Origin of the sequence: Dyadobacter sp. CY327 (assembly GCF_021390415.1) — a bacterium.
GTDB classification, from domain to species: Bacteria; Bacteroidota; Bacteroidia; order Cytophagales; family Spirosomataceae; genus Dyadobacter; species Dyadobacter chenhuakuii.
Genome location: NZ_JAJUXJ010000006.1, coordinates 1 through 115,343 on the forward strand (window position 1 = coordinate 1; position 115,343 = coordinate 115,343).

At 46.1% G+C, this 115,343-nt stretch carries 91 protein-coding genes and 1 pseudogene (1 of these 92 running past the window's edge); 41 read left to right on the forward strand and 51 right to left on the reverse strand.

The window, feature by feature from the left end:
• The 5 genes and pseudogenes from LZG74_RS15155 to LZG74_RS15175 form a co-directional block, all read left to right on the forward strand.
• Window positions 1-480: pseudogene (locus LZG74_RS15155) on the forward strand (hypothetical protein); the annotation flags it as partial.
• Window positions 481-778: 298 nt separating this feature from the next.
• Entirely contained in the window at window positions 779-2,335 is a 1,557-nt protein-coding gene (locus LZG74_RS15160; RefSeq protein ID WP_233797390.1) for a sialate O-acetylesterase, read from the forward strand.
• 129 nt (window positions 2,336-2,464) lie between these two features.
• Entirely contained in the window at window positions 2,465-4,045 is a 1,581-nt protein-coding gene (locus LZG74_RS15165; protein WP_233797391.1) for a glycoside hydrolase family 43 protein, read from the forward strand.
• Window positions 4,046-4,124: 79 nt separating this feature from the next.
• A complete protein-coding gene (locus LZG74_RS15170; protein ID WP_233797392.1) occupies window positions 4,125-4,583 on the forward strand; it encodes a hypothetical protein in 459 nt (152 codons plus the stop codon).
• A 3-nt stretch (window positions 4,584-4,586) separates the two neighbouring features.
• Window positions 4,587-5,198 (forward strand): TetR/AcrR family transcriptional regulator, encoded by a 612-nt coding sequence (locus tag LZG74_RS15175; protein WP_233797393.1) that lies wholly within the window; start codon window positions 4,587-4,589, stop codon window positions 5,196-5,198.
• Here the strand turns inward: LZG74_RS15175 and LZG74_RS15180 are convergent, their stop codons facing one another.
• The 16 genes from LZG74_RS15180 to LZG74_RS15255 form a co-directional block, all read right to left on the reverse strand.
• Entirely contained in the window at window positions 5,199-6,239 is a 1,041-nt protein-coding gene (locus LZG74_RS15180) for an SDR family oxidoreductase (protein ID WP_233797394.1), read from the reverse strand.
• Window positions 6,240-6,287: 48 nt separating this feature from the next.
• Window positions 6,288-7,460, reverse strand: coding sequence for an alpha/beta hydrolase (locus LZG74_RS15185; protein ID WP_233797395.1), 1,173 nt, complete (start codon window positions 7,458-7,460; stop codon window positions 6,288-6,290).
• A 68-nt stretch (window positions 7,461-7,528) separates the two neighbouring features.
• On the reverse strand, window positions 7,529-7,945 hold the full coding sequence (locus LZG74_RS15190) for a pyridoxamine 5'-phosphate oxidase family protein (protein ID WP_233797396.1): 417 nt from the start codon (window positions 7,943-7,945) through the stop codon (window positions 7,529-7,531).
• 65 nt (window positions 7,946-8,010) lie between these two features.
• Entirely contained in the window at window positions 8,011-10,227 is a 2,217-nt protein-coding gene (locus tag LZG74_RS15195) for a TonB-dependent receptor domain-containing protein (protein WP_233797397.1), read from the reverse strand.
• Window positions 10,228-10,250: 23 nt separating this feature from the next.
• Entirely contained in the window at window positions 10,251-11,393 is a 1,143-nt protein-coding gene (locus LZG74_RS15200) for a DUF3179 domain-containing (seleno)protein (protein ID WP_233797398.1), read from the reverse strand.
• 115 nt (window positions 11,394-11,508) lie between these two features.
• Window positions 11,509-12,741 carry an MFS transporter gene (locus tag LZG74_RS15205; RefSeq protein ID WP_233797399.1) on the reverse strand — a complete coding sequence of 411 codons (1,233 nt, stop codon included), beginning with the start codon at window positions 12,739-12,741 and terminating at the stop codon, window positions 11,509-11,511.
• Between the two features lie 2 nt (window positions 12,742-12,743).
• A complete protein-coding gene (locus LZG74_RS15210; protein ID WP_233797400.1) occupies window positions 12,744-15,515 on the reverse strand; it encodes a TonB-dependent receptor in 2,772 nt (923 codons plus the stop codon).
• Window positions 15,516-15,528: 13 nt separating this feature from the next.
• Complete coding sequence (locus LZG74_RS15215; protein ID WP_233797401.1) at window positions 15,529-16,101, reverse strand: carboxymuconolactone decarboxylase family protein; 573 nt, start codon at window positions 16,099-16,101, stop codon at window positions 15,529-15,531.
• A gap of 29 nt (window positions 16,102-16,130) precedes the next feature.
• Complete coding sequence (locus LZG74_RS15220) at window positions 16,131-16,688, reverse strand: carboxymuconolactone decarboxylase family protein (RefSeq protein ID WP_233797402.1); 558 nt, start codon at window positions 16,686-16,688, stop codon at window positions 16,131-16,133.
• A gap of 144 nt (window positions 16,689-16,832) precedes the next feature.
• The gene (locus LZG74_RS15225) at window positions 16,833-17,387 is read right to left on the reverse strand and encodes a hypothetical protein (protein WP_233797403.1); all 555 of its coding nucleotides are present in this window, start codon (window positions 17,385-17,387) and stop codon (window positions 16,833-16,835) included.
• A 74-nt stretch (window positions 17,388-17,461) separates the two neighbouring features.
• On the reverse strand, window positions 17,462-18,208 hold the full coding sequence (locus tag LZG74_RS15230) for an SDR family NAD(P)-dependent oxidoreductase (protein ID WP_233797404.1): 747 nt from the start codon (window positions 18,206-18,208) through the stop codon (window positions 17,462-17,464).
• A gap of 284 nt (window positions 18,209-18,492) precedes the next feature.
• Window positions 18,493-18,825, reverse strand: a complete 333-nt coding sequence (locus LZG74_RS15235) for a hypothetical protein (protein WP_233797405.1) — start codon at window positions 18,823-18,825, stop codon at window positions 18,493-18,495.
• A gap of 138 nt (window positions 18,826-18,963) precedes the next feature.
• The gene (locus tag LZG74_RS15240; protein ID WP_233797406.1) at window positions 18,964-20,136 is read right to left on the reverse strand and encodes a glutathionylspermidine synthase family protein; all 1,173 of its coding nucleotides are present in this window, start codon (window positions 20,134-20,136) and stop codon (window positions 18,964-18,966) included.
• A gap of 12 nt (window positions 20,137-20,148) precedes the next feature.
• Entirely contained in the window at window positions 20,149-20,760 is a 612-nt protein-coding gene (locus LZG74_RS15245) for a hypothetical protein (RefSeq protein ID WP_233797407.1), read from the reverse strand.
• A gap of 53 nt (window positions 20,761-20,813) precedes the next feature.
• Window positions 20,814-22,100, reverse strand: coding sequence for an aminotransferase class V-fold PLP-dependent enzyme (locus LZG74_RS15250; RefSeq protein ID WP_233797408.1), 1,287 nt, complete (start codon window positions 22,098-22,100; stop codon window positions 20,814-20,816).
• 67 nt (window positions 22,101-22,167) lie between these two features.
• Window positions 22,168-22,932: a M23 family metallopeptidase gene (locus LZG74_RS15255; protein WP_233797409.1), complete on the reverse strand. Its 765-nt coding sequence runs from the start codon at window positions 22,930-22,932 to the stop codon at window positions 22,168-22,170.
• 161 nt (window positions 22,933-23,093) lie between these two features.
• Here LZG74_RS15255 and LZG74_RS15260 point away from each other — a divergent pair, with 161 nt between their 5' ends.
• On the forward strand, window positions 23,094-24,065 hold the full coding sequence (locus LZG74_RS15260; RefSeq protein ID WP_233797410.1) for an aldo/keto reductase: 972 nt from the start codon (window positions 23,094-23,096) through the stop codon (window positions 24,063-24,065).
• Window positions 24,066-24,105: 40 nt separating this feature from the next.
• Here LZG74_RS15260 and LZG74_RS15265 read toward each other — a convergent pair whose 3' ends face one another.
• Window positions 24,106-24,516, reverse strand: a complete 411-nt coding sequence (locus LZG74_RS15265) for a DoxX family protein (protein WP_233797411.1) — start codon at window positions 24,514-24,516, stop codon at window positions 24,106-24,108.
• Window positions 24,517-24,710: 194 nt separating this feature from the next.
• Here LZG74_RS15265 and LZG74_RS15270 point away from each other — a divergent pair, with 194 nt between their 5' ends.
• Together LZG74_RS15270 and LZG74_RS15275 are read left to right on the forward strand one after the other, a co-directional pair.
• The gene (locus LZG74_RS15270) at window positions 24,711-26,972 is read left to right on the forward strand and encodes a TonB-dependent receptor (RefSeq protein ID WP_233797412.1); all 2,262 of its coding nucleotides are present in this window, start codon (window positions 24,711-24,713) and stop codon (window positions 26,970-26,972) included.
• A gap of 149 nt (window positions 26,973-27,121) precedes the next feature.
• A complete protein-coding gene (locus LZG74_RS15275) occupies window positions 27,122-27,433 on the forward strand; it encodes an isoamylase early set domain-containing protein (protein WP_026628582.1) in 312 nt (103 codons plus the stop codon).
• A gap of 99 nt (window positions 27,434-27,532) precedes the next feature.
• Here LZG74_RS15275 and LZG74_RS15280 read toward each other — a convergent pair whose 3' ends face one another.
• Both LZG74_RS15280 and LZG74_RS15285 read right to left on the reverse strand, forming a co-directional pair.
• Window positions 27,533-28,453 carry a hydroxypyruvate isomerase family protein gene (locus tag LZG74_RS15280; protein WP_233797413.1) on the reverse strand — a complete coding sequence of 307 codons (921 nt, stop codon included), beginning with the start codon at window positions 28,451-28,453 and terminating at the stop codon, window positions 27,533-27,535.
• Between the two features lie 80 nt (window positions 28,454-28,533).
• Window positions 28,534-31,227, reverse strand: coding sequence for a PVC-type heme-binding CxxCH protein (locus tag LZG74_RS15285; protein ID WP_233797414.1), 2,694 nt, complete (start codon window positions 31,225-31,227; stop codon window positions 28,534-28,536).
• Between the two features lie 369 nt (window positions 31,228-31,596).
• Here LZG74_RS15285 and LZG74_RS15290 point away from each other — a divergent pair, with 369 nt between their 5' ends.
• Window positions 31,597-32,013, forward strand: a complete 417-nt coding sequence (locus tag LZG74_RS15290) for a hypothetical protein (RefSeq protein WP_233797415.1) — start codon at window positions 31,597-31,599, stop codon at window positions 32,011-32,013.
• A gap of 54 nt (window positions 32,014-32,067) precedes the next feature.
• Here the strand turns inward: LZG74_RS15290 and LZG74_RS15295 are convergent, their stop codons facing one another.
• Window positions 32,068-35,151 (reverse strand): PVC-type heme-binding CxxCH protein, encoded by a 3,084-nt coding sequence (locus LZG74_RS15295; RefSeq protein WP_233797416.1) that lies wholly within the window; start codon window positions 35,149-35,151, stop codon window positions 32,068-32,070.
• A gap of 107 nt (window positions 35,152-35,258) precedes the next feature.
• Here LZG74_RS15295 and LZG74_RS15300 point away from each other — a divergent pair, with 107 nt between their 5' ends.
• The 3 genes from LZG74_RS15300 (at window position 35,259) to LZG74_RS15310 (ending at window position 38,105) form a co-directional block, all read left to right on the forward strand.
• Window positions 35,259-35,849, forward strand: a complete 591-nt coding sequence (locus tag LZG74_RS15300) for a hypothetical protein (protein ID WP_026628588.1) — start codon at window positions 35,259-35,261, stop codon at window positions 35,847-35,849.
• Window positions 35,850-35,919: 70 nt separating this feature from the next.
• Window positions 35,920-36,849: an alpha/beta hydrolase gene (locus tag LZG74_RS15305; RefSeq protein ID WP_233797417.1), complete on the forward strand. Its 930-nt coding sequence runs from the start codon at window positions 35,920-35,922 to the stop codon at window positions 36,847-36,849.
• 68 nt (window positions 36,850-36,917) lie between these two features.
• Complete coding sequence (locus LZG74_RS15310) at window positions 36,918-38,105, forward strand: glycosyltransferase family 87 protein (protein WP_233797418.1); 1,188 nt, start codon at window positions 36,918-36,920, stop codon at window positions 38,103-38,105.
• A gap of 54 nt (window positions 38,106-38,159) precedes the next feature.
• Here LZG74_RS15310 and LZG74_RS15315 read toward each other — a convergent pair whose 3' ends face one another.
• The 6 genes from LZG74_RS15315 to glp form a co-directional block, all read right to left on the reverse strand.
• Window positions 38,160-38,573 (reverse strand): hypothetical protein, encoded by a 414-nt coding sequence (locus LZG74_RS15315; protein ID WP_233797419.1) that lies wholly within the window; start codon window positions 38,571-38,573, stop codon window positions 38,160-38,162.
• A 149-nt stretch (window positions 38,574-38,722) separates the two neighbouring features.
• On the reverse strand, window positions 38,723-39,715 hold the full coding sequence (gene moaA / locus LZG74_RS15320) for a GTP 3',8-cyclase MoaA (protein ID WP_233797420.1): 993 nt from the start codon (window positions 39,713-39,715) through the stop codon (window positions 38,723-38,725).
• 9 nt (window positions 39,716-39,724) lie between these two features.
• Window positions 39,725-40,633 (reverse strand): bifunctional molybdenum cofactor biosynthesis protein MoaC/MoaB, encoded by a 909-nt coding sequence (gene moaCB, locus LZG74_RS15325; RefSeq protein WP_233797421.1) that lies wholly within the window; start codon window positions 40,631-40,633, stop codon window positions 39,725-39,727.
• A gap of 102 nt (window positions 40,634-40,735) precedes the next feature.
• Window positions 40,736-41,185 (reverse strand): molybdenum cofactor biosynthesis protein MoaE, encoded by a 450-nt coding sequence (locus LZG74_RS15330; RefSeq protein WP_233797422.1) that lies wholly within the window; start codon window positions 41,183-41,185, stop codon window positions 40,736-40,738.
• A 35-nt stretch (window positions 41,186-41,220) separates the two neighbouring features.
• The gene (locus LZG74_RS15335; RefSeq protein ID WP_233797423.1) at window positions 41,221-41,460 is read right to left on the reverse strand and encodes a MoaD/ThiS family protein; all 240 of its coding nucleotides are present in this window, start codon (window positions 41,458-41,460) and stop codon (window positions 41,221-41,223) included.
• A 49-nt stretch (window positions 41,461-41,509) separates the two neighbouring features.
• The gene (glp, locus tag LZG74_RS15340) at window positions 41,510-42,700 is read right to left on the reverse strand and encodes a gephyrin-like molybdotransferase Glp (RefSeq protein ID WP_233797424.1); all 1,191 of its coding nucleotides are present in this window, start codon (window positions 42,698-42,700) and stop codon (window positions 41,510-41,512) included.
• A 478-nt stretch (window positions 42,701-43,178) separates the two neighbouring features.
• Between glp and LZG74_RS15345 the strand changes: the two genes are divergently transcribed.
• Together LZG74_RS15345 and LZG74_RS15350 are read left to right on the forward strand one after the other, a co-directional pair.
• Entirely contained in the window at window positions 43,179-43,943 is a 765-nt protein-coding gene (locus LZG74_RS15345) for a lytic transglycosylase domain-containing protein (RefSeq protein WP_233797425.1), read from the forward strand.
• A gap of 129 nt (window positions 43,944-44,072) precedes the next feature.
• Window positions 44,073-44,516: a peptidylprolyl isomerase gene (locus LZG74_RS15350; RefSeq protein ID WP_026628598.1), complete on the forward strand. Its 444-nt coding sequence runs from the start codon at window positions 44,073-44,075 to the stop codon at window positions 44,514-44,516.
• A 72-nt stretch (window positions 44,517-44,588) separates the two neighbouring features.
• On the opposite strand, the gene LZG74_RS15355 is transcribed toward LZG74_RS15350, so the two are convergent.
• From LZG74_RS15355 to purH, 3 genes are all read right to left on the reverse strand, one after another.
• Window positions 44,589-46,208: a sodium:solute symporter family transporter gene (locus tag LZG74_RS15355; protein WP_233797426.1), complete on the reverse strand. Its 1,620-nt coding sequence runs from the start codon at window positions 46,206-46,208 to the stop codon at window positions 44,589-44,591.
• 160 nt (window positions 46,209-46,368) lie between these two features.
• Window positions 46,369-47,244 (reverse strand): hypothetical protein, encoded by an 876-nt coding sequence (locus LZG74_RS15360; RefSeq protein ID WP_233797427.1) that lies wholly within the window; start codon window positions 47,242-47,244, stop codon window positions 46,369-46,371.
• Window positions 47,245-47,488: 244 nt separating this feature from the next.
• Entirely contained in the window at window positions 47,489-49,024 is a 1,536-nt protein-coding gene (purH, locus tag LZG74_RS15365; protein ID WP_233797428.1) for a bifunctional phosphoribosylaminoimidazolecarboxamide formyltransferase/IMP cyclohydrolase, read from the reverse strand.
• A gap of 137 nt (window positions 49,025-49,161) precedes the next feature.
• On the opposite strand from purH, the gene LZG74_RS15370 reads away from it, so the two are divergent.
• From LZG74_RS15370 to LZG74_RS15390, 5 genes are all read left to right on the forward strand, one after another.
• Window positions 49,162-49,950 carry an SDR family oxidoreductase gene (locus tag LZG74_RS15370; RefSeq protein WP_233797429.1) on the forward strand — a complete coding sequence of 263 codons (789 nt, stop codon included), beginning with the start codon at window positions 49,162-49,164 and terminating at the stop codon, window positions 49,948-49,950.
• Between the two features lie 218 nt (window positions 49,951-50,168).
• Window positions 50,169-51,326, forward strand: a complete 1,158-nt coding sequence (locus LZG74_RS15375; RefSeq protein ID WP_233797430.1) for an outer membrane beta-barrel protein — start codon at window positions 50,169-50,171, stop codon at window positions 51,324-51,326.
• A 203-nt stretch (window positions 51,327-51,529) separates the two neighbouring features.
• Window positions 51,530-54,271 carry a TIM-barrel domain-containing protein gene (locus LZG74_RS15380; RefSeq protein ID WP_233797431.1) on the forward strand — a complete coding sequence of 914 codons (2,742 nt, stop codon included), beginning with the start codon at window positions 51,530-51,532 and terminating at the stop codon, window positions 54,269-54,271.
• Window positions 54,272-54,273: 2 nt separating this feature from the next.
• Window positions 54,274-55,485, forward strand: coding sequence for a DUF4249 domain-containing protein (locus LZG74_RS15385; protein ID WP_233797432.1), 1,212 nt, complete (start codon window positions 54,274-54,276; stop codon window positions 55,483-55,485).
• Between the two features lie 11 nt (window positions 55,486-55,496).
• On the forward strand, window positions 55,497-57,887 hold the full coding sequence (locus LZG74_RS15390; RefSeq protein WP_233797433.1) for a TonB-dependent receptor: 2,391 nt from the start codon (window positions 55,497-55,499) through the stop codon (window positions 57,885-57,887).
• A 30-nt stretch (window positions 57,888-57,917) separates the two neighbouring features.
• On the opposite strand, the gene LZG74_RS15395 is transcribed toward LZG74_RS15390, so the two are convergent.
• The 5 genes from LZG74_RS15395 to LZG74_RS15415 form a co-directional block, all read right to left on the reverse strand.
• Window positions 57,918-61,253, reverse strand: a complete 3,336-nt coding sequence (locus LZG74_RS15395; protein WP_233797434.1) for a VCBS repeat-containing protein — start codon at window positions 61,251-61,253, stop codon at window positions 57,918-57,920.
• A 3-nt stretch (window positions 61,254-61,256) separates the two neighbouring features.
• Window positions 61,257-64,613, reverse strand: a complete 3,357-nt coding sequence (locus tag LZG74_RS15400) for a VCBS repeat-containing protein (protein ID WP_233797435.1) — start codon at window positions 64,611-64,613, stop codon at window positions 61,257-61,259.
• Complete coding sequence (locus tag LZG74_RS15405; protein ID WP_233797436.1) at window positions 64,614-65,192, reverse strand: hypothetical protein; 579 nt, start codon at window positions 65,190-65,192, stop codon at window positions 64,614-64,616.
• 87 nt (window positions 65,193-65,279) lie between these two features.
• Window positions 65,280-66,770 carry a RagB/SusD family nutrient uptake outer membrane protein gene (locus LZG74_RS15410; protein ID WP_233797437.1) on the reverse strand — a complete coding sequence of 497 codons (1,491 nt, stop codon included), beginning with the start codon at window positions 66,768-66,770 and terminating at the stop codon, window positions 65,280-65,282.
• A 17-nt stretch (window positions 66,771-66,787) separates the two neighbouring features.
• Window positions 66,788-69,868: a TonB-dependent receptor gene (locus LZG74_RS15415; protein ID WP_233797438.1), complete on the reverse strand. Its 3,081-nt coding sequence runs from the start codon at window positions 69,866-69,868 to the stop codon at window positions 66,788-66,790.
• 423 nt (window positions 69,869-70,291) lie between these two features.
• Here LZG74_RS15415 and LZG74_RS15420 point away from each other — a divergent pair, with 423 nt between their 5' ends.
• Together LZG74_RS15420 and LZG74_RS15425 are read left to right on the forward strand one after the other, a co-directional pair.
• Complete coding sequence (locus LZG74_RS15420; protein WP_233797439.1) at window positions 70,292-73,273, forward strand: FAD-binding and (Fe-S)-binding domain-containing protein; 2,982 nt, start codon at window positions 70,292-70,294, stop codon at window positions 73,271-73,273.
• Between the two features lie 171 nt (window positions 73,274-73,444).
• Window positions 73,445-74,551 carry an ATP-binding protein gene (locus LZG74_RS15425; RefSeq protein WP_310589330.1) on the forward strand — a complete coding sequence of 369 codons (1,107 nt, stop codon included), beginning with the start codon at window positions 73,445-73,447 and terminating at the stop codon, window positions 74,549-74,551.
• Between the two features lie 6 nt (window positions 74,552-74,557).
• On the opposite strand, the gene LZG74_RS15430 is transcribed toward LZG74_RS15425, so the two are convergent.
• The 5 genes from LZG74_RS15430 to LZG74_RS15450 all read right to left on the reverse strand — a co-directional run bounded on the left by LZG74_RS15430 (window position 74,558) and on the right by LZG74_RS15450 (window position 81,202).
• Window positions 74,558-77,350 carry a DUF5686 and carboxypeptidase regulatory-like domain-containing protein gene (locus LZG74_RS15430; RefSeq protein WP_233797441.1) on the reverse strand — a complete coding sequence of 931 codons (2,793 nt, stop codon included), beginning with the start codon at window positions 77,348-77,350 and terminating at the stop codon, window positions 74,558-74,560.
• Between the two features lie 102 nt (window positions 77,351-77,452).
• Window positions 77,453-79,366 carry an AAA domain-containing protein gene (locus LZG74_RS15435; protein WP_233797442.1) on the reverse strand — a complete coding sequence of 638 codons (1,914 nt, stop codon included), beginning with the start codon at window positions 79,364-79,366 and terminating at the stop codon, window positions 77,453-77,455.
• Window positions 79,367-79,393: 27 nt separating this feature from the next.
• On the reverse strand, window positions 79,394-80,623 hold the full coding sequence (locus LZG74_RS15440) for a multidrug effflux MFS transporter (protein WP_233797443.1): 1,230 nt from the start codon (window positions 80,621-80,623) through the stop codon (window positions 79,394-79,396).
• Window positions 80,624-80,770: 147 nt separating this feature from the next.
• A complete protein-coding gene (locus LZG74_RS15445; RefSeq protein ID WP_026628617.1) occupies window positions 80,771-80,965 on the reverse strand; it encodes a hypothetical protein in 195 nt (64 codons plus the stop codon).
• A 24-nt stretch (window positions 80,966-80,989) separates the two neighbouring features.
• Window positions 80,990-81,202 carry a hypothetical protein gene (locus LZG74_RS15450; RefSeq protein ID WP_026628618.1) on the reverse strand — a complete coding sequence of 71 codons (213 nt, stop codon included), beginning with the start codon at window positions 81,200-81,202 and terminating at the stop codon, window positions 80,990-80,992.
• Window positions 81,203-81,584: 382 nt separating this feature from the next.
• Between LZG74_RS15450 and LZG74_RS15455 the strand changes: the two genes are divergently transcribed.
• The 7 genes from LZG74_RS15455 to LZG74_RS15485 all read left to right on the forward strand — a co-directional run bounded on the left by LZG74_RS15455 (window position 81,585) and on the right by LZG74_RS15485 (window position 89,334).
• Window positions 81,585-83,750 carry a TonB-dependent receptor gene (locus LZG74_RS15455; protein WP_233797444.1) on the forward strand — a complete coding sequence of 722 codons (2,166 nt, stop codon included), beginning with the start codon at window positions 81,585-81,587 and terminating at the stop codon, window positions 83,748-83,750.
• 85 nt (window positions 83,751-83,835) lie between these two features.
• Window positions 83,836-84,489 (forward strand): hypothetical protein, encoded by a 654-nt coding sequence (locus LZG74_RS15460; RefSeq protein WP_233797445.1) that lies wholly within the window; start codon window positions 83,836-83,838, stop codon window positions 84,487-84,489.
• Window positions 84,490-84,533: 44 nt separating this feature from the next.
• On the forward strand, window positions 84,534-85,592 hold the full coding sequence (locus LZG74_RS15465) for a sensor histidine kinase (protein WP_233797446.1): 1,059 nt from the start codon (window positions 84,534-84,536) through the stop codon (window positions 85,590-85,592).
• Window positions 85,589-86,341, forward strand: a complete 753-nt coding sequence (locus LZG74_RS15470) for a LytTR family DNA-binding domain-containing protein (RefSeq protein WP_233797447.1) — start codon at window positions 85,589-85,591, stop codon at window positions 86,339-86,341. Before LZG74_RS15465 ends, LZG74_RS15470 begins: the two co-directional genes overlap by 4 nt.
• A 60-nt stretch (window positions 86,342-86,401) precedes the next feature.
• Window positions 86,402-87,175: a Ku protein gene (locus tag LZG74_RS15475; RefSeq protein WP_233797448.1), complete on the forward strand. Its 774-nt coding sequence runs from the start codon at window positions 86,402-86,404 to the stop codon at window positions 87,173-87,175.
• A 1-nt stretch (window position 87,176) separates the two neighbouring features.
• Window positions 87,177-88,076 carry a non-homologous end-joining DNA ligase gene (gene ligD, locus LZG74_RS15480; protein WP_233797449.1) on the forward strand — a complete coding sequence of 300 codons (900 nt, stop codon included), beginning with the start codon at window positions 87,177-87,179 and terminating at the stop codon, window positions 88,074-88,076.
• A 79-nt stretch (window positions 88,077-88,155) separates the two neighbouring features.
• Window positions 88,156-89,334 (forward strand): glycoside hydrolase family 18 protein, encoded by a 1,179-nt coding sequence (locus LZG74_RS15485; RefSeq protein ID WP_233797450.1) that lies wholly within the window; start codon window positions 88,156-88,158, stop codon window positions 89,332-89,334.
• On the opposite strand, the gene LZG74_RS15490 is transcribed toward LZG74_RS15485, so the two are convergent.
• Window positions 89,331-90,059, reverse strand: coding sequence for an endonuclease V (locus LZG74_RS15490; RefSeq protein WP_233797451.1), 729 nt, complete (start codon window positions 90,057-90,059; stop codon window positions 89,331-89,333). The genes LZG74_RS15485 and LZG74_RS15490 overlap by 4 nt on opposite strands.
• Before the next feature lie 71 nt (window positions 90,060-90,130).
• Between LZG74_RS15490 and LZG74_RS15495 the strand changes: the two genes are divergently transcribed.
• A complete protein-coding gene (locus LZG74_RS15495) occupies window positions 90,131-90,637 on the forward strand; it encodes a hypothetical protein (protein ID WP_233797452.1) in 507 nt (168 codons plus the stop codon).
• Window positions 90,638-90,707: 70 nt separating this feature from the next.
• On the opposite strand, the gene LZG74_RS15500 is transcribed toward LZG74_RS15495, so the two are convergent.
• The 3 genes from LZG74_RS15500 to LZG74_RS15510 form a co-directional block, all read right to left on the reverse strand.
• Window positions 90,708-91,514 (reverse strand): isocitrate lyase/phosphoenolpyruvate mutase family protein, encoded by an 807-nt coding sequence (locus LZG74_RS15500; RefSeq protein WP_233797453.1) that lies wholly within the window; start codon window positions 91,512-91,514, stop codon window positions 90,708-90,710.
• Between the two features lie 10 nt (window positions 91,515-91,524).
• Window positions 91,525-91,962 (reverse strand): carboxymuconolactone decarboxylase family protein, encoded by a 438-nt coding sequence (locus LZG74_RS15505; protein WP_233797454.1) that lies wholly within the window; start codon window positions 91,960-91,962, stop codon window positions 91,525-91,527.
• 386 nt (window positions 91,963-92,348) lie between these two features.
• On the reverse strand, window positions 92,349-92,720 hold the full coding sequence (locus tag LZG74_RS15510; protein WP_233797455.1) for a hypothetical protein: 372 nt from the start codon (window positions 92,718-92,720) through the stop codon (window positions 92,349-92,351).
• 172 nt (window positions 92,721-92,892) lie between these two features.
• Here LZG74_RS15510 and LZG74_RS15515 point away from each other — a divergent pair, with 172 nt between their 5' ends.
• Window positions 92,893-93,393: a hypothetical protein gene (locus LZG74_RS15515; RefSeq protein ID WP_233797456.1), complete on the forward strand. Its 501-nt coding sequence runs from the start codon at window positions 92,893-92,895 to the stop codon at window positions 93,391-93,393.
• 8 nt (window positions 93,394-93,401) lie between these two features.
• Here the strand turns inward: LZG74_RS15515 and LZG74_RS15520 are convergent, their stop codons facing one another.
• From LZG74_RS15520 to LZG74_RS15535, 4 genes are all read right to left on the reverse strand, one after another.
• Entirely contained in the window at window positions 93,402-95,612 is a 2,211-nt protein-coding gene (locus LZG74_RS15520) for a DUF2357 domain-containing protein (protein WP_233797457.1), read from the reverse strand.
• Window positions 95,613-95,620: 8 nt separating this feature from the next.
• On the reverse strand, window positions 95,621-97,216 hold the full coding sequence (locus LZG74_RS15525) for an McrB family protein (protein ID WP_233797458.1): 1,596 nt from the start codon (window positions 97,214-97,216) through the stop codon (window positions 95,621-95,623).
• Window positions 97,217-97,324: 108 nt separating this feature from the next.
• The gene (locus LZG74_RS15530; RefSeq protein ID WP_233797459.1) at window positions 97,325-97,852 is read right to left on the reverse strand and encodes a DinB family protein; all 528 of its coding nucleotides are present in this window, start codon (window positions 97,850-97,852) and stop codon (window positions 97,325-97,327) included.
• 2 nt (window positions 97,853-97,854) lie between these two features.
• Entirely contained in the window at window positions 97,855-100,359 is a 2,505-nt protein-coding gene (locus LZG74_RS15535) for a YfhO family protein (protein ID WP_233797460.1), read from the reverse strand.
• Between the two features lie 216 nt (window positions 100,360-100,575).
• Between LZG74_RS15535 and pfkA the strand changes: the two genes are divergently transcribed.
• A complete protein-coding gene (gene pfkA / locus LZG74_RS15540; protein ID WP_026628635.1) occupies window positions 100,576-101,550 on the forward strand; it encodes a 6-phosphofructokinase in 975 nt (324 codons plus the stop codon).
• A gap of 13 nt (window positions 101,551-101,563) precedes the next feature.
• Here the strand turns inward: pfkA and LZG74_RS15545 are convergent, their stop codons facing one another.
• Window positions 101,564-102,337, reverse strand: coding sequence for a YdcF family protein (locus tag LZG74_RS15545; RefSeq protein ID WP_233797461.1), 774 nt, complete (start codon window positions 102,335-102,337; stop codon window positions 101,564-101,566).
• A 107-nt stretch (window positions 102,338-102,444) separates the two neighbouring features.
• Between LZG74_RS15545 and LZG74_RS15550 the strand changes: the two genes are divergently transcribed.
• On the forward strand, window positions 102,445-103,848 hold the full coding sequence (locus LZG74_RS15550) for a TlpA family protein disulfide reductase (RefSeq protein WP_233797462.1): 1,404 nt from the start codon (window positions 102,445-102,447) through the stop codon (window positions 103,846-103,848).
• Here LZG74_RS15550 and LZG74_RS15555 read toward each other — a convergent pair.
• A complete protein-coding gene (locus tag LZG74_RS15555; protein WP_233797463.1) occupies window positions 103,843-104,943 on the reverse strand; it encodes a lactonase family protein in 1,101 nt (366 codons plus the stop codon). The two genes, LZG74_RS15550 and LZG74_RS15555, sit on opposite strands and share 6 nt — an antisense overlap.
• A 528-nt stretch (window positions 104,944-105,471) precedes the next feature.
• On the opposite strand from LZG74_RS15555, the gene LZG74_RS15560 reads away from it, so the two are divergent.
• From LZG74_RS15560 to LZG74_RS15600, 9 genes are all read left to right on the forward strand, one after another.
• On the forward strand, window positions 105,472-106,344 hold the full coding sequence (locus tag LZG74_RS15560) for a hypothetical protein (RefSeq protein WP_233797464.1): 873 nt from the start codon (window positions 105,472-105,474) through the stop codon (window positions 106,342-106,344).
• A gap of 84 nt (window positions 106,345-106,428) precedes the next feature.
• Window positions 106,429-106,641 carry a heavy-metal-associated domain-containing protein gene (locus LZG74_RS15565; RefSeq protein WP_409013421.1) on the forward strand — a complete coding sequence of 71 codons (213 nt, stop codon included), beginning with the start codon at window positions 106,429-106,431 and terminating at the stop codon, window positions 106,639-106,641.
• 21 nt (window positions 106,642-106,662) lie between these two features.
• Window positions 106,663-107,127: an HYC_CC_PP family protein gene (locus tag LZG74_RS15570; RefSeq protein ID WP_233797465.1), complete on the forward strand. Its 465-nt coding sequence runs from the start codon at window positions 106,663-106,665 to the stop codon at window positions 107,125-107,127.
• Window positions 107,128-107,215: 88 nt separating this feature from the next.
• Entirely contained in the window at window positions 107,216-109,441 is a 2,226-nt protein-coding gene (locus LZG74_RS15575) for a TonB-dependent receptor domain-containing protein (RefSeq protein ID WP_233797466.1), read from the forward strand.
• Window positions 109,442-109,452: 11 nt separating this feature from the next.
• The gene (locus LZG74_RS15580) at window positions 109,453-110,022 is read left to right on the forward strand and encodes a helix-turn-helix transcriptional regulator (RefSeq protein WP_233797467.1); all 570 of its coding nucleotides are present in this window, start codon (window positions 109,453-109,455) and stop codon (window positions 110,020-110,022) included.
• Window positions 110,023-110,051: 29 nt separating this feature from the next.
• Window positions 110,052-110,288: a heavy metal-binding domain-containing protein gene (locus tag LZG74_RS15585; RefSeq protein WP_233797468.1), complete on the forward strand. Its 237-nt coding sequence runs from the start codon at window positions 110,052-110,054 to the stop codon at window positions 110,286-110,288.
• A gap of 20 nt (window positions 110,289-110,308) precedes the next feature.
• Window positions 110,309-110,650 carry a heavy-metal-associated domain-containing protein gene (locus LZG74_RS15590; RefSeq protein WP_233797469.1) on the forward strand — a complete coding sequence of 114 codons (342 nt, stop codon included), beginning with the start codon at window positions 110,309-110,311 and terminating at the stop codon, window positions 110,648-110,650.
• A 16-nt stretch (window positions 110,651-110,666) separates the two neighbouring features.
• On the forward strand, window positions 110,667-112,103 hold the full coding sequence (locus LZG74_RS15595; RefSeq protein ID WP_233797470.1) for a hypothetical protein: 1,437 nt from the start codon (window positions 110,667-110,669) through the stop codon (window positions 112,101-112,103).
• Window positions 112,104-112,191: 88 nt separating this feature from the next.
• Window positions 112,192-112,935: a class I SAM-dependent methyltransferase gene (locus LZG74_RS15600; protein WP_233797471.1), complete on the forward strand. Its 744-nt coding sequence runs from the start codon at window positions 112,192-112,194 to the stop codon at window positions 112,933-112,935.
• Between the two features lie 26 nt (window positions 112,936-112,961).
• Here LZG74_RS15600 and LZG74_RS15605 read toward each other — a convergent pair whose 3' ends face one another.
• Complete coding sequence (locus tag LZG74_RS15605) at window positions 112,962-114,353, reverse strand: MBL fold metallo-hydrolase (RefSeq protein ID WP_233797472.1); 1,392 nt, start codon at window positions 114,351-114,353, stop codon at window positions 112,962-112,964.
• 95 nt (window positions 114,354-114,448) lie between these two features.
• Window positions 114,449-115,343, reverse strand: the 3' portion of a protein-coding gene (locus LZG74_RS15610) for an MATE family efflux transporter (protein ID WP_233797473.1). It continues 491 nt past the right edge of the window; 895 of the gene's 1,386 nt are visible here — the last part of the coding sequence; its start codon lies off the right edge, out of view — the gene reads right to left on this strand; its stop codon occupies window positions 114,449-114,451.

Here is a 115,343-nt window from a genome sequence, read left to right on the forward strand (position 1 = left end):
TATATCACCTTTAATAAAAATAATGTGGGTGACGGGTTGGTAGATAGCGCAAAGCCGTTTTCCCTAATTCCAACAGCAAAACTTCATACTCTTTTTGAAAATTTTAAAGATGATGAGACTTTTAGGGTGAATCTTGAAGACAAAGAAGTTCTCGATTTCGATGAGTTATATATGGCTGACCCAGAACTGTACTACAATCAAAAAATCAGAGAGTATGCAGCAAAAAAAGACTTGGCTGTTGTCGATCTTTTTGACCTTTATCAACGAATTCATCAGGGCGGCTATAAGACTGAAGACGGTGTATTAGTCGACGGTTCACCTTCCGGAAATTTTTTCTCCTCTGACGGAATTTACCCGAGCCCACTTGGGCAAGCGATCATTGCAAATGAGGTCATCAAAGCTGTTAATCAACATTACGGTGCTAAAATTCCACTTATCAACATGTCGAATTTTGCAATGTCGGTCGACGTTAAAAGATAAAATTTATTGGTATCATCTATCATAATTCCTGACCATGAACATTTTTTCGAAATGCATATTTTTATGCACTTACTTAATATCCCAAATTTGCTGCGCGCAAACCGTATCGCTGTCATATCCGATCAACAATTCTGTGCTTCAGCGCAACATACAAAACAAGGCAACGGCAACAGTTTCAGGTCAACTTATTTCCAATAACCTTGCAGTTTCGCTGAGTTATAGGATTCGAACGGTAAGTGCAACAGGAATTCTTGGGGCGGCCGGGCCCTCTACCAACCTAAGTTTGGCAACAAACGGCATGTTTTACACTACACTCGTCGTCGATAAGGGTTGGTATTTAACTGAAATTCTTTTGAATGGTGTCGTGTATGCTTCGGCCAAATTTGGGATTGGCGATGTATTTATCATTGCTGGCCAGTCCAATGCGCAAGGAACAGGAAACGACAAAGATGCACTTCCATCAAATACAAATATTCCGGAGTGGGTGGTTGGCACCTTCGAGGATAAAACTTGCACAAAAAACTTTCCTGCATCTTTTACAAGCATGTTTTCATTGAATACCAGCGATCAAGCCAAACAATATGGACGATTAGGTCCATCGGGAAATAGCGTTTGGGCTTATGCTACGCTAGGCAAGCTTATCTCTGATGTAAATGGCGGAATGCCCGTTGCATTCTTCAATGCGGCCTCGGGAGGAACTACCATCACACAGTGGAAACAGGGCAGTGCGGGTGTTGAAGCCAAGCACCCCTACACGGGAGTACAGATATGTGTGGGACATAAGCAAGGTTCAATGATTCCTTCCGATTATTACGGCCAGCCTTACACAACGTTAAAAAATGCCCTGAATTATTATGGGTCTTTGTTTGGCGTACGGGCAGTGCTCTGGCACCAGGGAGAAGCTGACGCGGATTTGTCGATCAATGCCAGTTACAAAGCAACCAGTTCCGCAGATTATCAAACCAAACTGCAAGCCGTTATTGCCAAATCCCGCGCTGATTTCGGAGCACCAAATCTTACGTGGTATGTATCGAAAGCATCCATCAGCAAATTTGGACCTCTCAATTCTATGATTAGAACCGGGCAGGGCAACGTCGCAACAGGATTACCCAATCTAAACGGCTCCGAAACAGATTATGTAAGCGGAAGTTCCGGCACTACTACCGCAAGTGATGGCGGTGATGAATACCGAAGCGATAGCACCCACTTTTACGAAGGCGCTGGATCAATCAAAGGCCTTACCTGGCTTGCTAATAAATGGTTTTCGACCATTGGCGCGTTAGTTAATCCGGTTGCGCCGGGCTGGGTGCCGCAACTGACCTACTCAAAAAATGCTGACTGGCGCACACTTACTGCACAAGGAGGGGCGGTTCAGTATATGTGGAGTAAGGTGGGTATCAATGGCCCGGCCGTGCCCGGTGGCAATGCGAGTGTGTATACGACGGATGAGAAATTTTTGGGGATCCGCTGTTACATGAAGGATGCGAACGGCAACTGGCATGCATCGTCTGCGATCAATGTGGGAAAGTATGATAATCAGCGCGTAGCGGCTTACGTTGAAGAGGAGACACCAGAAAGTGAAGAACCCGGATTCGATCTGAATACATACCCGAATCCATTTACCGCACATTTCACGATTGCATTTGAAGTTCCTGAGAACAATAGCCAGGTCAGGTTAGAGATTGTAAACATGCAAGGCGAAATAGTAAAAACAGTCGTAGACAATCCCCACGCAAAAGGAAAATGGCGTTATGAAGTGCAAAACTTGCCTGACCAATCGACTGAAATTTTGTTTTGCAGACTGAAAATCAATGAGCATTCTACAATCAAAAAGTTGTTACAACTCACGAAATGATTGAAAAGAAGAAACATTAAACCTCATTTAAGCCCAAGGCACATAGATTTCACGCAGACAGAATATCGATTTGGTTTCCTAAGTTGAAATAAAATCATTTCCTTAGCCGGAACAACCGATAACTGCAAAATGAAGCCTATATCCTTTCTTTTCTTTCTGATCCTGATTTCAATACCCCAAGCGTTCGCACAAAAACCCAAGCCTAAACCAGCCCCTGGCCTCGTTGTCACTTACAGAAATCCGGTCATTGCGGGCGACTTTGCGGATCCTTCGGTGATCCGGGTGGGCGATATGTATTATGCTGTGGGGACTTCTTCGGAATGGGGACCGGCTTATCCTATATACAGCTCGAAAAATCTGGTCGACTGGGAGTATGTCGGGCCGGTATTTAACGACTTGCCGGAATGGACGATGGGCAGTTACTGGGCACCGGAATTGTTTTTCCGGGATGAGACTTTTTATTGCTATTACACTGCCCGACGAAAATCAGATAAGCAATCTTTCATCGGCGTAGCAAGCACGAAGGATCTTAAACAAGGCTTCAAGGACCATGGCGTTATCATTGAATGGACAAAAGAGGCGATTGACGCTTTTATAGTGGAGGATAATGGCAAGCTTTTCATCACATGGAAGGCATATGGACTGGATAAGGACCGCGGGATCGAAATCCTGGGTGCGGAACTGGCTCCCGACGGATTAAAAGTGGCGGGCAAAGAATTTACCCTTATCAAAGCTGACCAAACTGGCTGGGAAGCCGGCGGTGCGGAAGGGCAATCGATCTTCAAACGGGGTAAATACTGGTATATGCTTTATTCAGGCAATGCTTGCTGCGGAGCCAATTGCGACTATCAGGTAGGCTTTGCAAGGGCGGAAAATTTGCAAGGACCCTGGACAAAATATGCCGGCAACCCGGCTCTTTTCGGCGATGAAACCTGGAAATGCCCGGGCCATGGAACCGTTGTTGTGACGCCCGACAACCGCTATTTTTATTTACATCACGCCTACAACGGCGTTGACTTTACATTTGCAGGCAGACAAGGCGTTTTGAGCGAGCTGGTGTGGGACGAAACCACCAAATGGCCGGCTTTCCGATATGGAAAAACTACTCCCGCGCAGGCAGAAGCGCCCATCGCAATAGGTGCGCTGATCAACCACAACTTTTCGATCAATTACAATAAGGATACCCTCAAAGCACCCTGGGTTTATGATGTAAGCTTTTCAAAACCGAATTACGCAGTCCAAAACGGTGCATTGCAAATCGAAAATGAGAACCGGACCAATACGGGGAATTTTCTGGGATTAACGATCAAAAATGGCAGCTATACATTTACAGCTGAAGTAACAGCCAAGAAAGACCTGACGCAGAACATTATGGTATACGGTGATGCCAAGAATGCGATCGGGTATGGCGTGCGGGACAATCACGTTACATTGTGGCAGGTGAAGGATGGCGTGCAGGAAGTGATCAAAACGCAGGAGATTCCTGATAAATACAAAGACATTAAACTCAGCTTGCAGAGTCGTTATGGCCGTTTCTATGAATTTCGCTGGGATGTAAAAGGACAAAAGATCGACTCGCTGACGAGTGCGACGCAGATTGAAACACCCTGGCTGCCACGCTGGGACCGGGCGCCAAGGGTGGGCGTAAATGTTGCAGGCAACGGCTCAAGCAAAAGTGAGATCAGGGCCGTGCAGATGAAGTATGATTGATATATTTTGTCCGCGAAAAATAACCGCTACATTTGCAAAACATACTGGTTAGTATGTTTTGCAAAATTGCTTTGCTGTCATGTATGCTATCCTTCTTTTCCTGCACGGAATTTTCCGGTGGCTTGTAGTCACGAGTCTTATTTACACGATTGTTATGGCCGTTAAAGGCTATTTCGAAAACACACCATTCACTAAAAAAACTGACTTGATAAGGCATTCAACTGCCACGATAGCGCATTTGCAACTCACGATCGGTTTTACGCTTTACACGCAAAGCCCTTTGGTAAAATACTTTTTCACTAATCCCAAGACATTCGATCTTTCTGAAATCACATTTTTCAGCATCATTCATGGAACGGCCATGCTCATTGCCATCATTGTTATCACAATCGGATCGGCGTTAGCAAAGCGAAAAGTGAATGACCGCGACAAATTCAAAACGATCCTCATTTATTACAGCATTGCTTTGCTGATCATTTTCCTGGCTATTCCTTGGCCGTTCTCACCACTTTCCCAGCGGCCGTACATCCGGTTTTAAGACATGAATAAATCTGCCGGAACACGTCTGGACATTTTGCAAAAGGCTTTTGAACTGATCTATAAGAATGGTTTTCAGCCAACGAGCATTGATACGATCATTGCCTCCACGAATGTGACGAAAGGTGCATTCTTTTATCATTTTAAAAACAAAGAAGAAATGGGTCTGGCATTGATCGCAGAAGTTCTATCGCCTGGCATGCACGAGGCTATGATCGAGCCATTACATCATGCTAATGATCCGCTTAAAGCACTTTATAAAATGATGCAGGGGCTGCTGATGGAAAATTCATTTTTCCGCATTGAATATGGCTGCCCGGCGGTGAACCTGATCGAGGAAATGGGGCCGCTTAATGAGCAATTTGGAAATGCATTGAGGCAGCTGCTGGTAACCTGGCAAAGCGCCATTCAGCTCGTGATTGAACAAGGGAAAAAATCAGGAGAAATTAAGGAAAGCGCTGATCCTGTGTACATTGCGATTTTTATCACCGCAGGTTACGCCGGAATTCGGAATATGGGAAAAATAATGGGAAAGGACTGCTATACCGGCTTTTTAGCACAATTCAGCGCTTTTCTGGATTCGTTGCGTCCGCACAGTCCCTTACCCGAACATTAATTACGTTTCATTATTTTGCAGTGCGGCCCGGTCGCTGATTGACGCTACTTTTCCTTTCGATTTATCTGATTCACTCTCATAACCTTTACGGATCACAGCGCCTTCCGGGCCGGACTTGGGCAAAAATCTGTTTGCGATGGAAGCTGCCAGCGATACGAGGCTAGGGCTTGCACCCTGCAAGGCAACGGCCATTTTTGCCGTATTCGTCAGGACGATTTCCGTTTCCTGGTAAGCGATAGCATCGACAATGTCTGCCGCCGCCTGGGCTGCATCCTGGGAAAGCAGCGGTGAAGAGCCCGCAATCTTGAACCACGCATATTCTGCCTCATGGTCGCCTTTTAGGGAAACATTTCTTGGACTTCCAGTCCGCATCAGGTTTGGAATCACCGTTGTGACGTGAATGTTGTCTTTTTTCAGCTCTGCATGAAGCCCTTCTGATAAACCAACCATTGCAAATTTACTAACGCTGTAAGGCAGCAAATGCGGAACCGCAACCTTTCCCCCTATCGAGCAGATATTGGCAATCCGGCCTTCTTTCTGCTCGTGAAAATGAGGCAATGCGGCTTTGATCATGTACAAAGCAGCCCAGAAATTAGTATCCATAGCCGTTTTGTAATCTTCCACATCCATCACATTTTCCGGACCCACCAACATTACGCCCGCATTATTGATCAACAAATCAATCCGACCGAACTGAGAAATGGTGGCTTCGATGACGCGCGAAGCGTCACGCTGGTCACTGACATCCGCTTTCAAACCCAGCACAATGGAGCCCATTTGCCGGAGTTCCTGCTCAGCCACTTCAATCTGCTCTCCATTTCTCGAACATATCACCAGGTTCGCCCCTTTTGCAGCCAGCTCTCTCGCCAGCAACAGGCCCAGCCCACGCGCTCCACCTGTGATTACCACCACTTTATCCTGAAAATCAAACTTGATCATCTCTTTATAGAAATGTCTGGCCGCGGCATATAAGCCCAGCCCTGCGGCTGCCCACAAGGCCGTTTTCCCTGAAAAGAGTCCTTGATTGCTGTTATTTTCCATAATCAGTAGGTTCTAATGTGATTATGAAAGGCTAAAAATCTTATGCCTTTACGGGCGGGATTTCATAAGCCGGATGAAATTACCCCAGTCGTAAGCGGTCATATCGTGCTCGCCTTCGCGGTTATGATAAGCCAACGGCGGCTGTGGAAGAGGCACATTAATAGCGGGAGGGTTTGCCGGCAACTTAGACCTGCGGCCATAAAGCGCATATGTTTTTTCCGCATTTTTCAGCGCGAGGAATGTGCCCGTCGGATCAGCCCAAAGGTCCTTGGAGGCATTTGTGGCATATAAAGGCCTCGGAGCAATCAGTGCAATGAGCATATGCTGGTCTACGGGCAGCTCGTTTTCGTTGTCGTTAAACTTTTTATAATTATTATTAAACCAATGCGGAAAAGTGGCATTAATGCGGGCAATTCTCTCACCAAACTGCCGCCGGGCCAATGCCGCGCCTGTGTTTCCCGAACAATTTGTGACACAAACTGCAAACCGCCGGTCCTGCGCCGCTGCCCATAAGGAGGCTTTTCCACCCCGCGAATGCCCGACAACGGCTACATTTTTTGCATCAATATCTTTGTCATTTTCAAAATAATCCATCACCCGCGAAGCGCCCCAGGCCCATGCGCCAATGGCCCGCATGCCATTATCTGCTTCCAGTTGTTCCGGATATAGCTGCAAAACGCCGTTCATAAATGTATCCTTATTGTCCGGTGCAAGGTCGCTTACGTGGAAAGCGGCGATCGCATAACCGCTGTCAATCACCATTTCAGCGGGCCAGAACCCGCTTTTCACCTTCCTAGTCGGATCCGTGTTGTCTTTTCCGCGGTTGTTGATCAAAACAAAAACCGGCGACGGCTTTGCAGCATTACCCGGGATAAACATGACTAAATGGATCTGAACCGATTTTTTGTTCCTGAAAACCTGTACAATCACTTCTTTTAACCGGGCTTTACCGTTCATAGCAGCCTTATCCTCATTTTTCAATGTATAGCGAATGCTGTCATAGTCTTTCGGCATCTGCCCGTAAATGTTGTCTTCAAAAAGCCTGAGGATCTCAGGCCGCCGCACTTCTTCCCACATTTTCTTGCTTGTTACTTCTTTCCCAGCCGCCGTTTTCAACACCTCGGGAAGCGTATAAGCCGGGACTTTGGCCTCGTCGTAATTCTGCGCCACGGAATTCGTGAGGCATGTAAGCAAGAGCAATGCAGTCAAAAGTTTTTTCATATCATATCAAAAAAGAGGATCACGCCGGTTATCAGCGTGATCCACAAATTAAAGCATTTATATAAAAATTATAACTTTACTTCTCCCTCTTCCTCACCCTGCCAGTATTTTATTCTTTTGGCTTTCACGGTAATCATTGCAATGCCGGGTGTGTCCAGCCCCTCTTCAAACCACTGGTTCAACTCCTCTACCCAATGCTCTTCCATATCCTCACGCTCGCGGCTCACCTCCGCTTTTCCTGCAACCGAGATCCAAATGTCTTTTTGTCCCTGGAACGTTAAGTTCACTTTGCTGTCCAGCTCAATGTCACTGACCATCCGCGAGCCCTCCCATGTAAAAAAATAGGAATTACCGTCGTATTCCACTTCCCCGTTGTTGCTCATCGGCCTCGAAGCCAGCATGCCATCGGTTGTGGTGGTGGTAAGCATACAAAGATCAATATCTTTCATTACTTCACTTACGTCTTTCAGCGTTTTATCTGCCATGATAGTTTGTCGTTTTTGTAATAGCAGATATTAAAATAATGCCAGGCAAAATTTTGCAAAAGAACCTAAATCTTCACCCCAAACGAAAGTCCAAAGCTGCGGCCATAGGAACTCCATATCCCTGCGCCGGGATACATGGTGGGCCTTTTGGTGAAATATTGCTTGTTGTTAACATTGTTTACGCCAGCCCGCAATGTGTAATTGCCGCCCAAATGCCATGTGGCATTGAGGTCGAGGAGCCCGTAGCCAGGGACTTTTCCAACTGTGCCGTTCGCAGAGGGCTCGATCGTGTTCAGCGGATTCGCAAAATTGGCGCTTACGTAGCTATACTGGCAGGTTACCGATAGTTTTTTATACAAAAGCTGCACGCCGTTCCGGGAAATCCAGGTGGGCACGCCTTCTACTTTATTGCCGGCGACACTGGTGTTTTCGTTGTTTACAACTGCATTGCCTTTGATATACTTTGCATCAAAATAAGAGGTTGAAGTGAAAACAGAAAGCTCCGTGGGTGTAGATGATGTATTGATGCGAAGCGGCACATATTCGATGTATGCTTCCGCGCCCCTCGTGCGCGTATCGCCTGTGACGGTGCGCAGAATGTATGCGTTAGCACCCTCGCGCATGGAAACGGTTCCCATCCTGTTGTTGATCAAAACCTGGAACACACCAATGTCATAGCGCAGGTTTTTGGTGCTTCCGTTAATGCCCGCTTCAACATTATGACCATAGGCGTCTTTCAGATTTTTATCCACTTTTTCCAAAATAGATCCAGGGATAATGTCCTTAAAAACCACCGGCCGGTAAGCCTGCGAAATGCCTGCATAAATGCGGTTCTGCGCATCGAGCCTGTATTGCGAACTGATCCCAAACAGTGGAAAACGATGTTTAATTTTGTTAGGAAGGTCTCCCGGATCGTAATAACTGATATTTCCGGTCATATCCGTCGCGCCGTTTTCGTAGCGGAAGCCCGGCGAAACGGTCCATTGCGGCGTCAGGTAAATCATGTTTTCCAAAAAGACAGCCACATTATTGGTTTTCATATAAAGGTCCCTGCCAAAAACCGGGTCGGTTAATGTCAGGTTAAAATCACTGCCCGTTGTGCCTTTGCCAAGTTGCCTTCTGCGCAGGTTGTTGTGCATGAGCTGCACACCGCCCGAAAGCACATTTTTGAAACCGGCCACATTGTAATGATGCAGCATCCGCAGCTCGGAAGTGAAGCTTTTGAAATTATCAATGTCCACCTGCCGCGCTTTGTAAGATTTCGTAGCCGCATTGATCGTGTCGGGAACATTGGCAAATGCATCAAACATGACACTATTACGCGCTCCATAAACACCGGAATTGGTCAATTTCATCTGCGTCGCCGGGCTGATCTGCCAGTCAAGGACAATGGAGGGAATGTAAATGTCGGGGTTAAAATAATTTCTCGAACGCGTCGATTGCCGCGGATCGGCAGCGAACATGGCGTCGGTGAGCGGGCCGGGGATTTGGTAAACATAAGAAGAGCGTCCCAGTTCTGCCTTGATGCGCAAAGATTTATTGAATTCATAAGCAAGACTTATAAACTGCGATTCCGCATCTGATTTGGCATTTTTTCTATATCCATTGGAATGTCGTTTCTGGTAATAAGCCGAGTAAACCAACTTACCGACCTTACCGCCGATAGCATTATAGGAGCTGAAAAGCCCGAACGAACCTACCGAATTGATGCTTTCGAAAGAAAATGCTCGGGTCGTATCCGGTCCTTTGGTCACATAATTGATCATCCCACCGAACTGCGCACCATATTGCAGCGACCCGGTGCCCCTTACCAGCTCAATGCGCTCAATGGATTCCATAGCCGGGCTGTAATGGCTGGCAGGATAACCGTACATATCAGAGTTGGTAATGACGCCGTTTTGGCGAATGTTGTATTCCCAGGAACGGTGCGGATCGAGGCCGCGTGTGGAAATATTGATCTGGTTGCCGCTGCCGTCCATGTCATAGACAAACACACCCGGGATTCTGGCGAAAATCTGCCTGCCCGTTTTCTCAGCGATATTGCCATTCACCCCGCCCAACTGGATCACTTCACTCTTTTTCCCCGCATGAATGTAAGTGTTCTGCACATCTGGCAGGCGCTCGGTATGGATGATATTTTTTCGTTCTTCAATGGTAACCTCTTTCAGGTCCAGGACTTTGTCGGCATCCTGTTTTTCGTTTTGCTTTTCCTGCGCAAATGCGGCTCCTTTAAAAATTCCCGACAGCACAACCAGCGTAATCAGCGTAGATTTAATGTTCATTATTTAAATTATTAATTCAAACTTCAATATTGCTGTGTATCAGGGTGAAAGGTGCGCCAGCTATGCCAGAATTCCTGGTAAGCATTGATCCGTTTCAAGTCCTCACCTTCTCCCGAAACGCGTTTTCCCAACAGGTTGTAAGCATTATTCTGAGCGTACAAAGTGTCATTTCTAATCTCGAATTCCTGTCCCAATTCCTTTTCAAAAGCGAAAAAGCTTTTGTTATCCTCCGCAATCACAACCGCCACAGGCGTAACTCCCACACGGTCGTTGATGACCCGGTGTTTTAACAATTTATGCCAGTCGTAAGCTTTGCTGTTCTTGCCCGCCTGCACGCCTACTACCCACGACTTATCCTTCCAGGCCGTTGTATCCGTTTTGGTCAGCGCCGATCTTCCCTTCCCAGATTCGTAACGGCTCATGGAATCGTATTTGGCCTGGTAAGCTGGGTCGGGCTGCATGATCTGGCTGTTGGGATGCATTTTGAGCCATTGCGAAACGGTTGTTTGCGTGGTAGGAAGTTCGGGCAGCATCTGGCCTTTCAGTGGTCCGGCAATGGCTTCACCGTTTGCCTGCCGCCACCAGCTTCCCGTGCGCTCGTCCTCAAACATAGCATTGAAATGATCCATTCCTACCAGCCTGAACGCATCCGGCTTGCCTTCTATAATGGGCTCGAAAACCCTTCCTGTGCGGCAAACCGTGCAATAGGTGACAATCACAGGTTTTCCGCCCAGCACGTCCCGCACCTGATGATGGTAACCGATGAATTGAATCGGATATGCCTTGGCCTCGCCATTAATTTCCACGCCGATAACCAGGCGGTCGTCCTGCACCTTGTTCTGCGAAGCATTGTGTAAAATCACCTGCGAAGGCTGGTAGAACATGGTGTCGGCGGCCATTTCGTAGTTGGTGCCATAAGTCACCGCCCCCGCCGCCATGAGCAGGATAACGGTGATCCATTTCCTTTTTCCCATTAATGCCGTGGTGCAGCCCGCAATGATCATCAGCCAGAACACTATCCGGAACGCCCAGCGCCAGGTGTGAAGAAAATAGGCGATGTCGATGCTGTTCATCTGCTGGCTTCCGGGCATAGGCATGATGAAATACACCTTTGCAATCTCATAGAGGATAATGCCGGTAATGCCCAGGTAGAGTAATTTTTTCATTGATATAAAATGCTGTTTATCAAAAGATTGAAACAAAAAAAAAGAAAAAAAAAGAAACGGATTCGCCATATGGCAAATCCGTTTGCCTAATTATTAACCTATGATAATATTTTTATTACTTACTTCTGGCAGTAACAAGGAACGCAACCAGGAAAGGGACCGTGAACACAAGCAATGCATTCCCGAAACCACCCAGGACCGCCACCAGCGAGCCGATAAAAAACACCGCCGTGGCCGTAAAAAACCGCCCTACATTAAAGCAAAAGCCCGTTGCCGTTCCCCGGATCGAAACTGGGAACAGCTCAGGAATATAACTTGACAACGCGCCCTGGCTGATCCCGAAACAGAAAGCCAGCACGGCCGTTTCTACATATATAATGTTTGAAAATGTGCTGTTGGTAAGGAACAAAATGCAGCATATGAGCAGGCAGGTGCCGAAAGTGAACATTAATGTGGCCTTTTTACCAAATTTATTGATCAGCATTCCGGAAAAAACACCACCTGTGATGCCGCCCGCACCCAGCAAAATCATCACCAGCCCCCGCTCCTTCTGGCCATCCTGACCGGCCGTGAGCAATGTCTGAACCCAGGTGGGCAGCCAGGAAAAGATCCCCCAAAGCCCGATGAGCACGGAACCGAAAATTAGTGAGCCTGAAAGCAGGTTAGCCCGGTTGTTTTTGTTGAAAAGCCCTTCCGGTTGATCGACATGCGTCCGGGTTGAACGCCATTTATCTGATTCGGGGAGTAAAAAAAGAACGAGCACGGATACGATAACAGGGATAAAACCTACGCCAAAAGCGCTCCTCCAATCGGAAAAAATGAGATTGAGACTGCCCGTTGTCACAATGCCAACCGGGAAGAAAACGGCCAGGATCCCGAGCATGACCGCCCTGTTCTTATCCTGCCAGATCTCCGAAATATAAACCGTTGTGAGCAGCAAAACCCCGCCTATGCCCATGCCCGCAAAGAACCGCAAGGCCAGCAAACTATACCAATCCGGAACAATGGTAACGAGGCAAGTGGAAATTCCGTAAAGGCCGATGACCAATGTCAATGATCTGACACGACCGATGCGGTCGCTCACGAAACCAAACAGCAGACCGCCAACCATCCAGCCATAAAGGAATATGGCATTCACATAAGCACCGATCTCACCCAGCTCGGCTTGCGAAACGGCCTGCCCTTTCAGCTCGGGAATCGCCACGGGCAGGTAAACCGACATTAATGTGGAAACTGTCCCGCTCAGCATGTAACTCACTCCGCACAAGCCAAATGCAAGCCATTTTGAGCCTGTTTCCTTTTCTTCCAGATTGGTCAATTCCAATGTTTCCATGTTCGTAGCAGCCATTATTATCTGAAAAGCTGATCAAAATTGAGACTTACATAATACAGTCCGCCTACCGCCGGAGAGCCGTATGCTTGCACAATGTATTGGTTTGTCAGATTCGCCGCGCCCAGCTTCACGATCGTTTTCAAGTTCGGAATGCGATAGCTTATCTGCGCGTCCAGGAGGTTGTAGCTTTTCACTTTTCCAGGCGCATTTTCTGTGAATGTGCCATACCAGTCAAAGCTGCTCTGCCAGTGCCACGCCACATTGAAGCCGATTTTCTCGGTCAGTTTTGAATTACCGAAAATGAGGTTGGTTTTCCATTCAGGCGTGTTGAAAGCCGGAATGTTGTTTTGGTCCGCATCGCCAATGTTGAAATCGATCCAGGTTGTGTTTGCGCTGATCTTGTAGTTCTTGGGCAGTGAATAAGTCAGTCCGGCACTTACGCCTTGGATGGAAACTTTGTCAGCCGCATTGGTGTAAAGTTGGAAAAGCTGTCTGTCCGCTCCGAGCAATTCGCCAGCAGCCGCAGGGTTTACCTTCCCATCCGGCAAAAGGATCTCCGATTTCGCTCTCGCCACCACCGTATTGATCATAAAATCAGTGTACTGGCTGTAATAGTAATTGACGTCAAACAAAAGCTTTTTGGCAATAATCCCCTTATAACCAATCTCATAGCTTCTCACTTTTTCGGATTTAATGTAAGGAACATTGGATTTCACCAGTTTGTCTTTGTTGTTGGCAACCGCCTGTGGAAATGGTGTTCCTTTCGCCATATCCGCTCCGAATGCACTTGCAAATGCACCAAAAGAAGCGATGGTTACCGAGTTTTCGTAGGCATTGAGCCCGGCAGAGTTCACCGGCGCACCACCCAGAATGATGATCGGGCCTACATTGAGCTTAATGTATTGATCGCCAATGGTTGGATTGCGAAAGCCGGTTTGGTAAGAAGCCCGGAAATGGTGGTTTTCATTTGGAGAAATCACCGCCGAAGCGCGCGGTGTAAAACGACCTTCGAAGTTTTCATTCTTGTCGTAACGGCCAGAAACGGTCAGCTTTAAAACATCTTTCCAGAACGACTTCGAAGCTTGCGCAAAAACGCCGTATTCCTCATTGGTGAGGTTTTTGTCTTTATCGTCGAAAAGCGTCCCACCTGTATTCAGGTAATATTTACGGTAATTGCCGCCTACCTGGAAGTTGATAAATTTTAATGCTGAACTGAAATCATACATGCCTTCCACATGACGCAGGCTGCATTCACTGAGAATTCCGGCTCCTGCCAGTCCGCGTGTCTGGATCAGACGGTCTTTGGCCGATTCATATTCACTGGATCCCGGCAGAATGCGGCCCTGATCCGCAAAAGCACGGGCTAGTGAATGATCTTTGCTTCCTACCGAGGCAATGGCGCCGTTGTAAGCAGCCGTATATCTTTCAAACCAGGTTGCATCCGCTTTGTCGGGCGAAACTGTATTTCCAGCCAGATCCTTCACCCAGGTCCTGTTGATGTGCTGACCCAGCGCGCGGGTGTTGTAAGAGTTTGTCGAGCGTTCCTGATTGGAGTAAGCGCGCACGTAAAAGTTGCTGCCTCTTAACTCTAACCGATGTTGAATGAATTTGAAATCGTTGATCACGAAGCGGTTACTACCCGTATATTGAGCCGTTCCCTGATTGAAGTTTCCCTGATAAATGGCTTCCAGCTTGTCAGTAATGCGGTAATGCAATGCACCGAGCAGTTTCAGGCTATAAACGCCGTAAGTCGCAAGATCTTTTTCTTCATAACCTGTGCGCGAAACGCGGCCGATGCTCGGAATGGTTTGTGCGACTTCGTCACCGTAAATGTTCAGTGCGTTTCTACCAGGATTATTCGGGCCTCGGTTTGCTGCGGGTGTGTTGGGGTCAATGTCGGTGTAGTCATTTGCATACCAGTCCGTTCCTTTCAGGTAGGAAGCAGCAGCTTTGAAGGCAAACTTGTTGTTAAATGCTTTGGCATAACGAACGGCCAGGTCATACATGGGTTTCGCCCCCATGCCCGTTCCGTCGCCAATGTGGTTGACGCCGAATTTTGTCTGTGCGCTCAGTCCCTGGTATTCATATGGATTTTTGGTGCGTGTATTGAGCATGCCGTTAAAAGCAATCGGGCCATACAACGCGGATGCCGCGCCTGGAATCAGCTCTGCGCTTTCCACATCGATGTCATGCGGGCCAAAAAGATTTCCCATCGCAAAACCAAGTCCGGAAGGCTGGTTATCAACGCCATCCACCAGTTGCAGGAAACGGCTGTTACCCGTTGAGTTGAATCCACGTGTATTAATCTGCTTGTAAGTAAGGCTGCTGGTAACCATATCCAGCGATTTCATAATGACCAGCCCGTCAAAATAATTGGCGGAAGGTGTTTGCTGCACCGCCCGGGAGTCCATTTTTTCAATGCTCACCGGCGAACGTAAAATGCTCTCTTCCACCCGTGAGGCCGAAACCACAACCTGGTTAAGCTCTTCCGCAGCCGGAACAAGATTCACATTAATAGCCTGCGCAGAAGCAACTTCCACTTCTTGACGCGCATAACCGATCAGCGAAATCACCAGCGTGGCAGGCACACTGGTTTTTAATTCAAACAGGCCGTCACCGTTCGTGATAGCACCTGTATTTTTTCCCTTAACCGACACAGAAACGCCTGAAAGCGGCTTTTGGGTGTCGTTATCCGTAATGTGCCCCGAAAGCTGCGTGGATTGTGCCTTTGCATTTTGCATGAACAAAACGCAGAGGATTGAAAACATCAAAAGTAAAGTTCTTTTCATAGAGGAGTCAGATTTAAGAGGGTTGTTGTTGTTTCAAATGATCGTATCCATTGGCCAGCCGGTTATAGCCATGGTCGACCAGCCGCTGGCCGAGGCCTTGGTAAAAATCAGGATTGGATGGCGCAATCGTGGCCATTCCGTCTACATAGCGGTTGTACAGGCAAAACAAGGCGGCAATGAGCACGGTGTCGTGGATTTCGAGATCCGTAGCACCGTTGTCTTTCGCAGCTGCAATGGCTTCGGGCGTTACGGCCTTCCCGCTTATCTGCACTTGTCTGGCGATTTTTAATAGTGTTTTCATTTTGACGCTTACCGGCGCAGCGTCAATGTCCTGCTTCATGATTTCGCAGGTTTCGGTGTTGCCGATCAGCAGATCAGCGGCGGCAGTGTGTGCAGCAGTGCAAAACTTGCATGCATTGTTGTGCGAGACGATGGTCGCGATCAGCTCCCTTTCTCCGGGTGTTAATGTGGATTCACCGCGCAAAAGGAATTGCGTTAGCGCACGGATCGGCGCGGCGGTTTCCTTATTGTATTCGAGCAGACCTGTTATTCCCGGCAAATGTTCCGGCAATGGTATATGTGGCATTGCTATTGAGTGAAAATGGTTTAGATAAATTATTCAGCTGTTTGCTCAACCGAAGGAATGTAACCCTTGAAGGCCATACGTTGTCCCATTGCGCGGTAATCTTCGTTTTCCCGAGGCGCCCATGTGCCCAATCCGTCTACGTAGCGGTTGAACATGCAGAATGACGCTGCGATCAAAACCGTGTCATGAATCTCGCGGTCAATGGCCCCTTCGGCTCGTGCCGCAGCTACGTCTTCTTCGGAAACTTCCTTACCGCTTTGCTGCACTTTGGCAGCGATTTGGAGTAGCGCTCGCAGTTTAGGCGTGACCGGAATTTCCTGAAAACCATTGCGGATATCTGCGATCTGGTCGAGATCACACGACAAATGCGCCATCGCAGCCGAAGCGTGCGACATGTGGCAGAACCGGCAGTTGTTCAGATGGGAAACGTAAGCGGCAATAAGTTCGCGTTCGCCGCTGGTAAGTGGGGATTCGCCCCGTAACAAGGTGTCTGCCAGCCAGCGAAGGGAAGAAGCCGTTTCGGGACGGAAATTGAACAGGCCAACGATCCCCGGAAGCGATTCATCGGGCAATGTGATATGCGCCATTTTTAAGAAAATCTGTCGTTAGTAAAAGATTTCTTCTCCTGGTTCAATGGACCCAAAACAGCATACAGGCGCTGATTTCGGTTCAAAGCCGACATTTGCATTTCTGATGAAATGAGGTCAAAAAGGAGATAATGAAATGATATACTAAGCCAGATCGGGTGGCGGCGAGGGAATTGTAAATTGTCTTTCTGAAAAATGAAGCTGCATCGAAGAAACGGCAACTTCGCGGGCGGGTGCCCATTCAAGCAAATAAAACACATGTTTCCTGTCTTGGGACATGTATTCTTTTACAAAATTTTTGAGGATGGTCGAATGTGAATCCTTCTGTGGATTAGATGCATTGCCTGTTACCTGATCATTGATTTTGGTAGCCAGGTCACTGAAACGCTCACGCGCTCCCTGGTCGTACTCGCAATGCACATACATGGTGTCATTGATCAGCTGTCGGCTTTTCATCTGATAATATTGCCCTTCATGCAAAATCTGGCCTTCCACTTGTTCCGGAGCGTCCCAGTTGGTTTGGTACGGAACCGCCACAGGCACTTTAATAACAATGTCCTGTGAATGATCCGACTGCTGAATCAGGTCTTTTCCGCGCTCGCTAATGGTATGCGTCTCCTCCGACAGGTAAACTATCGAATAGCCTACCATGTTATAAAGCAGCAGCCCCAAGAGCAATACGGATAAAATCCTGCGCAATGTTGTAATATTAAAATTCAGTGGGAATATGCAAATGTATAAAAAGCAATACGAATAGCAAAAAATACTGAAAATCAGTAAGTGGCCCTTCCTCCCGAGAGATCGAATGTGAAGCCGGTGGTGAAACTGTTTTCTGCTGAAACAATGAATGCGGCCATATTAGCGGCTTCTTCGAGCGTTCCGCAGCGGCGCATGGGAATTTTGTCGGTCATGTATTGCACTTGCGTGTCGGGCATAGCCTCCACGAGCGGCGTTCTTATTACTGCCGGGGCTAATGCATTGATGGTGATCCCGGTTTCCGCATATTCTTTCCCCTGCACTTTGGTCATGCCTATGACTGCTGCCTTGGAGGCTGAGTAAGCAAGCATTCCTGCATTTCCCTCTTTTCCTGCAATGGATGCAATGTGTAAAATGCGGCCATAACCATTGGCGAGCATGTGGGGCAAAACTGCTCTTGAAGTATTAAAACTGCCCATGAAATTGATTTCAAAAACCTTTCTCATGTTCTCCGGATCCACCTCATGGCTTTTTATGTTTGTAGCACCTGTAATGCCCGCGCAGTTGATCAGTATATCAATCTTGCCAAAGCGGGCAACAACCTGCTCCACACCATTTTCAACCATTGCCGGATCGGTCACATCCACGCTCACAAATTCTTCCTTGTCCGGATTGCCAATAAATTCCTCGCGGAGGGCTTCTATATTCACATCAAAAAGACCAACATAGGCCCCTTCATTCAATAATTTGTGAGCGATTACAAGTCCAAGGCCGGAGGCGGCGCCTGTAATGATTGCGACTTGTGCATTAAAACCGGTTTGCATGATTTTTATTAACGTTACGTAATGGTCGTTGAGCTTATCTTAAAAGCAATTCTTATATGCTTTTTAACCTAATATATTAACGTTACAGCACAATTAATGAGGTAGGTTTTAAAAGATGGGAAACGTGGCGATTATCTTAAGCCGGAACGACTTAACAATATAAAAGCGGACAAAATAACTTCATTTAAATGAAAGTTATCTGCCCGCTTTGTAAGTGAAAATCCGATGTGAAATTGATTTGTTTAAACTATGTTGTTTTACAAATCCGGCAATGCAATTGAGTTTTAAACTAGTTCCCTTTCAAACTGTAAGCCTATCTGCGCCGCAGGGAAACTTAATACGGTATTAAATTCTGCAACTGCCTGATTGACTTGCCGCTGGGAGATCCCGCTATATTCTAAAACAAGTAATTTCGCTTGTTGCACCGACAATCTTTTGAGTTTCCAAAACTGCGGATGATTAATCCCGATCGGTGCACGGAAATATTTTTCTTTCGGCTCCCGGATCAATATCTCATATTCTGTGCTGCGTTGCGGATTGTCGTGCAGAAAGTAACCTTTTACTATGACCTTGACTTCCCGTCCACTTTTAAGTTTAAAAATTTTCTCGTGTATCATGACTGGTTTTGTTTAAGAATTGTCGGAATGCGCTGATGCTGCCCTAACGATCTCACAAACTTTGTCAGACAAAACGATATTTACACATAATGATTAGCAAACGGTCGATCCGTTTAGTCTGCGGTCATATTCAATGGTTTAACTTACCAAATGGCCCACAAATTGTGCCTTGTTATCCAGGATCCTGCCGCCCCGTCGAAAGCCCAGCGCACAAGCTTCACCTGCATAAAAGACGCCGGCCTGATAAGAATTTCCAGCGCCATCGGTGGGGAAATCAAGATATTCCTGATAGATCTTTGGCTGGTCATCATACTCACCCTCAACCGTTTCCAGCACTTCTCCGCCTTTTTCCAAAATAGAAACATTAGCCCCTTCCCGGCCGAAGAGCACTTTACGCACCGACTTTTTATGAGGCAATGCATAGCGCTCGGTTTGGAGCAACAGCGGATGATAGGGATAAAGATCCCACAAGACTTTCAGTATATATTTTGACTGAAATAACAATGTATATGCAGGATTGAGAATAACTGCTTTCCGGTTTTTGACAATCTCTGTCAGCATTCCAGCGAGTTCCGGCTCATCATTTCCGATATATTCCCAGGGGACAAGCTTGAACCAGAAATCGAACCGCAGAAAATCGTTGGAATCAGGCACCATTTTAAAAATGCCTTCTCCATTTGAAAACTCAACTTCCTCGACATAAGCGAAATCCGTGTCAAATCCTGCTTCCCGCGCAGCCTCGGTCAGTAAGGCAACATTGGTGTCATCTTCGGGATAACCGCGCATTGTGGAAAACAAAATAGAAGCGTCCAGGTCATTATTTGCCTCTTTGAGATAGCGGAACTGATTAACCAGCGTTTCGTAAAGGGTGTTAAACTGCTGCGATTCATCAAGCCCGTTCATCCGCAGATGCGCCCATTGCACAACAGCGGTCTCGGGAATGCAGGTTGCGGTGTCCGCATTAAATTCAATGAGCTTAACTGGTTCACCATCGATTCCGCCAGCGAGGTCAAAGCGGCCGTAAAGATGGATATGGCGGTCATCCTGCCACGAAAGCTGAATAAGCTCTACCAGATTTTCAGGAATGCCCATTTCCTTAAAAAGCTGGTTATCAATAGCATATTGCCCAGCCTCAATGAGCATTTCATATAATGTCCCCGCCGCTTCGTAATATTGGATTGCCTGCTCTTCGCTGACAACTACAACGTCACTGACCACATAAGGAGCCGTGTCGGTGCCAAGCATCCAGTCCCAGCCTACGTTTTGCAGCGCTTTTTCCGGATGATTGGCTAGCGATTTTAATTGAATCATGTTTTTTTAAATTTAACCTCCGCTTCTGCCTGCGGAACGTCCGAAGAAACCGTTTCTGCCGCCTTTGGGACGGGACGTCACCATGCGCGTGCTGCGGGAAGCATTTGCTTGCTGAACAGCGCTTTGCGATTTGTTATAAACATTCGGATCGCTGTAAAAGCCTCTGGCCGCACTGCCGTTTCCACGGTAATTGTTCATGTATGCATTGTTGGAGCTTCTGCCGAGCATATAACCCATTCCTCCGTATAACAGCATGGTGGACAAGCCACTATGGTGCCCCACAGATGATTGGTTATTGCGGATCTCGTCATCGATCAATGCCTTAGCGGCAGTTGTGCTGAGCGAGTCGGTGTGGCCGTCGAGGTAAGTGACAATGGCAACGGACTTGTCCGCATCTACGCTTTCTTCGTCGGTAATCTTAAATTCTCCGGGTTTAACCTCCTTAATGTGCGAGCGGATGCCTTTGGAATAGGTGGTTTCTTCATAACTATAAGCTTCTTCATCTTCGCTGGAACCGCATCCCGTCATCCCGATTCCGGATGATAAAATGGTGATTGCCAAGGCGCTGCTAATGCTTATATCTTTGGCCCTTTTGAGGAAAGAGCCCTTTCGTAATTGGGTCATGTGATTGGGTTTTTAAGCTGATGATCTTTAAAGATAACGCAAAAATCCTTTCATCAGGCTTTTTTAGCGATCTTTTCCAAAGCTCCCACAAGCTTGTCCAGGTCACTGATTTTGGTATAAACATGAGGCGTAACCCGCACACAATGAATGTTTTCCCAGTTGATTCCGACAGTGTGTATCTGGTAATCTTTCATGAGCTTGCTGTCCAGCTCTTCTGGTTTCATTCCGTCGATGCTCACACCGGCAATGGCGCAGGAATATTCAGGTTTTAGTGATGTATGGATTTTCACGCCAGGAATCTGCAGTGCTTTTTCAGCCCAGTATTTTTTCAAATAATGCACCCTTTCCTGCTTTCTTTTGGAACCGATGCCTTCCTGGAAATTGATGGCTTCACCAATGGCTTGCTCTATGCAAAAACTGCGTGTCCCCAATGTTTCAAATTTGCGGATGTCTTTGCTCTTAGGCTGGCTGTTGCATAACAATGGCCATATTTTTTCGATTTTATCCTTCTTTACCCACATCATACCGCTTCCCACCGGCGCGCTCAAAAACTTGTGCAAACTCGTTCCGAAATAATCGCAATCCAGGTCAGGGATTTTATAATCCAGCAAACCAAATGTATGCGCACCGTCCACAACCACCTCAATGCCTTTGCTATGCGCCATATCACAAATCTTTTTCACCGGCATAATCTGCCCTACCCAGTTGATAATGTGGGTTACGTGAATGATCCTGGTCCTGGGTGTAACAGCGTCGGCAAAAGCTTTCACAATCTGCTCGTCATTTTCTATTGGAAAATCAAATGATAATTGTTTATAAACCAGTCCATCGCGCATTTCCCTTTGTTTCCAGGCCTGGATCATGTTGGGATAATCCTGAATGGTGCCAATGATCTCGTCACCTTTTTCGAGTGGTAAGCCAAAAATAATGGTGTTGAGTGCTTCCGTAGCATTCCGGTTAATGGCAATTTCCTCTGCGTCGCAACCGGCCAGTTTGGCCAGACGCTGCCGAAGCGGCTCGCGGCCTTTATCCATAATCCGCCACATGTAGTAAGAAGGTCCCTGCGCTGCCGCTTTGTTGTATTTTTCCAAAGCTTCCTGCACGGCAATGGGCGAAGGCGAGACGCCGCCGTTGTTGAGGATAATAATGTCGCTTTTACTCGCCGTGTAAGCATCCTGGATTACCGACCAGTAATCTTCATTATCTGCACTGTTGTCGTTCCAAAGCTTCTCGGCTTCACTGAAACTTTCTGCGTGCAATTCGTTATAAAGACTGTTCAGGCCGAAGGCACCAAAGCCGATGGCCGCGCTCTTTCGGAAAAAGGACCGGCGGTTGTTCATAAAAAATGGTTTATAGGAATAGTAATCGAGTGAGCTACAATTTATTAATTAATAGCATCAATCCCAATCATTCCGTGACGTAACCATCCTTTACGGTTGACATCAGCAACCATTCATAAGTGTTCACAGGAAGCGGCATGGCGTATTCGTCCAGTTGCAGATACATCAGGTGCAGGTGCGTTGGCGAACGTTTTTGATAAGCATTATAGCCGGAGCGGCCCATTTCGGCAATTTTATCACCGGCATTCACCCATTGTCCGGGCTGGACTTCGATCATATTGTTGTGCGCGTAGTAGAAAAGGCCGTCCAGGCACGGATCGTAAATCCAGATCCAGTTACCGCCCCGGAATTCACTGTTGTATTTCCAGCCTGTTTCCGTCGCCAGAACGATCCCGGAAGTAAATGCCATCACGTCAACGGGCTGCCAGGTCCTGTCATCCAGATTGTCCTGATCCTTATCCTTTACAAAAAGGTCGTGTGCAGGATGGCTTCCGCGCACATTGTTATCGAAAAGGTCGAAACCTTCACCTCTGTAACCTCTTCCCCGGCCTCCTATGGATTCGCGGGGCGTATAGCCTTTAATCGGATAAGCAAAATAAGACGAGTCAATGACGCGGCAGGTGTCCCTTTTGAACTCACTTCTGATCTGCTGCATGATCGTGCGGAAAGCAAGCCGCCCGGAGTCGGGGGAAATTACATTGTCACGGATATCCAGCTGGAGCTGGTTGAATGTGGCGCAATATTCGTTTAATTTTTCCGAAGATTTATCCTCATTGACCCAGCCGCAAATGCTGAGGATCAGGACCATTCCGGCGATTCTTTTTATCGTCATCAACAATGCATTTACCATCAACCCTTTATCTCTCACCTATCCGTTTAATTGAAGAACGTTCCACGAGTTTTTCTGAACTTAATATCCTACAAATGTATTTCTAATACATTAAAAAGACACAATCCCAGGCTTTAATCCACGAACACTAAATTTACTTAACAATGCAAAACCGTCGTTTTGGGCGTAGTGGCTGGCAGATCAGCGAAATAGGTTACGGAATGTGGGGACTTGCAGGCTGGACGGGCTCCGACCGTAAGGAAACAGATGACTCTCTCAATCTGGCAGTTGAATCAGGCGTTAACTTCTTTGACACGGCCTGGGGCTATGGTGAAGGCCTCAGCGAGCGCATTCTCGGCGACCTGATCCGCCGTTACCCGGACCGCAAATTATATGCGGCCACCAAAATTCCACCTAAAAACCGCCAGTGGCCATCCAAAGCGGACTCTTCGTTACAGGAAGTTTTCCCTGCCGATTACATTATCGAATACACAGAGAAAAGCCTTAAAAACCTGGGCACGGAGCGCATTGACCTGCTTCAATTCCATGTTTGGGAAGACAGCTGGGCGCAGGAAGATGAGTGGAAAGAAGCGATTCACAAATTGACGCAGGAAGGAAAAGTGGAACGTTGGGGCATCAGCGTTAACCGCTGGGAGCCGGATAATGTCTTAAAAACCCTTGAAACGGGATTAATAGACGCTGTTCAGGTGATATACAATGTTTTTGACCAGGCGCCGGAGGACAACCTCTTTCCGCTTTGCAAAAAGCTCGATATCGGCGTCATTGCACGTGTTCCGTTTGACGAAGGAACATTAACAGGCACATTTACTAAAGAAACAACTTTCCCGGCCGACGACTGGCGGTCGACTTACTTTGTGCCGGAAAACCTGAATTCCAGTGTAGACCACGCTGAGGCGCTAAAAGCTGACATTCCGGAGGGAATGACAATGCCGGAGCTTGCATTACGGTTCATATTGAACAATCCGGATGTGCATACCACTATTCCGGGCATGCGCAAACTGCCGCACGTAAGGTCCAATGTTTCAGCCAGTGATGGTAAGCTGCTGGATCCGAAGCTCGCAGAGAAATTGAAAGTACACCGCTGGGACCGCTCTCCAACCCAATGGTCGCAATAGCATTAAAAAGGCGTTTCCAGATTGGAAACGCCTTTTTTTATTATTTATAAAGACCGTTATCCACGGACATTTTGCCCGGGCCGGTCAGAAACAATGTGACATATACAATCAGGAACGTCAATGCATGTTCCTTGTCAGCGAGCGGATCAGGGCCGTGTACAATAAAGAAAACCACGGTCATGGTGATGATCAACGGAATGAGTGCCGCCCTGGTGAACAAACCAAGAATCACTAGAATTGAGCAAACAAACTCTGCGCCAATCGTCAGATAAAGTGATAACTCCTCTCCAATCCCGATCGGATCAGCAAATGAATGGTCACCTTTTAACAGGTTTTGCAGCTTTGCATAGCCATGCGTGAGCATGAGTAACGAAATTCCGACCCGTAAAATCAGCACGCCCCAGTCGGCGGACGCCGGAAGCTTGATTGGTTTCAAAAATTTTTTCAGCATAATCATTTTTATAGGTTATCCATAGCCGGTGAAAATCACTTCATCCGGTGTAATCTCCCTAACCCTAAAAAACGTATAGTTAGTTTCAATAATTTTTTCAGGCGATCAAATTAATAGTTGTCGTTTATCAAGTTTAATTTTTAGATTTGTCTAAATTAATATTGAGGATTAGTTAAATATAAGATTAAGTATATATGAAGTTACTCATACTAATGCTGTTATATACACTCAGCTTGCCAGCACTGGCGCAGCATTCGCTTTCCGGGAAAATAATCCTGGAAGAAGGAAATAGTCCGGCGTTTGGTGCATCGGTCTATATTAACGAATTAAAGATCGGAGCGACTGCTGATTCGATCGGACATTATAAGATCTCGGGCATTCCAAATGGAAGTTATTCTCTTCGGGTCAGCTTCATCTCTATGCCCAACATTACCGAAAAAAACGTGCGGATTGAGAAGGACGTCGTGCGTGATTTCGTGCTAAAATCCGGTGCTAATGCTTTGGATGAAGTGGTAGTTACAGGCACAATGAAAGAGGTTTCAAAGCTGGACAGCCCCGTTCCCGTTGACATTATCACGGCCAAATTCATTTACAAAAACCCTGTTCCAAGCATTTTTGAAGGCCTTAGCTATGTTAATGGCGTGCGCCCGCAGCTTAATTGCAATGTATGCAGCACCGGCGACATCCATATCAACGGCCTCGAAGGACCGTACACCATGGTGCTTATCGACGGCATGCCCATGGTAAGCGGACTTTCCACTGTTTACGGCCTGTCCGGAATCCCAAACAGCCTGATTGATCGGGTCGAAATTGTAAAAGGCCCTGCTTCAACCCTTTACGGATCGGAAGCCGTGGGTGGATTGATCAACATTATCACAAAAAACCCTTCAAAAGCACCCATATTCTCCGCGGATGCATTCAGCACATCGTGGCTGGATTATAATATCGACCTGGGCGTGAAATTTACCGCAGGTTCCAAAGCAAGCTCGCTCCTGGGTGTGAGTTATTTTAATTACCAAAACCCGATTGACAACAATAAGGATGGTTTCACAGACCTGACATTGCAGAACCGCATTTCTGTTTTTAATAAATGGTCGTTTAACCGGAAAAATAATCGCCAGGCGAACATTGCGGCGCGTTACTATTATGAGGACCGCTGGGGCGGGCAAATGAACTGGAACAAAACATATCGCGGCGGAACGGAGGTTTACGGGGAAAGCATTTATACCAAACGCTTCGAAGTTTTAGGCAACTATCAGCTTCCTATGGCCGAAAAAGTGACATTGCAATATTCTTTCAGCTCACACAACCAGAACTCGACCTATGGCCATGTAATGTTCAATGCAGATCAGAAAATAGCGTTTGCGCAGCTGTTATGGGATAAAGAAGTCGGCAGGCATAACCTGCTTTTCGGAACCCCATTCCGCTATACTTTTTACAATGACAACACCACCGCAACCCGCTTCCTCGACGGCAAAGACCATCCCGACAAAATTTTGCTACCTGGTATTTTTGTCCAGGATGAGATCAAAGCCGGGCCGCATTCCCTGCTGCTGGGAGCCCGGTATGACTATAACAGCCGTCATGGAAGCATTTTCACGCCCAGGCTTGCCTATAAATACAAGTTCAACCAAACGGATGTGGCCCGACTGAACATTGGTCGCGGCTTCCGCATTGTAAACCTCTTCACGGAGGACCACGCTGCGCTTACGGGTTCGCGGCAAGTGATTGTGAAAGAAGCGCTTAATCCTGAGCAAAGCTGGAATGTGAATGTGAATTATGTGAAAAAGATTGTGACGGGAAGTTCTTTCATTGGCCTGGACGCCTCCGTTTTCTACACTCATTTTACAAACCGCATCCTGCCTGACTACGACACGAATCCAAATGAGATTATTTATGATAATCTGGATGGTTATGCTGTTTCAAAAGGCGTTAACCTGAATCTGGATTTCAACTTTCCTTTTCCTTTGAAGATCATTGCTGGGGCGACTTACATGGAAAATTTTCAGAAGGAAAACGGAGTCCGGTTCAGGCCTGTGCTGACAGAAAAATATACAGGTGTCTGGTCTGTTTCTTATGAGTTTCAAAAGTCGGGCATATCGTTTGATTATACGGGCAATATTTACGGTCCTATGCGGCTGCCGGTGCTGAGTGAAGAAGATCCGCGCGCAAAGATTTCACCGGTTTGGTCATTACAAAATATACAGGTCACCAAGAAGTTTGACAATGGCCTGGAAATCTACGGCGGAGTAAAAAACCTGCTCAATTTTACTCCTCCCGCCAATTCCATTGCAAGATCGAATGATCCTTTTGACAAAAATGTAAAGTTTGATGACAGCGGCCAGGTGATCGCAACGCCTGACAATCCTTACCGGCTGACATTCGATCCATCTTATGTTTTTGCGCCTAATCAGGGCATCAGAGGCTTTCTCGGCATGCGCTATACGTTGCGGTAAATATGGTTGAAATGGAAAATAAACACACGTATTACTACGTTTAATTATGATTATTCAAAGATGAAATTCCTTTATAATATTGATATTCATTGATTTGAATAATTTTTGATTGTATATTTGTTCCATCAACTATTTAACACTACATAATCATGGCATTAACAAAGCAATTTGTAAAGAGTAAATCACTTTATAAAGTAACATTTACAGTTCCCGCAGAAGCAGCAGTTGAAGTAAAAAAAGTTGCGTTGGTTGGCGAGTTTAACGGATGGAATCCTGAGGAAGCAATCGCATTGAAAAAGCAAAAAGACGGCTCATTCAAAACAAGTCTTGAACTTGCATCAGGTGAGTATCAGTTCCGTTATATCCTTGACGACGAAAAGTGGGAAAATGACTGGGAAGCAGACAAATACGTAGCTGCCGGCGTTGACGCAACTGCTGAAAATTCAGTTGTTGTATTGTAATTTACTATTTGCTCCAGGGCACAAAAAACACCGTAAAGTAATCGCTACTCTACGGTGTTTTTCTTTTTATATTATATCAAAAACGGCTTGCGAAGAACATTAGATCGTAAAGCTGTCGCTTTCCACATAAGCCCTTATCAACGCTTCCTCTCCCTCCTTACCCGGTGAGAAATTGCCGTGTTCCATGCCCATGATGAAGGATTTATTTTCCTTTTTGCTGCGGTCGTAAATGTATTTGAAAATGTTTTTGTAGTTAATTTCGCCCGTTGTCGGCTCCTTGCGGCCAGGCTCGTCCCCTATCTGAAAATAATCGATTTCGCTCCAAGTCCGGTCAATGTTGTAAAGCAGGCGTCCTTCGTTTTTTTGCATGTGGTAAATGTCGTACAGGATCTTGCAGGACTTGCTGTTAACGCCCCGGCAGATTTCGTAAGTCTGATCGGAAGTTCTCAGAAAAAGATTTGGCGAATCGCTTAGCGGCTCTAAAACCATCACCAATCCGTGCGGTTCCAGGATTTCAGCACCTCGGCGCAATGCATCAATCACATGGCCTGTTTGCACGCCTATTGGTAAATTTCTCTCAAAATCACCCGGCACAACCGTCATCCATTTCGCATTTACACGCTTGGCAACTTCTACCGCTTTTTTGCAGCCATTCAAAAAAATATCAATGTATTCCTGCTTACCTGCTGCTAATGTATTGGCACCGTTTCCTCCCTTATCCACCACAAAAACGCCCATTTGCATGCCCAGGCGCGTCATTTCTTTGGCAATAGCTTCCTGCTGCTCCACCGGCCTGCCCATCATGCCATTATCTTCAATTGCCATGAAACCCTGGTCAGCCATAAATTTCAGCTGATCAATCACATCTTTTCCGGCGCTGTTCTGAAACATGCCAAAGTGGGAAGCGTATTTAAGCTTGAATTTATTTTTAGCCATTGGCGCCGTTGCGAAAGCATCTCCTGCTGCAATTGCTGCACCAGCCAGACCAAGGGAAGATTTTACAAAATTTCTGCGGAGCATATTTTTTTAATGTTTTGTTTAGGAATGTAAAGTTGTAGCGTTGTCAAATATACCGCAAACGGCCTTGGAAACTTGCGTTCCTAGCCTCTCCTGCGTTTTCTCTTCCTTTCTTTCTTGCTGTCTGACTTCGAGGGCTCGGCCAGTTTATCATCGGTCAGCTGAGGGAAATAGGGAGCCAGCTGCACCTTGATTTCTTCTCTGAACGCATTTCTCACACCTTCCAATGCGGCCTCTTTCACATCGCCAGCCATTTGATCATCCCGAAGCATTTTCACCACTGCTTCTTCTCCCGGCCAGCTCGCCCCCAGATATTTGGCCGCGTTTTTACGCACAGACATAGGCTCATTGGAATTCAAAGCTGTGTTCCTTAATAAATAAACCGACTCGGGACTTCCTACTGTTTGTATCGAAGCCAGAAGCGAAGACTTTTTCTCTTCATTTAAACCCGCGAGTTTTTGCGTCACGTAAGAAATGCCAGCCTGTTCCAGCAATAATGCCCCGGCATCCCGTCCCACAACTTCATCCGATTTATCCAAAGCCATTTTAAACAACCGGTCCATCTCGGAATCCAGCTCATAGCGGGTCATTAAATCAATGTAATGTTCCGTTCCATAAGTTTCGTCGAGAAGCTTGTTCAATGCGGTGAGCCCTTGCTGGGAGTTCGTAACAAATGATTTATCCAAATGCAGCAATGCAAGCTTGCTTACTTCAATTCGGTCCGAAGAATTGACATTCATTACATTCAGCAGCGCCTGCGATTTTTCATAACCTGCATGGAAGAAGTCGAATGCGCGGAAGTAGCGAAGCCTGCTTTTGAAATTCACACTGGTATCCGAAGCAGCCGTGGTCAGATACGGAATCGCCTGCCGTGTTCTTGCCAGCCATACAATGTCTTTTCCTGCACTCGTGGCCACAGGATTAGCGCCTGCCTGCGCCAGCCACGCCGGGAAAATCCGTTCCCATTGGTCAAAGGCACCTATGCTCAATGCTTCCACCGACCAGCGATCGTTTCCTTTGTATTGTCTTGCCAACTGCAACCAAACGTCCAATGCTTCGTAAGTATGGTTATGATTGATCGCCAAAGCGCATTCTCTTCTCACCTGCGGGTCGGGATCAGCGGTAAGGCGCTTGATATATTCCGTAGGATCGCTGTTGCGCTGCCGCACGGCGCGCAATGCGGTAATCCGCAAATTCGGGTTCATTTCCCTGAATGCAATATCGAGGCTTCTGTAATTGAAACCTTCGATCCGGTTCAAAACCCACAATGCCCGCGCTCTGATCCGCGGATTGACAACTATTGACCGAAAGAGCTCTTCGAGATAAGGTTCAGCCTGCCAGCCATGCTTTACACAAGCATTCCAGGCCATATAACGCATGGATAAGTTGGGACTTTGCAGCGCTTTTACTGCCTGCTCGGGAATGGAGAGGTCAAAAACAGGGATTTTATACAGTGAGTCCTTGGGCGCAACGCGGAAAATCCGGCCACGGCTCCTGTCCTTCATTTTATGCGAACCAATTACGGGATCATACCAGTCGGAAATGATCAGCGAACCGTCAGGCGCTACGCATACATCCGTTGGTCTGAACCATTTATCGCGTGTTCCTTCGACGATAGGAAGAATGCCGGTGGATTTGTATCCTGCACCATCATTCACAACCGGGAATCCGCTCACGCTTTGCTGGCCTGCATCGGCGAGTAGAATTTGATTCTGATAACGCCGGGGCAGTAAATCACCTTCATAGATGGTCATACCCATCGGAAAACCTGAGCCCGTTTCAATGAGGTTGGGAACAACGCCCGGATCATTCTGATGCCAGTGCCTGCGCGGGATTTCGTCTTCCAGATTGGTGCGGTTCAGACGCCAGCTTGCACCCGTCATTTCGTCAATGTATCCAAAATTCCCGTTTTCCATCACATACGAAACCCGGTCGCCGCCATTGCCAGGCTCTTCCTGATCCGATTGCCACATAGTCCCGAAGCTATCGACGGCAACTTCAAAGCCGATCCGGAAATTTTGTGCTAATATTTCAACTTTGGTAAAATCCTGATCACATCTGAAAACGACGCCTTGCTTGAACTGCCTGAAATCGATCGGCCTTTCATATTTATCAAGCAATGGCCTGTCCTGACCATCAACAAGCTGCCTTCCTGCATTGCCGAAATTGAAATAAAATTTCCCGTCCGGCCCAAAAACGAATGCATGAATACCGGCGTCATTCTGCGAGCCGCCGATTCCCTTGAATAAAATTTCTTTTTTATCGGCCTTATCATCACCATTTGTATCGGTAAAAAGCCATACATACGGACTCTGCGAAACAACAGCCTTGTTACCCATCACCCAAATTCCCAAAGGCGAATTCAGCTCCGGCCCCTGGTAAAAGACCTTGGTTACATCCGACTTTCCATCGCCATTCTTGTCCTCCATGATCACAATGCGATCCCCCTGCCCCAGCTCCGACTTACCATTCACAGCGGGACGATAATTATAGGCTTCGCAAGCCCAAACCCTTCCCCGATGGTCCACATCAATGTTTATAGGGTTGATCACGTCCGGTTCCGAAGCAAAAAGCGTTGCTTGCAGGCCATCGGCCACTTTCAGCCCAAGCACCGCATTCCGGGAAAATCGCTTTTCAGGCTCCGAAAACGTAGCATACAAGCTATCAGGATCAGTAACGACTAGTGAATCAGAAAGTTGACAAAAACCGAAGAAGTTGAGAAGAGTTGTAAAACCTGCAATTAATAATGCAGATTTAGTAGAATTAAATTGTTTCAAAACAAAAATTTGATGATGCAGATATCCTAATAACGTATAAAAATACCTGATGTTTCCGGGATTAGGAAATGAAGTTTGAAAGAATAAAAGATATTACTAACTTTGTTTTGTGATATTACAAAACACACAAGATTGCTTTTTTCACATACTATACACTCATAAATAGTGAAGCATATACTTAAACAGCTTATAGCTGAGCATTTAATCCGTAGAGGCGAATTAAAAATCAGACTCAAAAACTTGAGCACTATGACAAGTCCTTCAGATGAGTTACAAAATATTGTTCTAGATGAACTATTGGACGTTAATCAGAAGATCCAACAACTGGAGGACATCTACAAGTCACTTTAAAATCAACGAATACTCGATATGGAACATATATTTAAACGAATGAGAGAAGCGGGCAGTCTAGCTGAATATGAAGCAGCAAGTAATGAGTGCCTGGACTATTTTCAAACCGCAACAGAGGCCGAACGGGAGGTGATTGGAAAGTTCATGGTTCAAGAGGCAGAAGAATTGCTTGCACAATCTAGAGAGACCCGCAAAAAAGCAGATGCTATAATCGCAGAATACCATAAATCCAAAGACGTCAACATTGAAATAAACGGTCAGAAATATCCGCTTAGTGAGTGGGTTACGATGAAGGAATATTGCAGACGGTTTGGATTGAAGAATACCATGATCATTAATAACTGGATTAGCAGAAACATTATCCCGGAAGAAAATATTCTCAATATCAGCCAGTTGAACAATCTTCGGCTTATTAAGGCTGTTCCCTACAAATGATAAAAAAAGGAGCATATGCGCTTGCATATGCTCCTTACAATCCTTTAAGCTGATCTATTTCTTCTTCAACCCGCTCAAATAATCAACCAGACTAACCAGCTCCTCGGTGCTCATGGCATCCTGCAAGCCAGCGGGCATCATGGAATCGTTGAGTTGTTTGATGGACTTTACTTGTGACATTTTGTATTCCTGGGTCGAGCCGCCAGGGAATTTCAGGATCAGGTCGGTTTCGGTTTTGCTGGCGACGATGCCTGAGACGGTTGATCCGTCTTTTAATGTTACCTCAAAACCCTCATAACCAAAGCCAATGCCCGCGCTGGGCTCGAAAATGGCTGTATACTGTGCCTCCTTTGGCAGTTTGCTTCCGATTTCAGAAAGTTTTGGACCAAAATCCATTCCCTCCCCATTCACCTGATGGCAAACCGAGCAATAGGACGTAAAAACCTGTTTTCCCTTCGACAAATCGCCTTTCATACCGATCAGATCTTTCACTTGCGGATGCTTTGAAACTGCTACGGTTCCGCCAACTGTGTATTTCGCCGCTTCCATCTTGACTGATTTCCTCCAAGCGCCGCTTAATCCTTTCACAGCTGCGGCTTTCTGTTCACCGCTTAGTTTTCCGTCTTTTAATAATGCTATAACCTGATCTTCACCGTTCATCGTCCCGCCCAATGACCTGGCGGCAATCGTGCGCAGGCTAGCAGGATATTTATCGTCTAATGCAACGGTTTGCAGGATTTCCAATGATTCTTTGCTTCCTACGCCTCTCAATGCTGAAACAATCCCTTCACTTTTAGAGGCATCGGATCCTTTGATAACATCCCAGACCATTTTTCCACCACCCTGTTTCATCAACTGCATCGCAGCCGCCGGCCCTGTCCGGGTTGACGCCTGGCTGATGGCCATATCCAGTAACCTTGGATTTTCTGACTCCAATTCGTATTTACTTACCAATTCAAGATAGGCAGGGGTTCCGAATGAGGAATCGAGCAACTTTTTGAGCGCTGCCATTGCTTCTGCATTTTGTTTGACAAATGCGGGATCCAAATGTCTTAATGCCAGCTCATTTACTTTTGTCTGCTCGGGAGAATTCCCTTTCATGATCTGCAAGAGCGCCATTGATTTTTCATTGGCAGCAGTATTAAAATCAAAAGCGCGGAAGTAACGCAACCTGCTTTTCAAATCGGTTTTGGAATCACCAGCGAGTGAAGCCAGCAACGGAACCGATTCCTTACCGCGTGAACGCCAGACAATGTCTTTGCCAGCCTGCGTTGCAATGGCATTGGAACCAACTTTGGCTTGCCATGCTTTGAAAAACGAATCCCACTGCTCGTCTGCGCCAATGCCCAATGCTTCCAGATACCAGCGATCTTTGCCATCGTATTGCATTGCCAGTTCCGCCCATAGTGCAGGAGCCTTCGGCGATTTGTTATGGTGCAGGATCAATGCGCATTCTCTTCTCACCTGAGGCTCAGCATCTTTTACCAATAGACTAATATAACTGGTAATGTCTACATCTTTCAGCTCACTGGCCGCGCGTAATGCTGCTATCCGCATGTCAGGATTTGCGTCCTTGATGGCGATATCAATGTTTTTCTTGCCAGAAGTCGGCCATTTGCTCAAAACCCACAATGCCCTTGCACGCATGCGGTCGTTTGCCTTCTTATCCTTAAATAGCTTTTCCAATGATGGAATCGCTTTTTCACCCATTGCTGTCAAAGCCATCCAAGCCTGGTAACGAACTGAAAGATTTGGGCTTTGCAATGCCTCCACTGCGCCGGTTGCCGTTGTCAGGTCTGTTTTTGGAATGCGATAAGGCGTGTTTGCAGGTGCTATTCGGTATAAGCGGCCCCGGTTCTGATCACCGGCCTGGTGGCCGCCGACGCCCGGATCATACCAGTCGGAAACGATGAGTGAACCATCGGGTGCAACGCAGACATCTGACGGGCGGAACCATTGATCCCGTTTACCATCGACCAAGTTCACAATCTTGGCTGTATAACCTGCGCCGGATTTCTGAACCGGATACGAACGCACCACATTATGCCCCGGCTCGCAATGGATCATTTGATTTTGAAATTCTTTCGGCAACATTGAGCCTTCATACAAGACCATTCCCGTGGGCGATCCCGAGCCTGTCTGCAACAAATTCGGAACCACGCCCGGGTCATTCAAATGCCAGTGACGGAATGGAATGGAATCTTCCATATTCGTGCGGTTTGCACGCCAGCCTGCACCGGTAACCTCATCGGTATAGCCGTAGTTGCCATATTGCATCACGTAATTGATCCGCACGCCTTTGTTTCCGTCGTCATCATTGTCGGACTGCCACATTGTTCCGTAACTATCCACCGCGACTTCATAGTTGTTCCTGAAATTATTTCCCAAAACCTCAATGTTCTTAAAATCAGGATCGCAGCGGAACACCATTCCCTGTTTTAACTTTTTGAAATCAATAGGCTGACCATCTTTTCCAGTCACCGGATTTCCTTTGCCGTCCAGTAAATGTCCTCCCTCGTTACCAAAATTGAAATACAACTTTCCATCCGGTCCGAAAATGAATGCGTGCATGCCGTGGTCGTGCTGCTCACCGCCTACGCCCTCGAAAATAACTTCCTTTTTATCTGCTTTTCCATCATTGTTTTCATCCGTAAAAAGCCAGACATAAGGACTTTGAGAAACCACCACACGATTGCCCATCACCCAAATCCCAAGCGGAGAATTAATCTCTTTCCCCTGATAAAAAACAGTGGTTTTGTCTGACTTTCCATCGCCATTCGTATCCTCCATGATCAGGATGCGGTCGCCTTCGTCTTTGGTAGGGTTACCATTGATCGCAGGGCGGTAATTATATGCTTCGCAAACCCAAACCCGGCCCAAATGGTCTACATCAATGTTGGTGGGGTTGGTAATGGTGGGTTCCGAGGCGAACAATGTTGCTTCCAGTCCGTTGGTTACGGATAATCCTGCAACCGCATATTTAGGCGAGCGCTTCTGGGCGTCGGTGAGGTCTTTATAAAGGCTGTCGAGTTTCGAACTTTGGAAAGTGCTTGGGTTAACGTGCTGGTAAGAAGCGACCATCAGGGTTGCCAACAAACATCCTGCGGGAAACAGTGCCAGCGTTTTTTTTAAGTTCATGGGGATTGTTAATTACAGTCGGTAATGCGGAAAAGATTTGTACAAATCTTTAATAAAGATTACTAATTTTAAGCATATAAGAGACAAACCACCTGTCATTTACTACCATGAACAAGACTTTTTTTTCCGCAATCGCACTTTGTCTGGCTGCTGAGGCAATGGGCCAAACTGCCGTTTTATCCCCTGAAATTCAAATCAAAACAGCTGTTTTGGCCGCGCCGGCAGACAAGCGTGAAGGCGCCAAGGTTTACGGTTACGCGCCCGACGGTTCTTTTAAAGTCCTTCGCGCCGGGAACAATGATATGGTTTGCATTGCTGACGATCCAAAAAAGGAAGATGTAAGCGTTTCCTGCTATTTTGCCGGACTGGATGCATTTATGGAAAGAGGCCGCGTGCTGGCTAAGGAAGGAAAGAACCCGAAGGAGATTTTTGACATTCGGGAGAAGGAAGTGAAGGATGGCAAATTGATGATGCCGAAGCAATCCTCTACGCTTTTCGCATTGTCGGGAACGAAGGATAATTATGATATGGCCAGCGGCGAGCTGAAAAACGGTTATCTCCGCTATGTCGTTTACATTCCCTTTGCGACGGCAGAAAGCACCGGGCTACCGCTTAAACCAGATGTTGCCGGCATGCCGTGGATCATGGACCCGGGAACCCACAGAGCGCACATTATGATCAATCCTGCAAAGCCTTAGTAACATTTTCCGGCATAAACGCATGGTATATTAGCTTGGAGACCGACTTATTGGATTAAAAAATAATGTGATGAAGAAAATAACCGGTCTCCTGCTTGCATTGGCATTATACGCTGCACCTGATAAATCCATGGCTCAAAACGAAGTAATTAATCTGTGGCCGGAAGGCAAGGTTCCCAATTTTAAAGCGAATACCGTTGAGGAAAAGTCTGTAACCGGCGATGACAACATTCTCAGGATCAGCGGTGTTTCCGTTCCGACGATGACGGCTTACATTGTTCCCAAAGACAAAGCGACCGGCGCAGGGGTGGTGATTTGCCCTGGCGGAGGTTATGGGATTCTGGCGGCGTCGCACGAGGGAAGTGATTTTGCAAAATGGTTTAATGATCGCGGAATTTCGGCTTTTGTGTTGAAATACAGATTACCAAGCGAAAAAACGATGACTACGCAGCATGAAGTGCCGTTGATGGACGCCATGCAGGCCATGAAGCTGGTCCGCCAGAGCGCTGGCAAATGGAATATTGATGTGAACAAAATCGGTGTGATGGGTTTCTCGGCGGGCGGTCACCTGGCAGCCACATTGTCCACGCATTTCAATATGGGTAAAGCAGCTTCTCCGGACGGAAAGCCCAATTTCTCGATCCTGATTTACCCTGTAATTTCCCTGACGCCCGAACTTGCCCACGGCGGTTCGCGCGACAACTTACTAGGTGCTGCAAAATCCGACGAACTGATTAAATATTACTCCAACGAACTCCAAGTAAGCCCCGAAACGCCTCCCGCATTTCTTGTACATGCGATGGACGACACCGGCGTCCCCCCCGAAAACAGCATTGCCTATTACCTGGCACTCAAAGCAAAAAAAATCCCTGCTGAAATGCATTTGTATCCCAAAGGCGGGCATGGCTACGGCATGCGCACAGAAGGAAAAGGCTCTCTGGCAGGCTGGCCGGCTGCTATGGACGGATGGTTGAAATCGATGGGTTATGCAAAGAATTGAATCATAAAAACGCTGATTTATCCCTAGTTTTGGTTTTCAATCAAGATAATGGATAATTCTGACCTCCAATGCGTGCTGTAAATCGTTTTTTAGTAAATCAAAAATACCTGCTGATCCTGTTTCTGGGCGTGGCGATCTTCGCCAGCTTGCAGTCCTACTTTGGCGGAATGAAAAGCTTTGTGGAAGGCGGCAGGCTTTATACGACTTACAACAACTACATTATATTCAAACAGTCCTTTTTCCACCTGATCGAATCGAAGGATCTGTATGATTCGTTTGTGGAGGAACAGGGTGATTTGTTTAAATATAGTCCCGCATTTGCATTGATTTTTGGCATCCTGGCCATCCTTCCTGATGTGCTGGGACTGTCTTTATGGAACATTCTGAATGTGACGGTGCTGTTCTACTCCGTCTATTATCTCCCGCGCATTGATCTTAGGACCAAAGGTTTGATCCTGGTTTTTGTGATCGTGGAAATGCTTACCGCCACTCAGAATGAGCAGAGTAATGCTTTAATTGCCGGGCTGTTCCTGTTTACTTTTGGCTTTTTGGAGCGGGGAAAATATTGGATGGCATCGTTTTGCCTCGTTTCCACTATTTTCATAAAGCTGTTCGGCATTGTGGGGCTAGCTTTGTTTCTTTTATATCCGAATAAATTAAAACTTACCTATACAACCGCTGTTTGGGTGATCCTTTTTACAGCGCTTCCGCTATTGGTTGTGAATGTGGATCAATTTATTTTCCTCTATAAAAGCTGGGCGAATTTGCTTTCCAATGACCATTCCATTTCTGACGGCTTGTCTGTAATCGGCTGGTTGAAAACCTGGTTCGGACTTCAAGTGAACAAAACTTACGTCAGCGTTGCAGGCGCAATCCTGTTCTGCATTCCGCTTTTACGGATCAAACAGTATAGCAATTTCACATTCAGAATGTTATTACTGGCCTCGATAATGATATGGGTGGTTATTTTCAATCACCGGGCTGAGTCGCCCACATTCATTATTGCCATTACAGGCGTTGCGCTTTGGTATTATGCGCAGCAGCAAAAGCCGGAAAATTATGTGCTGCTTGTGCTGGCCTTCGTTTTCACAGCCTTATCTCCTACCGACCTTTTTCCAAGATTTATCAGAAATGAATGGATGAAACCTTATGTTGTAAAGGCCGTTCCGTGTATTTTAATTTGGGCTAAAATAACCTACGACCTGTTATTCGTGAAGCTTTTACCCAGGACAGAGGAACAACCGGCAGAAAAATAAAAAGCGTTACAGGAATGCTGCGGCTGCATGCCCGTAACGCCACATTGTTGAACCTTAATTTATGCCGACTAATGTCCGCTCGACTTCTCTTATTTCGTTCGTAGCCAGGTAAATACTTTTCACAATCTTTTCATAATCATTGGAAACTTCCAGGGTGTAAACTCCGTCGTTGATCTCTTCGAAATTCAGCTTGCGTCCATATTTGCTGAGATGCCTGGGAACATATTCTTCATGGAGGACTTTGCCTTTGGCGTTCATCAGGCGGATTACCACGCGTTCGCCTTTTTCTTTTTCCATCAGCAGATTCATAGAAGTTGTGTTTTTGACCCTGTACATGCCGATTTTAAACTTTTCGCAGGAGTTATTTTTGCATTCCGCTTTTGGTTCAACGCGCGGTGTTGCGGATACATTGGTTACTAGCAGAAGGGTAAACGCTGCGGCGGCAATCATTTTCATCACGTTTCTCATGGCTTTTGAAGGTTACTTTGAGTAAATACTTTTTGAAGATTTTTACCAATGATATCCCCGCAACCGCCAATGTTGCACGCATTATTTAAACGGCAGAAATTAGTGTTGAATGGTTTTAAGTATATTAATCAGATGGATTGGTGACGTAACTAACCCCCGATAGCAATCATATTCCGGTTTTGTTCGTAGTCGGATTTGGCTTGCTTTTCGGTGAAGTTTACGTGGCCGCCGTGGGCGAAGTGTTTTTTGTGGAAATGGGCGTGGATGAGGGCGCGGACGTCCTGGCCAGCGCGGAGAGGAGTCAGCAGATCCGCTTCGGAAGTGTCGAAGAGGCAATTTTTAAGCTTTCCGTCGGCTGTGAGCCTGATGCGGTTGCAGCCGGAGCAGAATGGATGTGTCACCGTCCCGATAATTCCAAAAGTCCCCGCGCCGCCGGTTACCTGGAAACGATGTGCCGTATCCTGCAATTCACCTGTTAACTGTTGAAAATCAAATTCATTATTGATATCGGAAAGGAGCTCGTTGTAGGAAACGATCTTTGACATATCCCACTGATTGCCCTTAAATGGCATAAATTCAATAAACCGGACGTGCAGATTGGGTTGTTCGAGGGTCATCCTGACGAAATCATTGACTTCGTCTTCATTAATGCCCTTCATCACCACCATATTGATCTTAACCACGAATCCTTCTGCCAAAAGCAACCTGATATTTCCCAGGGTTTTGGTAAAATGGTCCCGCTTCGTGACCGCTCTGAACCTGTCTTCCCGCAATGTATCCAGGCTGACATTCAAAGAATTGACACCCGCTTCTTTAAGATTATCAATAAACTGATCAATGAAAACAGCGTTGGTGGTCAGGGTCAGCGAAGTGGGCAGCTTACCAAGGTCGGAAACAATCTGCCCTACGTCTTTGCGGATTAATGGTTCTCCACCCGTTAAACGTATTTTATCAACACCCATCTCAACAAATATCTCAGCGAGAGCTTTGATTTCATCGGCTTGCATAAGCCATTTGGAAGGCATAAACTGCATGTCCTCCTGCGGCATACAATAGGTGCAGCGCAGATTGCACTTATCAGTCAGCGAAATTCGCAGATAAGTGTGCTTGCGACCGAATGTATCTACAATGGGTAAGGACATTATTTTATTTTAATCGTGCTTTTTTCCTTCAATGACACTAAAAACATGCAGGACTTGCGGGAACAATGCATCCATATATTCTGCAACGCCGCCTGTGCTTCCCGGCATCGTAATAACCAGTGTTTCACCAATTAAGCCGCCAACAGATCTCGATAACATGGCTGTGGGCATACGGTCCTGACCGTAATTCCTGGCTGTTTCCGCAATTCCCGGAATCTCTTTCTCAATTAATTCTGATACTGCTTCCGGTGTAACATCCCGGTGAGACAACCCGGTTCCGCCTGTGATCAAAATAAGCTGATAATCTGCCAGGCAAAGGCTTTTGATTTTCTCCTGAATGCTGGCCTTATCATCGGCAACTATGCTGTAATCGCTGGCCGCAATTTTCAGAGCTTCCAGTTTTTCAATAATTTTTTTGCCCGATTTATCTTCACCAATTCCATTTGAAATGCTGTCCGAACAAACAATTACTGCGGTTTTCAGGTTTTCGGGTATGGCTTTCCGATCGCTCTTTCCACCTTTTTTTTCCAATAACCTGATATTCCTGATCTCAACGCCTTTGTCGATTGGTTTCAGCATATCATACATGGTAAGCGCAACCACCGAAGCGCCGTGCATAGCCTCAACTTCGACGCCTGTTTTATATATTGTCTTGACAGTCAGCTCAATGACAATAGTCAGATCTTCAATGCGGTAATTCACACCTGTATATTCCACAGGGATCGGATGACAATCGGGCAGCAGGTCCGGCGTTTTTTTCACAGCTAGAAATCCGGCTGCTTTCGCCATTTCGAAAACATCACCTTTTGGAACATTCCGCTCCTGGATGGCCGTTATGGTCTCTGCTTTGCTAACCTGCACAATGGCTTGGGCGGTTGCAATGCGTAATGTGTTGCTTTTATGCGTAATGTCTACCAATTGTAATTTTGAATGACCGGGTCGCCGGTGCGATGGATAACTGAATGAGTGAATGAGCCAATGAGTGAATGATTTCTAGCAAATGTCGAGCGGTGATGCTTCTTAGTTGTTTTCCTTCCAAACATAATTTCCGGCTTCGCCTACCAGCTCTTTTCCGAAGATCGGAACATTGGCTTTGATTTCCTCTACAATATATTCGGAAGCTTCAAAAGCGGCGCGACGGTGGGGCGAAGAAACGAAAACGAAGAGGCTGATTTCGCCCGTCGGCACAATGCCCAGGCTATGGTAAATATGCATGCACGTAAGTTCAAACTGCTCAAAAGCAGCTTCCCTGATCTCGTGGAATGCATTTTCGGCCATTTCTTCGTGAGCTGAATATTCGATGCCGGTTACTGTTCCCTCTGCTTTCTGGTCTGCCCGGATCTGCCCTAAAAATATGGCGTGCGCGCCAATAGTTGTTTTCGACTGGTGGCTTGCGATCGATTTGGAAACAAAATCAGGGCTGATCGGTCCCTGAACGAAAACTTTTTTATGCTTATGCGCTTTTTCCATGAAATGGTTCTTGGGGTTTAGGCCCGTATAATGTTTCAGCCTCCTGCAAATGGGGGAAGCAGTGCGATTTCGGATGCATTATCAATAGAAACGTAATCTTGCGCAATCTTTTGATCCACTGCAATTTTAAATTTTTTCTCCCGCATGGCAGGATATCGCTCGATGATTTGATTGCGAAAATCGCCGACAGTCAGACATTGATCACTCATCCAAACTTCATTCGCCTGGCCGGTAATCTCTGCCAACATTCCATAATAGGATATCTGAATGCTCATTGCTTATGTTTTCTATTTAAAAGCCTAACACATTTTTTCAAAAACCGATTCAGCCGGGAAGCAAATGAACCTCAACCAAATCGCCTGCATTCACCACGTTTTGTGTTAAGGGCAGATAAATAATGGCATTAGCGATAGCAAAGGAGCGTAATGCAAACGATTCCTGGCCGTCCAGCGGTATCACTTCCCCGTTTACAATCAAGCCTTTCAGGAATTCATCCCGCTCGCCATTGAAAGAATAAGCATATTTCGCAGGCATTTTTAATGTTGTTAAAAACGGCTCTTTTCGGCCGGACATAATTCTCAAAGCCGGTAACACGTACTCGTAATAACAAACCAGCGAAGAGGCCGGATTTCCTGGCAATGCAAAAAACAGCTTATCATTCTTTTTTGCAAATAGTAAGGGTTTTCCGGGCTTCTGACGCACCTTATAAAACACCGTTTCGGCCCCTAATGCGGCCACAGCTTTTCCCACGAAATCATAATCACCCACTGAAATTCCGCCGGAAGCAAGCACAACATCATTGGATTCCGCCAGCTCGTTAAGTCCGTTGATTGTTGATTCCAGATCATCTGCCGTATATTTTATTTCAAGATCTGCTATTCCTTCCTGCTGCAATGCTGCGGCAAGCATGGCTGAATTGGATTCAAAAATTTTACCATGGACCAGCGAATCGCCCTTATGCAGCAGTTCGTCGCCCGTAATCAGCAATCCGATTTTGGGCTTTTTATAAACATTGGCTTCGCGAACATCCATTCCCTGCAAAAATCCAATACTTCCCGGCGACAGGAAAGTGCCTTTCTCCAGTGCAACAGCGCCTTGCTGAATCTGCTGACCAATATTTCTAACATTCTTACCTTCCTGAACCGGATATTCCTGGATCGTGACGCTTCCGTCTTGTGCCAAAGTATTTTCCTGCATGATTACGGCAGTTGCGCCGTCAGGGACGGGCGCTCCCGTAAAAATGCGCATCGCAGATCCCGATCTTAGTGCCGGTTTGGAAGTTTGCCCCGCTTTTGATTCTCCCTCTAATTTCAGAATAGTTGCTGTTTCCGTTACATCGCTGTGTATGAGCGCATAGCCATCCATGGACGACTGGCGAAATGAAGGTAATGCCAGCGGTGCCAATATGTCAGCCGCCAAAACATGCCCCAAAGCGTTTCCGATCTCCACAATATGAGCGGGCAGCGCCTTGACATTTTCCAGAATCTTTTGTTTCGCCTCTTTAACTGTGACCATAATCTCGCAAAATAGTGCAAAAACGCAAGTTACTATTTCTGCAATTCTGAAAGTTTAAAACAATGTACCATTGGCAAGGAATTTGTGAATTTTAGTCCGGCACAACATGATTAGTCTGAATAATGGTTTTAACAGTGATGCTAAAACTTTGATTATCAGTAACTGATGTCACGTTTTTACAATTATTTCTATATTAAATGATATGAATTGTTAATTTTCGCGTTTGGTAATTCGTCGTTGAGCGCAAGTTAAATTTTGGTTTTATGCTTTTTTACAAAGGAAACCCAGGAAATGAGCGTGAAACACCAAATGCGAATGTCTTGAATTAATACTACACAGCGGTTACATAATGGTCTATAAATCAAAGTTTTACAGAAAAATGAAATATTTTTAATTCAAACCGCGTTATCTTTGCTCCGGCTTTAAGCCTTTATACTATGTTCCACGAAATGAAAAATGAATGATTAAACTTATCTTTATGGCCCTCTCAATCGCAATAATGGGTAATGAACCAGTGAGCGAGGTGGGGGTGGAAAAGAAGGAACTGAAAGAGACAACAATTATAGATTCAGATCTTCTTGCTATTGACTTCTGTGGCGAGGCCATTCCATTATCAGAGCTTCGAATCGCTGAGCGATATCAAAAAATGATCAGAAATTACGACAACCCCACCTTTCGTAAGCTGATGACTAAGACCCAAAAAAGAATCAAGATTATAGAACCGATTCTTAAAAAGTATGGAGTACCAGCCGATTTCAAATATCTTCCCCTGATAGAGAGCGCAATGAATGACGATGCAAAATCGCACCGTGGCGCGGGAGGCTACTGGCAGCTAATGCCGGCAACAGCTAAATCTCTTGGACTGGTTGTTAATGAAACCAGGGACGATCGCAAACACCTCGTCAAATCAACGCATGCCGCAGGGAAATACCTGCGCAACCTTTATCGTCAGCTTGGTTCATGGACACTTGTTGCTGCTGCTTATAATGCAGGACCTACGCACATTCAGAATAAACTGGATGCTCAGAACAAGGACGATTATTTCAAATTGCGTTTAAACTCAGAAACAACCCGTTACATCTATAAGTTACTGGCTGTCAAAGAATGGTTTAACAACCCCGAAAGAAGCAAAGAATGGGTAAGCGGAGACGTGGTAGACCGTTTGGCTGAATTCAAGGTGGAGCAGAAAAAAGCAGACGTTCAGTTGACAAAACAAACTGAGAAGCCACTCACTGACTCCTGATCAATCATTTATTTTGGCATATAGTTGAAGAAAAGGATACATTATCCTTTTCTTTGTGTTGTTATGAAACGTCAGTTCGACTGACCGGAAACAACTTCAATTTTTATTCAAATTCTCTTTAAAATCAATATGACAAAAGCAGAAATGATCACCGATAAAGGCACGATGCTGATCGAGTTTTACGATGCGGACGCACCCGGAACGGTGAAAAACTTTGTTGATCTTTCAAAAAAAGGATTTTACGACGGACTGATCTTCCACAGGGTTATACCTGATTTTATGGTGCAAGGCGGCGATCCAACCGGAACCGGCCGTGGAGGTCCTGGCTATAAAATTGATTGCGAGCTGAATGGTGGTAACCAATATCATGACCGTGGCGTTCTTTCCATGGCACATGCAGGACGTAACACCGGCGGATCGCAGTTCTTTATCTGCCATAGCCGCAAAAACACAGCGCATCTGGACGGAAACCATACTTGCTTCGGCAAAGTGGTGGAAGGCGTTGATACTGTGGACTTGCTTCGTCAGGGAGACAAAATCCAGAAAATTACGATTATCGAGGAGCAGGCTTAATCTCCTGATCGTCTCAAAAAAAGAAAGGCTTGGATCGCTCCAAGCCTTTCTTTTTTTGCCCTTCTTCTCCTATTACCAGAAGTAGGCGTATAAGAATACGATGATGCCGATAACAACTGCTGCGCCGATGATAAAGCTGCGGTGCGGGATGAACATGGCCGTATCGATCGCCAATCCTTTCTTCTCATCAGGCATTACCAAGCCTAAAATCACCATTACCACCACGCATATCAGGAATACCAAGCCCATACGGTCCAGGAACGGAACTTGCGTCCAGTCGGCAAACGGGAAGTAATTGTTGTGCATGGCCAACGCAATTAGGAAACCGCCCACAATGGCGAATAATGCACCTGCGGAGTTGGTACGCTTCCAGAAAAAGCCCATGATAAACGATGCAAAAATACCCGGCGATAACAAGCCCGTCATTTCCTGAATAAACTGGAAACCACCTTTTTTATCGATTCCCATATAAGGAGAAACCACGATTGCAAGGATCATAGAAACTACAACAACGATACGTCCAATGCGTACGAGCGTTTTTTCGTCCGAATTCTTTCCAATATAATTTTTGAAAATATCGAGTGTGAAAATCGTTGAAATACTATTTGCTTTACCAGCCAGCGAAGCCACCACAGCGGCAGTTAATGCGGCAAACGAAAGTCCTTTCAAACCCGCAGGAAGCAGGTTAAGCAATACTGGATAGGCCTTATCTGCATTGATCTGCCCATCTGCATCCAGCATTTCTGCCTGGAACATTCCTTTACTATAAAGCGCGTAGGCTGCGATACCTGGTAAAACCACGATCACCGGCATTAAAAGTTTCAGAAACGCCGCGAACAGTATCCCGTTACGGGCAGTTTTCAAATCCGCTCCCAAAGCACGTTGCGTAATGTATTGGTTACAACCCCAGTAGTTCAGGTTTACAATCCACATCCCGCCAAGGAGAACCGTCAAACCAGGCAATTGCATATAAAACGGACTTGTTTTAGGGAAAATCATGTGGAAATGGTCATCGTGATTTTCACGCATCATTTTGATTCCGGTCATTACACCATCAATACCCGCCTCTCCCGAAACAAGGTTAATAGCCAGATAAGTCGTTGCCAAACCACCGATTACCAGGAAGAAAACCTGGATAACATCCGTAAAACCAATCACTTTCATCCCGCCAATGGTGATAATGATCGCAAAAACGGCGAGCGCGATCATACAAAACTGGAAATCCAATCCGGAAATACCCGAGACCGCAAGTGCGCCCAGATAAAGGATAGAAGTAAGGTTAACCAGAATGTACAACGCCAGCCAGAAAACGGCCATAATTAAGCTCACCGTCGGATTATAACGCTGGCTCAGGAATTGTGGCATTGTATAAATCTTGTTTTTGAGATAAATGGGCATAAAAAAAACGGCTACAATCACAAGTGTCGCCGCTGCCATCCATTCATATGTTGAAATACCCAAACCCATCGAGAAGCCGTTTCCGGACATTCCGATGAATTGCTCTGCTGAAATATTGGAAGCAATTAATGATGCTCCGATCGCCCACCAGGTCAGCGAGCCTTCCGCCAAAAAGAAATCCTTGGTTGACTCGACTGTTGATCTTTTCCGTTGATAAATCCAATAACCGTAACCGGAGACGACGATGAAATAAAAGAAGAAAACAATATAATCCAGGCTCTGTAATTGTTGCATTTCAAATAATAAAATAGATGAATGTATGAGGTTGATTGGTTTAAATCGAAAGGTACATTATTTTCAGAAAATAGTGCAAAATGAAAATAGACATGGGAATAATAGTCCTGTTTTCAAATGCGTTCATAAATATAGTTACAAGTGTTAAATCGACATGTATTTATTCCGATATTTTCTTTGAATCCTGAAATCGGAGCGGGTTCGTTGGCAGTTTCTTAAACCAGTAAGCACGTTTTTTGCCTTCCGCACGCTGATAGGCCTCTTCAAATGATTTCCCGGCCTTCATTTCTCCTATCAACCGCTGCAAACCGTCCTCTTCCGAAAGGATAAGCCAATAGGAAACTTCGAGGCCAGCCGACATATAAGCAAGCATCACCTGCTTTTGATTTGCATTAAAGAAACCTTTGATCGATGCCATATCCCTGAGCTCCAAAATCTGCTGGCCACCGCCTGTGTAATAGAGCCATTCGTCCATGTAATCGAAATAGCGGCCAATCTTATCCGGGTTGTTCACAAACCGCCTGTCGAGCATGAGCGCAATGCCTTCGTTAAACCATTGCGGAATTTCCGTAGCAATAGTCCACCAGCCCAGTCTTTCAAGCAGTTCCGTATGGCTCATTTCGTGGCTGATCACATCCACATTCATCCCCTGCGCATTAAGGATCACAAACGAATTGCCCCAAGGCGTCCCCAAACTGCACCCCGCCCCTTCTGTGCTGCTGCAATATTTCTGATATTCCTGCGGATCGTGACAAACGATAATGGTAGGACTGGACTTTTTGCCCTGAAAGAAAGAGTCGACCCTGGCTTCGGAGCTGATGATGATCGATTTCAGCTTTTTATAATGAATAGGCTTAATCTCCGGACTAAAATAAATTGTTCCTGTCTCAGATCGGAAACCGGAGAAACGGATTAGTTCACAATAGAAAATTTGTGGATATAGGAAGAAAAGACTGGCAGTAACAACAATGAATCCAATAACAAACAGCTTTCCCAGCTTGAAAAGGGGGTGCTGGGATGTGTTGTTGGGGTTCAAAGAGTTGGTTGGATTGTGGGTTGAGGAAGAAAGGAGCTGGTTACTGTGTCGTGTCGCCGTCTAGCTATCACGACAAGCACGCCTCCTGTGGTATGCTGCCCTGCTTTCTGACCTCCCCTGTCAGCCTGAGCGGAGCCGAAGGCGCGTTACCAAGGAGTAGCGCCGCTTCGACCGCCCGGCGGCCCGGTCCGCTCAGCGTGACAGGGGAGGTCAGCGTGACAGGGGGAAGTAACTTTTGTGCTACTTAATGCTTAAAGTGCCTCACCCCCGTCGTAACCATCGCTACGCCATTGGCATTGCAGTAATCCGTGGACTCCTTATCCCGAATAGAACCGCCGGGCTGCACAACAGCAGTAATTCCTGCCAAATGTGCGATTTCAACGCAGTCTGCGAATGGGAAGAATGCGTCTGAGGCCATTACAGCGCCGTTCAGGTCGAAGCCGAATGCATTTGCTTTATCAATTGCCTGGCGTAATGCGTCTACGCGGGAGGTTTGTCCCGTTCCGCTCGCTAGTAACTGGTTTTCTTTGGCCAGAACGATCGTGTTTGATTTTGTATGCTTGCAAACTTTCAATGCAAATTCCAGCGCAGTAAGCTCGCTTGCTGTTGGGGCCGTTTCGGTAACCGTTGTGAATTGGGACTGAACTTCGGTTGACAGATCTTTATCCTGCACCAAAACGCCATTCAGAATGGTCTTGAACATGATTTGTGGCAGAACCACTGCATTGCGTTTCAGCAGAATCCTGTTCTTTTTCGACTTTAACAACTGCAATGCATCTTCATCATATTCCGGAGCGATCAGAATTTCCATGAATAGCTTGTTAAGCTCCTCTGCCGTAGCCAGATCCACTTTTGTATTGGTAATCACTACACCACCAAACGCCGAAACCGGATCGCAGGCCAGTGCATTGTCATAAGCTTCTTTTCCTGTTGATGCAGTGGCAATTCCGCAAGCATTGGTGTGCTTAATGATGGCAAATGTCGGTCCTGATTCTGCAAATTCATCAATCAGGCTTACGCAAGCATCAACATCTACCAAGTTATTATAAGACAGCTCCTTACCATGTAATTTATCAAAAATGCCTTCCAAATCACCGTAGTAAGTCGCACTTTGGTGCGGGTTCTCGCCGTAACGTAATGTTTGCGAAGACAGGCTTGTGAAGTCAAAAAGCGCCTTGTCTGTTTTTTCTTTATCCGCTGTGAAAAAGCGATTTATGGCTCCGTCATAATGAGAAGAAACCGCAAAAGCCTGACCTGCATAGAAACGACGGTCTTCGAGATCAGTCGCGCCCGCTTTCGCAGTCAGCAACTCTACAACCTCCGCATATTGGCTGCGTGACGAAACGATTAATGTATCCTTAAAATTTTTGGCCGTTGCACGAATCAGCGAAATGCCTCCAATGTCGATTTTTTCAATGATATCCTCTTCTCCTGCGCCCGAAGCAACCGTTTCTTCAAAAGGATAAAGATCCACAACTACCAGATCAATGGCAGGAATGTTGTATTGCTGTGCCTGTGCCACATCGCCAGCGTCATCTCGACGATACAAAATACCGCCCATAATGGCCGGGTGCAATGTTTTTACGCGTCCTCCAAAAATAGATGGGTAACCGGTCAGTTCTTCCGCAGCAGTAACGGGAATGTTCAGGTTTTCAATGAAAGTCTGCGTGCCTCCGGTGGAATAAAGTTTTACACCTTCGTTGTGCAATAGGCGAACCAATGGTTCAAGTCCGTCCTTATAGTATACAGAAATAAGAGCGGATTGGATTTTTTTCGACATTGTGGGATGTTAGACTAATGATTTCTCTGACTGAAAAATAAACCGCAAAGATAGCCGAAAAAAGTACGAAGTTTGAAGCAGAAACTGCTAAAATCGAAGAGATAACGAACGAATTAAAGAGACCTAAATCAAAAGCAATGAATCTTGATCTGACTGGAAAAACGGCATTGGTTTGCGGAAGCACGCAGGGAATCGGCCTGGCATCGGCCCTTGAACTGGCATTATTGGGCGCTAATGTAACATTGGTCGCGCGTAATGAGGAAAAATTAAGGGAAGCAGTTGACACGCTCGATACATCCGCCGGACAACTGCACCGCTACGTCGTAGCAGATTTCGCCGATCCTGAAAATGTAAAGGAAGCCATCGAAAATTATCTCCGCCTCGTTCCCGACGTCCACATTCTTGTGAACAACACCGGCGGTCCGTCTGGCGGCCCGATCATTGACGCCGATCCGGATCAGTTTCTTAAAACCTTCCAGATGCACGTCATCAATAACCAGTTCCTGGCGCAGGCTGTTGTTCCATCCATGAAAAGAGCTCATTACGGCCGCATTGTGAACATTATCAGCACATCGGTAAAGCAACCGATCGTTGGATTAGGCGTTTCCAACACCATCCGCGGCGCCGTAGCAAGCTGGTCTAAAACCTTATCCCTGGAACTAGGCCAATTCGGCATTACTTCCAACAATGTGTTGCCCGGCTACACCGTCACTTCCCGCCTCGACTCGGTATTAGATATGCGCAGCAAAAATTCAGGTAAATCAAAAGACGAAGTCGCCCAGGAACTGCAGTCCAGCATTCCCATCCGCCGTTTCAGCGAAGCCAAAGAAGTGGCAGCAGCAGTCGCATTCCTATGCACCCCGGCGGCAGCAAGCATCAGCGGAATCAACTTGCCAGTTGATGGTGGCAGGACGGAGAGTATGTAGTATTAATTTTATAAAAAATTAAGTAAAATTGAGTTTACTTTGATACATTTGGAGACCACTCCAAATGTATTTTTTGTGCGACCGTTCCGGCTCTTCATCTTCTGCATCACTTTTCGCTTATTTCCATTTTTTCCTTCGCTCAGATCGATTCCGTTTTTCTGAAAAATCAGATAAAACCAGTTATCGGCAAAGCAGTTCCTTTGTATAAACAGAACGCAGTGTCCGTCAATAGCGGCGGTAAAAAGCAATTAATCTCCTTTGCTGACATCGTGGAGATTAGGAATGCGAATGGAAAATATTACGTGAACAAGTCCGCAGGGACGGATAACACATTATTTGTGTTGCTGGTCGAGGGCCCGTTCAGCCTGTTGTTTAATGAGAAAAACAAGCTCTTTTATATCGAGAAAAGAGATTCGATGCTTGTTATTTCCCAGCAGCATATGAACCGGGCGCTGCCCATTATTTTTGGAAAAGAGCTTGTGAACTCCTATTACGCCAAGTCCAACATTAAAGCCCAATATTCAGCGCGCTATCTCAAAAATTTGACACTTTTCGCCAATCAATCCCAGGGCGCTTATTCCAAGTTATTTGAAGAATCCCTGAGTCAAATGAAAACTTCGATATGGATAGGCCCATATGCTGGCTATTCGTTTAACAGGACAGCTTTTGACCTTAATTCTGCACCAACCGGATTAGCAACTAATAAGCGAACGGAATATGGAAGCAGCAATTCCATTCCGCTGGGCCTCCGGGTCGACATAGACCTATCAAAGAGAATTGGCATCAACCTTGATGCTTATATAAACAATACAACGGCTAAAAACCTCTTGCTTAGCAACACCGGATTTCACGCCATTCCATTTCCAAATTCCATTATTATACCCGAAAAGTATGATAAGGATCTTAAAATAACCGGGTTTTCAAGTAGGACCTTCCACATCGACCTGTCCATGACCATTGCTTTGAACCGCGATCTCAGAAGTAAGATCAAGCCGTATGTTTTCGTAGGCCCTTCCGTTGCATTTATGCTCAAAAACGACGTAATGCAAGCCGCTGGCTATCAGGAAACACCTGAATCGGAGATGGGTTACTTTTACCGCTGGTCAAAACTGGACGCGAAGAAATACTTAGTTGGGTTCAATGTTGGATTAGGTGTGGATTACACGGTGACGGAGCGCGTTTCGATCACAGCCTCTGTGAAGTATTTAGGTGGAATTTATCAAAAAATGATGAACAGGAGTTTTTTACCAAAAACCAGGAATGACACCACTGTCCCAGATAGTTCATTCGGAGTTTTCAATTCTCACTTATTTACTTTCTATGATCAACACGTCAAAATGGTGAGTGTTGGACTAGCCGCGACTTACAAGTTTTAGAACCTAACAATTCATCCTGTTACCCCACCGGCGCCGTTATCACTTTCAAGCAAGGGGCTGCTGCGATCGAGAGAACTACGACATTCAATTATCAGCATTGTCAATGATGATCAACATCCCAAATAATTAAACAATAGCCAGGAATATTTGTTTTATTTGACTTAATTTTAGGAGAGAGCGCTGGGTGCGGCGGATTTAAGTCTATGACATACAAATACTTCCTTGTTTTGCTTTTTGTAGTTGCGGGTAAGCTGTCTTTCGGCCAGGGAGCAGGCAATTTCGTAAGCTACGAGAAGGGCAAAGGCAGTATCAGCATTCAGGGCAGCAAAGGCGTGCTTGTTATCCAGAGTTTCTCCCCGGAAATATTTAAGGTGAAAATGCTTCCGTCCAAAAATGCACCCGGTCTTGACAGTTCCTACTCCGTAATTCTCCCGCCTTCAACAGCTGTGCTGAACATCGTTGAAACCAAAGACAACATTGAGATCCGGACTGAGAAGTGCACGCTGACAATCGGCAAGTTCCCGCTTAATGTTGCATTGAAGTCTGGTAATGCAATTAAAATCAAGGAAACGCGGGGTTTTGTGCAGGCAAAGGATTCGGTCAGCTATCTTTTCAACATTAATCCAAAAGACGTTTTTCATGGCGCGGGCGGGCGCCCTTTTGGCCCTGATCTTGCGAGGAAAGGTTTCGACTTTTATAACTCCTGGGAACACGAATATTTTGACCAGTCAACAGGTTTGTCACAAAGCCTGAATGTGCCTTTCATTGTTTCGTCCCACAAATATGGCCTCTTCTTCGATAGCGACAGACCGGGTTCCATGCGGATGTATGTGGGCGCTGTGGATTCGACATTGCTGCGCGTAGAGTCGGCGAGCACGGGGAAATGGGCTTATTATCTGATCCATGGCAATGATAATGATGAGATTCTGGCTAATTATACGCTTCTGACGGGCCGCCAGCCGCTGCCTCCGCGTTGGGCTTTCGGTTACATTCAGTCAAAATCGGGTTATGCCAATGAGAGTGATGCGACGGTGGCCATTACGAAATTGCAAGACCAGCGATTTCCCGTGGATGCCTTGGCGTTGGACTCACATTGGTATGGCGGACAGAATGTGCGTGGTAACATGGATTGGGATACGAAAAACTGGCCTACTGCAGCTGGAATGGTGAAAAGCTTGCTGGATAAAGGTGTCAAAACCATTTTAATTGCAGATCCCTACATTAGCACCAAGTCCATTAGTTACAAACCAGCGGAAGCGCAATCTCTTTTTACAAAAACTCCTAACAGCGGCCAAACCTACGCAATGAACGTAGGCACTGCAACGACCGGACTACTTGACATTTTCAAAACTGCTGCCCAAATCTGGCTTTGGGAAAAACACAAAAAACTGGCCGTTCAGGGCGTTGCGGGTTGGTGGAGCGAGAAAACAGAGCCGGACCCGCACCCGATGAATGCCGTGCACGAGCTGGGCAATGCCTTTCAGATACATAATTTGTATTCTCTTTTTTGGTCCAAAACCTTTTATAATAACTTCACAAAAGACTTTCCTGAAAAGCGGATTTTTCACATGACACGTTCTGGCTGGGCGGGTTCGCAGCGCTATGGGGCTTTGCCCTGGAGTGGCGATGTGAGTCGCTATTGGGCTGGTTTGAAGCTCCAAATCCCGATCCTGGTTCAGGCTGGCATGTCGGGAATGGGTTATATGCATTCGGATGTGGGCGGGGCTTTTACTATGTCGGATAAGGCAGATAAGGATGAAGAGCTGGATTTACGCTGGTTTCAGTTTGGGACATTCACGCCGATTTTGAAAGTGGCCGGTCAGCGCGAGAATATAGAACCGTTTAACCTCAGCGAACCGTTTTACAGCACGGTCAAAAAATATGCAACCGTGCGTTACCAGCTTCTGCCCTACATTTATTCACTGGCCTGGAAAAACAGCGCATCGGGAAGGCCAATCTGCCTGCCTATGGACTATTTTAATAATATCAGGGCGCTTGGTAACCTCGGCGATCAGTATTTCTTTGGAGAAAATCTGCTGGTTGCGCCCGTTCTGCTGCATGGAATGCCGTCTCGAAAAATCGTTTTGCCGCCTGGGAAATGGTTTAATTTCTGGAATAATGAAGTGCATAATGGCAACACGAATATTTTTCCAAAACTGACCGTTGACAACATTCCGGTCTATGCCAGAGGCGGCAGCTTTATTCCTATGTCCACTTCCACGACCAAAAAATCCACCGACCAATACACTTCCGATAGCCTGACGGTGCGGTTTTACCAGGACATTTCAGTTCCGACATCCACATTCACCATGTTCCACGATGACGGCATTGACCCGAATTCTTTGACAAAATCAAAATATGAACTTGTCGAATTCGGCGGAAAGGTTTCCAATGATCTGGTAAATGTGACGGCTCAGCGGACAAAAAACTTTGATAAGTCCTTTGCCAAGAGACATTTAATATTTGAAATAAAAAACTTTACGTCGAATCCAACTGCCGTAACGCTGAATGGTCAATCGATCCCGGTCGTTTATACAAGCTCCGAATTCAAGAACAACACGGCTTATTACGACTTGCTGGGCAAGCAGCTGCAAGTGCAGTTTGACTGGGATTGCAATACAACAACCAACATTGCGGTCACGCGTGTGGGCCTCGACGTGATTACCGGCGCCGAGCCGAAAGCGGATGATCTCGTGCTGAATGTTTTTCCAAATCCGGCCCGGTCCCCTGTTTCGGTAAAAGTGAATGTTCCTGAAACCGGCAACTATGAACTGGAAGTGTACAATGTTGCCGGAGTTTCAATTTATAAAAGTGCATTAGGGCAGCATAGCAAGGGTAAAGTGCTGGATTTGAGCCTGGACCTGCGCGTTTCGGGCGGTGCGTATGTGGTGAGGCTTCGGAATGGGCAGGGGCAGTTTTTTACAAAGAAAATAGTTATTCAATAGCCATGAATTACAGGCTTTCGTTTTTGCTAACCTTTCTGATCACCGGCATTACGGCCTGTGTGGAGCCATATGGCGTCACTTTTGAGACGGCGAAGGAATATATTGTGGTGGACGGTGTGCTGACGGATCTGGATGTCCCGCAGTTTATTTCCTTATCCAAAACCAATCCGGAAGCAACCAACGAAAGCTCTGAATTCCCACAGACGATCTGGACCAAAGGCCTGTCCACATTGCCTCTGGAAAAAGCAAAGGCGAAGGTGATCGTAAACGGGACACAAGTGCTTAATCTTACTGAAACGGAGCCGGGCATTTATCAGTTGCCTGCCAACTTCAAAGGGAAAGTAGGCGATGCCTATGAGCTGGAATTTTTAACAGAAAAAGGGAAATTCTACAAATCTTCCTCTGAAATCATGCCGCCGGTTTCAGCCGTGAACCGCGCGTATGACGTTTTTAACCCCAAAGGAATCCCAAAACTTTCGGAATATTACGGTGAATTCACGCCCAGCAACGACATTTATCTTGATTTCGATGATCCCGCAGGCGAGAAGAATTTTTACCGCTGGCAATGGACGCTCTGGGAATTGCAAAAAACCTGCACAACATGCAATCAGGGAAAATATTATCTTTTCGATGCGGAAAACGGTGTGGATGGCGACTGCTTCAAAGACCTGACATTAAAATACAACGACATTTACGATTACACCTGCGAGGACCTTTGCTGGGATATTTTTTACAGCAAAGACATCACCATTTTCTCAGACATTTATACAAACGGACAGGGACAAAAAGACAAGCTCGTGGCGCAGATCCCTCTTTTACAATCCAATCCGTGCCTGGTAAGCCTGCAACAGAATTCGCTCACGCCTAATGCATATCGCTTCCTGAAACTCATTCAGGATCAGGCAAATAATTCAGGAACACTGGCAGACACGCCGCCCGCGCCCATTCAAGGCAATGTTACCAATCAGAAAGACAAAAATGAGCTGATCATCGGGTTCTTTACTGCTTCCTCCGTTTCGGAATACCGGACAATGCTCTGGCGGAAAAATATCAAGAATGCGGCGGTGCTGAACCAGCTTTTCAAAACCGTTCACAACCGCGACCCGATCCTGGAAGAGCGCTCCGCCGGGCGGCCATACATTCCGCTGGCGATTTGTAAAAAAAGCAGGTCGCGCACGCCGTTTTTACCCAAAGACTGGAAATGGACGCAATAAATGGATTGTGAATGAAGGGATTATACATTTTTCTTTTCTTACTGGTCAATGTTATCACCGCTTCGGCACAGGGGCTCACCGTCACGGGCTCGGTGCGAGATTCGGCTACGCGCGCGCCTTTACCGGGGGCCAGCATCGTGATCGATTACCGAAAAAGCTGGTCGGCTGCGGAAATGGATGCGAAAGGCAATTTTACCATTAACCTTCCTAATGGCGATCATGTGCTCGTGATCCGGCATGTGGGTTACGAAGCATTCAAAGTTTTTATCAAAAGCGGTACGCAGAAAGCGCATTTCGATGTGCTAATGACCACAACGTCGAGCCAGCTGGAAGAAGTTATCATTACAAGCAAAGGTTTTGACCAAACCATCCGGCAGCCCATTCTCGGCGCCTTGCAGATCAACATCAAGACGCTCGAAAAGCTGCCTTCCGCCTTTGGTGAGCTGGATATTTTGCGCAGCCTGCAAATGTTACCAGGCGTTTCCAGCGTCGGCGAAGCCTCCAACGGCGTCAATATAAGAGGCGGCACCACAGACCAAACGCTCATTTTGCTGGACGATACGCCGATCTTTAATCCCACGCATATGTTTGGGCTTTTCTCGGTTATTCCGCCGAATACAGTTAATAGTCTTGATTTGTATAAAGGCAATGTGCCTGCGCGCTTCGGCGGCCGGGTGGCATCCGTCCTTGATATTTCAACCAAAAATTCTAATCTGGAAAAAATCAGACTCGAAGGCAGTATCAGTCTCATTTCAAACCGATTAATGGTCGATGTGCCGATTATCAAGGGGAAACTGGGTGTGTATGTGGCTGGCCGTGGGGCTTTTAATGATTTTATTTTGCCCAAACTCGATAAGCAGCTGAATAATATCAGCGCCAAGTTTGGCGAGCTTTCTGCTAAGTCGTTTTGGAAGATCAATCAAAAGAATACGCTCACATTCATGGGCTATTACAGCAATGATTATTTCAAAACAGACCTGCTGACTAACCTGCCCAATGTGGTCGGGACGGACACTTATTACAAGCACATTACGACCAACGGCATGCTGCGCTGGCTGCACGTGATCAGTCCGGAGGTTACATTGCAAACGACGGCCATTTATGCTAAATACACGCCTGACATTGGCACAGCGGAAAAGGAAACGGGCAATGTGGTGAAGCTGGAATCGGCCGTAGAGCAACGTCAGGTGAAGTCGAACATTAACTATCAATTGGCCAACCACAAGTTTGAAACGGGATTTATCGGCACGCAATATGTCATTGCACCCGGCACCTTGCAGCCGGGACTGAGCAAGAGCGTCAACTACATTGCAACGCCCACTGAGCATGCCAATGAAGTGGCCTGGTATGCTGATGATGAGATCAATTTCTCCAAAAAACTGGCCGTTTCGCTCGGGTTGCGTTATTCGTTCTTTATGGCGACGGGCAAGGCTATTGTCAGAAATTATTTGCCCGGCCAGCCGAGGGATGATTTTTCGGTGTTGGATTCAACGGTTTATAACAAAGGTAAAGTTTCAAAATCCTACGGCGGGCCGGAGCCGCGTGTGGGTGTGCGTTATGCGCTGAATGACCGGATTTCGCTCAAATTCGGCTACAACCTGATGCGGCAATATATTCAGGTGGTTTCCAACACAGCCACGCCTATCCCCACTTCCCGCTGGAAAACGAGCGATACGCACATTAAGCCGCAGATCAGCCATTTGTTTACGGCTGGATTCTACCAATCGTTTGATGAGGACATTTATGAGATCACGCTGGAAGGTTACTACCGCAACGCCAAAAACATCATTGATTACAAGCCAGGCGCGGATTTCCTGTTACAGCAATATCCCGAAACGCAGATGATCCAGGGCAGAAACAGGTCGTATGGCCTGGAAATGATGCTTTCTAAAAAGAAGGGGAAACTCAAAGGCTGGGCTAACTACACCTATGCAAGATCACTGAACATTGCAGACCGGGACGCCGCATTGATCGAACAAGTAAACCGTGGCGACTGGTATCCAGCCAATTACGATAAACCGCACACATTCAACGCTTCCCTGGACATCACGGTTGACACGCACAATTCATTCGGATTCACCTTTGCATACAGCACCGGCAGGCCTTACTCTGAACCGATAGGCTTTATTAATTACCAAAACAATGTTTACCCATTCTACGACAAGCGTAACAACAAGCGCATTCCCGACTATCACCGCCTCGACTTTGCGTGGAACATTTACAATCCGACGATGAAAAACCGCCGCTGGCAAGGCCATTGGACATTCTCAATTTACAATCTGTATGCCCGCAAAAACGCTTATTCCGTTTTCTTCAAGACCGAAAACGCCGTTACCAAAAGCTATAAGCTGAATATTTTCGCAACGCCGATCGCGACGGTTGCTTACAATTTCACATTTTGAAGAACACCACAAATTTGTAATCCTGAAAGACTATTTTTTACGCCGTATCACCACGAGCTTGTCGTCATTCCGCGCAGCCACGATGGCATTACCGCTTTTCAACTTGATGTTTTTCAAATGCTTCACCTGCCCTTTGACCTGTAAACCTTTCAATGATTCGGGCGTGAAGTTGCAGTTGCCGCGGTTGATGAGCACCGTGCCAAAATCGCTGTCGTAGCGGCCCATTTGAATGTTGCAGTTATAGAAATTACCCATAATCAGCACATCGGGCAGTTTGTCGCCGTTGGCATCAATGATTTGCGCGTCGTAAAATGGCGTCCATTGTGCTTTGTATCCCAATGATTTTACTTCAAAATTGCCTTTGCCATCATTGACCAGAACGGCATTTTCAAAATAATCTGCGGATAAAACCTGTGCTTCTTTCAGCTTGTCTTCGCCTACTATATCGCCAATGTTGGCTCTGGCAAAATCGGTTGCGAAAATGTACTTTTTACGGATCACGGGCATTTGCTTTTCCATTTCCAGCTTGGTCGGAAAAAGTGCTTCTTTGCCATTCAGATTATAAGTTAGCAGCGGTTCCTTACGGCCATTTCCGTCATAATCATTGATATACATTTTCACCGGCTGCGCAGCATTGGCTTTCAACCGGCTGTTCAAACCCAGGTTTCCAGCCAGGATATCCAGGTCACCGTCGCCATCAAAATCATAGGGCATGACGAAATTCCACCAGCCTTTTTTGTCCGTCAGCATTTTTTTGGAAAAGCTTTTGCCGTTGTTCTGCATCATCACAATCCCGTCCCATTCCAACGCGAGCACCAGATCCTCATCCCCGTCTTTGTCCAGATCGGCCAGTTTCGCATTTTTTACATAGCCAATGTTCGAAAGTTCCTTCCCATACTGACTGGTAACATCCGTAAATTTACCCGAACCATCATTTTTGAGCAGATAAGACTTCGGAATCTCACCATAATTGAGCGGCACGGCACGACCGCCTATGAACAGATCCACGACCCCATCACCCGTAAAATCAAATGGAATGACGCACGAAGCGGTCACATAAATATTGGTAAATGCATCCGCCTTAGCACTCAGATTCCCTTTGCCATCATTCAGATAAATCCGCGGCATCTGGAATTCGGAATTGTTCACATACTCATTCCCGCCCGTCGCCACCACGAGGTCCACATGGCCATCCCGGTTCACATCCACCCATTCCGCACTGACTTCCTCATAAGTGCTGTCTTTCAGCAGAGCCGGCTGTAATGATTCCTTGAAAACACCCGCATTCGTTTGCAAAAACAGGTGATTCCGATGCTTTTTGGAAGACCCAACGAAAATGTCATCCAGGCCATCGTGGTTAATGTCTGCAATCGCCAAAGCTGGTCCGTCGGCAGTTACTTCAAAGGCAATGAGCGAGTTACGGTCAAACTCAACGAAATTATTTTCCTCATGCTTCACGCCCACACCCAGCTGCGCTGCAATGTCTTCGAATGTATAATCCTTGGTTTCTCTGCTGGTTTTGAATTTTTGATAATCGAAAACAGGCAGGTCATTTTTGTAGGTTAATGTCAGCGAATCCTTCAAATCAGCCGATTTAAGCACTTGAAAACGGTTATCGGGCCAGATTACAAACACGAAATCCACATCGGTCTTTTTGCCCAAACCAAGATGCAAAGGCACTTCCATACTCGACTGAAAACCCCGAACCGGGAATTTCTCAAAACTCAGCACTTTGTCCTTTTTAAAAACCAGACATTTGGTGCCGATGGCATTGCGGTTGCCCTGTTTCCCTTTGAGATAAAGCTTTGTAAAATCACCTTTACCAGCCTTTTTATCATTCAAATTTTCGTAAACAAATGCCTTTTCGTTAATGTTATTGGTCACAATGTCCAGGTCGCCATCATTGTCCAGATCGGCATATACCGAACCATTGGAATACGAAACCTGATCATTCCGGATCAAGCCGTCCATATCCGTGAACGCCAGATCGCCCTTATTGGCAAAAAACTTGTTATTCAGCTTAATTTCAGGCAGTTTGTCTGCTAAGCCCGGATCATTTTCGTCGAAGTTTTTATTCCGGATCTTCTCCTGAACCACGTCATCCGAAACAAATTTGATGTAATCCGTATCATTCATCCGCTTCGGAATACCATTGGAAATGAAGAGGTCTTTTAAGCCGTCATTATTGAAATCAGAGAAAAGAGCTGCCCAGGACCAGTCAGTAGAATGCACGCCGGAATACATGCCAATCTCGCTAAATGTGCCGTTTCCATTGTTGAATTGCAGATTATTTCGTGCAAACTGATAATTATAACCCTGCCGGATCTTGTATTTGAAAATGCTGTACATGTCCTCCCCTTCTGATTTTTTGAGGATCTCATAGTTGGATGGAAGCATATCTAGCGATACGATTTCAGGAAAAATGTCATTGTTCAGGTCCCCAATGTCCACGCCCATTGAAAACTGGCTCGTATGCATCAGCGACGAATCTGTCATATCCCGAAATGCACCGTTTTTCTGATTGATATACAAATAATCATTTTCATGAAAATCGTTACCAATGTACATGTCGGGAAAACCGTCAAAATTAATGTCGCCAACACCTAGTCCAAGGCCATAACCCAGCGCAGAACTGTGAATGCCGCTTGTTTTGGAGACTTCCACATATTTTCCGTTGTCATTTCTGAACAACTTGTCGCCAGCCAGCGGATGATATACATCCTCAAAAAGCGCCCTGCGGCCAAATGTGCCATTCTGGTGAACCGAGTGATTGAGCTGGAACATGTCCAGATCGCCGTCCAGATCATAATCAAAGAACATCGCCTGCGTTCCAAAAACGACCAGATCGAGCCCGTATTCCTTTGATCTTTCAGCATAAACCGGCACGCCATCCTTGATTTCCTGGCATACAAAAAGCAGGTTATGCCCCTTCATCGACTCAAAATCCCCAACCTGACTAATGTAAATGTCCAGCATGCCATCCTGGTTAATGTCCACGATCGAGACACCATTAGACCAGCCCTTATCACCCTTGAAATTCGCCTTATCCGTCACATCCTCGAACTTCATGCCCGACTTGTTCAGGTAAATGCGGTTGGGCTCCTGGTTGGCCGTAAAGCAGAGGTCGATCAGTCCGTCGTTGTTCAGATCCCCGGCTCCAACCCCGCCTCCATTGTAAAAATACATGTAGTAAAATATGTTGAAATCCTTGGTCGGTTTCAGCGTGTTGGAGAAGTCGATCCCGGTTTTTTCCGCGGTTAGCAGGTCAAAATCATACTCGGCAATGTCCTTTTCCCTGGCGCAGGAAAAACCGGCCAGGATGACAGCAATGAGCAGAATTTTGGTAAATATTTTTTGAAAAAGCATGAACTACAAATTGGCCGGTTGCGGCTTGTTAATCTTGAAAAGGACGGGCTTCGCATTGCTCACCAGGTTGATCAGGTAAGGCGCGCCCTGAATGTTGATCGGACTGATCTGTTTCACTTCACCGTCGATGGCATAGCCGCTTTGCGTGCTGAGCAGCACATCAAACTGCATATTTCCCTTGTTAATGAGCACATTACCGCGGCATGCGTCCAGCGCGCTAAGCTGCGGAATGAAATGCGTATAATTACCGCCGACGATCAGGTCAGGTTTGCCATCGCCGTTCACATCTTCGCTTTCAATGGCATTCAGACAGGAAATTTGTGCAATCGCCGGCAGTTCCTGCAATGTAAACCGGCCTTTGCCATCATTCACAGCAACCGCAGATTTAAGATAATTCACTGATTTCTCGACCGCCGATTTCAACAAATCCTTCGGAAACAGATCCTGCACGGACTTATTAGCATATTCAGAATGTTTAAGACTCTCCTTTTTCAGGAAGGGAAATTGCGTGGTGATCTCACGTTTGAGCAGCACCGGCATATCCTTGCCTTCGACAGTTTTGGTCATTACTTTTTCAATGGTCCCGTTCTTATTGAAATCATTGATCCAGATTTTCAGCGGCGTGTCAGCCGAAGCTTTCAAAGAAAAATTCTCGCCTATATTGCCAAAAATAATCTCCTGATCGCCATCACCGTCCATATCCGCCACTTTCAGGCAACCCCAGAACCCGGTGTAAGCTTCAAGTCCAGACGCTATTTTTTCAAATTTGCCGCCATTATATTTAAAGATCACGGGTGCCATCCAGTCGCCTGCAATGATCAACTCTTTGATTTTATCACCATCCACATCCGCCCAGGAAGCGTCCCGCACCATGCCCAGCTTGGTGAGCTCTGGCAAAATCGTTTTGCCAATTTCCTTAAAAACGCCCTTTCCATCATTCTGGTAAAGATAACTCCTCGGGCTCGATCCGTATTCTCGCGGCACGCTGCGGCTTCCCACGAACAAATCAATGTCGCCATCATTGTCATAATCATGTGCCGCGATTACGGCCGTGTTCATGGAATTGGGCGGCAAAGCCCGTGTATTGATCGCAAAATTGCCTTTCCCGTCATTCAGATAAAGTCTTGTGGGTAAATCGGGGCTGGTCACCAATGTTTCGTTTCCTCCGCTTCCTACCACCAGATCCAGATCGCCGTCGCCATCCGCGTCAAAGAATGTGGCCGCCGTATCTTCAAATCCGGCCAGATCCATGAACACTTTTTGGCTTGATTTTATAAATGACGATCCTTTTTGCAGATACAATTGTCCACCCTGTCCTTTCGCGCCACACACATACACGTCCGCCTGCCCATCGCCGTTCACATCCCCGATGGCCGCCTTGGGACCTTCCTGTGAGAGGAGCATTGGAATGTTACGCTCGTGGTAAAAATCTTCGTATTTATCCTCCTGGTGCGCATCAAAGCCGTTGCCTGCGACCTCGGTCAGCATCATTGTTTTCTGCTTAACCGCATTGTTGAAGTCTGCTCCTGTGTTGGTAATCTTAAAATTCAATGTTGTATCCGCATTGATTTTCGGATGCATTGTAACCTTCCGATTTGGCCAGATGATGCGAATGGAATCAATCACATTGGTTTTTCCCAAGCCAATCGTTATCGGATATTCCGTACTGGATTGAAAGCCGCGTGCGGGGTTAACCTGCTTGCTAAAAATCTGATTGCCTGCAAAGACTTCAATTTTAGAGCCAATCGCATATGTGTTCTTGCCTTCGCCGGCGAGTTTGAGCTTGATATAATGGTTCTTTTCTGCCTTCGCTTCCGACTTGTTTTTGTAAACAAAACACTTCTGATTCACATTATTAACCACCAGATCCAGATCGCCATCATTGTCCAGATCCGCGTAAGCTGCGCCGTTGGAAAACGACTTTTCGCCTAACCCAAATTCATCCGCACGCTCCTTGAACTGCAAGTTGCCCTCATTGTGAAAAAAGTTATTTGTGACCGGATTGGAAGGCATTTTATCAATAATGTTCTGCATATTTTCCTTCTCGCCGGACATCACCATTTTCTGCGTCACTTCGTTGGCAAAAAAATCGATAAAGTCCTGATCCAGAATATCATGATAAATGCCGTTGCAAACGTAAATATCCGTTTTGGCATCATTATCTGCGTCAAAAAGCAAAGCCCCCCAGCTCCAATCGCTCGCAGCCACACCCGAATAATTTGAAATCTCGCTGAATGTGCCATCCTGGTTGTTCAATTGGAGGCTGTTCTGCATATATTGATTGTAAAAACCCTTTTCTTTTTTAAGATTAAAGAGATAATGGTTCTCAAATGAAGTGGTCGTTTTGTAGCGATATTCGTCGCGCGGAAGCATGTCGGTAACGAAAAGCTCGGCATAACCATCGTTGTTAATGTCGCCCATATCCGCACCCATGGAAGCCAGACTCGTGTGTTTCACGCGTTTTTCGAGCTCCTCGGCGAATGTTCCGTCCTTTTGATTAATGTATAAATAATCCTTTTCGTAAAAGTCGTTGCAAACATAAATGTCCGGATACTGGTCGCCATTCATATCGCCTACGGTAACGCCCAAACCGAAGCCGATCAGACTTCCGTAAATGCCGGCTTCTTCGCTCACATCTACAAACTTGCCGTTGTCATTACGCAGCAATTTGTCGCCGCCGCCTTTGAGGAAATCTTTTACAGGCCAGTCTTTCGCACGCATGTTGCGGTCGTTGGCGTAGTTGAGTGTGTTTACTGGAATGAAACTGTTATTCAGAATATAGGCATCTAAGTCGCCATCGAGGTCGTAATCAAAAAATGCGGCGTGTGTGGTGTAGCCGGTTTCGTTCAGGCCATATTTTGCGGCCGATTCGGTGAATGTCTGGTCGCCGTTGTTAATGTAAAGCGAGTTGCCTTGCTTGTTGACGAATTTCTGGTAACCCGCATTGCAGACGTAAATATCCAGCAAATTATCACCATTAATGTCCACCATCACCACGCCCGTGCTCCATTTGTCAGGCTCCGCAACGCCGGCTTTGGCTGTAATGTCTTCGAATTTAAAATTGCCTTTATTAAGATACAGTTTGTTATCGCCCATGTTGGCGGTGAAGTAAATATCAGGCAGGCCATCATTGTTAATGTCCCCGATCGCCACGCCGCCGCCGTTGTAAAAATTGCGGTAATTGAAAATGTTAACGTCTTCTTTGTCCTCAACTTTATTAACGAAATCAATTCCCGTTGCCGAAGCATCCATTTCCTCGAACAAGCCGTCCGGCTTGCTGGAATCTTTGCAGGAAGAAATAATGAACAGGAAGGTCAAAATAGCTGCCGTGTGCACGGAGCCCATGTATTTTGTTATCATTTAATTCGAAATCGAGGAGCTGAAAACTTCTTTTTCAGTAATGTTGCCCAAACTTACTGCGGGCTTTTTATAAACGATGAAGCCCTCTGCGGGAATATATTTGTCGGGCTGCTGGAAGTCGCTATATTTTCCGACCTTACCTTTAATCCGAAAAACCATTTTGTCTTTTGTAAATGTGGTAGCTGTGATCTCGCCCTCAGCCATCATGTAACCCTCGCCGATCATCTGCGCTTTGTTAATGATCTTGCCCATTTTAATGCTTGTTTCAACCGGGCTGTTGGCTGTGATCGCCTTGGTAATAGGCTGCGCCGCATACCATTTCTCCCCTCCCAGGTTAATGATCGTTTTCCCCTCAAACTGATCCGTTAATGTCAGGTTCATCATATTATCCGAGATCAGCGCCTGGCCGGAGAAAATGCTTTCTTTTGGGTAAAACTCCTTCCCTCCGATCGTGACCACAATTTTGGCCTCATTATCTTTCAATGTCTGAAAAAGCGCGTCTGCGGCCTGTTCGGATGAATCTTTTGAATTACAATTAAAAACAAAGAGCGCTAAAAACAGAAGTAAGCAACGGGTCATTACACTGGGATTCAATTGGTACGCCAATAATAAAACAAAAATGCCCGAAATGATCGAGCATTTTTGTCAAAAGATATGATTTGAGTCTTAATATCCTGGATTCTGTTCAAGGTTTGCATTGGAAACCAAGGCAGCAGAAGGAATTGGATAAAGCACTGTATAAGCGTCTTTAACAGACGTTCCTGTTCCGGTTGTAAACTTACCGAAACGGATTTCAGTAGTTCTTTTACCACCTTCCCAGTACAACTCGCGACCGATTTCGTCGAAAAGATTAGCCTCCGTCAACGATGCCAATGCTGTTGCTCCACGAACTTTTCTAAGTGCGTTCACCTGTGTAAGGGCACCTGCTGCATTTCCACCTCTCAGCAATGCTTCTGCTTTCATCAGGTAAGCATCTGCGTAACGCATCAAAAGATATTTTCCAGAGTTTGCAGGGTGATATTTGATCACGCGGATACCTTTATCGGTAGCTGCACCAGCCAAAGGAACGTCTTTCGTGAATTGCAAAGGCTTCTGCGTACGAGTATCAATGATTGGCTTACCTTTTTCATCATACTGCTGACCGATCAGGAAACCATAGCTGATACCTGAAAACTCAGTTCCATCTTTTTTCGCAGGCTTTCCGATACGCGTATCTTTTGCTTCGAAAGTGTCATAGAAATCAGCAAGTGTAGCGAAACCATTCCATCCCGATGGGTTCTGGCCATAGTGCAATGTCATCATCCAGCGGTTCTGAGCAGTTCCTTCCTGAACGTTGAAAATTGGCTCGGTTTTAGCAGTTGCGGAGAATGCAGCGAAGTAATCCGCTTCTAATGCGTATCCGTCCGCTGTAATTGCATCTACGTAAGCAATCACTTTGTCCATATCAGCCTTATCAAAGGTGTAGGGCCCTTCTGGTGTAGTGCTTTTGTAAACTGCCTTGTTAAGATACATTTTAGCCAAAAGGAAGTTGGCAGCTGCTTTCGAAGCGGTCCCGTTATTTACAGACGGCCCTTTCTTAGGCAGGTTAGGAAGTGCTTCTTCCAGATCCTTAATGATGTAATCAAATGCTTCCGAGCGCGTTAACACTTTTGGAAGATCATTAACACCTTGTGTAACTTCCCTGACCGGAACTGAACCCCAGTAATCCATAACCCAGTGCATATTATATGCCCTCAGGAACTGCGCCTCTGCCTTCTGAACAGCGGTTGGATTGGATGCGATGATCTCAGTTGCTTTATAAGCTCTCTGGTTCAATGCATTCCATGCGCTCAGAATATAGGAGTGAGAAGCATCCCAGGTATGTTGGTCAAGCGTACGCCACACCCCATTATCACCCCAGTCAACACCACGTGTTGGCGGGATCATTTCTGCTGTTGTGTGCTGGCCAAGTGCGTAAACACCCGCCTGATCTGAGTAAGTAGAAAGATCTTTGTAAGCAGACGAAAGCGCTTCAACCACATTCACCGGTGCGAAATTACCTTCCACCACTTCGTTTACCACGGAATCCTTTTCCTCGTTAACAAGGTCAGTACAAGCCGACAGCGTCGCCATGCAAACCCCGGTAACCATTATTTTATATATCTGACTGGTTTTCATTTTATAATTAGTTAGAATTAGAATGATACATTAACACCAACTGTCCACGTTCTTGCTCTCGGGTAAGCGGTATAGTCAATTCCGAATGAAGGGATGTCATTTAAAGATTTGTTTGTGCTCACCTCTGGATCTTGTCCGCTGTATTTAGTGAATGTCAACAAGTTCTGACCAGTCACGAAAAGTCTTGCATTGCTAAGCACTTTGTTCGCTTTCATCGGAACACGATATCCTAGTGAAAGGTTTTGCAGACGAACAAAATTGCCTTTTTCAAGGAAACGGGTCGAAACATCAGGAGCATTCAAAGCACCTTCTTTATTTCCGATAACATCTTTCGTTACGTTACGTCCGTTGGCAAACGAACCTTGTGTAAAGAATGCGTTAGCAGTATTTGAGTAAATGTAATGTCCGAAAACACCGTTGAAGAACAGACTCATATCAAACGCTCCGAAAGTTAAGTTATTGGTTAAACCGGCGTTAACTTTTGGAAGCGGGCTTTTTCCACCCAGGAACTGCTGGAAGTCACCATTTGGATAAAGTGAGTTTCCGTTGTCGTCAAATCCGCCGAACTCGCGAAGGAAGTAAGCGAACAAAGGCTGGCCTTCTGCCAAACGCTGTGCAAATGCACCCGAAAGACCCTGACCGTTGATCTCACCTGTATCATATGTTCCGATCAGGTTTTTAACAAGGTTTTTGTTGTAAGATCCGTTCACCACCATTTCCCATGTGAATTTCTTGCCATCCACGATCACACCAGTCAAAGCCAATTCAATACCACGGTTTTGAATGTCTGTGTCAAGATTGCGGAATACAAATGGGTTCGGTGCAGGCTGAGCTGCAACAACTTTAAAAAGAAGGTCTTTTGTACTCTTGTTATAAAGGTCAAGTGTTCCGCTCAATCTTCCTTTCAAGATCGAGAAGTCAAGTCCAAGGTTGAATGCAGCAGTTGATTCCCATTTGAGATCCGGGTTGTTGAAGGCTACTGCGTTCAAACCACCACCTGTAATGCCGTCAGCACCCTGGTTGATCGCGTAATCGCTGTATCTGTCACGTCTGTCGTATACATTGTGAGGGATTGCCTGGTTACCTGTAACACCATATCCAATTCTAAGAGAAAGATCTGTGAAGACAGTTTTAGGAACAAAATCCTCTTCAACCAATTTCCATTTGAAAGCTCCTGATGGGAAGTAACCATATTTATTGTTACCACCGAATTTAGAAGAACCATCCACACGCAATGTACCAGTGAACAAGTATTTGCTTCCGAAACCAAGGTTTACACGACCGAAGTAAGATTGAAGCTCATCCTTTACATAGCTTGAATTCTGGATAACAGAACCAACACTTGAAAGCGATGTTGCATCTTTAACACCAACAGTTCCTGCAATACCCAGGTTGTTAATCATCAGATCCAGGTCGTTGGTACGGAAGTTGGCAGCAGCCACGTTCTTGCTTCCATTTTCGAAGCTCTGATAAGAGTAACCCAGAAGCGCATTCAATGTAACGTTTCCGATTTCCTTGTCATAAGTAAAGTAGTTTTCCATCAACTGGTTGTTACTTTCCACATCGCGAATATACACGCGGCCAATTTTGTCTGATTCTTGAGTACCACCAATACCTGCAACAACCAGATCTCTTGAATAAGCCTGTTTTCTTGTAGACATTGATTTGTCAAACCCAAGAACCGTTTTAAATTTCAAACCGCTGAAAATTTCCAGTTCAGCATTGATGTTACCCAGCGCGCGAAGCGTGTTGTTATTATCTTTTGAAAGATTAACAAACGCAAGCGGGTTAGGCTCCGTAGTTGTAGACTGGTTCAATGTATCGCCTCTGTACGCTGGGCGTGTAGGGTTAGCTTTCAGAATGCTACCCATCAAATCACCTTCAAAACCAATGTTTTCAGAAATTGGAACACCTGTATCTTGCGTGTTTGCAAAGTTCAGATTGCTTCCTACTGTCAATTTATCACCGATGAATTTTTTCTGACCGCTGAAACCAACGCTGTAACGTTTAACATTAGAAGTCTGCACGATACCGTCCTGGTTCATGTAACCCAGTGAGAAACGATAGTTACCCGAAGCGTCACCGCCACCATAAGACAAGTTGTGCTGATGTGTTAGCGCAGTTCTGAAAAGCAGGTCCTGCCAGTCAGTATCTGAACCTTGATCCTGTCCGCCAGCTGCTTTGTATTCCGCTGCATTCAAAAGATCATATTTCTTTGTGATGTTGCTTACACCCAGAGAATACCCATAATCCAGGGATCCTTTTCCTCTTCCTCTTTTTGTAGTGATTAAAACAACACCATTTGCACCGCGTGAACCGTAAATCGCTGTTGCAGATGCATCTTTAAGAATGTCCATGCTCGCGATATCGTCCGGGTTCAGGAAGTTCAGCGGGTTTTTCGCTGGCTGACGGCCAACACCCTGGTTATCACCACCTGATGAAGTGTTATCGCCGCTCAAAGGCACACCGTCGATTACAAATAACGGGTTGTTACCGCCCAAAACAGACGACGTTCCCCGGATACGCACGTTAATACCACCGCCCGGCTCACCGCTGGACTGGGTAATTTGCACACCCGCAACGCGTCCCTGCATCAATTGCTCAGGAGAAGTAACGATCCCTTTCTGGAAATCCTTCGATCCCAAAGCGGACACCGCACCGGTTGCATCCTTTTTCTTTACCGTTCCGTAACCAACTACAACAACTTCTTCCAAAGCCTTAACGTCTTCGGTGAGTGTCACGTTGACGGTGGATTTATTACCAACTGCAATGTCCTGAGTCTCATACCCAATGGCACTGAAAGTCAATGTTGCATTTCCCGGAACACTAATCTGGTAGTTACCTTCAACATCCGTATTTGTTCCTTTTGTACTCCCTTTTAATGTAACTGTAACTCCTGGTACTCCACCCGCTCTGGCGTCAGTAACCTTACCGGATACATTCACATCCTGTGCAAAAACATTCGTGCTTAAACCGATCAAGATCATCAGGAAGCCGAAAAGCCCTGTGTTGCGCCCTGCTAATCTCGCTTTCGTCACAACATTCTTTTCATTGCTTGAATCATGTCGACGAAACACATGAAAGGATAAATTCATCATAGGTCTGTTAAGTAAATAGTTAAATCTGGTCACCGCCTGTGTATCATTTTAACATTTGCGTTCATCTTCGGTAAAAAATGCCCTGTCACACTCAATTCGGGCTTTTTTATGAATTTTACTATGAAAAAGTTAAAGTTATTCAATGACGGTCATACAAAATAATATAAAAGAGCCGGATAATACAATATGGTTTTCTTTAAACTTGCTTAAATAAATCAACTTTTAAGCAAGAAAGTTATATTATATAATTATAGTGCAAACGCTATATTTGAGAAGTACAAAAGCAGCCCATTTCGGTGACTTTTTTAATTAAAGTTTAATTTTTTGGCCAGTGGACCGATATAGCGTTCTGAAAATATTTTGCTGGAAATCCTTGATCGTTGTTCGTAACTTTGGAGCTGATTTTCCCGCTTATCCAACACCATGACTGCGCCGCTTTCCGTAACTAACAGTGATTTAAGTCTTCTAGCCAAACAACTTGAGGGTGAACTGCATTTCGATAATACGATGCGCACCCTGTACGCAACCGACGCTTCCGCTTACCGTGAGATGCCACTTGCCGTGGCCATTCCAAAATCGGAGGCTGATATCAAAACACTGATCAGATATGCTACGGAAAAACGCATTTCGCTGATTCCAAGAACCGCCGGAACGTCTCTTGCAGGGCAGGTTGTGGGGAACGGCATTGTGGTGGACGTTTCACGGAATTTTACAAAAATCCTGGAAATAAACGCGGCCGAAAAATGGGTCCGTGTGCAGCCTGGTGTGGTGCGTGACGAGCTTAATATGGCCCTCAAACCTTATGGACTTTATTTCGGGCCGGAAACCTCCACGGCTAACCGCGCCATGATCGGCGGAATGGTCGGAAACAATTCATGCGGCTCCAATTCTATCGTTTACGGCAGCGCCAGAGAGCATACATTGGAAGTGAAAGCAATCCTGGCAGATGGTTCGGATGCAGAATTTAAGAATATAAAAGGAGCGGATTTCAAAAATCTGCTAACAAGTGCGCAACAGAAAAACGGAAGCGCGACGCTTTTGGATAAAATCTATCTCAAAACAAATGAAATTTTACAATCATCTGTAAACCAGGATGAGATTAGAAGAAACTTTCCAAAGCCCAGCATAGGCAGAAGAAATACGGGTTACGCATTGGATATGCTGCTTCATACCGAGCCATATTCTAATCAAAACGCCCTTGGTGAGCCAGCACAGCCATTTAATATGTGCAGCCTTATCGCAGGCTCTGAGGGAACATTATGCTTTCTGACAGAAATAAAGTTAAACCTCGTTCCGCTCCCGCCTAAAACGCAGGGATTGGTTTGTGTGCATTGCGATACGATTGACGAAGCATTAAGGGCAACGATTTTAACCCTGAAATATCAACCGCACGCAGTTGAATTAATAGATGACTACGTTCTTGAATGTGCCGCTACGAACGCAGAACAGAAGAAAAACGCATTTTTTGTAAAAAATAAACCTGACGGTAAATATCCGGCCATCCTGGTTGTGGATTTATCGCGGGAAACGAAGGAGGAGGTGGAAGCACTTTCAACAGAAATGATCAAAGAGTTGCAGGATGCGGGCATGGGTTTCCATTATCCGTTGCTCTTTGGTGACGATACAAAAAAGATCTGGACATTAAGAAAGGCAGGTCTGGGACTGCTCGGCAACATTCCGGGTGACGAAAAAGCGGTTGCGGTGATCGAGGATACGGCTGTTGATGTTTACGATCAGCCCGATTATATCCGCGATTTTAATGAAATTTTGAAAAAACATGGCATGTCGGCCGTGCATTATGCGCACGCAGGAACAGGCGAGATCCACCTGAGACCTATCATTAACCTCAAAACCAGCGAGGGACACCGCCAGTTCAGGATGATCGCGGAAGAGATTGCGAACCTGGTTAAAAAATACGATGGCTCGCTTTCCGGAGAGCATGGCGATGGGCGGTTAAGGGGAGAATTTATCCCAAAAATGGTTGGTGAGCACAATTACCAGCTTTTCAAAGACATTAAGAGGGTGTGGGACCCTAACAATATTTTCAACCCGGGAAAAATTGTGGATACGGCCCCAATGGACACTTTCCTGCGCTACGAAGCCGATCAGCAAACACCCGAATTCAAGACTTACTTCCGTTTTCAGGACCAGGATATTCTGCAGCACGCCGAGCAATGCAACGGTTCAGGCGACTGTCGCAAAACGCAAATGAGCGGCGGGACAATGTGCCCGAGTTTCATGGCTACCCGCAACGAAAAGGACACGACACGTGCACGGGCTAACATTTTAAGAGAAATGCTGACGCGTTCTCCGAAAGAAAACCGGTTTGATAATAAAGAGATTAAGGAAGTGTACGACCTCTGCCTGGCTTGCAAAGGCTGCAAAGGAGAATGTCCTTCCAATGTGGATGTTGCGAAATTGAAAATGGAATTTTTGCAACAATATCACGATGCAAACGGCATTCCGCTACGTTCCTGGCTGGTCGGAAATTTTTCAAAAATGACCGGCATTGCAAGCTATGTCCCATGGGCCTATAACCTGGTCTTCAAAAACGCACCACTTCGGAAAATAGCCAACACCATGGTAGGCTTTCACCCGGAGCGAACTATGCCGCTCCTGCACAGCACGACGTTGAAAAAGTGGTATGACCAGCGCAAAGCAACAAAATCCACAGGTCGGAAAGTGTATCTTTTCTGTGATGAGTTTACCAATTATAATGATGTTGAAATTGGTAAAAAATCCATTCTGACGCTTGAAAAGCTGGGTTATGAAGTGATTATTCCAAAACATGCCCCTTCCGGCCGTCCCCAGCTTTCGAAAGGACTTTTGAAGGATGCGAAAAAAATCGCCGAGGAGAACATTAACCTCCTCAAAGACATCATTTCGTATGACACCCCGCTCGTGGGCATTGAGCCGTCCGCAATCCTGACTTTCCGCGATGAATATCCGGACCTGGTTAGCGATGAGCTTGTGGAAAAATCCAAAAAACTGGCCCAAAACGCATTGCAGTTTGACGAGTTCATCTCGCGTGAAATCGAGTTAAAACATATTTCAAAAGATCAGTTTACCAAGGAGAAGCGGTTGATCAAATTGCACGGACATTGCCAGCAAAAGGCCATTTCGAGCATGATACCAACGAAAAAAATGCTTTCGCTGCCAGAAAACTACAATGTTCAGCTCATTCCATCGGGATGCTGCGGCATGGCCGGGTCGTTTGGTTACGAAAAAGAGCACTATGACATTTCCATGCAAATCGGAGAACTGGTCCTCTTCCCAGCCGTCCGCCAGCAACCCGAAGAAGTCATTATTGCCGCACCCGGAACCAGCTGCCGCCACCAGATCCACGACGGCACCGGCCGCCACGCCAAGCACCCGGCAGAGATATTGTGGGAGGCGCTGGTGTAGGCTATCTAAATTCTCCAACCATTGGTTGGAGAATTTGCACAGAGCTCAATTCACCCAACAAAACCTAACTTTTTGGGAATGGATTCCTAAAAAAATACTACTTTTTAGGAATCCATTCCCAAAAAGTTGTATTTTTAGTCCTATTTCAGAGCGACCATGATTAAACGCAATTTGCAAAAGATAATCGAATCAAAACTTCATGATGGCAAAGCTATCATTCTGTTGGGAGCGCGTCAGGTTGGGAAAACTACACTGCTAAATAAATTATTTTCAAACAAAGAAGATACACTTTGGCTTAATGGAGATGAAACTGATGTGCAGGCTTTGTTTGAAAATGCAACCTCATCACGCCTGAAAAGCATATTTGGCGACAAAAAGAATATTGTCATTGACGAAGCGCAAAGGATTTCTGACATAGGTTTACGTTTGAAATTAATAACCGACAATATCAAAGGCGTCCAACTAGTGGCCACGGGCAGCTCTGCTTTTGAACTAGCCAATAAAGTAAACGAACCTTTAACGGGACGTAAATGGGAATACAAAATGTTCCCGATTTCCTTCGGCGAAATGGTCAATCACCATGGGCTTTTGGAGGAAAAAAGACTTTTGCCACAAAGACTGGTTTATGGATACTATCCAGACATTGTGAATCATCCCGGATCTGAAAAAGAGACACTAAAACAGTTAACCGACAGCTATCTGTATAAAGATATTTTAATGTGGGAGAACATTCAGAAGCCCGAAAAACTGATGCGCTTATTACAAGCATTGGCTTTTCAGGTTGGCTCACAAGTTTCTTTTAACGAATTAGGCCAGATATGCGGTTTGGACAATAAGACGGTCGAAAAGTACATTAATTTACTCGAACAAGTGTTCGTCATTTTTCGGCTTGGAACATTCAACCGCAACCTGAGAAATGAACTCAAAAACAGTCGCAAGATCTATTTCTATGATAATGGCATTCGCAATGCACTGATTGCAAACTTTACACAACCAGAACTAAGAACCGATATTGGCGCTTTGTGGGAGAATTTTATCATCTCTGAGCGGATGAAATTTATCAATTACCAGGGAATTTGGGCTAACACTTATTATTGGAGAACCAAAGATCAAACTGAGATCGATTACCTAGAAGAATCAGATGGCAAATTGAATGCATATGAATTTAAATGGAATTCTAAAGCAAAATCCCACTTCTCAAAAGTTTTTTCCAATGCCTATCCTGACAGCACTTTTAAAGTAATTCACAAAGACAACTTTGATGAGTTCCTCTTATAATGCCCGCTAATTCCGCCCCAAATTAAAATTCATAGTAGTCCCGATCCTAAACACCGTGGTTTTATACTTAAAGCGCTCGAAGTTGCTTACGACTTCGATGCGGAAGGGGAAGCGGATTCCTACGTCGAGGCCGTAGCCTAGTTCGGTGTAGTTGTTGGAGGCTAGGGTGGCCAGGTAATGCAGCATGAAATTTTCCTTGATGCCGAGGACGCGGAACCAGGTGATTTGGGTGAGCAGGAATTTGCGCAGCTCGCTCAGGATATGGGCTTCGAAAAACTGATCCGACGTGCTGTAACGATAGTAATCAAGCATTCTGAATGTTCCGACGGGATCGCCGAGCTGAAAGAAAAACCGGTTTCCTGCGAAATGCTGGAAGTCGGGATAGCGGACGTCATTTGTGTTCAGGAATTTTCCGGCACTTAGTTTATAGCTTAGCTTACTCCGGATCCCCGTGTCAAATCCATGCTGGATTCCAACCTGCAAAAGGTCGAAATCCACGTCGCTGCCAAAAATATCATTGATCCCTTTGCGATAGTTTAATGATAACTTCGGCGAATCATCGTCATAATAGGTTGTCCTTCCATTTTTGGTGCGGTATTTCTGCCAGGGTTTGTAGTTTGCTGTAACTCCAATGGTCAGGGCTTGGTGGTTGGTCATTTGGGTGGACGTCTCCCCTGATTCTCCACTCGGGTAACGCGTAAACGGGTGATTAGAAGTAAATTCCCTGCGTTTCCAGTCGATCCAGCGATATGGATTCGTGTTGTACAAATTGCGGAGCGGGCTGCGGTCAGCGTATTCAATGTTAGCTTTCAGCTCGAAATGTTCGTTTTCACGGGTGGTTGCAAAGTCGAGCCGGACGAAATTCTTTTCGTAGATTTTGATAAAATTCTGCTCCAAAAACAATGTGGTAATAGAGTTCAGCAGCGGATGCATTGGGTTTTCTCCGTTAAACTGGGAAACCGTCTGGCCGCCAGATAGGTTGAGTTTGTTGCGTTTCCAGCCATAATCAATGCCACCAAATGCCATTAATTTCTGCCGGGCGAACGAGTAACGGGTGAGCGCATTAATGGACAATTCCTGCCCTTGCCGAACAGAAAAGCGCTTAACGCCATCAGAACCAATCTGGACTACTTCCTGATTCTTCTTTGGATCGCCCCCTTTATAACGCAGCTTAAAACCGCCCCCATTCAAAACCAATCCCTCAACCGTGTTTACCTGCGCGCCCAGCAGCGGCGTCACATAATCCAGCCGCCACGGGCTTTTCTTGCCCAACCGGAAACTGTGGCCCGTAAAAATATCGCCTACAAAGCCCAGTCCCCCTCCTTTCTTATTGTTTTTAGAAGTGTCGGATTTGGCAACCTTCAAACTGTCTTTCTGCTCCTCAGTGCCTTTGGTCATGACCACAATGCTATCCAGTCGCGTGTAACTTTTCACCTCCGCCGTCGTCAACGGAACCGTTCGGATGGAATCCCAGAATGCCGTGCTGCGCATACTGGCCATGGAATCCACCACCGTTGTATCGTTTCTGGTGAAGTTCAGGTCTATGTCCTCTCCTTTCTCCTCTTTTGTTTTCAGGTCCTGCTTTTCATATTCCTTCATGAGCTTGCGCAGGTTTTTGGCCGAAAATTCCTTTTGCTTACTGACCACTTCCTCCAATTTCTGCGACTTGATTTCCCGGCCCGTAAGCTTTACTTTTTTCGCTTCATCCTTCTGTTTTTTATCATCCACCACCACAATGTCCGGCCTGAATGCAGGATTGATCTTAATGTCTGAGAACGATTGAGAAATCACGAAATCCCCTTTTCCTTTTAACCCATAAATGCCTCCCTGCACGTGAAACTGCTGATTAACAGGCATCCACACACCCTGCACCGGACTGTAAACCTGCTTGATATCAATGGTAAAACCCGTATTAACGGTCGTCAGATCGAGGCTGTAAATACTCCATTCATCTTCAATAATGTGAATGGTCCCTTTGTAAACGCCTTCGCCATAGGCGCGCGGGGTTACTTTTATTTTATTTACTTCAATGCCATTTTCACGAAAAGCGCCCAGATATTCAAACTTATAATAAGCAAATGCCCGGGGCGACAGCGGGGAAACGGCCTTAACAACTTCGGGCTGGTAAAAGCTTGTCAGCAGATAAGCATTCGGGTTTGCGAAATCCTTATCCTGACTGTTACGGGCGGCAATAACCTTCTGTTTGTAGGTGTTAGGCTGTTTAAATGTTACTTCAGAAACGCTTTCATTGAGGATAGGAACGCCTTTTTTAAAATTCGTTTCCTTTTCCATCTCCTTTAATTCCTTTTTATACAAAAATTCCAACGGAAGATCGGTGATCACTATGGAAGATTTGGAATAGGCTTTGGCTTTATAACTATCCACTTGGAGCAAATGATAGCGACTTTTGGCAATGGCGCGGCGCATAATGGTGTACGCAGGATCTTCGTCACGGCTTCCTATACGCACTTCGCCCAGGTTCAGCGCCTGTTCTTCCATGGTTAGGTCAAAGGTTTCCATCCTGTTTTCAACCGTAAACGCTTTTTGCCCCGTTTTGAAACCTAAATATTGAAAAATGACCTCATAGTAACCCGGTTTCAGGTCCAGCTGATAGCGTCCTTCTTCGTTGGAAATGGTGCTGATGGATGTTCCTTTGACAACAATTGCGGCAAAAGGAAGCGGCTCGCCTTTCCTGGTTTTGATAATCCCCTTGATCCCGCCCGACGAAGTGCCTTGCGAAAAGCATTGAGTAGCAATTAGTAAGAAAAGAAAAACGACAGTAAAGTAGCGTTGGAGCATAGAAAGATCGGGGCCCGGATGTAAAATGCCTGTTGTATGTCAACAAGATGCATTTAAATATAAACGGGTTGCATTAGAATGCCAACAGATTTTTCCGATCAGTTACATATCCGCAAATTCCCAGGCACTCTGGTAGGCGCCCAGCGCTTCGGCGTAAGCAATAAAGTCTGAATAAAAGGGCAAATTCGAGAGGGTGGCGCTGTCGCCGATCACGACCAGTTTTTTGCGTGCACGGGTCATCGCCACATTCATACGGCGAATGTCAGACAGGAACCCGATCTCGCCCTCGGGATTGCTGCGGGTCATGCTGATGTAAACAATGTCACGCTCCTGACCTTGAAAACTATCTATCGTATTGACTGAGATTTTCGATATAAATGGCTGTAAAAGAGCATTATGAGCCAGTTGCTCTTTCAATAAACCAATTTGCTCTTTATAGGGAGAAATGACTGCAATGCTTGGAAACTCGCCGGGGTAGAAACTTTTGGCCTGCATCAATTCGGTCACATATTGCGTCAAATGTTTGAATAAAAATGCGGCTTCGTCCGGGTTCGTGGAGCTGGTTCCTTCGAGTTTTTCGTCATAACCGCAGCCTGCTGTGTCAATGAAAGCCAATGCATTATCCGAGGAAAAAACCAGGTGATGCGCGACAGCCTCGTTGGCTTTCAGTTTGTTTTGATAAAATATTTGAGATGAATAACCCATAATCGCCTCATTCATCCGATACTGCTCTTCGAGTAATGTTACGGATTCCGGATGCAGCGCGACGCATTTTTCCAGCAATGTAGTGGCTAATCCATTTTTAGCAACCTCGGCTGACTTAATGGTGGGCGCCAACTGGAAATGATCACCTGCCAGCACCACTTTTTCGGCTTTCAGGATCGGGATCCAGCAGGCCGGTTCCAGTGCCTGTCCGGCTTCATCGATCACCACTGTTTTGTATTTCAAATTGCGGACCGTATAATGGTTAGCGCCCACCAATGTGGCTGTAATCACCTGCGCTTTGCCTAGAATATCCTCGATCGCATATTGCTCCACGCTCCCCACCTCTTTCATGATCTTGTGGGCTTCATCAAAAAGCGCTTTCCGCTGGTCGCGTTCGGCTTTTCCAAAATTGCGTTTGTATTTGTGTGCGAGGTTTTTGTATTCGTTTGCCTGCTTTTTGAGCGCCTTAATGTCCTTCATCCGCACGTGCTGCGAGATTTTACTATCGAGTGTGAGCGACATCAGGCGTTCCGAAACACGCACCGGGTTACCAACCCTCAGCACATTCAAACCCTCGTCTGTGAGCTTTTCACTGAGCAGATCCACAGCTGTATTGCTAGGCGCAACAACCAGGATCTGCTGGTGATCCTGTTTGATCAAAGCTTTTATCGCCTGGACCAATGTGGTCGTTTTTCCCGTTCCGGGAGGGCCATGCACAACGGCAAGATCCGACGCGGAAAGGATTTTATGAACAGCCTCATTTTGTGAGCTGTTCAATCTGGGGATCGTTATTTTAGGAAGTTGGTCGTTAAAAGAAGGCGATTTCTCTCCGGTCAGAATTTTAACCAGACGGCCCTCTTTTTCATTTTCAAGCAATGCAGTTGCGGCCTTAATCGCACCTTGCATTTCGTCGTAACTATTGTCATCAAAAAGCAGGTCGATGCCCAGCTTTCCATCGCGTGACCATTCGGGAAGCTCATCCGTCCGAAGCGTGATTTTGAGCCGGTTACCACTCTGATGCGTAATAATGCCTTCTAACCTGTCCTGCTTTGGCTCGTGATTGGAAAACAAAACAGCCGGCATGCCAAACCGGAGCTGGTGGGAAATATCCTGGTGGGTGGTGCGTTCAATTTCGACGGTCAAATAGTCGCCGCGGCTCATTTCCGAGCCTCTTATGGCAATGGGATACCAGCTTAACCCACTCGCGCGCCGCTCGGAAACCGATGATCTTTCGGTTAGTCGCTGGTAAGCAAGTCTGTCTTCTTCCCTTTCAGTTTTAAGTAAATTGAGGAGGTTCTTGAAATAATCCATGCACAAATAAAGTCAGGAAAACTGGTTTTAGTGTATCATAGCAGCATCTGCACCTTGCTGCACTTCCACTTTTTCCTTGATAAAACGCCTGCCAAAAACAAGCATGGAAAGCGCCAGAAGCGAAGATCCGGCCATTGAAGCCACCATCGGAATAACGGATGGCTCTTCAAAAATACTGATCACAATGGATATCAATGTGCCCATTCCCATTTGAAAAGCACCCATTAATGCCGATGCGCTGCCTGCGTTTCTCGTAAACGGAGCCAATGACAGCGCGGCGGCATTGGGATAGGTGTAACCAATGCAGCAAAGAAAGAAGAACAGAAAAACGATCACGACCGGAAGTGTGAGCAAGCCGGCCAATGCAGCTGCGAGAAAGGCGAAACTGACAATGACCTGGCAAATCAGCGCCGTATTGACAACTTGCTCGCTGGTGAATTTTCTCAAAAACAATGTATTTAATTGACTCGAACCTATAAAACCAACGGAAAGAAAAGCGAAGATCCATCCGTAAACCTTGCCATCTGTATGGAAGACCTCCATAAAAACCAGCGGAGAGCCTGCTACATAAGCGAACAGACCAGAGAATGCAATGGCACCCGTTAACGCGTAAGTGTAAAACTGCGGCTCCCGGATCACTTGCAGAAAATTAAGCAGAATGGGTTTTGGCTTCAAGGAAAGGGTTTTATCCGGCTTGTAACTATCCGGCAGCCAAAGCACCGTTGCCAGAAGAATGGCCACACCCATGCCTGTCAGGATCCAGAACACGGCATGCCAGCCGAATGCATCGGTAACATAACCACCCACGGTGGGTGCGATCATAGGGGAAACGCCAACAACCAGAAGCAGCAACGAAAAAACCTTTGCATTATCCTTCACCGGAAACAAGTCCCTAACCATCGCAACCGACGCAACCGTAGCCGCACAACTTCCTATTGCCTGGATAACCCGCAGTAAAATCAAATCATTAATGCTATTGGCCATTGCGCAACCCACTGAGGCCAGAATGTAAACCACTAACCCGATGAACAAAGGCTTTTTCCGACCGAACCGGTCAAGCAGCGGCCCGTAAAGAAGCTGACCAACCGAAATCCCAACAAAAAATCCGGATAATGAGAGTGAAACCTTGGCTGCTGTGGTGTGCAGGTCTTTGGCAATGGCCGGAAAACCGGGCAGATACATATCAATTGAAAAAGGCCCGAGTGCCGTTAAGCTGCCTAGAATCAGGATGAGAAAGAAATATGTTTTTTTGGACATTATGGAGTGATGTGGCGTAGCAGTAGGCCGTATAACGCGGATATGCTTTGGGTGGTTCGGGGTAATTGGATTTTTCTCACTCGCCGAACATAAAAAAGAGGCTTCTTTTTAGAAGCCTCGCTCTCTATTCACTACTATAATCGCGTTTCAGGCAGCGATCCAGTCCAACTTCTTATAAACTTCGCGCTCGCTTTCGCTCACTGCGTATGGAACCTTGTTTTTCAGATAAATAATGCAGCCGGGTCCTTCTTGTATCGGTGCTATTTTAACTACGTCTTCTTTGTGAATGATGATATTAATGAGCTTTTGGCCCAGCAATTGAAATGTACCTGATTGTACCATGACTAATTTAAAGATAATAATTACTTATGCGATGCCGCTTACAGGACTATCAGACTTCGAATACAACAGGAAATAATTTTCTGAAATTGAAAAATAGCTAAGATCCGTTCTGTTGCTCATTTGAAGAAAATCAGCAATTTCTTTCTGCGCGTCCATTTCGTTTTGTGCGTCAGAAACTGTAAGAACTGCGCCAGGCTTCAATGTATTTATTGCGTTATTACCAAGTGTAGCGATCATGTTATATTCGAAATTAAGAGTTAGTCGATGTAAACTGTTTTGCAATGGTCGGTTAAATAAGCATGCCAGCACGGCCAGCACATTCGCTCTTTCTATGGTTTCAAGAGTGATTTTTGTCTAAATAAAATAAAACCTGATAAGCAAAATGCTGATTTTTAACATTTTGTAAAAATTCAAAAAAATTTACACTATGTGCTGCAAAAATGAAAATTAAACCCGTTTTGCTCCTATAATAAGCACCCGGATTTCTGCAAATCAGTTACGTTTAAAAGACACTTCGGTCAACAATTTCCGCAGTTCATAGGTCAGTTTCTGAACTCCGGTAACCTTGCTTTTTCCACGATTATCATTCTGAACAACTTTGGGTCAAACCAAGGGACAAATGAAAATCGGCTTTACACTTCTGCTTCTTATTCTTACATCAGCTGCAATAGCCCAAACCTCCATTTCGGGCCGGGTATCGGATCACAAAGGCGGGGCACTGCCCGGCATCAACATTTACCTGAAAGGCACTTATGACGGGACCACTTCCGGTGCGGACGGCCGTTTTGCTTTCACTACAACCGAAGCGGAAAACCAAACATTAACCGTTCAGGCGATCGGTTTTAAAAGTCAGGAACTGGTTCTTGAACTTCGGGGACAGCCCATAACCGCGAACATTGTGCTCGCAGAAAGCATTAATCAACTGAATGCCGTGACCATCTCTGCTGGGGCGATGGAGGCCGGTGATGAGAAAAAATCGGTGGTGCTCAAACCGCTCGACATTGTAACAACCTCCGGCGCCATGGGCGACATTACTGGCGCATTGCTTACATTACCAGGCACTTCCACCGTAGGCAACGACGGACGGCTGTTTGTACGCGGCGGTGATGCCTCGGAAACTTCTATTTTTATTGATGGCCTGCAAGTGGGAAATGCATTTGGCAGCACCACTTCCAATGTGCCGACCCGCAACCGGTTCAGCGCTAATTTATTCAAAGGATCGTTTTTCAGCACAGGAGGTTATTCCGCCGAATATGGGCAGGCGCTCTCATCGGCTTTGGCATTGAATACGGTGGACCTTCCGCTCAGAAACCAGGGAGATGTGAGCATTATGTCGTTGGGCGGCGGTTATACGCAAACGTTGGTGAAGGACAACCGCGCATTGACTGCCTCGGCAAACTATTACAATCTGGCCCCTTACCAATCGCTTGTAAGGCAAAATTTTGATTGGGAAAAAGCGCCGTCGAGCTGGGATTCGGAGATTTCATTGCGTCGTAAATGGGGAAATGCGGTGACGGGCAAAGCGGGTTTTATCAAGGCCTATTTTCACACAGAAGGCAGCAATATGGCGATCTGGCAGAAAATCCCTGGCAATGATGGCCGCGGCGACCGGGTTAAGCTCAACAACCGCTATCACTATGGCAATGTTTCTTTCCGGCATTCGGGAAGCAAAGGCTGGCTCTTTTACGGAGGTGCGGCGCTGTCCGACAATAGGGACGCTATTCAGCTCAATGCGGATGATATCCGGCAGGTCAACCGGATTTTTCATTCCAAAGCGGTAACGGTTAAAGACTTCTCTGCGCAGTTTTCCCTCAAAAACGGCTTGGAATATTACGCCAAAACCTACTCGGAAGCATTGCCCGGCCAGAACCTGAAAAGGCAGTTTACGGATCACCAGTTCAACCATTTCTTGGAAGCGACTTACTATTTCAGTAACCGCTTGATCATGGTCGGCGGCCTGCGGAGCGGGCACAGCACATTGGCAAAAGAAACCTGGTTCACGCCGCGTTTTTCCATCGCCTATAAACTGGATAATCAAGGGCAATTCTCTTTTGCAGCTGGCAAGTTCAAACAACTGGCAGAAGAAAAGCTGCGGGTGCGCCAGACCGACCTTAAAAATTCCGCGGCAACACATTACATTCTTAATTACTTCACAGTCAACAATAACCGCACATTCCGCGCGGAGGCTTTTTATAAAAACTACGATAATCTGGTCACTTACAAAGGCTTGGCGAGCGATCCTAAAAACGTGGCTCTGAATGGTGCTGGCTATGCGCGAGGCGTTGATTTTTTCCTGCGCGACAAGCAAACCATAAAGGATACCGATTTCTGGATCACGTACAGTTTTGTGGACAGCAAGCGCAGGTTTGCGGCCTATGAAACCAAAGTCCAGCCGTCATTTGCACCCAAACACAACGGCTCGGTCGTGGTGAAACATTTTGTGACGGCTATGAAATCCTTGCTGGGAACATCCTGGTCGTGGAACAGCGGCTATGCTTTTAATGATCCTAATCTGCCCGGTGAAATGCAGCGCAAAACGAAGCCATATAGCGATCTGAGTCTGAGCATCAGCTATCTGCCCAAGCCCAATGTGATCCTGCATGTGGCTTGCTCCAATGTTTTGGGTAGGCAGAATGTATTCGGCTATCAATATGCGACGCAGCCGGATGAATCGGGTTCCTATGCAAGCAGGCCCGTAGGACAGGGCGCCAAGCGCTTCCTTTTTGCCGGACTTTTCATCACGCTTTCAAAGGATAAAAAAGCCAATCAGCTGAACAATTTATAAAGCACCGCCAAGCATTCACAAACCAATATCAAGTCGGCTATAAAGCATCATTTAAAAACTATTAATCTTTTCAAACATGAACATTATGAAAAAGCAAGCCCAGATTATCATCCTTTTGTTACTATCATTCTTTACCGCTTCTGCACAGGAATCACCTTACCAGAAAGCGATGAAAAAGGAAATTGCGAAACTTACTTCAACCGACTCACTTCCTGTTTTGCAGCAATCGGCGAATACGTTCGGGCGAATCGCGGAGTTGAATCCGGGAGAATGGCTGCCGGTTTATTATCAGGGACTTGCGTACACATTCCAGGCCATGGACAAATCCCTTTCGCTGGATAAAAAGGACGAAGCGCTTGCTAAGGCGGACGAATTGGCTCAGAAAGCCGACGCCTTATCCAAAAACAATGCGGAAGTCGTTGCTTTGCAGGGCTTTGTATTAATGGCCAAACTCAATGCGGATGCGGCAAACCGCGGGCAAAGCTTGTCGGGGCCGGTGTTGCAGACATTTGGCAAGGCGCGTGCGATGGATCCGAAGAATCCGCGTGCTTATGCGTTAACGGCCCAAATGGAATATGGAATGGCCAAATTTTTCGGCTCCGGAACCGAAAAAGCTTGCGGATATGCGAAGGAAAGTCTGGCTATATTTGCTTCACAGGATGAGTCGGCCCTCAAAGCCGCCTTAATGCCAACCTGGGGCAAAGGCCTTGCCGAACAAATGGCCAGAAGCTGTCAATAACGAGCATAGCAACGTAAAACAATCCTTTCTGACACCAATCATTCATGAAAATTACCACCCGGGGCTCGAAAAAATTCTGGAATTTCTCTCCGGCTTTTCTTGCGGGAAACCTGCTGATCGCGCTCGTGATTTCCATAGGCTCTTTTGCTGAATGCATTGCGACCGGGGAAGGTTACCGGGATCTTGCACAGGACATCCTGATTTCATTCGTGATGTCGACGACGCTGAGTTATGGCGGATTTTTGATGGAAGATTATTTTGACAAAACGATTTCCTGGATCCAATATCCCGTTAAAAGGCTTATTCTGGAAAGCCTGTGCTATTTCCTGTATGTTTTTTGTGCGAGCATTGTCATCATTTTTCTGTTCCAGTTTTTTGTTATAAAAAACTTTACATTAAATAACATTCCGTGGAACAGACTGGTTGGCTGGACGCAGTTTCCGATGAAGGTCTCCTTTGTGATCCTGTTCATATTAATCAGCCGGTCGTTCCTGCTGGAATGGCGCACGGCGGCGATTGAATCGGAGCAGCTGAAAACGGAGCGGTTTGCCCAGCAATATCAGTCGCTGAAAGACCAGCTGAATCCGCATTTTTTATTCAATTCGCTCAATGTGCTGAGCAACCTGGTTTACGAAAATCCGGACACGGCGGCGAAGTTTATCCGGCAGCTTTCCAGCATTTACCGTTATGTGCTCGAAGTCCAGCAGGAAGAGTTGGTGACATTAAAACAGGAGTTGGGTTTTGCGGAAAACTATCTTTCCTTACAAAAGATCCGTTTTGAAGAAAGCCTGCAATATCACATCCGCGTGGATGCCCATGCAACCGGCTCCTTACCGCCCCTATCGCTTCAACTATTATTGGAAAACGCCATCAAGCACAATGTGGCTTCTATGGAAATGCCTTTAAAAATTGATATTGAGCTCATTAATAATCAATTGGTTGTCGAGAATAATGTCCAGCCCAAAAGCAGCTTGCCGGAGGAATCAACCGGCATCGGACTTTCCAATATCAGCAAGCGCTACGAACTGCTGAGCGAAGAAAATATCGCTGTCAGCAATGCCGACGGCCAATTTACAGTAACATTACCATTGCTTTTTCCATGAAAATTCTGATCATCGAAGACGAAAAACCAGCCGTAAGGCGCTTAATTCAGCTGATCAACCAGCAATTGCCGGAAGCGCAGGTCATCGCTAGTCTCGACACCGTAACGGCTGCTATTCAATGGTTTGGCAATAATACTGAACCTGATCTGATTTTTCTTGACATTCAGCTCGCCGATGGAGTTAGTTTTGAAATTTTCGAAAAAGTTAAGGTCAATGCACCGATCATTTTCTGCACGGCTTACGACCAGTATGCCATCAAAGCATTCAAGCTCAACAGCATCGATTATTTGTTAAAGCCCGTTGATCCCGAAGAACTTACACATGCACTGAATAAATTCAAGTCAGGCAAAAATGAACCTGCCATTTCTCTCAATCAGATTCGCAGCCTGATCCAACCCGCCGCAAAAACATTCAAAACACGTTTTCTGGTAAAACTGGGCGAGCGTATACAGACCATTGACATACAAGACATTGCCTTTTTTTACAGCGAAGACAAAGTAACCTTGCTTCAAACCCGGCAGGGAAAGAAATACACATTGGATTATATTCTCGATGAGATTGAGGAAATGGTCTCTCCAGAGCAGTTTTTCAGGATCAACAGGAAATATATCAGCTCCATTTCCGCCATTAAAGACGTTTTCACATACTCCAACAGCCGGCTGAAAGTCCATCTCGAAAACTGCGCCGATAGTGACATTCTCATCAGCCGCGAGCGCATGGGGCCATTCAAAACCTGGCTCGGGCAGTAACCCGGCACGGATTTTTAAAGCGTTGTCTCTCACAATAATTGATCATTTTCGACAAAAGATATGAGAGCAATCTGGTCCGGGGCCATCGGATTTGGCCTTGTCAACATTCCCGTAAAATTATTCAGCGCGACCCAACAGGCCGAGCTGGATCTGGATATGCTGGACAAAAAAGATCACGCTAACATTAAATATCAGCGTGTGAACGCCAATACAGGCAAGGAAGTGGATTGGGATGACATTGTGAAAGGTTATAAAGTTGAGGATGAATATGTTGTCCTGGACGATAAGGATTTTGAAAAAGCCAGTCCGGAAAAAACCAAGATCATCGAAATCGCAGAATTTGTCAATGAAAAAGACATTGACAGCATTTACTATGAAACGCCTTATTATCTGCAACCCGAAAAATCAGGCGGCAAACCTTATGCATTGCTGCGCGATGCTTTGAAAAAAACAGGAAAGGCTGGTTTGGGCACCTATGTGCTGCGGAACCGCGAAAGCCTGGTTTTGATAAAGGCTGCTGGTGATCTTTTGATTTTAAATAAAATTAGGTTTCAGGACGAAATACGCGAAACGGAAGAGCTAACCATTCCGGATGTGAAGATCAAACCTGCGGAAATGGCCATGGCTGTGCAGCTAATCGAGCAGCTGACGACGGATTTTGACATTTCGAATTACAAAGACACCTATAATGAGTCGCTGCTGAAACTGATCATGGCGAAGGCGAAAGGCAAAAAACCGACAGCACCGAAGATGAAGATCGTGCATTCGAAAAGCAAGGATCTGATGGCCCAGTTGAAGGAAAGTTTGAGCGCACCGAAACGTAAAGCATCGTGATATGAAAAAGAAAGCGGAACTGACGCACCTGGACAAAATCTATTGGCCGGACGAGCAGATTACGAAAGGTGAATTACTGGAATATTACAGTGAAATAGCGCCTTACATTATCCCTTATTTAAAAAATCGCCCCTTATCGCTCCGCCGCAATCCGAATGGCATCAACGAACCCAGCTTTTTCCAGAAAGATGCCGGTGACAATGTTCCGGATTGGATCAAAACGGAGGAGATCCTGGCAGAATCAACAGGGAAAATGGTGAATTATTTCATTTGCAACGACCTCGAAACGTTGCTTTACATTGCCAATATGGGATGTATTGAAATGAATCCATGGAATTCCACTATTAATAAGCTTGATAACCCCGATTACATAGTGATGGACATTGACCCGTCCGATAAAAATACATTTGAAGATGTGGTAGATGTTGCGCTGGTGATCAAGGAGATCCTCGATCAGACTGGTATGACGGGATTCTGCAAAACTTCGGGGTCCAGCGGGCTGCACATTTACATTCCTTTTGGCAAGAAATATACTTACGACGAAAGTCGTGATTTTGCCGAAATCCTCGCAACGCTTGTTGTAGAACGTCTTCCTGAGCTCACCACGCTTGAACGGTCGCTTTCGAAACGCAGGAAAGATCAGATTTATGTCGATTTTTTGCAAAACAGGATCGCGCAGACACTCGCATCCGCATATAGCGTACGCCCGAAACCGGGTGCAACGGTATCCGCGCCGCTCGAATGGAGCGAGGTGAAACATGGACTTAGCCCCAGGGATTTTACCATTAAAAACATGCTGAAACGGGTCGAGGATAAAGGTGATCTGTTCAAAGGCGTTTTGGGCAAAGGCATTGACATGCAGAAAGCATTGCAAAAAATGGAGGCACTGCACGGGGAATAACCGGATTTCAATGAAGATTGCATGAGGAGATGTTTTGAAGTAATAGTTACTTTTATCGCTTCAACCATAACCTAATCCCATGCAGTTCTTAAAACTCACCAAATCCCTGCGATCACCCCTGGCAGCCATGTGCATAGTGGCTCCCTTAATCCTTGCAACGGCCTGTAAATCCGAAGAGAAAAAAGACGAAGCTGCCACAGCAACGGACAGCACAACTGCAAAACCGGTTGTGATTGGCTACGTTGGCGGCTTTCGCGGGCTCGTCAATACAGATCGCATTGAAGTGGACAAGTTGACCCACATTAACTATGCATTTGTAGATGTTCAGAAAGGAAAGGCGTTTTTGACCAATGAAAAAACCGACTCTACCAATTTCCGCAAGCTCAAATTGCTGAAAGAAAAAAATCCCGATCTTAAAATCCTGATCTCCCTGGGCGGCTGGACTTGGAGTGAAAATTTCTCCGACGCAGTTCTGACAGAAGCTTCCCGAAAAATATTCGCAGCAAGTTCTGTTGATATTATCAGGAAATACGACCTCGATGGTGTGGACATTGACTGGGAATATCCCGGAATGCCAGGTGAGGACGGCAACGTTTACAGACCTGAGGATAAGCAAAACTTCACTTTAATGTTCGAGGCGATCCGTAAAGAACTGGACGCTTTTGAAAAAGAATCGGGCAAGAAAAAGCTGCTTACAACCGCTGTTCCCGGCTTTACTTCTTTCCTGAAAGTAGTTGAAATGGGCAAAGCAGCTGCATTTCTGGATTATGTGAACATGATGACTTATGATCTTTTCCAGGGAGACACAGCGGTCCATCATGCCGCATTATATTCGTCTGACATTTATAAGGCGAGTCATTCGGTGGATAATGCTGTAAAAGCGTTTTCCGCGGAGGGCGTTCCGATGAATAAGCTGGTTGTAGGTTTGCCGTTCTATGGCAGAATGTTCCGCGTCGCGAAGTTGGATAAAGGCCTGGGTCAAAAACACATCAAGCAAGATTATGTAGACGGTTATACCATGATCAAAGACAGCATGGTAAACAAAAAAGGCTTTAAAGAATACCGTGACGATGTGGCAAAAGCACCCTACTTGCTCAATGCCAAGACCGGAGACGTTTTAAGCTACGACGACGAGCAGTCTGTGAGAGAAAAATGCAAATATGTTTTAGACAAAAAACTCGCCGGAGTGATGTTCTGGGAATATGATTCAGATTCAAAAACATATCTCCTCGACGAAATAGACAAGACATTTAACTAGAACAAACCCCATTGTTCCAGTTCGTGATATCCTTCTTTTAACTCGCCGATCCGGAACCGGTTCACAAATTCGTGCGCCTTTCGGGTCGGCTCAGGGAGCCGGTGCTTGCCGAGACATTGCATTGTAATGTCCATACTGTCTTTCAGGCTCATTTTGTGACCCGGCGAAATAAAGACCGGTTTTACATTATTCTTGCTTCTTAATGCAAATCCAATCGTGTCGCCTCTGTCTGTTACCAGTGAATAGTCACCTCTTGTCTCACCGGGATCTGCATAAATCCCGGCCAGCTTTTTCTTGGCACAACCCATCGTAACCGAATCCGTAAGGACCCCAAAATGCGTTGCAATCCCCATTCGCCGGGCATGTAAGATGCCGTTGCCATCGAACATGATGCAATCGGGCTTCACGGGAAGCTGCTCGTAAACTTTCAACAGGCCCGGAATTTCCCGAAAGGCGAGAAAACCTGGCACATAAGGAAAAATATTGGTGGTTTTGACGAGCGAATAGGAAATAGGTTTCAAATCAGGATAACTCAGCACGACCATCCCGGCATAAACCGTATCGCTGTAAAGGTCCAGTGAAATATCAGCCCCCGCAATGGTCTTGATCTCCCCTTCCATGGGCGAAAGCTTCACAATGCCTTTCAGTTTTTCCTGTATGGCGGTAGCTTCGGCAATCGTCAATTGCCCATAGTTTGATTCCGGTGTTTCAATATTATTATTCATATGCAACTGGCATGATATTCTTTGTATAACCTAGAAACATCTCAGGTTCATTAAAAAATCAAGCCATCCTCATGGAACAAGTTACTGTTAAGCGTAAATGGGCAAATTGGAAATTCATTGCCTTCGTCGTCATTCTCATAGCTATTTTTATCAAATTCTTTGTGCTCGGTGACGGCGATGAAAACGCACCTGTAACCGTAGAACTAGACTTGCCGAAGGTAGCGCTTCGCAGTGTGGAAGAAGTAGAAGCCGTTTTAGGCAAAGGAACATTGGACAGCTATTATAAAGACGAGGTGGCCGGCTGCGAAAAATGCCCCAAAATGATTTACCGCGAGGGAAAAGTCGAGATCATTTATATCAATGAAATTGCCGATCAGATCCAGCTTAATAAGCTATCAGATTATGATTTTGAAGATCGTGTTGTGCTCGGTATCCTTAATCTGAAAGAGAACATTAAGCCCAATATCGACGACAAGCAACTGAAAAGGTGGGATAACTACGAAAAATATTCCCAGATCTCAGCATTCGGTAACGGCAGCAAGATCGAGTATATCCTGATCAAAGCTAAGACTGAATAGCATATTGAATGATTCCAAAGATTAAAGGAGAACCTGATGGCTCTCCTTTTTTGTGCCTTTTAGCAAAAGATCAATACACACTTGTGATCGCGTTGTGGCTAAAAGTTTCCTTAATCTGCTTCAAAGAAGCTTTCATGGCTAACAGCATTGCTTTTTGAAAATTCGGCCCAAAGCTAACCCTGGCGACGCCCAGGTTTTCAAGCTGTTTCAGTTCGGGCGTTCCTTTCGTGATTAATATGTTTACAGGGACAGAAAACTCCTTAACAAGGGCCGCAATCGCACCTTCTTCCTGCAAAAATATGGGATAAATGCCATCCGCACCCGCGTCTGCATAAGCGCATCCACGCTCGATGGCCAGTTTCAATTTCTCATCACTTGTAAGTGTACTGGGTTTCAGGAAAACGTCTGTCCGGGCGTTAATGAATAGCCGCACACCTGCCTTTTCCGCCGTTTTCCGGATCAGCCTGATCCGTTCAGCTTGCAGGTCCACGGGCAGCAGCTGATTGATTTTCGGATCGCTGTCTTCGATGTTAATGCCAGCTACACCTGTCGCTAAAATCTTACGAACATTTGCCTTCAATCCTTGCAGATCAGTCGCATAACCGGATTCAATATCAGCGGTAACCGGCACTTCCACAGCATTTACGATCTGGCCGATGACATTTAACGCCAGCTCAAAAGGAATTTTTTCGCCATCCTGATAACCATGGGCACGCGCAATAGCCGCACTAGCAGTGGCAACAGCCGGATAACCGGTTTCTTCAAGTAATGCAGCACCCGTAACATCCCATATATTAGGTAAAACAAGCATCTGTTTACTGTAATGCAACTTTTTGAGCAGATCCGCTTTTTCGGATTGTGTCCCTTTCCTCTTCATAGCATCTTGATTATTTCAAAGGCAACTGATCTGTGATGGCAATGCGGTTCCAGGCGTTAATCGTGATGACGCCCATCACGACGGCTTTCGTATAAGCTTCCCCAAATAATGCCACGGCATTATTATACACTTCGTCGCTCACACCGTGGTTGGCAATGGACGTTACTTCCTCGGTTAATGCTAAAATGGCACGCTCCTCTTCCGTGTAAAGTTCAGTCTCGCGCCACGCGTTGAGCAAATAGATGCGCTGTTCCGAAAGGCCCAGCTCCCGCGCTTCTCTTGTATGCTTATCAATGCAAAAAGCGCATCCATTCATTTGGGAAGCCCTTATTTTGATGAGTTTGTAATGTATTTTGTCCAACCCCGATTCAGAAATATATTTCTCCAAACCTCTCACGGCTGCATAAGCTCCGGGGTCAATATCAATTGTTAAATTCCGCTTTGACATGCTCCTAACAAATAATTTAAGGTTGCTCAGCAGACAAACTTAACAGACAACAGGACTACAAAAATGATCCATTTAAGAATTTTTCAGTAGTCCAATTAGGTGCGGGGCGTTGCAAGAGTAGGTTAGAAAGACAAGTAATAAGCCAACTAGCCCCTGCCACCGTGAAGTCACCATCCCCTGTCACCCTAAAGTCACCATCCCCTGTCACCCTGAGCGGAGCCGAAGGGCGGTACTGCTTGGTTGTACCGCCCTTCGGCCCCCTGGCGCGCCGCTTCCGGGCGTATGTGGTGGTTTGCCGCGCCGGGGGGCTCCGCTCAGGGTGACAGGGGTGGTGGACTCCGCTCAGGGTGACAGGGGTTAGTGACTTATCTGGACCAATGTCCCCCTCAAATCACCTTCAACTCCGGGTCGTAGAAGCCTTTCCAAACCTCAATTGTCTCTTCTAATGTTTCCGGTGGGGCGGCCAGGTAGGCTTTGATCTTGGTGAGATTTTCGGAATGGGCGTCTTTGGCGGTGTATTTGATGAGGTCGACGAGAAGGGCGTCGATTTTGGATGTGTCGTTGCGCCAGTTTTTACTGTATTTGGTATACCATTCTTCATTTAAAAATACAACGCCCGAATAACGGTAAACGTCAGAAAACCCGAATGCATCGATCACAACCGGTTCTGTCGGCCATTCTTCATCCAGAGCCTTGTCGCTGAAACGCTCACGCCCGTCGCCCAGCAATGCAATGAATCGATATGTTTTTACTGTCATAAGTTTCTTATTTGATGTTTTTTTTAAAGCGTCCCAAATTTGCACAATTACTGAACACCACCGAAAATATTATTCCCGACCCAAGAAGCCCGAAAGAATTACATGTCCAATTTTAGCCAAAAAGTGGGCATGAGGTGATAATGTGTCCAGAAAATGAACAGATATTTACATTATGATACGCATCTCAACACTCCCTCTCATTGAAACTACCGCGCAATTTGATGCAGCGACGCTAATTTTGCTTGTTGATGTCCTTTTTGTGGGGGATACGCCGCGGAAAATGCGAGAGCATATTAAGGCCAACCATGGTGGGTTTATTTATGATAAGAAAACATTCATTCCCATTACATTAACAGGCACGCCGGGAAGCCTTGTTGCCAATGCCGGCACGCCTATTGTTTTCAAATTCGACCACGGTTTCCAGAATGACTATCATTTCAACGGCAACCTGGATGCGGCTATTTTTCACAAAAAACTATACGACATTTCGCATCTGGCCGGCGAGCCTTCGATTCAGTTTGTGAAAGAGGAAGATTTTATCATCGAGCGTTATTTATCCGGAGCACGTGAATATACCGAACCCGAAAAAGAGGCTAAACTCCTTGCGCCTGTCGCGAAAATGCCCGCTATCGGCCAGAAAGCGATGAAAGGTCTGACCCCGGTTAGGAAATAGCGCGACCGTTACTTCACCAAAGCTTTCGTCAATTCAGAGAGACTTACTACGAAAGGAACGCTGGAAGCCCTGTTTGGTTTGTATCCGGTCAGTTTTGTAATATCCCATCTTTGGTTCTCGAATTCCGGTTCTACTTTCAAATCAATGCGATAAACGAGATAGAGTATTCCTTTTGGCTTGGGATAATTCTTTTTAATTAAATCTTCTTTTGAAAAAATCCTGGGGCCGGCATCTCTGAGCTTGCATAAGCGGGCCGAAATGGTTTCGCCAGGGCCGTGCAGGAGCAAATATTTTGCGTTGGCCTGCTTTGCGCCGAGTGGCAGCGAGCCGCTGTCGGTGCCCGTCCTGAAATTGTAAAGCTTATTTTTCCTGATCCAGCTGAGCTGCTCGGCACTTTTATAAAAGCCAATGATCACGAATGTCTCGTCCGGAATAAGCCCGCGGTTTGCGCCAAGCGTTTCGGGCAAAGGTTCGGTGACGGTTTCTGTGCTTTGCGTTTTATGAATGTTATAATGATGGAAAGCCGCTTTTTCACGTTGCGATGCCCTGTTCAGGAAATGGCGCGTGACGTCTTTTAAAAAATTTCGCAACGCATTGATGCCATTATTTGTCCTGGATGGTCGCACGGCAAAAGCGCCCAGACCGGGAATAAGTTCGTTGAATCCTTTCCATTTGAACGGCTTCTCGCCATCGCCCGGATATAGCACATAAGCACCTGCGGATCTGCGGATTGCATCTTTGTACGAATGCATTTTCAAAAGATCATCGCGCTTATATTCAGTGAAAGATTCGACGCGATATTTAGCATCGAAATGAATGTGAACGATCAACTCCTCTTTTTCGGCTTGTGCCTGGCTTATTCCAACCGGCCAAACCGTCAATGTAAAATCCGGTCGCATCCCGGCTGTCCAGCTGCCGGGATTAGGATAATCATTTTTGCCGGAGAATGACCTGTTATAGCTGAATTCTACATTTAATTTCCGGGAAGGGCCATTGAATATGCCCTGAACTGCGACGTGTTTTCCCTGTTTGAGCTGCAACCCCAGTCCGTCAGCAGTTGGCTTTATCAAGTCTTCAATGCTGGTAGGTGTAATTTCAAAAATCTCCCTTACCAGGTCCAGCAACTGGAAAAACAGCCAATACTCGTAAAGCGTGGCAACATCTTTCTTACCGGCTTCATACACATCGTCCCCACCGCGCCAAATCAGTTTCGCGGCCAGATCAAACATCAGCCAAACCCGCAAAACCTCTTTATAACCCGCTTTTCGCTGTAAAACCGGGCTGTTCAGCGAAAGCATAACAGGTTTACCGATGGCTTCGAAAAACGGATGTGTCAACAGCACATGCAGCTCATTTTCCAGCACAATGGCTTCTTCAAAAAGCCGGCTCCCGGCAATTGCATGTGTCCTGAAATCCCTGACCAATGCTGAAAAAGAATTCAGCGCATGTTTCACAAAACGATTTTCCAGCGTATCCGCTGATTCAACTTTTGAAGTTGTGACGATGTGGATGGGAACAGAGCCAAGCCGCTTGTGCAGCGAATGCGTTTCAGGAAGCCCTACCCGATTGCCCGGGGCTGACAGTTGACGCAAGATTCCGCCGTTTAACTTTCCAATCCTTCTGATATCTATAACTTCCTCATAATCCGCCCACTTTAAAACTGGCACAGCCGTTATTTTATGGACTGCATTCAGGAAATCCTCGGATTGCAAAATAGATCTGATGAAAGCAAAACGCTGGTATAATGTCCGCGCATCGTGATGAAAATCCGTTGTAAAATTGTGGGTAACCGGCGAACGATATGCCAACAGCAGCTCCGTGCACTTTTCCGTAATGTCCTCCAACATTAACCTGTAATCCTGCCGGTAACTCGCCTTTTTCGAGCGAACTTCCAGTTTAATGTCCGCACATTTAAGCCTCGTTTTGGGTTCCAAAAGTTCAAGAGACGCGGCTCCTGTATAAATGTTGGGTGCCAGACGTCCCGCAGAAGCGCTTAATTTGGATGGAATAACAATTTCCGAAGCCTTTAAACTGTAACTGCCGGACAAGCTATATTCATAAAAATGCCCTTCTATCAGCTGTATCTGCGCTTCGCCATTTTCCTGCGCCTCCAATAAATCAATGTAAAAGATGGTCTCTTGTCCATTGTCTTCACCCACGATTTTCAGCTCCACATGCTCACTGCCCGCTTCGATGATGATTGTTAATCCGTTGTCCATCGCCTCCATTAAGCCTCAGCAAAGCTGGTGAACCCGTTGTCGACCAGGCTTCTGTACATTCTCCCGAGCTTTTCCAAGGTTACGGGATAATACACTTCTTCCAGATCGGAGAATGGAATTTTAGCATTGAAATAGTCATCCATTTTGCCCCCGTCTTTCGCACATAATGTTCCTATTGCACGCAATACAGGTTCCAATTTTCTCCGGGAACCGTGCACTTTGGGCAATAATTTTTGAATGATGGCAGCGTCAATGATTTCGTTGACAGGCCATTGCGGGGATATCTTACTGGCAATGGCTGCAAACCGTAAAATCTCCGCCGCACTGCGATATCCGAATTCCGCACCTGCATGCTGAAGCGACTCAAAGAATGACATAAATACATTGACAATGAACGGCTTATGCTTGGATTCGGTCACATTCATCAGCGCGATCTCCATAAAATCACCCGCCATAACCGCGCCGGAGCCTGCCAGGGTATCCAGGTTTAATGTGCAATCCAGACCCAGAAAATGTTCCATTTCCTCTTTGATCACCCGAAACTCAATCACATTGGAACGGTCCAAAACCTTGGGACTGAACATATAAGTGGTTTCATCAATGTTCACAGTGCCAATAATGAACAGGTTTTTCGGCAGCTTAATCTTCGCAGGAACGCCATCAAGCATGTCCGACTGCCCCGAATGCAGCCGAATGTGCTCGCCTGATTCCATAGCACTCAGAAAATCAGCAAAATAGCGCTCGACGTGACTCAGGTTCATTTCATCGAGAATGAGGAAATAAGGTTTCCCGGGATTTTTACCGGCCAGCAACAGGAGGTCCAGCACACCGCTGTCGGGCTTCACATATTTACCCTGTTCCAGCGCATTGGGATAACCCAGCAACGGCTCACGATTGGTCCAGTCTGCACCGACCGCCACCAGACAAATCTGATTTTCGCTTTCGCAAAGCCATTTGGAGAATGCCAGCGCCAGTTTTGTCTTCCCTGAACCAGACAGTCCCGTCAGTATCACGAACGGCTTAGCCAGCAAAGACGTAACAAAGCGTAATGTAAAGATGGGGTTAATGTGCAGGTTGCAGCTGGTAATACTTTTTTGGAATGCCTTATAATCGAATGCAACTTTCGCATTGATTTTCCTTTTTGTGGGAACAGGCTTTTGGCCAACGGCCTGCCTATAAATAAGGATGATCTCCGCCAGATCGCCTTCAACTTCTGTCCTATCCAGTTTCGCAGGGTCGTATACTTTAAACACCAGCGAAGCGCCGTAACGGGCGGGTTTGCCCAGATCTTTTTTCTTGAAATACGTGCTAATTTTCACCTGATCCGCCGATTTCCAGCTTATCGCGGGCGGAATGGTTTCGCTTAATCCGTAAGCGAGAATAAGGATATTTTGCTTTTTGTAGTAAAGATAAAATGGATAAATGCCGTTGGTGATCGTTTGCCCTTCTGCCAGAAAAGCGATCCAGGTAACCCGTGCCGGATTGCCTTTTCCAAAGCTTAGCTTGACTTTCAGCCCCTCGAATTGATCGGCGAAATGCGCAGTTTTAAGACTGTCAGTCTGCGACTGTTCCAGAAACCTGGAAAGTTCATTGAAGTAATCCATCAAATAGTGTGTTCAGAGGTCTTTAAAATTCATCCCCGTTGAGGTTTTAAAGATGCTGAATTTTTATTTCTATTCAATCAAAACTTACAACGAAAACTTTTTTTGCGCTTACAAATCTTGTCCCAGAGCCAGCTTAATATGCGCCAAATGATGCTGTAAATGCCAAACCGACATAGCCAGCGCTGCTTTTTGATTAATCCATATTTGCCGGATACTATGGAAATAAGCCTTTGATAAAGCTTCCTCATCCAGGCCGGCAGCAAAAAAGACATAGCGCTGGTTTGTACCGTCCAGGATGTTGAGCGAATCCGCAATGGGCATTTGAAGCGAATCGGAAGTTGCTGCCCAGGCGTCCATATTTATCAACGTAGGCGCGTCGTAATCAGGCTCGGTAACGGCCTTTTTCATCCGAAAGTAATGCAGGATGGCAATGTCACCCACATGGTGGATCAGCTGGCGAATGTTCCAGCTTCCTTCCCGGTAGGTTTTAGCCAGATCATCGTCTCCAAGGCCTTCTACCAATTTCCTATATTCAGACGCGCTGGTAGCAATGATTTGCAGAAACTGAGCGACGTCTTCTGTTGTATAATTTTCTTTCAGGACAAATGGCCCTATGGGATATTTGCGGTCTGTCATGGCTATGCGTTTTTCTCTTTTTTGGTTTGTACAAAAATGGCCCCGGCGATCAATGCGACCAATAATATCGAGCTAATCAGATCAATTTTACTTCCAACAGCAACAGAAACGGGCTCGAAACTGAATTTGATCGTATGCTTTCCGGCAGGAACCCTTAATGCCCGCAGAATGTAATTTGCACGCAACATATCGGCCGGTTTGTCATCGATAGTAACCTTCCATTCGTCACGGACATTGTAATATATCTCTGAAAATACAGCTAAACCTTCTGCTTTTGAGTTGCTTTCGTAGGTTAGTTCATTGGGCTTGTAGCTGGTCAGGACGATCTTATCCGTCGAGTCGGGCTGTAAAGTAAGGCCCGTGAGCTTGGCAGCGAATTTTTGGTCAAGAACTGCTTCGTCTTTTGGTTTTAATGAATCCAATGCGGCCATTTCTGCATCGGCATTGGGCACAACCTTATAACTTTTCACAAACCACGCATTGCCAAGAGCATCGGGGTTAGTTTGGGCCACTTTATTGCCCTGCTGATCCGGGAAAAGGATGTACTTGGTGTTCAACATATTAATAATGTTGGCATTAGGCTTTTGCGTAGCGAGTTGCCGCTCAAACAATTCCTGATAGCGACGCAGTTTTGCGCCGTGATAACCACCCAGTGATTTGTGGAAATACGAAGCGTCAGCGCTGTTGGTTGGTCCTTGCCGCGATGAAAGATCGTAAACACGGTAATTCGGATCCGGATCGCGCAAAATTTGCTCGTCAGCCGGAGATGGCGTGGTTACGCTCTGAGCCGCATAACTGCTCAAAAAGTCTTCATCATTCAGATATCTTTTATCAATACCAAAAAGGTCAAAAATCACAAGGATCAACAATGTTCCGTAGAACAGGACGGGTTTTACCTTATCCTTCATCGCAAACCAAACGAGTCCGGCGGCCAGCAAAAGGAATATCAGGCTTCGGATCGCATCGTTCTTCATTAAACTGGCACGATCCTGAACAATGGAATTCATGAATTGCTGGGCAAATGCCTTATCCTGCATCTGCGGCATTAGATATTGTTCAACATATTGCGGATCGCTTGCTGCCTGGAAATCGAAAAATATGCCCGGCATAAGCGCCAGAATAAGCGTAACACCCCCAGTTATGCCCAATGTCATAAGGAAAGATTTCTGAAATTCTTTCCATTCTACACGTTTTTGAACGATTTCGATCAACGCAAGCACGCCTACCAGCACCATTAAAAGCTGCGCAAGCGACACGACCATGGTCATCGCCCTGAACTTGTTGAACATAGGGAAATAGTCAAAAAACAGGTAATTAACTCCTGCAAAAGTTTTACCCAAAGCCCATATAATGTAGAGCAGGATAACGCCACCAGCCCAGTATTTGATCGGATTTTTTACAATAAATAAACCTAAAACAAAAAGAAAGAAGACGATAATGCCGACATAGTTCGGCCCGCCCATAATCGGCTGATCGCCCCAGTAAAGCGGCATTTGCTGGATCACACTCAATGCAGACGCAGGATCTACGCCCCTGGCAACTAATGTCTTATAGGATTCGGAACTGTTGGTAAGCGGGCCGTAGGATGTGCCGCCATAAGCGTTGGGAATAACCAGTGTCAGCAATTCGCCGAAGCCATAACTATATGTAAAAGCATATTGTTTGTCCAGGCCGTTTCCGTTTGCCTCGGCCGTTGCCGCACCGCCCGGCGTTGCCCGCGGCGTGAGCTCGGATTTTCCGCGGATGGTTTCTTTTGTATAATCAAATGCATTCCAAAGCCGTGTCGTATGCGTGCCCACAGCCACAACAGCGGCGAAAGCAAGACCAGCCAAAATCAATGTAAGATCTTTAACTAACCCCTTTTTGATATAGGAAACACTCTCTATAATAACCAATATAATGATCCCGATCCCAAGATAATAGGTGATCTGAACGTGGTTAGCGTAAAGCTCCAGGGATAGAAAAAGGCCTGTTAATGCGGCTCCCGCCAGCCAGTTTTTCCTGAAAGCCAGGATCACACCTGCCAGAACACCCGGCGCATACATGATCGCGATCACCTGAGAAACGTGCCCCGCTTCGAGATTAATAACATTGAATGCTGAAAAAGCGAAAGCTACGCCACCGATTGCGGCCAGCCAGCTTCCGGCCCCCAGCACCAGAAAAAGAATATATGCACTTACCATGCCAATAAGGAAATAATTGGCTGGCGCGGGCAGAAGCCGGTTAATAGCCTGCCCGAGCTTGGTGGAAACGCTCGTGGGATAATCGGCGGCAACGAGGTAAGCGGGCATTCCTGAGAACATCCCGTTGGTCCAGCCAGACCATACGCCGGTTTGTTTTTTATAATCCAACACTTCCCGTGCAGCTCCCTTGGCCTGGACATCATCCTGCGCAGTGAGTTTTTTGCCCTGTAAAACAGGAGAAACGTACGCGATGGAAAGAATCATAAATCCAACGACCGCGACAAGATGCGGCCAGGCACGCTGCCATGAAATCAAATTTTTCATTCGTTAATGCATATTAAATTTCTATTAACAGCCGCAAATATATAAGTAATGATATATGTTTGAGGTGTAAAATTCGAATCTTCATCCGGCATTTTTTTAACAGAATTCGGAATCAGGTCGTATATTTTAAGAAAATACCGGATAAATTTGCGGAAATTGTGCCTTTAAGATTTTAAAGGAGCTGAACAGAGAACGAAAGAAGTAACCCGAAATTAAATGAAAAGAATTGGAGTATTTACCTCAGGAGGAGATGCCCCGGGTATGAACGCCTGCATTAGGGCGGTGGTGCGCGGAGCTTGCTACCATGGGATCGAAGTTTATGGAATAAGACGAGGATATAGCGGAATGATTGCCGGTGATCTCTATAAAATGGAGTCCCACTCGGTTAGCAATATAGTACAAAGAGGAGGAACGATCCTCAAATCGGCGAGAAGCAAGGAGTTCATGACGCCGGAAGGACGGAAAACTGCATATGATAACCTTCAGGCAGCTGGCATCGAAGGACTGGTTGCGATCGGCGGAAACGGAACATTCACCGGTGCGATGATCTTTGGCAACGAATACGGCATTCCAACCGTGGGCGCGCCGGGAACGATCGACAACGACTTGTACGGAACCGACTATACGATTGGATTCGATACGGCTGTAAACACGGCATTGGACGCGATCGACAGGATACGCGACACGGCCAGCTCGCACGACCGGATATTTTTTATTGAAGTAATGGGCCGCGACTCAGGTTACATTGCCGTGCAGTCCGGAATTGCAGGCGGCGCGGAACTGGTAATGGTGCCGGAGGTTCTTACGCCGATCTCCGAAGTGGTCGAAACTTTAAAGCAAGGTTGGAGCCGTTCTAAATCTTCTTCAATCATTATTGTAGCGGAAGGTGACGACGAAGGAAGCGCACAGGAAGTGGCAGAAAAGATCAAAGGCCAGGTGGATGAGAATGCGGATATCCGCGTAACCACATTAGGACACACGCAACGCGGAGGTCCTCCATCTGCTTATGACCGTATTTTGGCGAGCCGTCTGGGCCTTGGCGCTCTGGAAGGTTTGATTGGCGGACAAAAGAATGTAATGGCGGGGATTATCAACAATGACCTGGTTTACACGCCTTTTGAAGACACAATCCGCCTTCCTAAGCCTATTAATGAAGATTTGTTGAGAATGGTAAAAATATTGAGTGTGTAACTGAGATGGCAGATCAGGTGTAACCCACCAATTTGTAAACAACATTCCCTATCCATTCATGCCAAAGCATGCTGAAAGCGGCGATCGCGCCGGGATCAGGGATCAGGAAATCCTGCAACCTCAGTTGATAATACACACCATAGAAGTCGGCCGGAAAAGTGGCAGCCTGAATGCCCACTTTATTAAAACATCCGGCCGACCGGCGCATATGGAATGCTGAGGTGATCAGCACATATTTACCGGAAGGAAATTTTTGTTTTAAAATTGCAGCTGAAAACTTCGCATTCTCGCGCGTATTTCGGGCCTTTTCTTCAAATATAATGTCTTCGGCCGGCACGCCCCATTTCACCATTAATCTGGCAGCAAGCCTGGTTTCCCCTTTTCCTAAGAATATCCGCTGATCCGAGCTTGTTCCGGTGATCAGGATTTTTTTGATTTTACCTGTCTTATAAAGCAGAAAGGTCTGCAAGACCCGGTCGCCCCGCTTCCCCAGAACGGGATGGTCCTCATCCGGGTGATTGGAATCCATCAAACCGCCCGAAAGTAAAACCCCTACATCATAGACTTCATTGATATCGCCCAAGTTAACCTGCCTGGGTTCCCACCAGTTCAGCGCGGCGTTGACCAGAAAAGTATTTGAGATGAGATACAGCACCACAAAAGCAGATATAGCGGCTATTTTTCTTGCCTTGCGTCGGCTGGTAAACAAGCTGTAAAGCAGCAAAAAGAACACAATGCTCAGCGGCATTGCGACAAAATCTATTGCTTTGGACAGAAAATAAAACATTTGGATAAGATGCTGATAGAAGTTATCGTTTTGAAGTTAATTTTGTGGTCTGCGCAAAATTTGATCCAGCCAAATATAACATTCATAAGCTAACAACTTTTACCTTGATGAAAAAATACAACCGCACTTTACTTCTTATCCTGGTGCTTTTTGCAGCTTCCCAAACGGCTTTTTCACAAGGCTATCGCATTCAGGCAACCATTAAAGGACTTGCGGATTCGTCACTGGTAATCGGGCATTACAGCCGGAACAACACCACATTTGTCCCAAAAGACACAGCGAGGGCTGATGCGACGGGAAAAGTAGTTTTTGAAGGAAAAACAGATCTTCCGGGAGGCTTATACGTTATCCTTTTCCCTGGCAACCGCAGTTGGGTGGAACTGGTATATTCCGGAAAGGAGCCCAATTTCTCAATCGAAACGGATACAGTTGACGCCATTGGCAATATGAAAGTGACAGGCTCAGCAGAAAACGAGCTTTTTTATACTTATCAAAAGAAATTAAAAGCGGGCGCGCTGGAAATTGAAGCATTGAAGAAAAGCGGTAGCGCGGATGCAGGAACCAAGATAAGGGCTTTACAAGACAGCTTTAATGCATTTCGTTTAAAAATGCTGGCCGACAACGCAGACGCATTTACAGTAAAATTGCTTAAAATGTCTGCCGACCCGGAAATTCCTGCTGCGCCGAAACTGGCCAGCGGCAAACCGGATTCGATCTGGGTTTTTAATTATTACAAAGCACATTACTGGGACAACTTCGACTTCTCCGACGCCCGGATCATCAACACACCTTTCCTCGAACCAAAACTCGACCGCTATATCAAGAATCTGGTCGTTCAGAGACCGGATTCGCTGATTAAGGATGCGGATATGCTGGCGAAAAAGGCATCGGCCAATAAGGATGTGAAGTCGCAGGTTGTTTTATACATTACCAACCAATACGAAAACCCCAAAACGGTTGGTACGGAGGCCGTTTGGGTGCATATGGCGCAGAAATACTATCTGTCCGGCGAAATGGGCACTTCGGAGGACGTCAAAAAACGCATTGCCGAAAAGGTAAATACATTGAAAGATCTGTTGGTCGATAAAACCTTCCCAGCGCTGACACTGACTGATCCGGCAGGCAAAAAGATCAGCGTTCAGGACCTGGACGCCAATTACAGCGTCATTTTCTTTTACTCGCCGACCTGCGGACACTGCAAGGAGGCCACCCCGAAATTGAAAGCTTTTTATGACAAGAATAAGGCCAAAGGGATCAAGATCATGACTGTTTCCACCGACCATAATATGGAAGAATGGAAGACATTCATCAAGACATTCCACCTGGAAGAAGTCCCGAACGGCTTTGACGCTTTGAACCAGATCGATTTCATCAAGAAATTCGACGTGGTAACAACGCCGATGATCTATATTTTGGATAAAAATAAAAAGATCATCGCCCGCAAAATGCCAGTGGAACAACTGGAAGACTTTCTGAATTATTACCAGAACAAACTGGCGAGAAAGTTATAAGAAAGCCACGCAAATTGGCGCCTTCACGCCAATGCTCTCCTGCCTGAAACTGAACTTCCCGGTAGCAGCATCGACATCGTAAATTACCAGATTATCAGTAGATTGATTAGCAACGATCATAAACTTTCCGCTAGGATCAATGTTAAAATCACGCGGAATAGCGATTGACTTCGTCTGCTGATCCACCATTTCCAACGCACCATTAGCACCGATTTTAAATGCGCTGATGGAGTTGTGCCCACGATTGGACACATACACGAACTTGCCGTTAGGATGCAAATGGATAGCGGAGCTCGTGTTGGTAGGCCCTGAATAATCTGCCGGGATCGTCGGATACGTGTTAAGCGCTTTAATCACCCCATTTTTATCAATGGTGCACGAAGTAAGCGTTGCTTCCAGCTCATTCAGCAGGAAAAGTGATTTTCCCGAAGGATGAATGATTAAATGCCGCGGTCCCGCCCCTGGCTTACCTGAGAAAAATGGCTGCGCCGGATTAGGTTTTAACGCTCCTTTGCTATCCGCCACGTAATTCATGATTTTGTCTGATCCCAGGTCCGTTACATACACATATTTCCCGTCCGGCGACGCGGTTGCAAAATGCGCGTGTGCTTTATCCTGGCGCTTTTCGTTCGGGCCTGTTCCTGAATATTGTTCTTTAAGAACTGCCGCCGAAACCTTGCCATCAGGCTGCAAATCATAAGCGGAAAAGCTTCCACCTCCATAATTGGATACATATGCGGCCTTACCGGAAGGATGCACAGAAACGTGGCAAGGACCAGCACCAGCGGACGACTCACTGTTCAGGTAAGTCAGTTTTTTATCTCCTCCGATTGCAAAAGCCACAATTTTATCGCCCCCGACGGCATACAAATTTTTCTTATTAGGTGAAATCGCCACATATCCCGGGCCTACACAATTGTTGAATGTATCAATCAATGTGACCTGCCCCGTGGACATATTCAGCTCGCAAAGGGAAACAGAAGAATTCGCACCTTTGTCCGCAGTTCCGATGTAGAATGCCACCGTTTTATCCTGGAATGATACGCTTACCAAACCGGCCAGCAACAAGGCAAAGACTGTGAATAGCTTTTTCATAATTTTTTGATTTTGTAAAGGCAACTTGAAAGGGAAAGCAGCGCAAAAGGCATTTTTAATGTTATTTTGAATAATATAAAATCAGACCGCTTCACAAAAAACGCAGCAATTGATATGATCACTGACGGCGAAGTAATCCTATCCAGCCCAGACTTTGAGGTCCCGAATGGGACGCGGCTGGCATAAAAAAGATCAAAGATATAAATCCCGGAGGCATGAAATGTTGGTAGCAAACAACAACTAGTAAAAATCCCGGAGGGATGAAATATCGGTAGCAAGAGGCAATCGCAAACAATGTAAAATCCCGGAGGGATGCAACAAGATGCATGATGTTACATCCCTCCGGGATTTAAAAAATTATCCGGGCATTTCGTGGCTACCAACATTCCATCCCTCCGGGATTGTTTCCGATTGCCTTTTAATCATTCATCCCGGCCTAAGGAACATTGGATTGGCCGATCCGGATGCTATTTCACTTTCTTCAATAACCCAACTTCCGCAAACGCATCGGTCATTTAATCCCGACTTATGCTTCGTTGCGCCAAAAAAGTTGCCGTATTAGTCCATGCTTGTGACAGATATCAGTTTCTGTACAAAGGTTTTGAATATTTCTTTTCCAAATATTGGGACTTTGATATTGAATGTAATTATTATTTCGCAACTGAGATTTTAACTGCCAACATTGCTGGATTTCAGAACATTAAGTCTGGGGAAGGAGCTTGGTCAGACAGATTGGCCTACTTGCTGACGACTGAGATAGAAGAGGACTATATTCTTTATTTTCAGGAAGATATGTGGCTGGACAAGAAGGCTGATAAAGCGTTTTTCAATGAGTTATTCGAGCTGGCAACGAGTAAGGACTGGAAACAGGTTAAACTTCACAGCGCAAAAATTTACCATACCGAAGCGACCGGACATTATATTCAAAACCTGAATGTGGCGAGGGTGGACAAGACAGTGTCGGATTACCTGATGTCGCATCAGATTACGCTTTGGAACAGGGAATTTTTGATTAAACAACTTGCCAAAAACGAACATCCCTGGCGGAATGAACGACGGGCGACAAAGCGGTTAAGAAATGACCCCAACCCTATTTTTCACATTGATTATTTTGCTGAGAACGGCTCCGCTGAAATAAATAGAAACAAGCCCCAGGCGGAAAGAAGTCGCTACTATACAGTTTCTATCAATGGCATATTGAATGCGCACATCGAAAGTTTCGCCTGTGAGCTGATGCATGGCAACGTAGCGGAGAAGGTTTACGCAAAACGGCTTTTATTTAATTTTGCCAATCAATTGACTCATGACGGGCAACCCAAGCCCAGAAAAGTGGATTTTTTCAAAAAAATCAAATTATGGCTCAAACGGCAGGCCATTTTTGCAAAACCAAAAACTCTGTAATTCATTTTTGTAATTCTGTAAAAACTTCGGAGCGGGTTGGGGCGATATTTGCAGGACAAAATTTGAAAAACACTGAATTGATTGATGATGGAAACGCTGAAATTTAAGACTAATATAAAATGCGGGGCTTGCGTGGCGACGGTTACGCCTTTTTTGAATGAGGATAATGCGGTTGAAAACTGGAATGTGGATTTACAAAGCCCCGAGCGGATTTTGAAGGTTGAAACCAGCAAAACTCCTCAGGAAATCGCCGAACTCATGAAAAAGGCGGGTTATAATGCAGAAGAAATAGCCTGATAATTAATATCTTTGAGTTATATGAAAAGCAACTTACACCGATCGATCACTGTTTTCATGGCCTTCCTGGTCCTGATGAGCAGTACGGGTTTTGCCTTTATCGAGCATCAGTGCTTGGTCCGGGGCAAGTCGGTGCAGGTTGTGAAGGAGCTCAAAACGGATTCTTCCGAAAGTATGGCCGGCTCTTCCTGCTGCGCCAAAAGCAAAAAATTAAAAGAAGCAAAAGGAATATTTTTCAAAAAAACCGATTGTTGTAAGGAAAGCCAGAAGTTCGAAAAGCTGCAAGTCACCACTTCCACAACTCACGAGCTGGCGAAATTGCTGAAATCCTGGAACGCAGAGCCGTTATTTCTAGTACCAACCGGCTTTTTATCCATCATTGAACAAGAAACAGGCGCCAATGCGCCACCCATTCCTGATATATCCTTCTCCTCCCGGTTGCATGGGAAAAGTATGCGCTATGCAATCCGGTCCCTGCTGATTTGATACATTGATTTCAATAGTTTACGTGTCAAACTTCGCTCTGGCGAAGGATCGCACCGCTTTTCTTTTGTTTCAATGAATTAAATGAACCATGCTTAAATATCTGACGGGAGGATTCTTCTTTCTTCTTTCTTCCGCGCTATTCGCGCAACGTATAACCGGCTCAGTCAATGAGCAGGTGCCCGGTAGCAAAGCGCTCAAACCTATTAATGGAGCGAATGTTTACTGGTCCGGAACAACCCAGGCCACGGCTACGGACACCATTGGCCATTTCAATATTCCGCGATCGGCGCAGTCCAACTTACTGGTTATCAGTTTCGTTGGATTCCGGAATGATACAGTTACAATAGGCGCTGAAAACGATTTGCAGGTGGTTTTGCAAAGCGACCAGACCTTGAATGAGGTTGTGGTTCGTGGCAACACGTCAACGATCGACAGGCTTTCGCCGCACCAGACCGAGATTATTACCACCCGTGCACTGGCCAAAGCGGCCTGCTGTAATTTGTCCGAAAGTTTTGAAACCAATGCTTCGGTTTCTGTTTCCTATGCCGACGCTGTTACCGGCTCCAAGCAAATCCAGATGCTGGGATTGAACGGAACCTACATTCAGACCAACATTGAAAACATTCCTTCTATCCGTGGGCTGGCTTCCACTTTCGGGCTCAATTTTGTGCCGGGAACCTGGATTCAGTCGATTGATGTGGGTAAAGGCGCGGGTTCTGTTGTGAATGGTTATGAATCCATGACGGGCCAGATCAATGTTGAAATGCAGAAACCGGACAGCCGCGAAAAGCTTTATTTAAACACTTATCTCAATAACTTCGGTCGCGCGGAAGTGAACCTGAACCTGGCAACACAACTAAATGAAAAGTGGAGCACGGGACTGCTGACGCACGCCAGCACATTGCGCAACCGGGTGGATAATAATAAGGACGGATTCCTTGATATGCCGCTTTATACACAATATAATGTGGTAAACCGCTGGAAATATCAGAGCGAAAAAGTGATGGCGCAGTTCGGTGTAAAAGCTTTGCATGAAGATCGTTTGGGTGGCCAGAATGGCTTTAAAAAAGAGATGAAAGGCTCCAATAATATTTACGGTTTTGGCGCCAAAGTGAACCGTTACGAGTTCTTTTCCAAAATCGCACGGTTGTTTCCCGATAAGCCTTACAAAGGATTGGGTTTCATCATGAATGCCTCTCTGCATGATTCCAAGTCATTTTTTGGAATGAATAATTATGACGGAACACAAAAAACGCTGTACGGAAATCTGATCTATCAATCGATCATAGGCAACACCAATCATTCTTATAAAACCGGTCTGAGTTATCTGCTGGATAACTACAACGAACTTTACAAGGACATCCGGCTAGCCAGAAACGAGTCGGTTCCAGGGGCGTTTTTCGAGTATACTTACAATAATCTGGATAAGTTTGTCCTCGTTGCGGGCGGCCGAGTCGATTTCCATAACCTTTACGGCACGCAATGGACGCCGCGCCTGCATTTGAAATACAACCTAACGGACCAAACCACGCTTCGGGCCTCGGCAGGAAAAGGGTTCAGGGTTGCCAATCCGCTGGCAGAATATTACGGTAACCTGGTAAGTTCGCGCACTGTCCAGTTCCGCGAAAGCATTCGTCCCGAAGTTTCCTGGAATTACGGCGCAAGTGTTACGCAGGAGTTCAAGATGGGCGATATGAGCGGGAATTTTATCATGGATTTTTATAGAACAAACTTTGAAAACCAGCTTGTAGCCGATATGGAAGATCCGCGTTACATCCGGTTTTATAATCTGGAAGGCGATGCTTACGCCAATAGTTTCCAGGCAGAGGCGAACTTGACACCCATTAAACGCCTTGAATTCAAGCTTGCTTACCGGCTTTTTGATGTAAAACAAACCATTCGGAATGTATACGACGAAAATGTGTTGCTGCCGAGAATGATGGTAAGCCGCGATCGGGTGCTTTTCAATGCCGGATATGCGCTGCCTTATGACAAATGGAAGTTTGATGCAACTATGCAATGGAATGGAAAACGGCGGATCCCGTACATGGGCCACGTTGACGAGCACCACGTTCCCGACAACCTGACATCGACAATGTCGCCGTCATTTTACAACTTCAATGCACAGGTTACGCGTACATTTCCCAAATGGGACATTTACCTTGGCGGAGAAAACCTGGCCAATTTCCGTCAGAAAAACCCGATTATGGGCGCTAATGATCCCTTCGGACAGAATTTTGACGCGGGAATGGCCTGGGGGCCTGTGGTAGGACGAATGATTTATGCGGGAATACGTTATAAAATAGTGAGATAATTGAGCGCGTTATGAAACTGCATATAAAAAACATGGTTTGTGATCGTTGCAAACGGGTAGTCCGGGAAGATCTGGAAAATCTGGGCATTGCATTGCAATCCGTTGAGCTGGGCGAAGTTGAAACCGCAACGGACATTGATAATCAACTGCTTACTAAGGTAAAATCCACATTAGAAGCAAGTGGATTTGAATTACTCGACGACCGCAGGCTGGCCATTGTGGAGCACATTAAGACCCTGATCATTGAGGAAGTGCAATTTTTAAAAGGCCATAAACCTGAGCAGCAGAATTTTTCCGATTATTTGTCTGAAAAAATCGGTTACGAATATTCTTATCTGAGCAACCTTTTTTCCTCCGAAACCGGGCAGACCATTGAACAATACATTATCGCCCAGAAAACGGAAAAAGTGAAAGAATGGCTTTCCTATAATGAGCTGACATTGAGCGAAATGGCGTGGCGACTGTCATATAGCAGCCCGGCGCACTTAAGTAATCAGTTCAAAAAGGTGACCGGGATGACGCCCGGAGCGTTCAAGAAAAGCACTTTGGGGAGAATCACGCTGGACAAAGTAGGACATTAGAACAAACATTAAATAAACCTTCAATGATCATGAAAAATATCCTTTTTGCCTCGCTATTATTCCTTTTTGCTGCTTGCGGAGGAAACAACGAACAGACCGGGAAAGCAGAAACTGAGTCAATGGCCACAGCTGAGAAAAAATACGCATGCCCTATGCAATGCGAGGGAGAAAAAACCTACGCGGAAGCTGGAAAATGTCCGGTTTGCAAAATGGATTTACAAGAAGTAGCGATGGCAGAAACAGATTCTGCGGAACACAATCATTGATCACTAAAACATTCAAAATCATGAAAACTACCATTCTATCCTTATTAATAGCACTTTTTGCCAATATAACATTGGCTCAGGCCGACGGCGACAAGCAGATCAAGATCAAGACTTCTGCGATTTGTGAAATGTGTAAAGAACGCATCGAGCGCAATCTGGGGCTTTCCAAAGGAGTAAAAGAGTCCAATCTGGACCTGAAAGACAAAGTGGTTACGGTGAAATACAACCCAAATAAAACCACCCCGGAAGCCATTAAAGCGACCATTATCAACACGGGTTATGACGCCGATACGCAGGTTGCAAACCAAAAAGCACACGATAAGCTGCCAAGCTGCTGCCGGAAAACAGCTGCTGCACATTAATCAAAACCACTTCGTCATGAGCAATAACAAATTGAAAATGCTGGCAATAGCCGGCATAATGGGCACCGCCTTCCCTGTGCTCGCGCAGCACGAGCATCATCAGGAGCCCAAAAAAGATTCAGCGCAGCATGCCGGGCATGATATGAAGGGCATGGATCGCAAAACCATGAAGCACGACACTGTTGATCACAGTAAGATGGATCACAGCAAAATGGATCATGGCAATATGCAGCATGACTCCGGGCATATGACGCACAGTTTTTCCCTCAGTCTTCCTATGACGCGGAATGGCTCGGGAACAGGCTGGCAACCCGATGCAACCCCGATGTACGCTTATATGAAGCACTCGGATAAGTGGAATTACATGTTGCATGGAAGTGTTTTTCTCCGCTACACGGCCCAGAATTTCAATAATGATGGCTTGAAGGGGTCAAAATCAAAGGTTAGCGTGCCAAACTGGTTCATGGGCATGGCGCAACGGCAGGTTGGCAAGAATGGCCTGCTAAATATCCGCGCGATGGTGTCACTGGACAGGTTATTTGACGGAGGTGCGGGTTATCCGCTTTTATTTCAATCCGGTGAGACCTGGAAAGGCGAGCCGCTGATCGACAAGCAACATCCGCACGACCTTATTTCCGAACTTTCCGTTGCTTACACGCAAAGGCTGAACGAAAACATTGACCTGACGCTTTACGCGGGCTATCCGGGCGAACCAGCATTGGGGCCAACCGCATTTATGCACAGAATGTCCGCTTTCAATAATCCTGATGCCGTTTTGGGGCACCACTGGCAGGATGCAACGCACATTACATTTGGAGTTGTAACGGCAGGAATCCGGCTCTGGAAATTCAAGCTGGAAGGCTCGTCCTTCACCGGTCGTGAGCCGAATGAGAACCGGTTTGACTTCGATAAGCCACGTTTTGATTCGTACAGTTACCGGTTAATGTTCAATCCTTCCGTAAACTGGGCGTTGCAGGTGAGCAGGGGTTTTATCAAAAATCCTGAACCATTGCACGGCGGTGAAAACGTGGACCGGACAACGGCTTCGGTGCAGCATTCGACTAATTTGAGTGGAAAAAACAGGTGGATTTCTACTTCCGCGGTTTGGGGGTTGAATAAGGCAGGCGGCCACGAAAACGAACATGCTATTTTACTGGAATCTAATCTGCAATTGGATAAATGGGCGATATATGGTCGTTATGAGCGGGTTGAGAAGAACAGTAATGAACTGGGGATTGTATGGTATGACCGCATTGAGAAAAACAAATTTCCGGTTTCCATGTTCTCACTTGGACTTAACCGCCAGATCGCTTCCTTCCAGAACACCATTTTACAAGCCGGCGCTCAATTGGGGGTTTACTCCATTGACAATATACTGAAATCTGTTTATGGCAACACGCCGCTATCAGGACAGGTTTACCTGCGCATAACGCCCGGTCTCATGCGTATGTAATGTGCTGCGTTACCTATATTTTCGAAAAGCTGCCAGTCATCCTGGCGGCTTTTCGTAGTTTTGCGCTTCAAAATTAAAGAACGCTCCCGTGGCTTGGTATCGCAATTATTTCAAAGGACTTCCGCAACGCGCCTGGAAACTGCATCAGGATGAAGAATACACCGATTATGAAGTCGATTTTTTGCGGGATGTGCTTGAAATAACCAATGGAAGCAAGGTTCTGGACATGCTGGCGGGTTACGGACGTCATGCTGTTCCCTTGGCTGAGGAAGGTTGCGCAATGACGTGCGTTGACATTTCCAGTGAATATTGCGATGAATTGAAGGCCGTCGCCAAAAAGCAAAAACTGCCCTTGACGGTTATTTGTGACGATGTGCTGCAATGTGATATTGAGGCAAATGCATTTGATGCAGCTTATTGCATTGGAAATAGTTTCAGTTTCTTCCCAAGGGCTGAAATGCAGCAATTTATCTCAAAAATGGCAAATGCTGTCATATCCGGCGGTCACATTGCTATTCACACCGAAAATCTCGCAGAAAGCATTCTGCCCAACTTCCAGACGCGTAACTGGATGCCTGTGAAAGAAGACATTATCTATCTGGCCGAAAACGATTACCGGCCTGAAGAAGGTTATATCGCCGCCGAGCAAACATTTATCTCCGGTTCTGAAAAAATAACGCACACAGTCCGTCAACACATTTTCACCCTGTCAGAAATCATCTACATGTTCGAAACCGCCGGTTTACAAGTCGTGGGAACATTCGGAAACCTGGAAGCCGATCCATTCACATTGGGCGACGAACAGCTATATCTTGTCGCCAGGAAGCTTTGAGGTAGGTGGCAATTTTTGCATCAAATTTAAACCCCTTGCAAAACGGGTACGTTTGTCTTTTCTACTGCGCCGAAGCCTCCTTCGATGTTGATGACGTGATCGATGCCGCGTGATTTTAGGATGGAGGCGGCTATCATGGAGCGGTAACCTCCTGCGCAATGTATGTACAGCGTTTTGTTTTTGGGAAATTCAGCCATGAGGTCGTTAATGTAGTCTAACGGCAGATTTTTGGCCCCGTCAATGTGCCCGGCTTCGAATTCAGCTGGCTTTCGCACATCGATCACTTCGGGACTTTCTGCATTATAAACCTTTTCAAAAGCATCAGCAGAAACATTTTCAACAGAATCAACCTCTTTTCCAGCCTGGACCCAGGTCTCAAAACCACCATTTAAAAATCCGATGGTATGATCATAACCAACTCTTGCCAGGCGTGTTACCACTTCCTCTTCCATTCCCGGCTCCGTTACGATCAATAGATTTTGCTTCAAATCCGGAATTAATGCGCCTACCCACGGAGCAAAACCGCCCTGAATACCAATGTTGATAGAATTTGGAATAAATCCTTTGGAGAAATCCTCCGGCTTCCGCGTATCCAGAATGAGCGCGCCCGTGTTATTAGCCTTAGCCTCAAACGCTTCTGCAGATAATGCCTGATCACCGCGTTCGAGCACGTCGTCAATGCTTTCGTAGCCGTCCCGGTTCATTTTTACATTCTCAGGGAAATACTTCGGAGGTTCGGGCAAACCTGCGGTCACTTCTGCGACGAACTCCTCTTTGGTCATATCCGCCCTTAATGCATAATTGAACCGCTTTTGGTTACCTAACGTGTCGGAAGTTTCCTTGCTCATATTCTTTCCACAAGCGGAACCTGCTCCATGTGCGGGATAAACGATGATATCATCAGGCAAGGTCATGATCTTCGTTCGTAGACTTTCAAACAGCATTCCCGCAAGGTCGTCCATATTCAGGTCACCTTTTTGCGCAAGATCCGGACGCCCTACATCGCCGATAAACAATGTATCACCGCTGAAAAGCGCAGTTGGCTTTTGATTTTCATCGAACAGCAGATAACTCGTCGATTCCAGCGTGTGACCCGGCGTATGCAATGCTTTGATAATAATGTCACCTAATTTAAACTCTTCATTATCAGCGGCGATGTGTGCCTTAAATGCAGGATTTGCATTCGGTCCGTAAACGATTTCCGCTCCCGTCTTTTCAGCCAAATCCAAATGTCCCGAAACGAAATCGGCATGAAAATGGGTCTCAAATACATACTTGATTTTCGCACCGATTTTATTGGCCTTTTGAATGTAAGGCTCCACTTCGCGCAAAGGGTCAATAACCGCAGCTTCGCCGTTTGAAACAATAAAATAAGCGCCCTGAGCCAGGCATCCGGTATATATCTGTTCTATTTTCATGAAGGATAATTTCAGTTTATCGATACGAAGTTAACCAAAAGGCAGTTGTTTTCGTTTCTGGGCGGGGATCGAATGCACCATCCCCGCTCAGTATTTCACACTTTAACCAGCTTCCATTTACCCAGCCTGAACCGCCAGATCCCCAGCAATGCCAGAATGGATTCCGCAAATGGAACCGAGGCAAAAACGCCGATCGGGCCGAAATTCATCATAACGGCAAGCACATACGCAACCGGAATTTCAATCGCCCAAAAACAGATCAGGTTCAGGACAGTCGGCGTTTTGGTATCCCCTGCCCCATTCAGCGACTGGATAACGACCATTCCATAGGCATAGGCAGCATAACCCAGGCATAGCACGCGCAATGCCATTTTGCCTGTGGCAATAACCTGTGGATTAGGGCTGAACAGACCAATAAGTTGCTCCGCGCCAATGAACATTAAAACGGCCAGGCCCAGCAGAAAAATAAAGTTGTAAGACGCACACTTCCATACCGATTTCTCCGCCCTATCCGGCTTTCCGGCCCCCAAATTCTGCCCCACAAGCGTCGCAGCAGCGTTAGCAAGCCCCCAGGCAGGCAATAATGTGAACATAATGACGCGAATGGCAATGGTGTAACCTGCTACCACGTCGCTGCCGAATTCGGACAAGATACGCGTCAGGAAAATCCAGCTCGCGGAACCTATCAGAAACTGGACGGTGCCTCCCGTGGCCACTTTTACAATCGTCGCGATGGTTTTGGGATCAGGACGCAGATCGGCCCATAGCAAGCCGAGCGATTTTTGTGCTTTTGTCAATGAAAATAACTGATAACCAACGCCAATAGACCTTCCTAATGCCGTGGCGAGGGCCGCGCCTGTTACGCCGAGTTCAGGAAATGGCCCAAGTCCGAATATCAGCACCGGGCCCAGAATCATGTTAAAGCAATTAGCAACGATCAGTGACCGCATGGCGGTTGCTGCGGCACCGGCGCCTCGCAATGCTCCGCTC

Coding starts and splice junctions, on each gene's coding strand:
- LZG74_RS15160 (WP_233797390.1), top strand. CDS start 779: ATGTTTTACACTACACTCGTCGTCGATAAGGGTTGGTATTTAACTGAA.
- LZG74_RS15165 (WP_233797391.1), top strand. CDS start 2,465: ATGAAGCCTATATCCTTTCTTTTCTTTCTGATCCTGATTTCAATACCC.
- LZG74_RS15170 (WP_233797392.1), top strand. CDS start 4,125: ATGTATGCTATCCTTCTTTTCCTGCACGGAATTTTCCGGTGGCTTGTA.
- LZG74_RS15175 (WP_233797393.1), top strand. CDS start 4,587: ATGAATAAATCTGCCGGAACACGTCTGGACATTTTGCAAAAGGCTTTT.
- LZG74_RS15180 (WP_233797394.1), bottom strand. CDS start 6,239: ATGGAAAATAACAGCAATCAAGGACTCTTTTCAGGGAAAACGGCCTTG.
- LZG74_RS15185 (WP_233797395.1), bottom strand. CDS start 7,460: ATGAAAAAACTTTTGACTGCATTGCTCTTGCTTACATGCCTCACGAAT.
- LZG74_RS15190 (WP_233797396.1), bottom strand. CDS start 7,945: ATGGCAGATAAAACGCTGAAAGACGTAAGTGAAGTAATGAAAGATATT.
- LZG74_RS15195 (WP_233797397.1), bottom strand. CDS start 10,227: ATGAACATTAAATCTACGCTGATTACGCTGGTTGTGCTGTCGGGAATT.
- LZG74_RS15200 (WP_233797398.1), bottom strand. CDS start 11,393: ATGAAAAAATTACTCTACCTGGGCATTACCGGCATTATCCTCTATGAG.
- LZG74_RS15205 (WP_233797399.1), bottom strand. CDS start 12,741: ATGGCTGCTACGAACATGGAAACATTGGAATTGACCAATCTGGAAGAA.
- LZG74_RS15210 (WP_233797400.1), bottom strand. CDS start 15,515: ATGAAAAGAACTTTACTTTTGATGTTTTCAATCCTCTGCGTTTTGTTC.
- LZG74_RS15215 (WP_233797401.1), bottom strand. CDS start 16,101: ATGCCACATATACCATTGCCGGAACATTTGCCGGGAATAACAGGTCTG.
- LZG74_RS15220 (WP_233797402.1), bottom strand. CDS start 16,688: ATGGCGCATATCACATTGCCCGATGAATCGCTTCCGGGGATCGTTGGC.
- LZG74_RS15230 (WP_233797404.1), bottom strand. CDS start 18,208: ATGCAAACCGGTTTTAATGCACAAGTCGCAATCATTACAGGCGCCGCC.
- LZG74_RS15235 (WP_233797405.1), bottom strand. CDS start 18,825: ATGATACACGAGAAAATTTTTAAACTTAAAAGTGGACGGGAAGTCAAG.
- LZG74_RS15240 (WP_233797406.1), bottom strand. CDS start 20,136: ATGATTCAATTAAAATCGCTAGCCAATCATCCGGAAAAAGCGCTGCAA.
- LZG74_RS15245 (WP_233797407.1), bottom strand. CDS start 20,760: ATGACCCAATTACGAAAGGGCTCTTTCCTCAAAAGGGCCAAAGATATA.
- LZG74_RS15250 (WP_233797408.1), bottom strand. CDS start 22,100: ATGAACAACCGCCGGTCCTTTTTCCGAAAGAGCGCGGCCATCGGCTTT.
- LZG74_RS15255 (WP_233797409.1), bottom strand. CDS start 22,932: ATGACGATAAAAAGAATCGCCGGAATGGTCCTGATCCTCAGCATTTGC.
- LZG74_RS15260 (WP_233797410.1), top strand. CDS start 23,094: ATGCAAAACCGTCGTTTTGGGCGTAGTGGCTGGCAGATCAGCGAAATA.
- LZG74_RS15265 (WP_233797411.1), bottom strand. CDS start 24,516: ATGCTGAAAAAATTTTTGAAACCAATCAAGCTTCCGGCGTCCGCCGAC.
- LZG74_RS15270 (WP_233797412.1), top strand. CDS start 24,711: ATGAAGTTACTCATACTAATGCTGTTATATACACTCAGCTTGCCAGCA.
- LZG74_RS15275 (WP_026628582.1), top strand. CDS start 27,122: ATGGCATTAACAAAGCAATTTGTAAAGAGTAAATCACTTTATAAAGTA.
- LZG74_RS15280 (WP_233797413.1), bottom strand. CDS start 28,453: ATGCTCCGCAGAAATTTTGTAAAATCTTCCCTTGGTCTGGCTGGTGCA.
- LZG74_RS15290 (WP_233797415.1), top strand. CDS start 31,597: ATGGAACATATATTTAAACGAATGAGAGAAGCGGGCAGTCTAGCTGAA.
- LZG74_RS15295 (WP_233797416.1), bottom strand. CDS start 35,151: ATGAACTTAAAAAAAACGCTGGCACTGTTTCCCGCAGGATGTTTGTTG.
- LZG74_RS15300 (WP_026628588.1), top strand. CDS start 35,259: ATGAACAAGACTTTTTTTTCCGCAATCGCACTTTGTCTGGCTGCTGAG.
- LZG74_RS15305 (WP_233797417.1), top strand. CDS start 35,920: ATGAAGAAAATAACCGGTCTCCTGCTTGCATTGGCATTATACGCTGCA.
- LZG74_RS15310 (WP_233797418.1), top strand. CDS start 36,918: ATGCGTGCTGTAAATCGTTTTTTAGTAAATCAAAAATACCTGCTGATC.
- LZG74_RS15315 (WP_233797419.1), bottom strand. CDS start 38,573: ATGAGAAACGTGATGAAAATGATTGCCGCCGCAGCGTTTACCCTTCTG.
- moaA (WP_233797420.1), bottom strand. CDS start 39,715: ATGTCCTTACCCATTGTAGATACATTCGGTCGCAAGCACACTTATCTG.
- LZG74_RS15330 (WP_233797422.1), bottom strand. CDS start 41,185: ATGGAAAAAGCGCATAAGCATAAAAAAGTTTTCGTTCAGGGACCGATC.
- LZG74_RS15335 (WP_233797423.1), bottom strand. CDS start 41,460: ATGAGCATTCAGATATCCTATTATGGAATGTTGGCAGAGATTACCGGC.
- glp (WP_233797424.1), bottom strand. CDS start 42,700: ATGGTCACAGTTAAAGAGGCGAAACAAAAGATTCTGGAAAATGTCAAG.
- LZG74_RS15345 (WP_233797425.1), top strand. CDS start 43,179: ATGGCCCTCTCAATCGCAATAATGGGTAATGAACCAGTGAGCGAGGTG.
- LZG74_RS15350 (WP_026628598.1), top strand. CDS start 44,073: ATGACAAAAGCAGAAATGATCACCGATAAAGGCACGATGCTGATCGAG.
- LZG74_RS15355 (WP_233797426.1), bottom strand. CDS start 46,208: ATGCAACAATTACAGAGCCTGGATTATATTGTTTTCTTCTTTTATTTC.
- purH (WP_233797428.1), bottom strand. CDS start 49,024: ATGTCGAAAAAAATCCAATCCGCTCTTATTTCTGTATACTATAAGGAC.
- LZG74_RS15370 (WP_233797429.1), top strand. CDS start 49,162: ATGAATCTTGATCTGACTGGAAAAACGGCATTGGTTTGCGGAAGCACG.
- LZG74_RS15380 (WP_233797431.1), top strand. CDS start 51,530: ATGACATACAAATACTTCCTTGTTTTGCTTTTTGTAGTTGCGGGTAAG.
- LZG74_RS15385 (WP_233797432.1), top strand. CDS start 54,274: ATGAATTACAGGCTTTCGTTTTTGCTAACCTTTCTGATCACCGGCATT.
- LZG74_RS15390 (WP_233797433.1), top strand. CDS start 55,497: ATGAAGGGATTATACATTTTTCTTTTCTTACTGGTCAATGTTATCACC.
- LZG74_RS15395 (WP_233797434.1), bottom strand. CDS start 61,253: ATGCTTTTTCAAAAAATATTTACCAAAATTCTGCTCATTGCTGTCATC.
- LZG74_RS15400 (WP_233797435.1), bottom strand. CDS start 64,613: ATGATAACAAAATACATGGGCTCCGTGCACACGGCAGCTATTTTGACC.
- LZG74_RS15405 (WP_233797436.1), bottom strand. CDS start 65,192: ATGACCCGTTGCTTACTTCTGTTTTTAGCGCTCTTTGTTTTTAATTGT.
- LZG74_RS15410 (WP_233797437.1), bottom strand. CDS start 66,770: ATGAAAACCAGTCAGATATATAAAATAATGGTTACCGGGGTTTGCATG.
- LZG74_RS15415 (WP_233797438.1), bottom strand. CDS start 69,868: ATGATGAATTTATCCTTTCATGTGTTTCGTCGACATGATTCAAGCAAT.
- LZG74_RS15420 (WP_233797439.1), top strand. CDS start 70,292: ATGACTGCGCCGCTTTCCGTAACTAACAGTGATTTAAGTCTTCTAGCC.
- LZG74_RS15430 (WP_233797441.1), bottom strand. CDS start 77,350: ATGCTCCAACGCTACTTTACTGTCGTTTTTCTTTTCTTACTAATTGCT.
- LZG74_RS15435 (WP_233797442.1), bottom strand. CDS start 79,366: ATGGATTATTTCAAGAACCTCCTCAATTTACTTAAAACTGAAAGGGAA.
- LZG74_RS15440 (WP_233797443.1), bottom strand. CDS start 80,623: ATGTCCAAAAAAACATATTTCTTTCTCATCCTGATTCTAGGCAGCTTA.
- LZG74_RS15445 (WP_026628617.1), bottom strand. CDS start 80,965: ATGGTACAATCAGGTACATTTCAATTGCTGGGCCAAAAGCTCATTAAT.
- LZG74_RS15450 (WP_026628618.1), bottom strand. CDS start 81,202: ATGATCGCTACACTTGGTAATAACGCAATAAATACATTGAAGCCTGGC.
- LZG74_RS15455 (WP_233797444.1), top strand. CDS start 81,585: ATGAAAATCGGCTTTACACTTCTGCTTCTTATTCTTACATCAGCTGCA.
- LZG74_RS15460 (WP_233797445.1), top strand. CDS start 83,836: ATGAAAAAGCAAGCCCAGATTATCATCCTTTTGTTACTATCATTCTTT.
- LZG74_RS15465 (WP_233797446.1), top strand. CDS start 84,534: ATGAAAATTACCACCCGGGGCTCGAAAAAATTCTGGAATTTCTCTCCG.
- LZG74_RS15470 (WP_233797447.1), top strand. CDS start 85,589: ATGAAAATTCTGATCATCGAAGACGAAAAACCAGCCGTAAGGCGCTTA.
- LZG74_RS15475 (WP_233797448.1), top strand. CDS start 86,402: ATGAGAGCAATCTGGTCCGGGGCCATCGGATTTGGCCTTGTCAACATT.
- ligD (WP_233797449.1), top strand. CDS start 87,177: ATGAAAAAGAAAGCGGAACTGACGCACCTGGACAAAATCTATTGGCCG.
- LZG74_RS15485 (WP_233797450.1), top strand. CDS start 88,156: ATGCAGTTCTTAAAACTCACCAAATCCCTGCGATCACCCCTGGCAGCC.
- LZG74_RS15490 (WP_233797451.1), bottom strand. CDS start 90,059: ATGAATAATAATATTGAAACACCGGAATCAAACTATGGGCAATTGACG.
- LZG74_RS15495 (WP_233797452.1), top strand. CDS start 90,131: ATGGAACAAGTTACTGTTAAGCGTAAATGGGCAAATTGGAAATTCATT.
- LZG74_RS15500 (WP_233797453.1), bottom strand. CDS start 91,514: ATGAAGAGGAAAGGGACACAATCCGAAAAAGCGGATCTGCTCAAAAAG.
- LZG74_RS15505 (WP_233797454.1), bottom strand. CDS start 91,962: ATGTCAAAGCGGAATTTAACAATTGATATTGACCCCGGAGCTTATGCA.
- LZG74_RS15510 (WP_233797455.1), bottom strand. CDS start 92,720: ATGACAGTAAAAACATATCGATTCATTGCATTGCTGGGCGACGGGCGT.
- LZG74_RS15515 (WP_233797456.1), top strand. CDS start 92,893: ATGATACGCATCTCAACACTCCCTCTCATTGAAACTACCGCGCAATTT.
- LZG74_RS15520 (WP_233797457.1), bottom strand. CDS start 95,612: ATGGACAACGGATTAACAATCATCATCGAAGCGGGCAGTGAGCATGTG.
- LZG74_RS15525 (WP_233797458.1), bottom strand. CDS start 97,216: ATGGATTACTTCAATGAACTTTCCAGGTTTCTGGAACAGTCGCAGACT.
- LZG74_RS15530 (WP_233797459.1), bottom strand. CDS start 97,852: ATGACAGACCGCAAATATCCCATAGGGCCATTTGTCCTGAAAGAAAAT.
- LZG74_RS15535 (WP_233797460.1), bottom strand. CDS start 100,359: ATGAAAAATTTGATTTCATGGCAGCGTGCCTGGCCGCATCTTGTCGCG.
- pfkA (WP_026628635.1), top strand. CDS start 100,576: ATGAAAAGAATTGGAGTATTTACCTCAGGAGGAGATGCCCCGGGTATG.
- LZG74_RS15545 (WP_233797461.1), bottom strand. CDS start 102,337: ATGTTTTATTTTCTGTCCAAAGCAATAGATTTTGTCGCAATGCCGCTG.
- LZG74_RS15550 (WP_233797462.1), top strand. CDS start 102,445: ATGAAAAAATACAACCGCACTTTACTTCTTATCCTGGTGCTTTTTGCA.
- LZG74_RS15555 (WP_233797463.1), bottom strand. CDS start 104,943: ATGAAAAAGCTATTCACAGTCTTTGCCTTGTTGCTGGCCGGTTTGGTA.
- LZG74_RS15560 (WP_233797464.1), top strand. CDS start 105,472: ATGCTTCGTTGCGCCAAAAAAGTTGCCGTATTAGTCCATGCTTGTGAC.
- LZG74_RS15565 (WP_409013421.1), top strand. CDS start 106,429: ATGATGGAAACGCTGAAATTTAAGACTAATATAAAATGCGGGGCTTGC.
- LZG74_RS15570 (WP_233797465.1), top strand. CDS start 106,663: ATGAAAAGCAACTTACACCGATCGATCACTGTTTTCATGGCCTTCCTG.
- LZG74_RS15575 (WP_233797466.1), top strand. CDS start 107,216: ATGCTTAAATATCTGACGGGAGGATTCTTCTTTCTTCTTTCTTCCGCG.
- LZG74_RS15580 (WP_233797467.1), top strand. CDS start 109,453: ATGAAACTGCATATAAAAAACATGGTTTGTGATCGTTGCAAACGGGTA.
- LZG74_RS15585 (WP_233797468.1), top strand. CDS start 110,052: ATGAAAAATATCCTTTTTGCCTCGCTATTATTCCTTTTTGCTGCTTGC.
- LZG74_RS15590 (WP_233797469.1), top strand. CDS start 110,309: ATGAAAACTACCATTCTATCCTTATTAATAGCACTTTTTGCCAATATA.
- LZG74_RS15595 (WP_233797470.1), top strand. CDS start 110,667: ATGAGCAATAACAAATTGAAAATGCTGGCAATAGCCGGCATAATGGGC.
- LZG74_RS15605 (WP_233797472.1), bottom strand. CDS start 114,353: ATGAAAATAGAACAGATATATACCGGATGCCTGGCTCAGGGCGCTTAT.